82 protein-coding genes and 3 pseudogenes (2 of these 85 cut by a window edge) are annotated in these 115,343 nt (G+C 39.6%); 36 read left to right on the top strand and 49 right to left on the bottom strand.

All coding sequences use genetic code 11. The annotated features are described in order from the left end of the window. Window positions 1-351: the 3' portion of a CrcB family protein gene (locus QYZ87_01810; GenBank protein ID MDN4753274.1), read on the top strand. Its footprint begins 45 nt before the window's first position; 351 of the gene's 396 nt are visible here — the last part of the coding sequence; its start codon lies beyond the left edge, outside the window; it ends in the stop codon at window positions 349-351. Window positions 352-358: 7 nt separating this feature from the next. Here QYZ87_01810 and aroC read toward each other — a convergent pair whose 3' ends face one another. The 6 genes from aroC to QYZ87_01780 form a co-directional block, all read right to left on the bottom strand. After that, window positions 359-1,432: a chorismate synthase gene (aroC, locus tag QYZ87_01805; GenBank protein ID MDN4753273.1), complete on the bottom strand. Its 1,074-nt coding sequence runs from the start codon at window positions 1,430-1,432 to the stop codon at window positions 359-361. A 4-nt stretch (window positions 1,433-1,436) separates the two neighbouring features. Next, window positions 1,437-4,055 (bottom strand): zinc-dependent metalloprotease, encoded by a 2,619-nt coding sequence (locus tag QYZ87_01800; protein ID MDN4753272.1) that lies wholly within the window; start codon window positions 4,053-4,055, stop codon window positions 1,437-1,439. 13 nt (window positions 4,056-4,068) lie between these two features. Next, complete coding sequence (locus QYZ87_01795; GenBank protein MDN4753271.1) at window positions 4,069-5,013, bottom strand: glycosyltransferase; 945 nt, start codon at window positions 5,011-5,013, stop codon at window positions 4,069-4,071. A gap of 25 nt (window positions 5,014-5,038) precedes the next feature. Then, window positions 5,039-6,556 carry a capsule assembly Wzi family protein gene (locus tag QYZ87_01790; GenBank protein ID MDN4753270.1) on the bottom strand — a complete coding sequence of 506 codons (1,518 nt, stop codon included), beginning with the start codon at window positions 6,554-6,556 and terminating at the stop codon, window positions 5,039-5,041. A gap of 156 nt (window positions 6,557-6,712) precedes the next feature. Continuing rightward, window positions 6,713-7,948 (bottom strand): PDZ domain-containing protein, encoded by a 1,236-nt coding sequence (locus QYZ87_01785; protein ID MDN4753269.1) that lies wholly within the window; start codon window positions 7,946-7,948, stop codon window positions 6,713-6,715. A 151-nt stretch (window positions 7,949-8,099) separates the two neighbouring features. Further along, window positions 8,100-8,597, bottom strand: a complete 498-nt coding sequence (locus QYZ87_01780; protein ID MDN4753268.1) for a hypothetical protein — start codon at window positions 8,595-8,597, stop codon at window positions 8,100-8,102. A gap of 164 nt (window positions 8,598-8,761) precedes the next feature. On the opposite strand from QYZ87_01780, the pseudogene QYZ87_01775 reads away from it, so the two are divergent. After that, window positions 8,762-9,010 (top strand): annotated as a pseudogene (locus QYZ87_01775) (transposase). Between the two features lie 30 nt (window positions 9,011-9,040). On the opposite strand, the gene QYZ87_01770 reads toward QYZ87_01775, so the two are convergent. From QYZ87_01770 to QYZ87_01755, 4 genes are read right to left on the bottom strand one after another with little or no spacing between them, the layout of a single operon-like run. Beyond that, a complete protein-coding gene (locus tag QYZ87_01770) occupies window positions 9,041-9,985 on the bottom strand; it encodes a hypothetical protein (GenBank protein MDN4753267.1) in 945 nt (314 codons plus the stop codon). A gap of 35 nt (window positions 9,986-10,020) precedes the next feature. Then, on the bottom strand, window positions 10,021-11,691 hold the full coding sequence (locus QYZ87_01765) for a hypothetical protein (GenBank protein MDN4753266.1): 1,671 nt from the start codon (window positions 11,689-11,691) through the stop codon (window positions 10,021-10,023). 2 nt (window positions 11,692-11,693) lie between these two features. Next, window positions 11,694-12,575, bottom strand: a complete 882-nt coding sequence (locus QYZ87_01760; protein MDN4753265.1) for a GLPGLI family protein — start codon at window positions 12,573-12,575, stop codon at window positions 11,694-11,696. A gap of 27 nt (window positions 12,576-12,602) precedes the next feature. After that, a complete protein-coding gene (locus QYZ87_01755; protein ID MDN4753264.1) occupies window positions 12,603-13,100 on the bottom strand; it encodes a hypothetical protein in 498 nt (165 codons plus the stop codon). A gap of 427 nt (window positions 13,101-13,527) precedes the next feature. On the opposite strand from QYZ87_01755, the gene QYZ87_01750 reads away from it, so the two are divergent. From QYZ87_01750 to QYZ87_01730, 5 genes are all read left to right on the top strand, one after another. Then, window positions 13,528-14,547 carry a low specificity L-threonine aldolase gene (locus QYZ87_01750; GenBank protein MDN4753263.1) on the top strand — a complete coding sequence of 340 codons (1,020 nt, stop codon included), beginning with the start codon at window positions 13,528-13,530 and terminating at the stop codon, window positions 14,545-14,547. A gap of 732 nt (window positions 14,548-15,279) precedes the next feature. Then, complete coding sequence (locus tag QYZ87_01745; GenBank protein ID MDN4753262.1) at window positions 15,280-15,987, top strand: Crp/Fnr family transcriptional regulator; 708 nt, start codon at window positions 15,280-15,282, stop codon at window positions 15,985-15,987. 42 nt (window positions 15,988-16,029) lie between these two features. Further along, window positions 16,030-17,445 carry an MATE family efflux transporter gene (locus tag QYZ87_01740; protein MDN4753261.1) on the top strand — a complete coding sequence of 472 codons (1,416 nt, stop codon included), beginning with the start codon at window positions 16,030-16,032 and terminating at the stop codon, window positions 17,443-17,445. A gap of 14 nt (window positions 17,446-17,459) precedes the next feature. Continuing rightward, entirely contained in the window at window positions 17,460-18,587 is a 1,128-nt protein-coding gene (locus QYZ87_01735) for a metallophosphoesterase (protein MDN4753260.1), read from the top strand. Beyond that, the gene (locus QYZ87_01730; protein ID MDN4753259.1) at window positions 18,587-21,415 is read left to right on the top strand and encodes an insulinase family protein; all 2,829 of its coding nucleotides are present in this window, start codon (window positions 18,587-18,589) and stop codon (window positions 21,413-21,415) included. Before QYZ87_01735 ends, QYZ87_01730 begins: the two co-directional genes overlap by 1 nt. Before the next feature lie 148 nt (window positions 21,416-21,563). Here the strand turns inward: QYZ87_01730 and QYZ87_01725 are convergent, their stop codons facing one another. The 9 genes from QYZ87_01725 to QYZ87_01685 all read right to left on the bottom strand — a co-directional run bounded on the left by QYZ87_01725 (window position 21,564) and on the right by QYZ87_01685 (window position 30,499). Continuing rightward, window positions 21,564-22,832, bottom strand: coding sequence for a glycosyltransferase N-terminal domain-containing protein (locus tag QYZ87_01725; GenBank protein ID MDN4753258.1), 1,269 nt, complete (start codon window positions 22,830-22,832; stop codon window positions 21,564-21,566). A gap of 64 nt (window positions 22,833-22,896) precedes the next feature. Beyond that, a complete protein-coding gene (gene gltX / locus QYZ87_01720) occupies window positions 22,897-24,411 on the bottom strand; it encodes a glutamate--tRNA ligase (protein ID MDN4753257.1) in 1,515 nt (504 codons plus the stop codon). Between the two features lie 54 nt (window positions 24,412-24,465). After that, window positions 24,466-25,617 (bottom strand): GTPase ObgE, encoded by a 1,152-nt coding sequence (obgE, locus tag QYZ87_01715; GenBank protein MDN4753256.1) that lies wholly within the window; start codon window positions 25,615-25,617, stop codon window positions 24,466-24,468. A 46-nt stretch (window positions 25,618-25,663) separates the two neighbouring features. Continuing rightward, on the bottom strand, window positions 25,664-26,257 hold the full coding sequence (locus tag QYZ87_01710; protein ID MDN4753255.1) for an adenylate kinase: 594 nt from the start codon (window positions 26,255-26,257) through the stop codon (window positions 25,664-25,666). Between the two features lie 49 nt (window positions 26,258-26,306). After that, entirely contained in the window at window positions 26,307-26,861 is a 555-nt protein-coding gene (locus QYZ87_01705) for a phosphoribosyltransferase family protein (GenBank protein ID MDN4753254.1), read from the bottom strand. A gap of 597 nt (window positions 26,862-27,458) precedes the next feature. Further along, a complete protein-coding gene (locus QYZ87_01700) occupies window positions 27,459-27,929 on the bottom strand; it encodes a DUF4293 domain-containing protein (protein MDN4753253.1) in 471 nt (156 codons plus the stop codon). 25 nt (window positions 27,930-27,954) lie between these two features. After that, a complete protein-coding gene (locus QYZ87_01695) occupies window positions 27,955-28,299 on the bottom strand; it encodes a DNA-directed RNA polymerase subunit omega (GenBank protein MDN4753252.1) in 345 nt (114 codons plus the stop codon). 77 nt (window positions 28,300-28,376) lie between these two features. After that, complete coding sequence (gene bamD / locus QYZ87_01690; GenBank protein ID MDN4753251.1) at window positions 28,377-29,198, bottom strand: outer membrane protein assembly factor BamD; 822 nt, start codon at window positions 29,196-29,198, stop codon at window positions 28,377-28,379. A 527-nt stretch (window positions 29,199-29,725) separates the two neighbouring features. After that, window positions 29,726-30,499, bottom strand: a complete 774-nt coding sequence (locus QYZ87_01685) for a DUF2807 domain-containing protein (GenBank protein ID MDN4753250.1) — start codon at window positions 30,497-30,499, stop codon at window positions 29,726-29,728. A gap of 460 nt (window positions 30,500-30,959) precedes the next feature. On the opposite strand from QYZ87_01685, the gene QYZ87_01680 reads away from it, so the two are divergent. Together QYZ87_01680 and QYZ87_01675 are read left to right on the top strand one after the other, a co-directional pair. After that, window positions 30,960-33,323, top strand: coding sequence for a TonB-dependent receptor (locus QYZ87_01680; protein MDN4753249.1), 2,364 nt, complete (start codon window positions 30,960-30,962; stop codon window positions 33,321-33,323). A 15-nt stretch (window positions 33,324-33,338) separates the two neighbouring features. Further along, window positions 33,339-34,637 carry a DUF4374 domain-containing protein gene (locus QYZ87_01675; protein ID MDN4753248.1) on the top strand — a complete coding sequence of 433 codons (1,299 nt, stop codon included), beginning with the start codon at window positions 33,339-33,341 and terminating at the stop codon, window positions 34,635-34,637. A gap of 512 nt (window positions 34,638-35,149) precedes the next feature. On the opposite strand, the gene QYZ87_01670 is transcribed toward QYZ87_01675, so the two are convergent. Continuing rightward, on the bottom strand, window positions 35,150-36,292 hold the full coding sequence (locus tag QYZ87_01670) for an IS256 family transposase (GenBank protein ID MDN4753247.1): 1,143 nt from the start codon (window positions 36,290-36,292) through the stop codon (window positions 35,150-35,152). 377 nt (window positions 36,293-36,669) lie between these two features. On the opposite strand from QYZ87_01670, the gene QYZ87_01665 reads away from it, so the two are divergent. Then, window positions 36,670-38,331 (top strand): IS1182 family transposase, encoded by a 1,662-nt coding sequence (locus QYZ87_01665; protein MDN4753246.1) that lies wholly within the window; start codon window positions 36,670-36,672, stop codon window positions 38,329-38,331. Window positions 38,332-38,412: 81 nt separating this feature from the next. On the opposite strand, the gene QYZ87_01660 is transcribed toward QYZ87_01665, so the two are convergent. The 11 genes from QYZ87_01660 to QYZ87_01610 form a co-directional block, all read right to left on the bottom strand. Beyond that, entirely contained in the window at window positions 38,413-38,865 is a 453-nt protein-coding gene (locus tag QYZ87_01660; GenBank protein MDN4753245.1) for an ATPase, read from the bottom strand. Window positions 38,866-38,905: 40 nt separating this feature from the next. Beyond that, a complete protein-coding gene (locus QYZ87_01655) occupies window positions 38,906-40,753 on the bottom strand; it encodes a V-type ATPase 116kDa subunit family protein (GenBank protein MDN4753244.1) in 1,848 nt (615 codons plus the stop codon). An 8-nt stretch (window positions 40,754-40,761) separates the two neighbouring features. Next, window positions 40,762-41,373: a V-type ATP synthase subunit D gene (locus QYZ87_01650; protein MDN4753243.1), complete on the bottom strand. Its 612-nt coding sequence runs from the start codon at window positions 41,371-41,373 to the stop codon at window positions 40,762-40,764. Window positions 41,374-41,391: 18 nt separating this feature from the next. Next, window positions 41,392-42,717, bottom strand: a complete 1,326-nt coding sequence (locus QYZ87_01645) for a V-type ATP synthase subunit B (GenBank protein MDN4753242.1) — start codon at window positions 42,715-42,717, stop codon at window positions 41,392-41,394. A gap of 20 nt (window positions 42,718-42,737) precedes the next feature. Then, window positions 42,738-44,510, bottom strand: a complete 1,773-nt coding sequence (locus tag QYZ87_01640) for a V-type ATP synthase subunit A (GenBank protein ID MDN4753241.1) — start codon at window positions 44,508-44,510, stop codon at window positions 42,738-42,740. Window positions 44,511-44,547: 37 nt separating this feature from the next. After that, window positions 44,548-45,483 (bottom strand): DUF2764 family protein, encoded by a 936-nt coding sequence (locus QYZ87_01635; GenBank protein ID MDN4753240.1) that lies wholly within the window; start codon window positions 45,481-45,483, stop codon window positions 44,548-44,550. A gap of 19 nt (window positions 45,484-45,502) precedes the next feature. Continuing rightward, window positions 45,503-46,111: a hypothetical protein gene (locus QYZ87_01630; GenBank protein ID MDN4753239.1), complete on the bottom strand. Its 609-nt coding sequence runs from the start codon at window positions 46,109-46,111 to the stop codon at window positions 45,503-45,505. A 480-nt stretch (window positions 46,112-46,591) separates the two neighbouring features. Further along, on the bottom strand, window positions 46,592-47,173 hold the full coding sequence (locus QYZ87_01625; protein MDN4753238.1) for a hypothetical protein: 582 nt from the start codon (window positions 47,171-47,173) through the stop codon (window positions 46,592-46,594). A gap of 82 nt (window positions 47,174-47,255) precedes the next feature. Further along, window positions 47,256-48,377: a hypothetical protein gene (locus QYZ87_01620; protein ID MDN4753237.1), complete on the bottom strand. Its 1,122-nt coding sequence runs from the start codon at window positions 48,375-48,377 to the stop codon at window positions 47,256-47,258. 18 nt (window positions 48,378-48,395) lie between these two features. After that, window positions 48,396-49,532 carry a hypothetical protein gene (locus tag QYZ87_01615; GenBank protein MDN4753236.1) on the bottom strand — a complete coding sequence of 379 codons (1,137 nt, stop codon included), beginning with the start codon at window positions 49,530-49,532 and terminating at the stop codon, window positions 48,396-48,398. Between the two features lie 111 nt (window positions 49,533-49,643). Then, window positions 49,644-51,710: a DUF349 domain-containing protein gene (locus QYZ87_01610; protein MDN4753235.1), complete on the bottom strand. Its 2,067-nt coding sequence runs from the start codon at window positions 51,708-51,710 to the stop codon at window positions 49,644-49,646. Window positions 51,711-52,107: 397 nt separating this feature from the next. Between QYZ87_01610 and rpsF the strand changes: the two genes are divergently transcribed. The 4 genes from rpsF (at window position 52,108) to QYZ87_01590 (ending at window position 55,218) form a co-directional block, all read left to right on the top strand. Beyond that, window positions 52,108-52,482 carry a 30S ribosomal protein S6 gene (gene rpsF / locus QYZ87_01605; protein MDN4753234.1) on the top strand — a complete coding sequence of 125 codons (375 nt, stop codon included), beginning with the start codon at window positions 52,108-52,110 and terminating at the stop codon, window positions 52,480-52,482. 13 nt (window positions 52,483-52,495) lie between these two features. Then, window positions 52,496-52,768, top strand: coding sequence for a 30S ribosomal protein S18 (rpsR, locus tag QYZ87_01600; protein MDN4753233.1), 273 nt, complete (start codon window positions 52,496-52,498; stop codon window positions 52,766-52,768). Between the two features lie 64 nt (window positions 52,769-52,832). Beyond that, window positions 52,833-53,366, top strand: coding sequence for a 50S ribosomal protein L9 (gene rplI, locus QYZ87_01595; GenBank protein MDN4753232.1), 534 nt, complete (start codon window positions 52,833-52,835; stop codon window positions 53,364-53,366). A 190-nt stretch (window positions 53,367-53,556) separates the two neighbouring features. After that, entirely contained in the window at window positions 53,557-55,218 is a 1,662-nt protein-coding gene (locus QYZ87_01590; protein MDN4753231.1) for an IS1182 family transposase, read from the top strand. Between the two features lie 355 nt (window positions 55,219-55,573). On the opposite strand, the gene QYZ87_01585 is transcribed toward QYZ87_01590, so the two are convergent. The 3 genes from QYZ87_01585 to QYZ87_01575 form a co-directional block, all read right to left on the bottom strand. Next, entirely contained in the window at window positions 55,574-56,716 is a 1,143-nt protein-coding gene (locus QYZ87_01585; GenBank protein MDN4753230.1) for an IS256 family transposase, read from the bottom strand. Window positions 56,717-56,822: 106 nt separating this feature from the next. Beyond that, window positions 56,823-57,128, bottom strand: a complete 306-nt coding sequence (locus tag QYZ87_01580; protein ID MDN4753229.1) for a transcriptional regulator — start codon at window positions 57,126-57,128, stop codon at window positions 56,823-56,825. Further along, the gene (locus QYZ87_01575; protein ID MDN4753228.1) at window positions 57,121-57,708 is read right to left on the bottom strand and encodes a hypothetical protein; all 588 of its coding nucleotides are present in this window, start codon (window positions 57,706-57,708) and stop codon (window positions 57,121-57,123) included. Before QYZ87_01575 ends, QYZ87_01580 begins: the two co-directional genes overlap by 8 nt. An 827-nt stretch (window positions 57,709-58,535) precedes the next feature. Between QYZ87_01575 and QYZ87_01570 the strand changes: the two genes are divergently transcribed. The 8 genes from QYZ87_01570 (at window position 58,536) to QYZ87_01535 (ending at window position 73,738) form a co-directional block, all read left to right on the top strand. Then, entirely contained in the window at window positions 58,536-59,633 is a 1,098-nt protein-coding gene (locus QYZ87_01570) for a DNA cytosine methyltransferase (protein MDN4753227.1), read from the top strand. Window positions 59,634-59,661: 28 nt separating this feature from the next. After that, window positions 59,662-60,282, top strand: coding sequence for a hypothetical protein (locus QYZ87_01565; protein MDN4753226.1), 621 nt, complete (start codon window positions 59,662-59,664; stop codon window positions 60,280-60,282). A 428-nt stretch (window positions 60,283-60,710) separates the two neighbouring features. Further along, the gene (locus QYZ87_01560; GenBank protein MDN4753225.1) at window positions 60,711-62,651 is read left to right on the top strand and encodes an NAD(+) synthase; all 1,941 of its coding nucleotides are present in this window, start codon (window positions 60,711-60,713) and stop codon (window positions 62,649-62,651) included. Between the two features lie 260 nt (window positions 62,652-62,911). Next, window positions 62,912-64,897, top strand: a complete 1,986-nt coding sequence (locus QYZ87_01555) for a fimbrillin family protein (GenBank protein MDN4753224.1) — start codon at window positions 62,912-62,914, stop codon at window positions 64,895-64,897. Between the two features lie 488 nt (window positions 64,898-65,385). Then, window positions 65,386-68,241, top strand: a complete 2,856-nt coding sequence (locus tag QYZ87_01550) for a TonB-dependent receptor plug domain-containing protein (GenBank protein ID MDN4753223.1) — start codon at window positions 65,386-65,388, stop codon at window positions 68,239-68,241. Window positions 68,242-68,251: 10 nt separating this feature from the next. Further along, a complete protein-coding gene (locus tag QYZ87_01545) occupies window positions 68,252-69,517 on the top strand; it encodes a DUF4876 domain-containing protein (GenBank protein MDN4753222.1) in 1,266 nt (421 codons plus the stop codon). A gap of 31 nt (window positions 69,518-69,548) precedes the next feature. Beyond that, window positions 69,549-71,102, top strand: a complete 1,554-nt coding sequence (locus tag QYZ87_01540) for a hypothetical protein (GenBank protein ID MDN4753221.1) — start codon at window positions 69,549-69,551, stop codon at window positions 71,100-71,102. Between the two features lie 467 nt (window positions 71,103-71,569). After that, the gene (locus tag QYZ87_01535; protein ID MDN4753220.1) at window positions 71,570-73,738 is read left to right on the top strand and encodes a HEAT repeat domain-containing protein; all 2,169 of its coding nucleotides are present in this window, start codon (window positions 71,570-71,572) and stop codon (window positions 73,736-73,738) included. A 692-nt stretch (window positions 73,739-74,430) separates the two neighbouring features. Here QYZ87_01535 and QYZ87_01530 read toward each other — a convergent pair. Continuing rightward, window positions 74,431-74,580 carry a hypothetical protein gene (locus QYZ87_01530; protein MDN4753219.1) on the bottom strand — a complete coding sequence of 50 codons (150 nt, stop codon included), beginning with the start codon at window positions 74,578-74,580 and terminating at the stop codon, window positions 74,431-74,433. Window positions 74,581-74,655: 75 nt separating this feature from the next. Here QYZ87_01530 and QYZ87_01525 point away from each other — a divergent pair, with 75 nt between their 5' ends. The 10 genes from QYZ87_01525 to QYZ87_01480 all read left to right on the top strand — a co-directional run bounded on the left by QYZ87_01525 (window position 74,656) and on the right by QYZ87_01480 (window position 91,068). Continuing rightward, window positions 74,656-77,373, top strand: a complete 2,718-nt coding sequence (locus tag QYZ87_01525) for a TonB-dependent receptor (GenBank protein ID MDN4753218.1) — start codon at window positions 74,656-74,658, stop codon at window positions 77,371-77,373. Between the two features lie 317 nt (window positions 77,374-77,690). Beyond that, on the top strand, window positions 77,691-78,770 hold the full coding sequence (gene gmd, locus QYZ87_01520) for a GDP-mannose 4,6-dehydratase (GenBank protein MDN4753217.1): 1,080 nt from the start codon (window positions 77,691-77,693) through the stop codon (window positions 78,768-78,770). A 2-nt stretch (window positions 78,771-78,772) separates the two neighbouring features. Beyond that, complete coding sequence (locus QYZ87_01515; protein ID MDN4753216.1) at window positions 78,773-79,852, top strand: GDP-L-fucose synthase; 1,080 nt, start codon at window positions 78,773-78,775, stop codon at window positions 79,850-79,852. A gap of 378 nt (window positions 79,853-80,230) precedes the next feature. Next, a complete protein-coding gene (locus tag QYZ87_01510) occupies window positions 80,231-82,264 on the top strand; it encodes a glycogen debranching enzyme N-terminal domain-containing protein (protein ID MDN4753215.1) in 2,034 nt (677 codons plus the stop codon). 18 nt (window positions 82,265-82,282) lie between these two features. Further along, window positions 82,283-83,545, top strand: a complete 1,263-nt coding sequence (locus QYZ87_01505) for a glycosyltransferase (GenBank protein ID MDN4753214.1) — start codon at window positions 82,283-82,285, stop codon at window positions 83,543-83,545. Window positions 83,546-83,592: 47 nt separating this feature from the next. Further along, window positions 83,593-84,885: a glycoside hydrolase family 57 protein gene (locus tag QYZ87_01500; GenBank protein ID MDN4753213.1), complete on the top strand. Its 1,293-nt coding sequence runs from the start codon at window positions 83,593-83,595 to the stop codon at window positions 84,883-84,885. A gap of 30 nt (window positions 84,886-84,915) precedes the next feature. Next, window positions 84,916-85,935: a branched-chain amino acid aminotransferase gene (locus QYZ87_01495; GenBank protein MDN4753212.1), complete on the top strand. Its 1,020-nt coding sequence runs from the start codon at window positions 84,916-84,918 to the stop codon at window positions 85,933-85,935. 80 nt (window positions 85,936-86,015) lie between these two features. Next, window positions 86,016-88,322: an outer membrane beta-barrel protein gene (locus QYZ87_01490; protein MDN4753211.1), complete on the top strand. Its 2,307-nt coding sequence runs from the start codon at window positions 86,016-86,018 to the stop codon at window positions 88,320-88,322. Window positions 88,323-88,610: 288 nt separating this feature from the next. Continuing rightward, window positions 88,611-89,933 (top strand): DNA cytosine methyltransferase, encoded by a 1,323-nt coding sequence (locus tag QYZ87_01485; GenBank protein ID MDN4753210.1) that lies wholly within the window; start codon window positions 88,611-88,613, stop codon window positions 89,931-89,933. Between the two features lie 10 nt (window positions 89,934-89,943). Next, window positions 89,944-91,068 (top strand): hypothetical protein, encoded by a 1,125-nt coding sequence (locus tag QYZ87_01480; protein MDN4753209.1) that lies wholly within the window; start codon window positions 89,944-89,946, stop codon window positions 91,066-91,068. Window positions 91,069-91,326: 258 nt separating this feature from the next. Here QYZ87_01480 and miaA read toward each other — a convergent pair whose 3' ends face one another. Genes miaA through pyrF form a run of 6 tightly spaced genes read right to left on the bottom strand, consistent with a single transcriptional unit; the run spans window position 91,327 to window position 96,939 of the window. Continuing rightward, a complete protein-coding gene (gene miaA, locus QYZ87_01475) occupies window positions 91,327-92,205 on the bottom strand; it encodes a tRNA (adenosine(37)-N6)-dimethylallyltransferase MiaA (protein MDN4753208.1) in 879 nt (292 codons plus the stop codon). A gap of 4 nt (window positions 92,206-92,209) precedes the next feature. After that, window positions 92,210-92,794 carry a hypothetical protein gene (locus tag QYZ87_01470; protein ID MDN4753207.1) on the bottom strand — a complete coding sequence of 195 codons (585 nt, stop codon included), beginning with the start codon at window positions 92,792-92,794 and terminating at the stop codon, window positions 92,210-92,212. A 28-nt stretch (window positions 92,795-92,822) separates the two neighbouring features. After that, entirely contained in the window at window positions 92,823-93,617 is a 795-nt protein-coding gene (lpxA, locus tag QYZ87_01465; GenBank protein MDN4753206.1) for an acyl-ACP--UDP-N-acetylglucosamine O-acyltransferase, read from the bottom strand. Window positions 93,618-93,648: 31 nt separating this feature from the next. Beyond that, window positions 93,649-95,055, bottom strand: a complete 1,407-nt coding sequence (locus QYZ87_01460; GenBank protein MDN4753205.1) for a bifunctional UDP-3-O-[3-hydroxymyristoyl] N-acetylglucosamine deacetylase/3-hydroxyacyl-ACP dehydratase — start codon at window positions 95,053-95,055, stop codon at window positions 93,649-93,651. Continuing rightward, on the bottom strand, window positions 95,048-96,106 hold the full coding sequence (gene lpxD / locus QYZ87_01455; protein ID MDN4753204.1) for a UDP-3-O-(3-hydroxymyristoyl)glucosamine N-acyltransferase: 1,059 nt from the start codon (window positions 96,104-96,106) through the stop codon (window positions 95,048-95,050). Before lpxD ends, QYZ87_01460 begins: the two co-directional genes overlap by 8 nt. A 2-nt stretch (window positions 96,107-96,108) precedes the next feature. Beyond that, window positions 96,109-96,939 (bottom strand): orotidine-5'-phosphate decarboxylase, encoded by an 831-nt coding sequence (pyrF, locus tag QYZ87_01450; protein ID MDN4753203.1) that lies wholly within the window; start codon window positions 96,937-96,939, stop codon window positions 96,109-96,111. Between the two features lie 402 nt (window positions 96,940-97,341). Between pyrF and QYZ87_01445 the strand changes: the two genes are divergently transcribed. Then, complete coding sequence (locus QYZ87_01445; protein MDN4753202.1) at window positions 97,342-99,000, top strand: M20/M25/M40 family metallo-hydrolase; 1,659 nt, start codon at window positions 97,342-97,344, stop codon at window positions 98,998-99,000. Between the two features lie 619 nt (window positions 99,001-99,619). On the opposite strand, the gene QYZ87_01440 is transcribed toward QYZ87_01445, so the two are convergent. From QYZ87_01440 to QYZ87_01415, 6 genes are all read right to left on the bottom strand, one after another. After that, complete coding sequence (locus QYZ87_01440) at window positions 99,620-100,201, bottom strand: metallophosphatase domain-containing protein (protein MDN4753201.1); 582 nt, start codon at window positions 100,199-100,201, stop codon at window positions 99,620-99,622. Between the two features lie 6 nt (window positions 100,202-100,207). Next, complete coding sequence (locus QYZ87_01435) at window positions 100,208-101,017, bottom strand: hypothetical protein (protein MDN4753200.1); 810 nt, start codon at window positions 101,015-101,017, stop codon at window positions 100,208-100,210. Between the two features lie 160 nt (window positions 101,018-101,177). Then, on the bottom strand, window positions 101,178-101,921 hold the full coding sequence (locus tag QYZ87_01430; GenBank protein ID MDN4753199.1) for a DUF3307 domain-containing protein: 744 nt from the start codon (window positions 101,919-101,921) through the stop codon (window positions 101,178-101,180). Between the two features lie 2 nt (window positions 101,922-101,923). Beyond that, window positions 101,924-102,580 carry a SatD family protein gene (locus QYZ87_01425; protein MDN4753198.1) on the bottom strand — a complete coding sequence of 219 codons (657 nt, stop codon included), beginning with the start codon at window positions 102,578-102,580 and terminating at the stop codon, window positions 101,924-101,926. A gap of 675 nt (window positions 102,581-103,255) precedes the next feature. After that, on the bottom strand, window positions 103,256-104,365 hold the full coding sequence (locus QYZ87_01420) for a PepSY-associated TM helix domain-containing protein (protein ID MDN4753197.1): 1,110 nt from the start codon (window positions 104,363-104,365) through the stop codon (window positions 103,256-103,258). Between the two features lie 12 nt (window positions 104,366-104,377). After that, complete coding sequence (locus QYZ87_01415) at window positions 104,378-106,708, bottom strand: TonB-dependent siderophore receptor (protein ID MDN4753196.1); 2,331 nt, start codon at window positions 106,706-106,708, stop codon at window positions 104,378-104,380. A gap of 456 nt (window positions 106,709-107,164) precedes the next feature. Here QYZ87_01415 and QYZ87_01410 point away from each other — a divergent pair. From QYZ87_01410 to QYZ87_01400, 3 genes and pseudogenes are all read left to right on the top strand, one after another. After that, window positions 107,165-108,094 (top strand): annotated as a pseudogene (locus QYZ87_01410) (IS982 family transposase). Between the two features lie 122 nt (window positions 108,095-108,216). Beyond that, window positions 108,217-108,828 (top strand): master DNA invertase Mpi family serine-type recombinase, encoded by a 612-nt coding sequence (locus QYZ87_01405; protein MDN4753195.1) that lies wholly within the window; start codon window positions 108,217-108,219, stop codon window positions 108,826-108,828. Then, a pseudogene (locus QYZ87_01400) lies at window positions 108,813-109,685 on the top strand (TaqI-like C-terminal specificity domain-containing protein). Before QYZ87_01405 ends, QYZ87_01400 begins: the two are co-directional and overlap by 16 nt. 147 nt (window positions 109,686-109,832) lie before the next feature. Here the strand turns inward: QYZ87_01400 and QYZ87_01395 are convergent. Together QYZ87_01395 and QYZ87_01390 are read right to left on the bottom strand one after the other, a co-directional pair. Then, complete coding sequence (locus tag QYZ87_01395) at window positions 109,833-113,255, bottom strand: Eco57I restriction-modification methylase domain-containing protein (protein MDN4753194.1); 3,423 nt, start codon at window positions 113,253-113,255, stop codon at window positions 109,833-109,835. A gap of 23 nt (window positions 113,256-113,278) precedes the next feature. After that, a protein-coding gene (locus QYZ87_01390; protein ID MDN4753193.1) for a helicase-related protein crosses the window boundary here: on the bottom strand, window positions 113,279-115,343 show its 3' portion. It continues 1,289 nt past the right edge of the window; only the last 2,065 of its 3,354 coding nucleotides appear in the window; its start codon lies beyond the right edge, outside the window — the gene reads right to left on this strand; it ends in the stop codon at window positions 113,279-113,281.

The raw sequence follows: 115,343 nt of genomic DNA, 5'->3' as shown, positions 1-115,343 counted from the left end.
GGTTTAGGTTCTGCAAGTAGGTTTTTGTTGTCGTTATTTACTCAACAATGCTTACCCACGATGTCATGGATTGGCACACTTAGTGTAAATATTTTAGGCTCATTTCTTATTGCTCTTTTTTTAGTTTTAGGTAGAGCGTATTATCCTACTTCATCATTTTTCTCTCCTTTTTTTATGGTTGGTTTATGTGGTGGGTTTACTACATTTTCTAGTTTTACCTTGGATGCGTATAAGTTGTATGAGTCAGGAGATACCCGAATGGCTGTGCTCTATGTTCTTCTATCTCTTATTCTTTCTTGCCTAGCCCTTCTTGGGGGACTATATGTTGGTGGAAAAATAACACTTCGTTAGTTCAATATTATAGATTTTCCTTGTACCTCGTCAGGTAAATATCCACGAGGGTTAGAGCAGTCATCGCATCGACTACAGGAAGTACTCTAGGGAATACTGAAGCATCATGCCGCCCTGTGATTTCAATCGTTGTATTATCCCCTTGACTATTGATGGTTTTTTGTTTTTTTGAGATCGAAGCAATTGGTTTGAATGCCGTCCGAAAGCAGATATCGGCTCCATTTGTTATACCTCCTTGCACACCACCAGAGTGGTTGGTTGCGGTGACTATCTTCCCATTAATCACTTCGAATGGATCATTAGCCTCGCTTCCTTTCATACGTGTCATATCAAATCCATCTCCCATTTCAAAGCCCTTTGCCGCGCCGATGCTCATCATTGCTGCAGCCAGTCTTGCATCCAGCTTGTCAAATAGGGGGTTACCCCATCCAGCAGGTGCACCCTGTATAATTGTGCTAACCGTGCCTCCTAGAGAATCTCCCTCATCTCTGGCTTTCAGGAGGGCTTGATACATCATGTTATCCTCCTTCTTTGATGGACACCCAGTAATACTTTTGACTACATCTTCCATTGTGAAGTCGTTGTTATATTTATCAGGTAAACTGGTATTCCCAATCTGTGAAGTATAGCTAAGGATATGTACGCCCTGCTGCTCTAAAAGTTGTATAGCAATAGCTCCCGCCACCACTCTCACTACGGTCTCACGAGCTGATGCTCTCCCGCCACCCCTGTGATCTCTGATACCATATCTTGCTTGGTAACTATAATCTGCATGCGACGGTCTGTATATCTCTTTGAGCGGATCATAGTCGTTTGATTTATGGTCTCCATTGGGGAATATATACGCTATTGGTGTACCTGTGGTTATCCCATCTAGCAGACCCGATATAAAGACCGGCTGATCTTTTTCACTCCTAGCTGTGCTGATACTACTTTTCCCCTTTCTCCTTAGGAGCATCTTTTCTATATGTTCATAATCTACTTGAAGGCCTGGAGGACAACCATCTATGACTCCACCGACATAGGGTCCATGAGATTCTCCAAAGGTGGTAAGTACAAATCTTTGACCAATGCTATTCATGATTTTATTTTGGTTGAAGTAGTTTGTCTAAACGAAGAGACCATAAGGTATAGAATCCTTTGGATGGAATGTCAGAAGTTGATGCGGCTCTTTTTTCGAACATTTCCTTAATCTCTTTTAATTTAATCACTATCGTAGGAGCTACCTCGTACCCTCTTGGAGAAGCAGGCATGAAGTTGGCTCTAAAGAAATTCTTATCTTTCTTTTCTATTATTGGCTCAATGTTATGATTATGATAAACTTCGTTCATGCAAAGAGGAGTAGCCATCATTTGTTTTAGAGTTCTATCGTAAGATGGGTCATTATATAGAGCTCCTATCGGTATCTCTGCTATTGAGATGTCGCTATATCCAATGAGGTTAGAGAGAGCTGCATCCATTAAAGCAAGGTCTATCGGCTTCAGTTCTTTTTGATGATAAACTGGCTCGAATACCTCCCGGACATAGTCATCTATGTAGTCTTGGAGGGAGTAGCCCGTGCCTTGTTTTGCTTTACTTCCATCTATGATACCCAATAAGCGATATGACTCTAATAAGTCATGAGCAATGTAGAGTGGGATGAAGCGCTGCATATTGCCTCCTTCTTGAGAACCACTTTTATCATATTTCTGTTGGATATCATTTGTGAATAGCCATTGACCCATCTCTCTGACCTGCTTAATCACCCAATGTAGAGCCGCTTGCTGTTTTTCTTTGGAAATATACGTAACAGGCATTTGTCCATCTCCTTGTCTATTCTCATAATACACGCGTCCTCCTATATATGGAGTGACATGTCTTAGGTGTCGAAAGAATTGCCCCACAATCTCCGAGTGAGCTTTCTCTAGGTCATCTGTACGATCGCCTTCGTTAGCAAGCCATTGCTCATAGTACCGTAAGATGAATTTTAAGTTTTTAATACCGTAATCACCTGCCTTCATGTGGTCATCACCTAAGTCTTCCGTTTGGTCTGTAGGGTCTAGAATCCACATCTGTTGAGCTCCAAACTCATACATCGGATCATCCTTTTTCTCCTCTATCCACTTATTGAGGATTGTTTTCTCATCCCTGTAACTTTTCACTTCTGGGATATAGCGGTACCCCCAGTTGATAGCGTATATATCATAGACCCCGATAAGTGGTGGTGTCATCTTTACCCCTCTTTCGTAGTCACCAGGCTGTGCGATGTAGTTGTTCCGAGCATAGTCCATGATGCTAGGAGTGGTCCCGAACTTTTGCGTAAAGTCTGGATCTCTGAGCTTTTCTACAGGGAAGGAATAACTAGCTCCCATGTTGTGCATCAGTCCGAGGGTATGTCCTATCTCATGCGAAGCAACGTATCTCATGGCTTCCGCCATGACTTCATCAGGGATAATATGGCTTCGGACACGGGCGTCAGCAGCCGCAGTCTGAGTAAATCGCCAGTGATGGAGTAGGGACACTACATTATGATACCAGATGACATCGGCACATAGTATCTCGCCACTCCTTGGGTCTATATAGCTTGGTCCCATTGCATTAGCAATTTCAGTTGTGGCATACTTGATACAGGAGAAACGTAGGTCATCAGGATCAAAGTCGGGCATCTCTTCTTTACTTGGATAGAGTCTGGCCTGAATGGCATTCTTGAATCCAGCAGCCTCAAATGCTTTGTTCCAATCTTCCACACCATTTATGACTGCTGTTCTCCACTTTTGGGGGAAAACAGTGTCAATGTAAAAGACGATAGGCTGAATTGGGGAGACCAACTGCCCAGCATTATAGGCTGTCGTATCAGATGGTTCGAGTCTCCAGCGATGAATAATCTTAAACTGTTCGATCTTATCAAGCGAGGTTGTGAAGCGTTGGCGAAGACTATAAAAGTACCCAACACGATTATCCTGTAGCCTCATCTTCATTGGCTTCTCTGGAAGAAGTACCAGTGAACGATGTGTCTCAATGGTGTAGGGGTCAGTGTCCTTTCTATAAGCCATGATACTCTTAATCTCTACATTACGAGGAAAGGTCTTAACGCTCTTAACGAAACTAGCACTGCTGATAGGGCTGCCAGCTATCATGCTATCTTCTACTGGGGATATATTTGACTCCCCACCAAGGAAGAAATCCGTGACATCTATGACCACATTATCACCGTGCTCTGTTTCAATATCAAAGGTTGTTAATATGGGCTCAATAAAATTCTTCTCAAAGGACGGTGCTATCGGGTCATTCTCATCTACAAAATTCTCTGTCTGAATGGTGTGAACCACGATCTTCTCATTAAGCTTTGCCAGACGAATAATAATAGGCTCTGTTACCATCTGTCCTGCTACGGCTTCGAGAGTATTTGATGTTTGGGAAATCCGATTAGAGAGCAAAAGGGGCTTTCCCATAATCGAGTCGGAGAGTTCAAAGTATAGCTTGCCCTTTTTTAAAATAGTCACTACCAACCCACTATCTACCTCTGCCTCTTCTATCAGGTCAGAATATTTATCCTCTACCTTCTCTTCCTCGCTTCTCTTCTCTGCGGCCTCCTTGGCAGCCTGTCTCTTACTCTTGAAGATTTCTTTGAATGGTTTTAGATTTGTCTCTTCTTGGGCTAAAGCAGTCTGCCCACTGAGTGTTATGACTAAGATAAGTAGTGTTACCCACCTTTTGATATTCATGATATTCTAATTCTTATTTCTTTATTCGTCTGTTCCAATACTCTTCCATAAACCCAATGCCATATCCGAAGTGCTGAACGTACGTTGCAGCAACGGCATGAAGCCCCATATTCATACTATCCATCTGAATGCTACCACTGATGAAAATCAATAACGCATAGAGGAGAATAAATGGAATGAATACACCGAATACTGAGAGCACATTTATAATGACGAAAATGGTTGGTAGATAGTGTACTGGCTTAAGTGTACCAGGATGAAAATGATCCAGTATGATTCTAGCTCTTCCACTATGCCTCACCTGTTGGAAAAAATCACTATAAGTTACCCTCCTTTTGTGATATAGCCACGCTTCTGGGTATAAGGCTGAGCGATAGCCAGCTTCTATAGCTCTCATGCTTAAGTCTAGGTCTTCTCCATACCTCATCCCTTTTCGGAATCCTCCTAGTTGCTCGAAGATGCTTCTCCTTATCCCCATGTTAAAGGTGCGAGGATAGAAAGAGTCCACACTCTTCTTAGCTCCTCTAATTCCACCAGAGGTGAAGAGTGAGGTCATACTAAAGTTTATCGCTTTCTGAATCGCAGTAAAGTTATCCGCTGCTCTGTCTGGGCCACCGAAAAGGTCTGCTTTATTCAATTGCATTTCAGCGACTAAGGCTCTTAAAAATAAGGGTGGGAGTATAGTGTCACTATCAAGAAAGTGGAGGTACTCACCCGTCGCCTCCTTTGCCCCACGATTTCGAGCACCACCAGGTCCTGTATTAGACTGTTGAATATATTTTATGGGGAGGATATGTTGGAATTCCTGAGCTATAAACGCTGAAGAGTTGGTCGAGCCATCTTCGACTATAATAATCTCATAGTGAATATCTGTAGATTGGAGCTTAGAGAAGGATTCCAGTAGATCTCGAAGCTCAGAAGGTCTATTATAGATAGGAATAATGAATGAGATGTCCATGCTGATGTACTGATTGTGATACGGATTAAAAGTGTTCCTTATTAAAGTGGTATTGAAGGGAAATCCCTCCGCCTAAGGTTTTAGGTGTATATTTTCCGAAGTCCATGCCAGCTTCTAAACCTACATAGAGTCCTTTGAAATACTCTATTGGTGCTTGCACCCTTAGATAACTGTAGGTGGCATGGAAGGGCTTCTCAGGGCGAGAGTAAAAGCTACCCCATGACTTCGCGAGTGTCAGCTTAGCTTCATACTTGATATTCCAGAGTTGCTCTAACGTTCCGCTAATACCAAAGTGAAAAGCTTGAATCCTATTGTGTTGGTATCTCTTGGCATCATCTTCAAGATAATCCTTGTAAGCACGAGGAATAAGGAGAGGGTTCCCTATATTCATCCCTACGTAGGTAGCCCCACTTCTATACTCTCCATTACTATAGTATCCATCAGCACCGCCGCCACGGCCTTCGCCATTCGGACGGTAAAAGTCCAAGATGTGGAATGGTCCTGATTGATTCATGGTGGTGATATATTCTACCAAAGCGTGGCTGATGGGGGATGACTTTTTCTTGAATGTAACATGTAACCCCCATAAACCATCAGGCCCATTATTCAGCTCTATACCAGATTTGTCCTCAAAGATATGTAGGTGATACAGTTGGAATCTGTGGCTTGGCGTATGCCATGCCAGCTCCATGAGATATTGTCCAAAATGATTACCAAGGACATTGATTTGATCACTTGTGGTGGCATCGCTACCTCCACTTTTCCCCATAATCACACGAAAGAAATCCTTAAATGACGCGGGCTCACTTTTTTCTAATCCGTGATGATGCCCTCCCCACTGAGCTGCGTGTGTCCCACCAACGGTCAGAGTAAGGGGAAGTGTCCCATCTTCTTTTCCTATCCTTAGGTAGCCGGTCTTATGGTGCCATAATGTGCCTACCGTGTAGTATCGATCAGGAGCTCCTGGATACGTAAGCTGGTGATATCTATTTTCAAAAAATCTTCCGACGGAGAAGTCTGCATAAAGCGAGAGTATTCCATTCGTCTTGGGAATCTCTATGAAGTCATTGGTGTGCAGCAAGACCATTGGAATAGGGAGTGCATTATTTGATAAGACCATTGCACCAGATGTCTGAGGGGAAAAGTCTATAGGTTGCTGATAATCCATCGCACCAAGCTTAATGCCCACCCAGTCATTCTTGTAACCTATACCCAGTTGTCTGAGTCTATAGATGGGTTTCATGCCCGATTCCATCAATCCTTCAAAGACACCCGTTAGGTAATGTCCCTTACCCAGCTGATACTTGTATGACGTGGTGATGTCCAATAACGCAGAGGTTGGAGCAAGCGAGCGTCTTCCACCCTGCCCATGAACACTCCAGAACGCAGCAGATGTCCCACTATAGCCCCCCCCTTGTAGCTCTGTGGATACTTTAAGACCTAACGGTATCTCATCCTCCCATCTCTCCTCAAAATCTTGAGCAGAAAGCCCTACTAGGCTAATGACTAAGATTATTGCAGCGTATAATAGTTTTCCTTTCATTACTCTCTATTGAAATCATATAACGAACAAAGTTAGCAAATTTCCCTCTATTGCTCTGTTTGTTTCCTCTTATATTCCAGACCTCTTTCTTTATAATAATCTGTTGGTATTTAAAGGATATGATTTCAGAGGTTTTTTATTGTGCTTTCATATTTGCTAAACTAATGGCTTAAGGCTAAAGCTTATCTGCATCAATTCGTCCCCCCTCTTGACCATGAGATTAACGTCTTCTACATTTTCGAAGAGATCCACTCCATAATTGATATCCGTTACCTTAGTACCATTAACCTCGATGATTCTGTCATCAATCTGTAGTCCACCCAGTTCTGCCGAGAAGGATTGATATAGCCCAGTAACAACCCAGCAGCCCAAGGTCTCTTTCCTATTAACGTACCCGAATCCCAATCGTGGAAATGCACTTATCTTATCGTAATTCTTATTGGGCTTAAGGTATAAATGATTATTTATAAAGTCTATATAAATATCAAATTGGGACAAAATCTCATTGCCCAATATCCCCATATAATCTCTAGAAGATAACGCACCCTCTTTATCTGTAGAGTATGACACCCACATGTCATTAATTACATAGTCAGATAACCGCACCGTATTTGCAGAAAAATCATATTGTTCTGATTCACCCCCTATCCCACCATACTTGGTAAAGTATCTGAGCTTATTGGAAATTACTGAATATAAATCGTACTCCTTGGACACGCTACTCGAAATGATGACAGAGGAGCCTGAACCAAAATCCAGTAAAAAGTTACCAGCTATCTGTACGGAATCATTTACCATTATCGCCAAAGGAACATGTAGCTTACGATCACTACTTACCAAGTCCACTTTACTATAATCCGTCAAGTCTAAGGAGTCAATAGATGAGTAAATCTTCATATACTCCTTTGTATAGTTTATCTCAAGGACTGAGTCTCTAAAGTACTCCATACCTATTATCCCATCTGCATAATCTCCCAAGATCTCTTTTAGCTGAATAATTGGAACATACTCAACATCATAAGCATAGCCATAAAAATCAAAATGCACCCTATCCTTTATTAGATTGATACGCTGGGTAGAACTTCCTGCACCAGAAATATGTGCATCTACTAAAGATTTATGAGAAAAACCTTTCTCCGCATAATAAGTACTATCAACATAAAGTCCCCAAGCACCTGTGTCAAACACATAGTTACCCTCAATGCTGTCAGTAGCACCCTTAATGTATAGATGATTACTATAAAAGGTAAATGGGAAAGCTCCATCTGGAATAATCACTTCTTCCACTTGTCCCTCCTCTTCATCATGCTTATCTGATTGCTTTTTATTGCAACTACATAATGCCAAAAGTCCAATACTTAACACTAAAATAAATTTTGCCTTTGTCTTCATGGCTGAATTTTTTATTTTAAAATAAAACTCCGAAAATATTAAAAGTGTTGTAAGTAAAAGAAATTATAACGCATGTTATGATGATTACTGCCAGCAAGTTAATTGATAATATCCTTCTCATCATAACGTTATGTTCTTAGTGATTAGTGAGTTATAAGAGGACAAAGCCTAGATGTACATTGGAGGTGCGTCCTTCTACCTTGTACAATTGTTCCCCTTTATTTGCGTCTTGAATGATCCGATACTGTTTACCATCAAGACCATTGGCATAAGTGATATCTACTATGGTCATCTTTGGTCCCCAAAGTTTTGGGAATAGGCGTCCTAAGATGGGAATATACATAGCTCCAGATCCAGCCACTGCCTCTTTTTTAACAAAGATGTCTGAGTGCTCTATAGGTATAAGCTCGACATCATTGTTTTTTCTATCTCTTTGTAATTTCTTCGTCGTCTTTTCGTAGATGAGAAAAATGATCATACACAATGAAATCATTATTACCGTACCCCAAATGCGCTGTTCAGCAGATAAGGACATAGTCATAATAATCACAAGCCAAAGCAGAACGGTAATTCCAGCCATAACACTGGCGATGGCGGTGTAGGGGGAAAGAGCATCATTTAGAAGGCGTTTGGTATCCATAGTGTTCATAATTAGAATATTTTTAGAGTTTAAGGATTTATCAATCAATATAAATAATTCAAAGAAACTTTTTTGATGGCTCCTATCTATTCATAATAAGCATCTTAAGAACATTGCATGAGTATCTATTATCAAATATAACAAAATATTCAATATTTATATATTGGTGTCCGATAAAAAAGAATATGAAAAATGCTCTAATGCATATTCATGATAAAATTCTCCTTCGAAAGAGATCTATCATAGAAACAGTCAATGATCTCTTAAAGAACGTATGCCAAATAGAACATACGAGACATCGTAGTATTAATAACTTCGTAGTCAATCTGGTTTCAGGGTTACTTGCGTACAACTTGATGCCTAAAAAGCCTTCCTTAAATCTTGGAATCATTGATAAAGAGGCTCTTGTTACAGTTGCTTAAATCGAACTCGCGTCTTATTAGGACTAATTATCAGAAAGTAAAAATGCATCGAAACAATACTTCTGATGGTCTAAAATAAAAGAGAGTGGACAGGATATCTGAACTAATAGGTTCTGTAACGATGAGACTACTGGAGTTGAAGACATTATTCCACTCTCCTACAACCTCAAAATGCTTGTTAAATACGTATGACATAGTTAGATCCCCTAGTAGTGCATCTGAATACTGTCTCTGTATCCTAGTAGAGGTGTATGTGAGCTTCCCTTGTATTTCGAGTCCTTTTGTAGGAAATAGGGAGAGCGAAAGCGTATGTGATTGGTCTTGTCGAGGGGTTTCGTCGCTATGAGCGACTTGGTGTAAGGCAAGTGATACCTTACCTATATAGCGGGTTCGTAACCACTCCAATGGCACCATATCAGCACTGCCTACTATGGAATAAATTCTATTTTGGATATCTATAGGCTTATGATCTCTCACCGCTTTACTGTTAGCCAATATCATTTGGGGATTAAGGCTAATTTTTGTACCGAGAGCCCTTAGGTACCAATCTACTTCAGCACCTATGTTCCATGAGGTCGTGCGATGAGGATAGGCAATAAGCTTGAGATTAAAGGCGTTATCCTCGAAGCTGACATCTGCTAAAGAGTTCATCCAGTTGGTGCTAGAATTTACCCAAAGTGTCATGAAAAAGGCTTTTTGAATGTTCTTATAGTGTATCCGACCACCTAAGTTCATGATATTCTTCTTTGGAGTTTTCAAGTCGCGACTCATCAACATATTATTATTCAGTAAGACTACTCCTGTCATCTCATCAGTATAGGATGGTGCTTCATCTCTGTGTGCAGCATATAGACTAAGATCCCAATTTATAGAAGGGCGGTAGTTAAGCGTCAGGGTTGGTAAAAATCTAAAGTAGTGAAGCTCTTCAATTCTACTTTTAGTAAAATGGTATATGATGGGGATATTAAGGTTCACAAACCATTTGAGCGAATTATATCTCAGTGAGGTTCCTATCTGTAAGGTAGGGTATTATAGATAATATCATTGAGCCCATTTTTTGCTGCCTCGCTCCCAAGTAACAATCTGGAGTCTAACATGTGCCTTCCATAGTCTACGTTGGCATATAAATCTGCAGATCCTTGACTCCTTCGGTAAGTTTTAGCTATCTTCAGTTGAGTACTAAAGCTTGAGTAATTTAGCTCCTGATTAGCTATTAAATTATCTTCTGTCGCATGATTACTTATAAGTCCTTGAGCTAGATGGGATGAAAATGGACTTACCTCCAATTGATTCAGAGTGGTCATATATGAGGCGTTCCATTTGAGACTGAGACCTCCATTATCTGCACTATTCATAAGTGAGAAACTGTTATTTACCTCGAAGCTGGGAGTATTCAGGAGAAGTGCTGTCATAGCACCATTCACCCAGACTCCACCGTCCCACTTATTGCTTTTCTTCTGCAGAGTAGTTTTATTCTGTATATACTTCGTCTCTGTATTCCGCTCAAAGTTTATTTTAGCCGAAAAAGCATTTTCTTTTTCTCTACTCTTACTCTCCTCAATCAGGTGATAGATACCTCCACTTGGTTGGTAAACTTGCCTCTCTCTCCTTTCGGCATAAGTTAGACGATCATATTTATAATCCACATTGACGGTAAGGGTGGAAAGTGAGTCTATAAGTAAAAGGTTATTATACGAGCCAAAAAAGAGATTGTTTTTGCGAGTGTAACGTTCATCTATTGGAGGATAATTCCTTGTGAGAGAAAGAAACTGAGGAACACTTGGGCTCCAATCCAGATATTGATCCGTTAGTTCTATGCCAATGTCTCGACCACTATTATCTTGCTTAAGCACGAGCATATTCTGCTGCTGATTGGCAAATCGCATAATGGAGAATTCATTACTGAAGAGATGCTTCGTCGGTAAGCCAGCTCCTAGCTTAGCTTTACCGAAAAAAGCTCCTAACGCTGACCTTTTCAGTTTGATATTAATCGCTGCAGCTGTAGGAACTTCTATATCCTTAAGGATTCTAAGCGGTTGATGATTCTCCAGTACTTGTATTGATGCTACCTGATCAATATCAACGTTCTGAGCTGCGATACCATACTTCCCTTGCAATAGATCAAGACCTTCCACATAAAATTTACTGATCGGCTCGCCATTGTATGAGATCTGCCCTGTACTTGATACAGAAAGTCCAGGTAGTCGCTCTAAGAGGTCTGAGAGTGTGCGATCATCTGTCTTTCGAAAAAGGTTGGCTAGGTAGCTAATAGTATCACCTTGCTGGCTAATACTGGACTGTTTAACAACTATCTCCTCCAGTACGGTGACGCTCTCTTCTAGAAAAACATCTACTATACGATGATCTTTTTCTTTTAGAGCTAGGACTTTTTCATAATTTTTATATCCCAATGCTTTTACCGATAGGATTACTTTTTGATCTACCTTATTGCTCACTTTCAGCATAAAGCTACCATCGCTTTTCGATACTTGGTATGCTAATGTTTTACCATCATCTTCATTAATTAGCGATACAACAGCACCTGGTATCACTACTAGAGAAGATTCATGTTTTACCACTCCATTGACCACTGATTGGGCCCCAAGAGTAAGAGGGGTCCAAAATAGTAATAGTATAAGTAGTGTTAATGAAAGAGGAGTGTTGCTGAGTGAGCTCTTCATCCCTATTGAAGTAGTCTATATAGCATAGGATTCTTAATGTAATAGACCGTCCCGTCAGCTCCTATGGTGTATCCCATCCTATACATTAGTTTACCAGCCATATATTCATTGAGTTGCTTCTCTGAAATCTCCATGGTTTTCTCTACCTTAGGCACTTCAAATAATGAAGCAGGCACCCACTCCTCTTTTAGACCTAGCAACTCATATTTGTATAACTCCTCACTATCCTGTACCTTCACTATTAGCCCTGGTAGTCCTTTGAAAGTAGATGGGCCGTCCACAAGCGGTATAGATCTCGTAAACCATGCCTCCCAATCTCTTCCATTCCAGTTGACTTGAGCTTTTTCACACAGCATACCTTGAATAGTAGCTGTGTCTGAAGTTATTATCCAATCAAGCTCTGGCAGTGGCAGACTAGCTACTATAGCCACATTCTGCTCTACAGCATATACCTTACTTTGTTTTGATAGATTATCTGTTATCATTACTTCGGTCATCATAGTAGGATCCCAAGAGTGGAAGTTTTCCATATTGAGTTCTTCCCCTTTTTCTCTCATCGAGATGCGAAGTTCATTAATAGTAGAGTAAAATACTGCTATTCTATCTGACAGTCTCCTGTGTACAGCTTTTTGACGCTCAACTTCTTGATGAGATCTACGCTCTTTATCCCATGCTTTCCAAATAGACTTAGTGCCTGTGGAGGTAAGTTGTATCGTATCTTTTTCTAAGATAATATTATTCTCAAGCATAACTGGCTGTTGTACGCCATATACAATAGACAACCCCTTCAACGAGTCTATTTGATTCGTGCTTTCTTGTGCAAAAAGCATATTAGATGCAATGATTATTGCTAGCAAGTTAATCGATAATATCCTTCTCATCATAACGTTATGTTCTTAGTGATTAGTAGGTTATAGGAGGACAAAGCCTAGATGTACATTGGAGGTGCGTCCTTCTACCTTGTACAATTGTTCCCCTTTATTTGCGTCTTGAATGATCCGATATTGTTTACCATCAAGACCATTGGCATAAGTGATATCTACTATGGTCATCTTTGGTCCCCAAAGTTTTGGGAAAAGGCGTCCTAAGATGGGAATATACATAGCTCCAGATCCAGCCACTGCCTCTTTTTTAACAAAGATGTCTGAATGCTCTATAGGTATAAGCTCGACATCATTGTTTCTTCTATCTCTTTGTAATTTCTTCGTCGTCTTTTCGTAGACGAGAAAAATGATCAAACACAATGAAATCATTATTACCGTACCCCAAATACGCTGTTCAGCAGATAAGGACATCGTCATAATAATCACAAGCCAAAGCAGAACGGTAATTCCAGCCATAACACTGGCGATGGCGGTGTAGGGGGAAAGAGCATCATTTAGAAGACGTTTGGTATCCATAGTGTTCATAATTAGAATATTTTTAGCGTTTAAGGATTTATCAACCAATATAAATAATTCAATGAAACTTTTTGATGGCTTCTGTCGATTCACAATAAGCATCTTAAGAACATTGCGTGAGTATCTATTATCAAATATAACAAAATATTTAATATTTATAAACGTTATTTACAAGTTCAATTTCTTAGCTTGAGAGAATAATAGGTTTAGGGCTGTCTCTATAAAAAGGATACCCTACGTAGAGTATGATAATTGGTAGGTCTTTGATTTAAAAAATGAGGATCGTTACCTTTCTCACTAAATCAAATTATTTTTATAGCCTGTATCACTAATTGATTGATGAATTTATTATCTTTGAACGTATTTGAGATGTGCACTTATCATCTCTATTTTCCAAGAAAGATTTTTTTTTGAACCCTTTTGCGTTTTAGTTGATATGAGAAGTTTTGCTAGTGATAATAATTCTAGTGTCCACCCATCTATTTTAGAGGCATTGCACGAGGCCAATCAAGGACATGCATTTGGATATGGGGAAGACCCATGGACAGAGCGAGCTGCCAAAATGGTCGAGAGCCTTTTTGAACGTCCCTGTAAGGTCTTTTTTGTCTTCAATGGAACTGGTAGTAACACCATGGCACTGCAAGCCATGACTAGGCCATATCATTTTATCTATACTGCTGAAACGGGGCACATTGCGGTGGATGAGTGCGGTGCTCCAGCTAAGGCTACTGGCTGTATGGTAAAGCAAATCAAAACTAAAGATGGTAAGCTGAGGTGTGAAGATCTCCAACCCTTGATGGTTAATTTTGGAGTTGATCACCATTCTCAGCCTGGTGCAGTGTATATCAGTCAATGTAGTGAATTAGGGACAGTATATACTCCAGATGAAGTGAAGGAACTTTGCGATTTTGCTCATCGTAATGGGATGAAGGTTCACATGGACGGTGCAAGAGTCTCTAATGCTGTGGTCTCATTGGGTTGTTCTATAGACGACTTTTCTGGAGCAGCAGGAGTTGATACTCTGACCTTCGGAGGCACCAAAAATGGTCTGATGGGTGCCGAGTGTGTAGTTGTATTCAATCCAGACTTATGGGATGAGGCTATGTATGCTCGTAAGCAAGCTTGCCAATTGGCGAGTAAGTCACGATACCTTGCTGCTCAGTACATAGCCTTTCTTACTGATAATCTATGGCTTCGGAACGCTAAAGTCGCTAATGAGAGAGCTAGTCAGTTAGTTAATGGACTAAGTGAAATATCTTCAGTTCGTTTTACTCAAAAAAACGAAGCCAATCAGATCTTTTTCACTTTACCTTCAGAGGTATCTAAGGAGTTGGAAAAATATTACCACTTCTATTATTGGAATGAAAGCATTAATGAGGTACGTCTGGTAACTTCGTGGGATACAACGGAGGAGGATGTCAAACTATTCTTGGAGACTTTGTCTTCTATTGTTTAATCTATAGTATAGATTGTATCTTATTACAAACCATTACCTTAAGACTTCATGCTTAGTTATCAACTGAGTATGAAGTCTTTTCATTAGCTATTAAATGGATCTGATTTTTATGATGTGAGCGTCTCACGATATCCTTCTACAGCTTCTCGATTACCGCCTATTTGAGTAGTAGTATTTTTTGATATAAGAAACAAATCTTCGTCCTATAGAGAGCATAATTTTTTCCTATAGGAAGAAGATCTGTTTCTTATAACTAAATTTTTGACTGCTTGTAGTTGGAACGAATAGGTACCATGAGTATGTTTTTTTGCCCCTTTATTTGTTCATGTATTTCAGTGAATTATGGGTGTTTTTATTGATTTTTGTAGTGTTCTTAGGGATCTTGTAGGAGTGCAGCTTGCGAACGGTAATAAGGTATCAGAAAGGTGTTTTTCATAAGGAGAAGATTCATCTATTTATTTTCTTATCTTAGCAATGAGGTGAATAGCACTAAAATCGAACTGAAGTGTACTGATAAGGTGTACTTATGTGGGTGAGATCATCAAAGAGGCTTTTTGGAAATACGAATAATGGTGCATCTCCAAGATACTCTAAGACGTTGCCTCGGAGCCAAACCTAAAATGATAAAGATTTTTCAAAGAAAATATGGTATCTTTGTCTGATAGAAAACATCCAATACGTTTTATAACAAGATGAATTGGGGTATCATTTGTGTGCACTACTTATTCGGATATGAAGGAAAAGATTGTTCTAAAAAGGGAAAATAGCCCTCACCTCTCCAATATAATGCCAAAGCTCTGGAGTCTTCTCTCAGATAGTGAGAGAGAAGAACTTTTGATTTGGTCGAGTTATTATATATACAAGCGAGGTGAGGTTATATATGAAGCCAAATCAATTCCTCAGAACGCCTTTATCCTAGTTCATGGTCAGGTCAAGATAACGCAAGATGGAGATCGCACACAGATCCTTCGGATGGTTAGGTCGAAAGAATTTTTTGGCTATTATTCGCATTTCGCATCAGGACCATCTTATACTAGTGCTACTGCGGTGGAAGACAGTTTGATCTGTCTGATTCCTATTAGGAGTCTAGAAGTGATTCTCGAAGCTAACCCCAGAGTAGGTATCTACTTTATGAGTGATTTGTCAATACGACTTAGCGAAAGTCGAGAGCTAACAATGACCTTAACTCAGAAGCATACCAGAGGACGACTGGCTGAGTCATTACTCCTGCTGAAGGAAAAGTTTGGCACCGAGTCTGATGGTAATACTATCAAGGCTTACTTGACTAGAAATGAGCTGGCTGATCTGAGTAACATGACCACCAGTAATGCTGTAAGAACATTACGTGCATTCCACGACGAAGAGGTAGTAATGCTTGATGGGAGACGCATCAAGATAGTGGATGAAGACAAGCTGCACATGATTAGTAAGCTTGGATGATTTCAAAATGATACGACGAAATAATCACCAATTAAGTCCTTAATGCAAAAGCTATTTAAGAGGAGAGATAATAATAGAGGAGAAAATAAAACAATTACAGCACATGATCTTGGTGTGTTATCTGTTCCTCTGCTTTTAAAATACTATGCTGTTCCCTCTTTAGTTGGCTCGCTTGTTAATTCTCTTTATAACATTATAGACCGAATCTTTATCGGTCAGGGTGTGAGTAGTCTTGCTATCTCTGGATTAGCAGTTACATTTCCCATACTAATATTCCTCCAAGCTTTTGGAGTGTTGATTGGGGCTGGAGCATCCGCCAGAATATCTATTCTCTTAGGTCAAAAGAGACAAGATGAAGCAGAACGGTTGCTAGGAAATGCTTTTGTTCTGACAATTCTTACTTCACTCACTTTGATCATCACGATGATGATTTTCTTGGATGACTTGCTTCTTAGTTTCGGAGCGTCACAAGATACACTTCCTTATGCCAAGGAGTATCTCCAGATCGTTATTCCTGCAAATATCTTTGCTAACCTAACTTACTCCTACAGTGCAATCATGCGGTCAACTGGCTATCCACGTAAGGCTATGACAGCAATGATCATAGGAGCTGGGATGAACATTATTCTTGATCCGTTATTCATCTTTGTCTTCAAGATGGGCATTCAAGGTATAGGCTGGGCTACAATGATTAGTATGTTCGTTAGTGCTGTATATGTGATGAGCCACTTTATGGATAAGAGGAGCCTTATCACGATTAAGGTAAAGAACTTCAAACTTCACAAACGTCATATCATCGGGATTATCAGTATTGGTGTTGCACCATTTGCTATCCAGATAACTGCCAGTATTGTTAACCTTTTCAAAAATACATCTCTTATCTCATACGGAGGAGACTATGCGGTCGGAGCCTATGGTATTGTTAATAGTATTGCGACATTAATAGTTATGACCATGATGGGATTATCATTTGCGATGCAACCTATCGTTGGTTATAATTACGGGGCAGGAAAAATGTCAAGAGTTAAGGAGGCATACTACACAACGAGGAGAATTAATATGCTGATAGGTCTAGTAGGGTCCTTGCTTGCACTTTTTATTCCTCGATTATTGGCAAAGATGTTCACTTTTGATCATCAAATGTTGGATGTCGCTGAAAGAGCTATCAGGATTGAGCTTATTGCTTTATGGGCTGTAGGGTTCCAAATCTCTACTGGGCAGTTTTTCCAAAGTATTGGTTCCGCCTGGCGTGCTTTGGTCATCAGTCTTTCACGTCAAGTCTTTTACCTGATCCCTCTAATCTATATCCTTCCTCGCCTTGGATTTGGGCTTGATGGTATATGGGCCGCCTCACCTATTTCTGATATTCTTTCTTTAATAACAGCATACATAATGATTACTCAATTCAAAAAGCTGATGTCTAAGAAAGAAGTAGATTTTCTGGATACCAGTAACTAAAAAGATAATACCATATGCACGTATTTATTGTATCAATCATCGGACAAAGTCTTATGCATCTATTATTGGGGACTTTGATATGGCTCAGTACCGAAAAGGGTAGTCGCTTGAGACGTATTACTATTGATGTCATCATCACCCTGTACATTATATTTTTGGGGGGATGGTGCTTCAGAGGACTATTGGGTTATGAAACACTGGCCAATATGCTTGTTATTTTAAATAGCTACTATATCTTCCTTGTGATATGGCTTTCTTATACCTTAATACCAATATTATCTATTTTTATCCTGGAATGGACTAAAGTTCTCCAAAAAGCAAAGGCTAAGTACTATAGACGCATAACCCTCATTACTCTCATACCAATCACGATTATCCTATGTATTATAGGCCATCACAATACCACACATCCCATTGTCAATGAGTATGATATAGTGCTTGATCATAAAGGACCGGAAAAAGATCTTAAGATTGCTTTTGTCTCTGATGTGCATATAGGTGAGTTTATTAGAGAGAAGCAGATCAAGCAAATGGTAGGTATGATTAAAGCAGAGGACCCTGACTACATCTTCTTTGGGGGAGATATGCTGGACTACTATTTTAGTTTTATTGAAAAACAACCTGCTATCACTAAGATGCTAAAAGAGCTTCTTCCCGACCGTGGTAAAGTCTTCTATGTCTTAGGAAATCACGAATATTACGCTGATACGCAGAAGAAAATTGAGTGGATGAAAGAGATTGGAACACTCATGATCAATGATGCTGTACAGATTGAAGATAGTCTCTATCTAGTGACCCGTGATGATGCAACGCAAGACCCCAGACCACCTCTGCAGCAGATTATGCAGAAAGTACCACAGGGGAGCACTACTATACTCTTAGAACATCAGCCAGCCACAACGAAGGAAAGTCAGGAAAATGGAATTGACTTAGCATTGCATGGGCATACACATAATGGCCAGTTCATACCATTTAATTGGGTGGTGGCTCTTCGATTCCCTAAATCATTTGGATGGTATAAGGAGGGGGATACACAATACGTGGTTAGCTCGGGGTATGGTATAGCGGGATCGACCTTCAGGATCGGGACTCGTTCGGAAATCGTTATTATTAATCTCAAGTTACGTAATCAATCGCATTAATGGACGGTAATAATATTATTGAGGAGATTAAGCTCAGCAATGGGCTTACGGTATGGCTATCACAGGACACCTCTGAGCCAAAGGTATATGGCGGAATGGTGGTAAGAGCTGGAGCGAAAGACTCCCCTAATAGTGGTATTGCCCATTACTTCGAACATATTATGTTCAAGGGCACTGATACCATAGGCACCGTCAATTACGCTGAGGAAGCCCCTCTTCTCCAGGAGATAGCTGCCAACTATAGTCGTCTTAAGGCGACAGATGATCTGGAGACAAAGGATAGTATCCAAAGGGAGATTAACAAGCTGAATATTCAGGCTGCTGAATTTGCCATCCCTAATGATTTTAATAACCTTATTAATAAATACGGGGGTACAGGTCTTAATGCGGGGACATCCTACGATTATACTATTTTTTTCAATACTTTCACGCCACAATATCTTGAGCACTGGTGCTGGCTTAATAGCGAGAGAATGGTTAAGCCCGTCTTCAGACTATTCCAAAGTGAGCTAGAGACAGTATATGAGGAGAAGAATATGTATGATGATAACTTCTCTACTGAACCGACCATGAGGGTGATGCAAAAGGTAATGGCACCACATCCATACCAATATCCTATTATCGGTAGTTCAGAAAACCTTAAGTCACCGGATCTGAATGAGATGCAAGCGTTTTTTGAGAAAATGTATGTAGCGGGAAATATGGCTCTGATTCTTACAGGTGATTTTCGTAGGGAAGGGCTTGAGAGCCTCCTAGAAAGTACTTTTGGTAGAATAAAAAAAGGCCATACTCCTCATACTCTTGCACCATCACCTAGACCTTTCAATGGGCATGAACTGCTTAAGATTAAACTGCCTATTCCTATGCTTCAGGCATCGGGAAGAGTATGGCATACTACTCCTTCGACTCATGATGATCAAATAGCCCTTGGTGTCCTTCAAGACCTTCTTTCAAATGAGAGTAAAACCGGTAGGCTGGATAAGCTAGTCCTTAATAATGAGCTAGTAGAGGCTTCTGCAATAAACTTGTCTCTGAACGACGTGGGTGTATTTGGATTCCTCTCTATCTCCAAGCCCTTAAGAGGAAGTAGCAGCGGACAAAAGCTAATCATGAAGGAGTTGCAAAGGATCATAGATGGAGACTTTTCTGAAGAGGACTTGAGATGTGCGAAGCTGTCAAAGAAAAGAAGTCAGATGCTGCAAATAGAAAATCTAGAACAGCGACAACGACTATTATCTATGCTCTATGCTCAAGGTAAGAGCTGGAGTGATCTTCTCGAAGATGCTGAGAAGCTTGATGCTTTAACGAAAAAGGATATAGCTGACGTTGCACGTAAGTATCTAACGAAGAACTTTTTGGAGATTAAGAAAAAGACTGGGCGGTACAAGAAAGACAAGCTTGCAAAACCTCCATACGATCCTATATCAGCTCCTAATAGCCACGCTAAGTCACCATTTGCAAAAAAACTGGAAGCTATCTCTGTACAGGAATTGCCACTACGTACGCTTGATATCAAAAAGGATATGGAGAGTACCTCTTTAAATCCCTCTGGCTTGGCTAATCTGTATCGAGTAGAGAACCCTGTTAATGATCTATTTACATTAGAACTAATACACTTCCGCTCCAGATATACTCATCCTCTTACCAGGTATCTGAGTATGTATCTTGAGTTAGTTGGCTGTCAAAAATATTCGGCTGATGAATTGAATGCTAAGCTCCAAGCTATAGGTGCAACCATAAGCTTTGAGACAAAGGAAAACTTCTTTCTTATCAATGTTACTGGGTTTGATCGATACTTTCACGAAACAGTAGAGTTATTACACGATTTTCTGTATGCTCCATTAGAGGAACCGAAGAAAATGTCCAAACTCATTCAGGCGAAAGAGATCTCAGACAAAGCCCTCCGTAAGGATCCTAATGCAATATCAAACAGGCTAATGGATTTCGTTATGTATGGAGAGAGAGCCAGCTTTTTCAGATCTCTTAAACTGTCTGATCTGAAAAGATTGAATCCTACGTCTTTGTTAGAAGAGCTGCGGTATGTGCTGCACACCGAGTTAGATGTACACTATACTGGGACGTTAGCAATAGACGAGGTTAGGGACACTTTAATGGCTTCCTTGGATACTGAAAGTATAGACACCCCATGGAGTAAATACTTGCATTTGGAGGCTAATCCCTCTAAAGAGAAGCATATTCATTTTCTGCATGATTCGAATGCAACACAGGCGATTGTAAGAGCATACCTGCCGATAGAAGGTTATCCAGATGATGATGAAATCGCAGCTCTTCGCCTATATAATCAGTATTGTGGTGGCGGTATGGGATCTCTCCTTTTTCAAGAGATCAGGGAGTATCGCTCTCTAGCTTATGGAGTCTCTTCGTCACTGAATCTTCCATCCTATGACCAAAGAAATGATTTAAGAAGTCATTATACCTTTTTCGTCGGGACGCAGGCTGATAAATTGCAGGAGGCTATCACGATTTTGGATAAGTTAGTTCATCAAGTTCCCGATGATACTCGTAGATATGACTTTGCACAGGAGGCGATGAAGAGTAGTATCTATAACTTTTATCCATTCTTTAGGATGCGTTCTCGTACACTAGCCTCATACATAAGACAAGGATTACCTAAGGATTTATCGCTCTTACTCCTTGATGAATTATCGAGTATGTCTCTTCAAAAGCTTATCGACGTGCATAGCAGGTTTATCGCCCATCAACCTATGATTTTTACAGTTGTCGGGGATCGTAAGAAGATCGACCTTGATTCGCTCTCTACTATTGCTCCAGTTCGAGAGTATAAACTCAAAGATTTGGACTTATAAACGCTGAGGTCTTATATCTCTGATTAGCAATATGTCTTTTGCGGAATAGTGACCTGCCCTGAATCAGTTTTAGGGCGAAGTTATGAGCGATAAAGCACTAATGCAAAATCAAGGTATTAGATCGCCATCGTGCATCACTCTTAGTTGGCTATTTGAATAGATCTTTCTCTATAGTCGAGGTGACAATCTCTGTAGCACCCAGTTGATTGTAAACCAAATTTTTTGCTGCCTGACCACTACTTTTTCGTAAGCTTGGATCTGAGACTAACGTATCCATCTGTTCTGCAAAGCCTTTGTATGACTTAATACTGAAGCCTGCTCCGACATTAATGAGGTCCTTTGCTTCTTGGAACTTATGGTACTTAGGTCCAAACAAAATAGGAATTCCATACACAGCCGCCTCAAGGGTATTGTGAATACCCTTTCCAAAGCCACCACCAACGTATGCAATATCAGCATATCTATAGAGGGTGGATAAAAGTCCTATCTTATCTACGATTAAGAGTTGAACATCTTCGGGAGATTTTTTATCCCATTCTGTGATACGAGTAGTTGGGAGAGGAGATCTATTGATGATTTGCTGTATATGCCCTTCATCAACTTCGTGCGGTACCAGTATGAGTAGGATTTCTTTCTGCCCAGCATACTTAAGCAGTATTTTTTCATCTGCTTCCCATGTACTACCTGCTACCAATATCTTTTTCCCTTCTTTCAGTGCTACATCCCTTAGGTCACCCATTTCCTTAATCTCATGCCCTTGTTCTTTGATCTGAGCTACTCTATCCATTCGGGTATCGCCACTAATGATATAGTTTTTTACGTCAATACCTTCTAGTAATTCAGCAGATACTTTATTCTGGATGAATAATATTTTGATTTGGCTTAATGCTTCACGGAAGATGATTCCAATCCTTTTCTTGAAAAATGGTTGTTCTTCCCGGAATATTGATGATATAAGATAGATCGGGATGTTATTTTTGTGAAGCAGCGAAATGGTACGAAGCCAAAATTCATATTTTATTATTAAGACAAACTTTGGGCTTAATTGCTCTATAAAACTTTGTAACGTACTAGAGTTGTCAAACGGAAGGTACGTGACCATGTCTGCCAGAGAATAGCTTTGAAAAGCTTTATATCCAGAAGGTGAAAAGAACGTGAGACATATCTTAAGCTCTGGATGTTCTTTCCTAATCCATTCAATAATGGGGCGTGCTTGTTCAAATTCACCCACCGAAGAGGTGTGAATCATGACCCATTCTTCATCTCCCTTTCGCTTGGATTTTAGGGTGTCAAAAATGGCTTTTCGTCCCTCCACCATTGCCTTTGCTTTTGAGTGGAATGGCGAAATAATACGAATCGCACCAAAGTAAGTATTTATGCCAATACGATATATCCAGCGGTCAAGCTTACGACTCATTTTAATTAAAGAATATAGGGAGCATAACTCAGATGAGTTAGTTCCCTATTCTTAAGTATGATTTTTAGTTATTGATGGAATTAATCGCTTTCTGGATTCTTCTCTTGCTCTCATCATATCCAATAAAGTCAATGATGTCGTAGATGTGTGGACCCATTGGTTTGCCCACAAGCGAAAGGCGGATAGCATTCATAACGCCTCCCATGTTATACCCTTTCTCTTTGATCCATAGAGGAGTAATCTTTTCGAGCTCCTCCTTATTTGGATATTCATCCATCAAGTCCAAAAAATCCTCGAGTTGCTTTGGAGTTTCCTCTTTCCATCTTTTTTTGATCGTCTTTTCGTCATAGCTAGTTGGAGGTAGGAATAAATATGATGTTTGCTCAACAATCTCAGGTAGTAGATGTATTCTATCTTTTACAAGCCCTATAGCCTCTGAAAGTTTATCCAGATTTACTTCTATTCCAGCCTGTTGCATGTATGGCATAGCTAGTTTTGCCAATTTACTATTGGGCGTTTCTTGAATATACTTGTGGTTGAACCATAACCCCTTTTCGTAATCAAACTTCGCTCCACCTTTGCTGACTCTCTCTAAGCTAAATAGATCGATCAACTCCTCCATAGTCATGAACTCTCTATCATCACCAGGGTTCCAGCCTAGTAAGGCTAGGAAGTTAATGACAGCCTGTGGTAGGTAACCACTTTCACGATATCCACTACTTGTTGACCCATCTTCATTTTTCCATAGAAGTGGGAATACTGGAAATCCTAGTCGATCACCGTCTCTCTTGCTTAGTTTCCCGTTTCCTTCAGGCTTTAGCAAAAGCGGAAGGTGTGCAAATTGTGGCATCGTGTCCTCCCAGCCTAAAGCTCTGTAAAGTAGGATATGAAGAGGTGCACTAGGCAACCATTCCTCACCTCTTATGACATGAGAAATATCCATTAAGTGGTCATCCACGATATTAGCGAGGTGATACGTTGGAAGATCATCTGACGACTTATACAGTACTTTATCATCGAGGATACTCGAATTAATCGTTACTTCACCTCGTATTAAATCATTGAAGGTAATATCTTCGCCTGGCTCTATCTTAAATCGTACCACAAATGGACACCCTGCATCTTCAAGTTTTTTGCACTCTTCATTTGTAAGTACGAGAGAGTTCTTCATGGACATCCTCGTTGATGCATCATACTGAAAATTATTTATCTCTTTTCTGATGCTATCAAGCTCCTCAGGAGTGTCGTAGGCCTTGTATGCTTTGCCACTGTCCAGTAGCTGGCGAACATATATTCTATAGATTTCCCTTCTTTTGCTTTGGTGGTATGGCCCCGATGAGCCTCCAACACCAACGCCTTCATCAATTTCGATTCCAAGCCAATCTAGAGCCTGAAGTATGTAATCTTCAGCCCCTGATACGAAGCGGCTAGAATCTGTATCTTCAATTCGGAGGATCATCGTACCTCCGTGTTTTCTTGCAAATAAATAATTATATAGTGCGGTACGTACGCCCCCTATATGTAGAGGCCCTGTAGGGCTTGGTGCGAAGCGTACTCTTACTTTTTTATCGTCGGTCATATTATATGTTCCTTATCATTCTAATTATTGAGAGGTTTAGATGTATAGAATAAACTATTCAAAAAAATCTTCATCAAGCATTTTTCCTACTGGATGATCATCCTCTTCATCGTTGTCTTCCTCATAATAAATTAAGTCATCATTATCAAAGTCCTTCCCTGAAAGTGTAAGGTGCATATTACGCTCTACCATAGGGCTTACATCCTGGAAGTTATTGATCGTGATGCTATTCCAGATCATATCCTTAAGTTCTGTCACTCCTTCGCCTGTAACAGCTGAGAAGAAACAATAAGGAACCCCCTCCGGAAGAGTAGGGGTGAGTAGCTCCTTAAGTTCATCGTCAATTAAATCTGACTTTGAAATCCCGAGTACTCTGTTCTTATCCATCATTTCTGGATTATACTGCTCTAACTCATTAATTAAAATGCTGTACTCCTTTGCTATATCTTTAGTATCAGCAGGGATGATGAAAAGCAAGACTGAGTTTCGTTCAATATGACGCAAGAATCGAAGGCCTAACCCTTTACCTTCTGCTGCACCCTCAATTATACCTGGGATGTCAGCCATGACAAAGCTGCGGCCATCTCTATAATTAACTATACCTAAATTTGGCTCTAGTGTAGTAAATGGATAGTCTGCAATCTTAGGTTTTGCTTCAGAGATGATGGAGAGTAGAGTGGATTTACCAGCGTTGGGAAATCCTACCAGCCCGACATCTGCAAGCATCTTTAGCTGCATTACAATAGTCATTTCTTGGCTTGGCTCTCCAGGCTGTGCGTAACGTGGAGCTTGGTTGGTAGCTGTAGCAAAATTCACATTGCCCAGTCCTCCCTTTCCTCCTTTTAGGAGTTTTATGACTTCGTCATGCTCCCTTACCTCACAGATGTAATCTCCAGTGTCAGCATTATATACTACAGTACCTAGTGGTACATCGATATATACATCTTTACCATCAGGACCACTGCTTTTCTTAGCCCCTCCAGCACCACCATTTGTCGCAAAGATATGTCGGTCATATCTTAAGTGAATCAGCGTCCAATAATTGCGATTTCCCCTAATGAATATATCACCGCCACGGCCTCCATTGCCTCCGTCGGGACCTCCTTTTGGCACAAATTTCTCACGCCTAAAGTGGCTTGATCCTGGCCCCCCTCTACCGGAACGGCACACAATCTTAACGTAATCAACGAAGTTTGACTCAGACATATCTTATTTTTATCTTATTATATATAGTTCAACCTTATTTAGATGATTAAAAGCTGAGTGAGTTTTCCTCAATCAGTTCATCTAATGTATGGATGATCCTTTCAGTTATTTCTGGAATTTTACCAACTCCATTCACTTCACAGCAAAGACCATGTTCTTTATAAAAGTCCAGTACAGGCTGTGTCGTGTTGTGGTATATTTCCAATCGTTTCTTTATGGTCTCAATATTGTCATCCGAACGACCCGATTCTTTTCCTCTCTCTAATAGTCGTTTGGTGAGCTCCTCATCATCGACAGACAATGTGATTAGGATGGGCTTGGTACGTTTCCTCTCTTCTAGCTTTTGAAGAAGAGATTCAGCTTGAGATACAGTTCTCGGGAAGCCATCCAGAATAATACCATCTTCTTCGCCTTGAGTTTCAATATTATCTAGAAGGATGTCTAGGATAATCTGGTCAGGAACGAACTGGCCTTTAGAAATAAGACGGTCAATCTCCATACCCAGAGGAGTCCCTTTTTTAGCTTCTCCTCTTAGTAGATCTCCTGTCGAGATGTGTTGTAGCCCATAATGTTCAGCTACTCTTTTGCTTTGTGTGCCTTTACCGGAGCCTGGAGCTCCAAACATAATTAAATTAAGCATTCCGTGAGTTACTTTATAGAATATTTATAAACATGATGATTATCGGTTATTAAGCCTTCTCACCCGAATCTTCAAGAACATAAATATCGCGTAACATTCTACCAACGCCATTATAGTCTAGACCACGGCCTACTATAAAGTCATTGGGAATGTTAATCCCTGTGTAATCAGCTTTCCTAGCTCCCTCTTGAATAGCATTAGGTTTAGAAAGCATTGCTGCTACATATACTTCATTGGCACCTCGTTCCAGATAAAGCTTTTCAACTTCTGTGACGGTAAATCCCGAATCCACTAAGTCCTCAAGTATCACTACTGTTCGTCCCTCCACACTCACTTGAGGTTTCATGACTTCTTTGAGTTCTCCTGTAGATTCTAGTCCACTGTATGATGAATACTTGGCGAATGCTATTTCGTACGAATCGTTTAAAGCTTTTGATAGATCCGACGCAAACATGTATGCACCATTAAGAATACAGATGAAAAGCGGATTTTTATTTCCCAGATCACGCTTAATCTCTTCTGCTATTTTGGTAATAGCAGGTCTTATCTCCTCTTCATTCATATAGGGAACAAAGGTGAGCCCATTTATTTGAATTTTATTCATTACAAATATTTCTTCTAGTATTAAGAATAGAAATAGTTTTACAAAGTTAAGCAAAAACAATGAATAGTCGTAGCTATTATTTATTATTTTACGAGCTTCAAGATTAAATGGTTAGTTTCGACTTTGATGTATAGTTAAGGCTGGATTGGAATGGTGGAGTGGGGTGGTTTGGAAATATTATTCATAACCTCAAAGAGAGTCAAGGCTGTTGTAAGCTGTATTCCATAATATAAACAGGTCTTATATTGTATATTTTAGCTATTTCCTGCGTGTCGTGGCACTGTATAATATAAAAGCTTGCTGCCCATTATATTTCCTTGATGATGCTGTGTTAGAGGTGTTACGGATGTCTCGTGTGGTGGATGAAAATTTTTCTTCGTGAGTGTTATTCATTATTTATGTAACGTGATCGGATTCAGGTGTCTTAATAACTATATGAGTTTGCAGCCGGTTGCCTTTATCCTCAATCAATATACCGATGCTTGATGTTGTGAATAGTGCTGAATAAAAAAACTCTCCTTCACAGTCAGGCCGGAAGGAGAGCTTTTTTTTGTACTTTTATTCAGTCTAATAAACGACTTTTCTTATTAAGAATGGTTATTTACGCAAGCGATTGATGCTGCGAATAGTCATCTCATCAATAGCAATGGCACGAGCCGCTAAATAATCAAAAATCATCGCTAATATGGGGGCTCCCATGAAGAGGGTTATATTTTTTATCCAATTCTCATTTATTCCGTCCACCGTATTGATAAAGTCTTTCATGTAAATCCATACCAATACATAAAATCCAATCTTTAATAAGAGGTTAAAGGTCGTAATACGTCTTTGAATTACGCGTTTGCTGTATAGGAAAATGGATATAAAACTAATCAATACCATCAGGATAGTTAGCCCAAATAGTCCCCATGTAGGACGGATTAGCTCTTCCGATAAATCTTCAAATCCCATCGCATTCATAGAGTACACCATATCAGTGGTGGTCACTTTAGCTATTGCGAGTAGAATCGTTAGGAGCATCAATATACCTGATGCAAGTAAATACAACGTCTGCTTTCTCTGGATCATTTATAATCGAATGCCTAATGGTTTATTAGAAGTCATCATCCTCGTCTGTGATTTCCTCTAGCGGATTTCTATAGTAGATCTCTTCTTCCTCAAATTCCTTAGCTGCAATTAATACAGGCTTAGGCATCTTCTCATAATATTTTGAGATTTCTATTTGTTCATGATTTTCTACTACCTCCTCAAGAGTGTCTGTGTATGTCGAAAATTCCTGAAGTTTCTGCTCCAGATCTTCTTTGATGTCAACGCTAAGTTGATTAGCACGCTTTGACATGATGACGACAGACTCATAGAGGTTACCAGTTGGTTCGCTAAACTTCTTTAAGTCTCTTGTGACTGTGGTTTGAGGTACAATTCCCTTTTTACGCTCCATTTTGTATTTGAAATCTATTTTTATTATGCTTTTTAAGCCTATTACACTCTATATCTCTTTATTTTCTATCTCTCTCTTTACATCGCATCTTTATTGATATGCTTTTCAGCATATTCAAAGAAGGCATCTACTTCTTTTCTCCTCTTTCCGTTCGGAAATTCGTTGATGAAGTTGTAGTACTCATCCCTAAGATCTCTTAATCTCTGCTGTTGCTTATCTATAACGCTATTTTTGGCAATTTCGTATAGGGAAGCTACCACATAGTAGTGCATCTCTTCCTTATGCATAGAGTAGGGGAATTCCTTCATGGCTGCGCGAGCTGTGATGATACAGCTCTCATAGTTATTGAAAATATAATTACCCAAGTTGTAGTACAACTGTGCGTTGAGCACTTCTTTGAGGGCTAGATTTTCCTGAAGTTCGAAAAGTAAGGTTTTAGCTTCCTCGGCTCTCTCATGCTGTGGGTAGTAGTCTATGAACAATTGAAGCTCCTTCATCGCTTCATATGTTTTTGACTGATCCAAGCGAGGGTCGGGTATGTTCTGAGCTAAGCCATATCCTGAGTAGAAGCGTGCTAATTCAGCGTACTCACCATTTGGATAGTTGGTGTAGTATTGTTTGAAAGCCATCTGAGCTTCTTGATAATTCTTTAGCGAATAATGCGATTGTGCTTGTAGATACAAGGCCTGCTCTCCAAGTGTCGTCCCCTTAAGGTATGGTACTACCTCATCGAGAAGCGAAGCCGCCCATGAATACTTCCCAGTATTATAATATTTCTTTGCGTATGAATACTTCTCCATCACATCTGTACTTTTTTGTACCTTAGTGTACTCATTACAGGATGTTAGTCCTATACTGAGGAGTAGAGTCATTAACGCTAATTTTATTATTTTTCTCATACAAATCATTATCCTATGCCATAATTCTTCTTGCAAAGGTAACAATTATAGCTGACATTTGCGTAGCTAATTTCCTAAAGATTGTGATGTCGTTTGATTTCGCTCTGATGTATTGATGTGAGAGGTGTGAGTTAGATGACGGTAGAAGAGGTGCTTTTTGAGCTTGTGTTTTGCCATCAGTCTGTCTTAGAGTACCAAGTTTATAGTCTTTTAATTCTTCCCCGTAGGGGGCATTTTTTTACATCCCAAGTTCTTGAAAATGAGTTGAGAGATAGCGGGATTTTTTTATTATGAGTAAACTATTTTCTTTGTATATCAAAAAAATGTGTTTCCTATGAGAACGACCTCCTCTTCATATAACTAATTTTTTGTCTGCATTAAGTCGTTAGATGTCAGATTATTTGTTGTGATTCAGACCTTATAATTTTCGCTCACATTAGTTTGTTGATGGTTTCGTAACGTGGCATAAATAAATGGATGATCCAGCTGTGTGAATCATCCATTTATGAAATGACTGAGGATTAGAATTAGTTATATGGAAGCACATTAATGCTAGACATTCCTGATTTACTAGAGTCTATTTGATGAGCGTGGATCGTAGCACTACTTACTCCACTAGCCTCAATAGATGCCTTCTTGATGAATGATTTCCTTCCGTTGAAATTACTCGCACCACTTATTTCGATACTTATGGTGTTACCTTTACCGCGGTGTGTGAATTTTGAAGCACCCGAAATGTCAGCTTTTAGTCCATCAAAATCACCTGTTATGTCGAGCTTGCTAGCCCCCGATAGGTCTACGTTGATCCTTTTGAAATGTCCATCAGTATTGATCTTGCTCGCTCCTGATAAATCCAGCATTAGGTGATCTACAGTCCCAGAGAAATCTGCCTTGCTAGCCCCTGATAAATCAATTTCTAGCTTGTCATTATTCAATCGATCTGCAAATGATATTTTTGAAGCTCCTGAAACTTCTAGCTCTTTGATATCCTTTATATTAGTTAGATATAGGCTTACTTTGATACTACCATCATTACGACGTGAAAAGGTGCCCTTTTTACGTTTCAGAGTTAGTTTTCCCTGTTTCAGCTTGTACGAAAATGTTTCTAAATCCTTCTGATTAGCCCTGATCTGCATTTCATTTTTTTTCGCGTGAATAATCTCAACTGAGATGGCTGAACTAACATCAATCCTTGTAGGCGATTCGGATAAAGTGATAACCTCTTGTGCAATAGAGCTTGTAGCAAAGCTACTTCCTATAATTACTAGTAGCGTAGATAAGAGTAATTGAATTTTTTTCATGGTACATTATTTATTGTGTTTGGTAATATATTTTGCAAGGTACCGAAATGTTTCATATTAAACAATAATTAGATAAAAAAGATTTACTTGATTGAAACGTTATGAAGTATATAGACTTTTAGAAATCTAGTATTGTCTCAATAGTCTGGGGGGAAATAGGGTATAGAAGAGACTTAGTCGGCTTAAGCAGATTGATGAGCCAGAAAACTTAATTCCACATATAAGCGGATATTGACTTTTTTTCATTTCTAACCATTCTACGACTAATATTCGCACTTCTATCTTGAATCTATATACGATTAATTTGCACATGGTGTGTTCTTTTGGAATATCAACCCTATGTGCATTGTCTTTAACTTATTGATAGCCACATAAATTACCTACTTTTGGGTATTGCCTAGTGGTGATGAAAACATCACATTTGTCTTAATCAATAAAAATATGACACAGCTAAATACTAATGCTAATCAATCTAAGAACATTACTTGTAAGTACAATCCTTGCATGTGTAGTTTTATGTACTTCTACAAGAATAAATGCACAAAATAGTTACGTATCATTGACTGGTATCGTGACGGACACAAAAAATGATGTCCCTATAGAGGGGGCTACAGTGTATATCCCAGAGTTCAGATTGGGAACAATGACCAATGCTCTCGGAGAGTACCACCTCTCGGTACCATCTGCCGATAAATATGACCTTCACTTGAGCCTAATAGGTTATGAAAATAAGATAATAAGCATAGAAAGAGCTAACCGTACTTCTATCACACTAAATATCTTACTTACCCCAATATCAGAGCAACTAGCGGAAGTAGTGGTTATTGGTAAGAGTAAAGAGCAACGTATGCGACAAGTTCCCTCTACCATCACAGTCCTAGATAAGAAGGATTTGCAGGGGCAAGTATCATCACTTAATGATGTACTCAATCGTGCTATGGGGGTAAAGGTGGCAGAAAAGGGTGGTATGGGCAGTGTTTCTCGTATGATGATACAGGGTTTAGATGGCAAGCGAATTGCCATCTTTGTCAATGGAATGCCATACGGTAGCTCAGAGCAAGCAAATCTTAGTGCTATACCAATTGATCGAATAGAAGCAGTAGAGATTTACAAGGGTGTAGTACCAGCTTGGCTGGGCGGAGATGGATTAGGTGGTGCCGTAAATGTCATCCTTAAGCAGATGAGTGGTGACCATATTAAGTTTGCCTATGAGATTGGAAGCTTCAATACTCATAAAGCTGATATTCAGGCCTCTAAATCTTTAGAAAAGGCGGGAATAGATGTGACACTCGGGGGGACTTTGATACAATCTGACAACAACTATATCTTTAAGTCCCCTTTCGAAGACGACTTAATTATAAAGAGAGATCATGACAAGTACAGAAGCTATGGAGCTGACCTCTCAATTGGATTTACCAAACTTTGGTTTGATCACATCGGGCTATCTATTGGCTTTCAGCACACCTATCAGCAGATACAGGGAGGACTTCAGCACATACAGCAAAATGTACAGTATGCTCACAATAATATCGATAGCTGGCAAGGGGGGCTGTCTCTGAATAAGTCGCTACTAGATAATGACCTCGAAATGTCGCTTAATACGATGCTCTCCAGGTCTATCATCAATCATGTGGACACATCTCGATGGTGCTACAACTTCTTAGGAGAGCGTTATCCCAGTAGTAATGGGATGGGTGAAATCTCTTATCCTAATGACTCTCACGATAAGTACACCACTATACAGAGTGTGCTTAACCTTAGCTACAAGCTTAATCAAAACAACCGTCTCCTTCTCAATATCTCATACCAATATAGTCGCAAGGATCCAAGGGATGATGTAGCTGAGTCATTCACTAAGTTTCCTATCAACTTTATGCCAAATAAGCTTCATTTCCTATCATCAGGATTGACACATGAACTCAAGCTACTTGATGAGTCTTTGACTAATGAGCTTAGTGGTAAATTCTTTTTTTATAAATCGGAAGTCTTCCCTGTAGGATTTACTATCTACCCAAATAACATTCTCGAATCCAACAAAAATAAAAAGAGTACTTGGGGTGGTAGTGAAGCTATCGCGTGGAAACCAATAGATAACTTTACTGCAAAAGCATCGGTACAATATACCTTTCGTACCCCACGGGCGGAGGAATTATTTGGCAATGGCGTACTGATATTTGCTAATGAAAAGTTACAGCCAGAGCAAAGCTTTAATGTCAATATTGGACTCAATTGGCTCATCAACAATCGAAGTTATCCTAATGCTCGTGTGGATATTAACGCCTACTGGATGAATGTCACTGATATGATCAAGCTAACCACGGCAAGTAGCATGAGTATGAAGCATATCAATTATGGGAAGGTTAGAATATTAGGTGCTGAAGCAGGGGTGTACACCGAGCTTTTACCTTGGCTTGCAATGCGTGCGAGTATTACATATCAAGATAGTAGAGATAGAGCTCAAGTACAAGTAGGGGGCGGTGAGAACTTTCACTACAATTATAGAGTCCCCAATATGCCTTACTTCTTTGGTAATGCAGAGTTAAGATTCAGCCAACGGGACCTATTCACGAAAGATGCACAATCAAGTCTTTTTGTAGCGGGTGATTTTACTGAGAACTTTTACTACAACTGGACACTCAGTAAGGATAGTAACCTTGAGATACCGAGACGATGGAACCTCAATGCTGGAGTGCAGCAATCATTTAAGGATAGATACCATCTGAGTTTTGAGGTCCATAACCTCCTAAATAGTGAGCAGTGGGCAGAGTACAAATACCCTCTTCCAGGTCGCTCCTTCCATGGCAAGATTAAAATAACACTTTAATAACAATTTTAAGAGATGAAGAAAATAATTTTATTACTTACAGCACTTATTGCCTCAATGACATTCATTGCATGCAATGACAATAATGGAAAGAAACCTAATCCAGACCCTGCACCAGGAGTTACTAAAGGGTACTTAATGAGTAGCCAAGTAGAAGATGTCTTTCATTTAGTTACATTTCCTGACTTCAAAGAGGGTTCTAAAGTAACTTTTGGCAATAGCATCACACTCCCTGTAGGACACCTTTTCATGGAGCGATATGGTGACCACATATTTGTGATGTCTGCTCGTATGTTTGGTTACGGTGGAGAGCAAAAGCTATACAAGTACCAAATTAATGATGACAATACTATTGCTCTAGTTGGAGAGCTCTCATTTAAGGGGACTCCAAATGTCTGCGAAATTATCTTTGCTAGTGAGACAAAAGCCTATGGCGTAACTAATGGTAGTCATGGGCAACTAGTCATATTCAATCCTAGTACTATGAAAGAAACAGGTGAGATAGACCTTTCAGAGTTAGCTAAGGGGCATATTGTTGTGAAGGACAAAGATGGAAAGCCTACAGGTGAAATCCTTGAGGATAGAGATCCTGACGCTGGCAGTGGGATTATCAGAGACGGTAAGTTATTTTTGACCCTTAGTCAGACCCATAGCATGATGGATTTGGAGAAATGCCCTGGTGAGGTCGTCGTGATAGATGTGGCTACTGACAAGATAGAGAAGGTGATTAGTGACGAGAGGGTAACTTCTCTAGGTATGTTAGGCCACACTAATCCCTTTATGGATGAAGATGAGAATATATACTTTTATACAGGTCCTCGCTCTTCGATGATGAGCCAAATGATGAAAGATAAGGATCCATACTGGGCTACTTCTCGTGATGGTCTCTTAAGAATAAAAAAAGGAGAGACCGAGTTTGATAAGAGCTTTCATATTAGTTTACAAGAGAATATTGAAGGAGCAGAATTAGGTGCATATGCACTCTTTATGACATATTATAAAGATAAGGTGTACTTCTTTCTTGCTAAGCCAAGCCTCATCGTTGATCCTAACGACCAGACCTTTATTAAGAACAAGAACTGCGTGCCATACGAATTGGATTTAAAGAGTGGTAAGGGTAAGCTACTTGACCTACCTGGATCTACTGGATGGTCGATGAGTGCTTCTATCATAGTGGATGATATAGTGTACTTCGGTATCCAAGGAAATGATGGAAATGGTTTTTATTCATATAATACTAAGACTGGAGTATGTAGTAAAAGTCCTGTCGTTTCCACTCTTTCTGGTGTATATAAAGTCCTGTCCTTAAAGTAAAATGGACTATGAATTAGTAAAATAAGGTAGCACCAATATGTGAGTGATGCCTTTAAGAGTCCTTTGTGTACATACACTTATAGAGTGACTACTATTAATCCTTACTGTTAGTGTTTGACTATACTTGATTCTACAGGATATGAGCGTGAGCTTATGTATGATTTCGAAGGGGTGTAGTCATGCTAGGAATACTATAAGACATGTAGTTGAGCATAGAAATATTTATTGACAGACAATCAGTGCATTTAGCATTAGATATCATGACTGTTTTTTTGCAAGGCATTGTATCTTTATGATATGAAGTCTTGCGGTAGTGTCCCCAAAAGTGTGTACGGCAGAATGCGTCTCTGAAAAGCAAACCTACATATTTTTTCGCTTTGTTTTCCATAAACATTAAAGATAGACCAATAAAGAATTAAGGCAAGGCTGTCGTAGCACCGCGGAGACACCGCCTTGCCGTATTCTTTTAGGTTGATATCTTTGTGTTGGAAAATAAAGCACATTGTTGTTATTTACTTTTCATTGTTCTTCCTAAGTCCAAGAGTTAGATCTCCTATTCTTTTCTTCAGATAGTTTGCATTGATTGCAATACTACCTATCAAGTGTAGAGCGGATTCTACGCTAGGTAATGCACATTTATATCGAGCCCCTTTCTTTACCTGTCTATTGAAGCGTTCTATCCAGTTAGTACTATGAATGTACTTGCGAACACTGACGTCGTATTTTAGGTATGTGAAGTAATACTCTATCCTCTGACCGTTAGCTATTTTTGTGAGAAAAGGATAGCTCTTACGCCATCTGAACGCAAAGTTTTTAAAGCTCTCTAGGCCATCTAAAGGTGAGCTTCTTGAGCCGTCTTTACTAAAGACCTCCTGTAGATCACTTGCGATGGCTGACTTATCTCGAGGGCGTATCTTTCGAGTTATTTCTCGCTGTAGATGCACCGTGCAGAGCTGGACTTCCACTTCTGTAAAGTGCTCACGTGCAACCTCTTCAATGTTATTCAACCCGTCTGAAATGATTAGTCCTACCTCTTCGAGTCCTCGGCTTTTTAGATCCTCAAAAAACTCGCCCCAGATGCCGCTTCCCTCTGTTGGATTATTATAGACACCCACGATGTCTCGACGTCCTTCGCTATCTAAACTCATCACTACAAAAAATGCCTCCTTGCTCACACTTTCTCCTCTCCGTACAGGAAGATATGTAGCATCGATAACAAGTGCCTCTAAAGTCCTCGGTAGACGTCTTTGACGCCACTCTTCTACTGCTTCTTGGGTCGATAAGGAGAGACGATTGATTTGACTCGTACTATAACGTTTACCATACAAACGCTCGAATACTCCAGAGATATCCTCCATCGTATTACCGCAGCTATATAGATAACCTGCTAGTTCTCCCATCTCTTTCTCTTGATCTTTGAGAACGCCTAAAATCAAGGGCATGAAGCCCTGCTGTCGAGTTCGGGGTACTCGTAATTCTAGCATATTACCACTCGCAAAGATGCGACGGGAGCGGTATCCATTGCTCACATCGCCACTATCTTCTTTATACAGTTCCCTCTCCCCTTGCATCGCTATTTCGATGATTAACTCCATTAAACGGCCAACTCCATTTGGCTCTGTCATCACGTTTGATAGAATTTCCTTAAATTGCATTTGTGTAAGTCTCATCTTCTTGTTTATCTTTTGTTTTTAACTTTTCAAAGATAACATTCTTGGGACTTACACACTTTTTGGGGACAGTATCAGTCTTGCAAAAATTTTATGATAAAGTGAAGCCTCTTGTGGGTGGATTAATTGAGTGTGTCGCACCTCAGATATCAAAGATTTGTTATGCACTACTATAAGGTTGATATGTTTGATTCGTCCGAAATGTTCAAGAGTTATGATATGGTGTATGAAAAAGAGGGTGTGTCAAAACTAATTTTTTTGACGCACCCTCTTATTTTGCGACAAAAGCCCCAACTTTCACAAGCTGGGGCTTTTCTATATCATAAAGATTTTGTATCTTTATGTATATCAATAAATTAACTATGACAAAGATACAATTTCGTCCATACATACACAATAGGTCAATGCTTTTTCCTCAAAGGCTTGACGAGGATATTTGTGCTAATAATCCAGTGAGAGTGGTCAATGCCATTATCGATGCTATTGAGATTGAGAATATTAAGGGCTTGTACAGTAAGATAGGTCGCCACCCCTACCACCCCAAGATGATGCTCAAGGTGATTATCTACGCCTACATGAATAACATCTACTCGTGCAGGAAGATTGAGCAAGCCCTCAAAAGAGATGTCCACTTCATCTGGCTTGCAGGGTATGAAAAGCCTGACTTTATCACCATCAATAGATTTCGTAATCGTGTAAAAGGAGAGATTAATAAGGTCTTCTCACAGATGGTATTGTTACTTGCAGAGAGAGGTTTTATCAGTCTTGATGTGGAGTATATCGATGGCACTAAGATAGAATCCAAAGCCAATAAATACACCTTTGTGTGGCGGAAAAGCGTGGAACGAAATCGAGCCAAACTTCAGGAAAAGCTAAAAGTGCTGCTCTCTCAAATCGATGATTGTATTGCTCAAGAGAATAGCGAGGGTAGCGAAGAAGTAGAGATTACAGCGGAACAACTTTCAGAGCTGGTGACCACCTTCAAAGCAGAACTAGAGAGAACCCCGGAACCAGTCAACAAGGAGGAGAAAAAGAAAATAAGAGAGAGGAAGAAGCAGATCAAGCAACTAGAAGAGCACAAAGACAAACTTCAGGAGTACGACAAAAAGCTAGAGATACTCGGCACTCGCAACTCCTACTCCAAGACCGACCCCTCTGCCACCTTTATGCGTATGAAGGAGGATGCCATGAGAAATGGTCAGACCAAGCCAGGTTACAATTTACAAATAGCTACGAATCAGCAATTTATTACCAACTTTGGACTTTTCCACAATCCTACTGACACCCTCACATTTATCCCCTTTCTTCAATCCCATCAAGACCGTTATGGTGATTTGCCCTCTACTGTTGTAGCCGACTCCGGCTATGGCTCGGAGGAGAACTATCGTTTTATGGAAGAGTCTGGTACAACACCCTTTGTCAAATACAATCGCTTCCATATTGAGCATCGTCCTCGTTACAAGCCCGACCCATTTCAGCCCGCATCTTTATACTACAACAAAGAAGGAGATTACTATGTCTGTCCGATGGGACAAAGGATGAGGCGCATCGGGACAAAGAGAGGCAAGACAGCAAGCGGATACACTACTGAGAGTGCGAGATATAAGGCTGCGAGGTGCGAAGGATGTCCACTCAGAGGACTATGTTTTAAGGCAAAAGGCAATCGAATCATAGAGGTCAATCACAGACTCAATGAGTACAAAAAGAAAGCAAGCCAACTCCTTACGTCCGAAGAAGGACTAAGACATCGAGGACGACGATGTGTAGAGCCGGAATCAGTATTTGGTCAAATGAAATACAATATGAGCTACAAACGCTTTCGACACTTCGGTCAAGACAAGGTCACTATGGACTTTGCCTTCTTTGCCATAGCATTCAATGTCAAGAAACTATGCTCTAGGATAGCGAAAAACCCAAAAAACATGGATAATACACCTCATTCTTGCCCAAATCATCCATTTTTAGTTACTAACAAACTATTTTTAGGGGAAAACCAAATTCTAAAACATCTCGTAGCTGCTTAGGACACACCCTATCAAAAAAATTGAGGATGCATCAAAACTAGGTTTTGACACACCCTCTTATATTTATTATTACTACTTATATTATCCAAGCATACGGAATACTAGGATGTTGACAAGTAGAGCAAGGATCGCATAAAGCTCTGGGAATACTGCCATTACCATGGTAGACGCAAAGACATTGTGACCATCAGCAGTTGCAGCAATACCATTAGCAAGGATCTTAGACTGTCTATCGGCTGAAACCCAACCCACAGCACCAAGTAACAAACCACACCACAAAATAGCGATAGCTGATTGCATTGACATTTCTGGGCTTACTAGCTGGATAGCAAAGTAGTAACCAACGAATCCGTACAAACCCTGTGATGAAGGTAGTGCAGATAGACCGATGTATTTACCCATCTGGGTTGGATCCTTACGCATTGCTCCTACTACGGCTTGACCGCAATTGTAAAGCCCCATACTACTTCCGATACCACTAAGCCCTACCATTAAAGCAATACCTAAGTACGATAAAAATAGATTTAATTCCATAAAAATTGTCGTTCTCTTAAATTGATATATTAAATTTTATTTACTTCTCATTAACTTCTAACTTGCGTAAGGGGTCATACGCTTTACCACCACCCTCATATTCAGAGTTATTAAAATACTCTACAAAGATAAGACGGATAGGGTGTACCAATGCACCAATTGTAGTTAGACCAAAATTGATACTATGCCCTGCTATTAAGATGAAGGCCCCTACTGGGATAGCAGCCCAGATAGGCAACCCTGATGTCGCGGTCGATGCAAGTTCATTAAACACCGAACCTAAGATTGATCCGGTAAGACCAATCGCGAATAGACGGATATATGAAAGCGTATCTCCTAATAAACCAGAAGCCGTTCCATACGTCTGCCATAGGGCTGAACCTATGTTCAAGAATACATTCTTACCAGGACTATTATAGAATAGTACTAATAGGACACTAATAGCAGCTATCCCTAATAGGAGATATTCTATCCATGTAGGTAATACAATGTTCATTTTTGGTAGCCCAAACATTATAGCTCCTATTAGTATCAATGTAGGCCATGCATAACTAGATAAAGCCATCTTAACACCATACTGCTTCTGCTTCTTCATGGCACCAATGTATTTAGCAAAGATAATCTGTATAATTCCTAATACTAGAGATATAACCATCATATTATCTTGTGATAGGAAATACTCTTTGATAGACACAAATATAGGCACCTCTACCAAATTGATACCGAAGAATGAACCTGTTAAGAATCCTATAACCATTCCAGATAACCCGAGCCATTGGGCTAGCTCCAAGATTGGTTTGAGTGATTCACTTGCCTTAATCTTCAATAATGATGCTACGACAAGGACCAACATCCCATAACCTGAGTCTCCAAAGCAAATTCCGAAGAATAACATGAAGAAGGGTGCTATATATGGAGTTGGGTCTAACTCGCTATAGTTAGGAAGAGAGAAGAGTTTGACTAGTGGTTCAAATACCCTAGTAAAGCGATTATTCTTCAGCTGAATAGGGACATCATCTTCACTATTAACCTCCATCTCAATGAATGCAATACCGCTATTCGATAATGCATTCTCCATCGCGCTCTGTTTATCCTCAGGCACCCAACCTTCTAGGATTACCAGCTTATCCTCGTATAGACGTTCACCTTGGATAATAGCATTATTCATGCTGAACTCCTCCTGCAGCTTGATTTTTTCCTGCTCCAATATCTGGTTGTTATACGCAAGGTACACACGTGTACTCTCAAGCACTTTCTTCTCTTCTTCTAAAGTGTTGTAATCCACTTCTAGTTGGCTCAGAGTTTTTTGAGGTAACTTTTGGAGTATCGCGTTATCTAGCTTAGGTGCTATTGGGTCTTGAGTTATAGAGACGAAGTATATTGACCGACCTAAATCTTGGATTCTTTGGGTATTATACTCCTTTTCCCATGCCTCATCATAATATCGTTCGGGGACACTATAAAAGTGTAAATAGTATCCTGCTTCTTTTAGTTTCTCAACCAGTGCAAGGTCGAAGTCACCCCAAACCCTCATCTCACTAAGATACATCTCTGTCTCAGAGAGTTCGGTTTGGGTGGAAGAGATCTTCCTCTCCACCTCTTCATAAGCCTGCATAAAGGCATCGTAATCAGTCAGAGTGTTCTTAGGAAGTTCAATATGAGGAATCCCCTCTTTATCCTGATCCTTCTCTAGCGGATTACTCTTCTGAATCATTGTGAGGTGTTGCTGGAACTTACGAATTGATTCCTGCTTCTCAAGGTTAGACTTAAAAAGCTCAACATCCTTAGTATTTGTACGATTCTTTACTTGGACCACTCCAAGCTCTCGTAATTGTCTCAAAAAATCTTGATACTCAGGTTCGAAAACGAAGTATGAGTATCTTTTCATAGGTACTATCATAAATCTTTTCTTTCCTTTGCTTTGTTTTCGAGATTTGTTCTCATAATCTTTTGTGAAGCTTTTGATAGAGATTCTTCATCCTCTAGGTAACGCTTGATCTTACGAATCGCATCCTCATATCCAGGGATCTGGACTTTCTCAAAGAGGTTAACTTTTTGAGTGGTCTTGCGTCGTGCGTGATCCAAGACATCCAGCTTAAGGCGTCCAACTTCAGCTTCGATACCTATCGAAGCCATATCCTTAAGAAGCTTGGTTCCTTCCATGAACCAGGAAGGATTATTTAGTAAGCTAAATGGACGGACTTCAAAATCAATGTTTTCCAACTCAGGTACCTGTACCCCAGCAAAACGCTTGATCTTAATCTGTACATCCTTCACTCTAACAATATTAGGATCAAATTCATTCCATAAGGCTACCATAGAGTCGTACCCTAGCATGCTTTGCTCAAGCTTTTTCTCTAGGCTCTCTACTCTATCTTTAGTACGCTTCACCTCTACACGGAGTGCACTTTCCTTACTTTTGATCGTAGGGAGAGCACGCAACCTTGACTTCAACTGCTTTTGCTGCTGCTGAAGGGAGGTCTTATTGTACTGAAATTTTATTGCCATCTTATTCTCTCGCCAATATTAATTATCAGAAGGCCAATATTTATCAACAAACTCTTGACGGATGTTTACCTCTGTCTTTGAGAAGTGTTTTGAGAAGAGTCCCCATGCTCTATCAAGCATCTCTGTAGTATTGATGTTAACATCAATGGCCAGAAGGTCTTTTGAGTACTCTTTTGAGAAATCTAGTGCACGTTGGTCATAATCTGTAAGATCAAAACCATTCTCCATCTTGGTCTGAGCATTAGCGGCGTCGGCATAAAGACGAACAGCTGCGTTCATCACTTGTGGGTGATCCTCACGAGTATCTTTACCAATCACGAGCTGCTTCAGACGAGATAGCGAACGGAATGGGTCCACAATAACTTTACCTACATCACTATCATGACGTAGATATAGCTGACCTTCAGTAATGTAACCTGTATTATCTGGCACTGCGTGAGTGATATCACCACCAGACAATGTAGTCACAGCAATAATGGTAATAGATCCTCCGTCAGGGAATTGTACTGCCTTCTCGTATATCTTTGCTAAGTCAGAGTAGAGTGAACCAGGCATTGAATCCTTAGATGGGATTTGATCCATCTTATTAGATACGATAGCCAAGGCATCTGCATAGTTACTCATATCTGTCAAGAGTACAAGCACCTTTTCTTTCTTCTCTACTGCAAAATACTCGGCTGCTGTAAGGGCCATATCCGGGATAAGCACACGCTCTACCGATGGGTCCTCTGTAGTGTTAATAAAACTAACGATACGATCCAGAGCACCTGCATTTTGGAATGTATTTCTGAAGTATAGGTAGTCGTCATTGGTCATACCCATACCTCCCAGAATAATCTTGTCTGACTCAGCACGCATCGCTACGGTTGCCATTACCTGGTTGTAAGGCTGGTCGGGGTCTGCGAAGAATGGAATCTTCTGACCGGTTACAAGTGTATTATTCAAGTCAATACCAGAAATACCAGTGGCGATTAGGTCACTTGGCTGTTCACGACGAACTGGATTCACTGATGGACCCCCAAGCTCTACTTCCTTACCCTCAATTGCTGGACCTCCATCAATTGGCTCGCCATAGGCATTCATGAAACGCCCAGCCAGCTGATCGCTGACCTTTAGAGAAGGAGCATGACCAAGGAATATTACTTCTGCATCTGTAGGGATGCTATCTGTACCCTCAAATACCTGTAGGGTAACTTCATCACCAAATATACTCACTACCTGAGCAAGCTTGCCATTAATCATAGCCAGTTCATCGTACCCAACGTCTGTTGCATTAAGGGTACAAGTCGCCTTAGTGATCTTTGTTACTCTTGTATATATCTTTTGAAAAGCTGTTGTTGCCATATCTTATCCTCTCTTTATCATTATTTCGATTCTACTGGATGCCCCTCTTGCTTATCCACTAGCTCTTGGACCATTGCTTCATACTTCTTGAAGTCTTCACTTAAGAACTCAGAATAGTTCATCTGCTTCATGAGGTTGATGAGTTGCTTGAAGAAGTCTCCTACCTCCTCAAAGTCACCAAAAGCAAAATCGATTTCACAGATTCCCATGATGAGCTTTAGCATATATTTCTGTCGCTCCAGTGGAGTGATCTGGTCAATATCATCAAATGCATCCTGCTGGTAGATAACGAAGTCAATAAGCTCAGATTTCCAGAATGTATCGTGGTGATCTAGTGGCACACCATCGTCACCGAGGATATTAATCTGTTCCGCCACTTCACGACCTCTAATCATTCTTCGCTTAACCTCATTGACCATTGCAACCCAATCCTCACCAGCTAGCTCGGTGATATAATCAACGAACTCTGGGTATTCAATATACTTGGAGTAGCTATCAATTGGATTTACTGCTGGATACCTCTTTCTATCAGCACGATCTTGCTCTAGGGCATAAAAGCATCGTGCTACCTTTTGGGTGTTCTCGGTCACTGGCTCTTTTAGGTTACCACCTGCAGGTGATACAGTACCGATGAAAGTAACAGAACCGCTTTTACCATTATTTAAGTAAACAAAACCAGCACGGGCATAGAAGTTGGCAATAATAGCGGACAAGTCCATAGGGAAACCATCAGGTCCTGGCAACTCTTCAAGTCGGTTAGACATCTCACGAAGTGCCTGAGCCCATCTTGATGTAGAGTCAGCCATCAATAGAACCTTCAGACCCATGCTACGATAATACTCAGCGATCGTCATGGCTGTATAGACTGACGCCTCACGAGCTGCTACTGGCATGTTAGAGGTATTCGCGATCAGGATGGTACGTTCCATCAATTTACGACCAGTATGTGGGTCCTCTAGGTGTGGGAACTCTTTGAAGATCTCCACTACCTCATTGGCACGCTCACCACAAGCAGCCATGATAACGATATCCGCATCCGCTTGCTTAGAGATAGCGTGCTGGAGTACGGTTTTCCCTGTACCGAACGCACCTGGGATAAATCCTGTTCCTCCCTCTACGATAGGGTTCATTGTGTCGATGACACGAACCCCTGTTTCCAGAAGTTTAAATGGACGTGGTTTCTCAGCGTAGCAAGTAATGGCTTTCTTTACTGGCCACTTCTGAACCATTGTAACGTTATGCTCCTTGCCTTCTGTATCCTCAAGTACAGCAATGACATGATCAACAGTGTATTCGCCCTCAGAGACCAAGCTCTTAATTTTGTAGTTCCCCTCAAAGGTGAATGGAACCATAATGCGGTGAGGTTGGTTATTCTCATTCACCTCACCTAGCCATACTCCTGCTTGTACGAGATCTCCAACTTTTGCAATCGGCTTGAATAGCCATAGTCTATCTCTATCAAGTGGATCAGTATATGAGCCTCTCTTTAGGAACACGCCCTCCATCTTGTCGAGGTCGTGTTGAAGACCATCATAATTCTTGGATAGCATCCCAGGGCCTAACTGCACCTCAAGCATATGTTGCTCAAAAGTAGCCTTATCGCCCACCTTTAGTCCACGAGTACTCTCAAAAACCTGAACGATGGCGTGATTACCAACGACCTTAATAACCTCCGCCATCAGATCGCTACCTTGAACAGTTACATAGCAAATCTCATTCTGTGCAACTGGGCCATCAGCCTCAATTGTCACTAGGTTAGAGACTATGCCTATCACTTTACCTGTTGTTTTCATCATAGATATATATTGTGTCTAATCTTTTATCAGCTTATTATCGTGATTTCTTCCTAATCTTCACGGAATCTCTAAACTTCTCGAGTTCGTCGCTCCCTTCATTATTTAGTCCGTGAACGATGCTTCTGAACTTTTGCTCCCCATGCACTTTATCGAGACTAGCCCAACGCTCTAGTATCTGCAACTTGAGCAGATATACCATCATGGCATTTATAGAAAAGATATCAGCAAAAGTAACATCATCTAGCAGATCCCACTTCATCGCATCTAATCTTCTTTCTCGGATAGCCAAGTGTTCTTCTTCACTGATCTTACGAACTTTATTGACCAGCTCAGCCTCATTCATATAGCTAACTTGGCTCCACTCTCCACTTCTCAGAATATCATAGAGTGGTTTGTCACCTACTAAGTATTTAGATGCGTCTAAACCATACTTCTGAGCGGTAATGGCAGCCAATACTGATGCGACATCTTGCTCCAATGCAAACCAGCTCTTAAGAAAAGAATTCCCCTTAGTTTGTACATACTTGACATACTCCAGAAATAGGATATCTTCGTAGAAATAACTTCTCTCGACATCATTTTTTTTGTCTGAGAGATACATTTCTACAAAGTCAATCATGTACTTAGGGTACTTTTTCTTATTAATCTTTGGGAGGTTTAGACGCTCAGTAGAGTAGGGACCCGATTCACAGTTCACCTTTGCCTGTACTGCATCAATTAAATACTGTAGTTTTTCTTCTCCTAAGACCAATAATTCAGAATTAATCTGACTTAATTCATCCCCCTTAAGCAATTGCATCAGTAGGTGATTATCATTTCTAAGTAAGATTAATTCAATCTGCTGACGGTCCTTTGAGGTTAGCTCTTTTGAGAGAAGCTCTAGGAATTCCTTACTGGTTATGTCATTAGATCGATACTCACCTTGCTTAAGCAATGGAAGTGCCGCCCCAAGGGTAAAATAGTTTGCCATTCTAATCGTCTGTAATCAGTTAGTTATTATCACCGAAGAGAATTGCCTTCATGCGAGGACGCATAAAAGACTTAAAGTACTCCGCAAAGGCTTCCTTACTTATTGTTACCTTGTAGTCAGCCCCTTCTGGCGATACGTCAAAGCTAGCACTCTTACCTGCTACTTCGCGAATCTTAACCCCTTGATCAAAAACGTCTTTTGCCTCTTTTCTGAAATACTCCTCTAACTTTTGAGCATCACTTGTACTAATAATTATGCCGTTGGCATCGGAAGCAAACAGCTGTTTACTCATTTCTACAATGATAGAGTAAATTGACTCAGGATTGCTAAATGCAGCATCCACGCCTTTGTTGATAGCTTTGCTATTCACCATTTCAGTAATCGCACTCTGTAGAGCATCGCTAGCATTAGCAATAACGTTCTTTAGATCCGATTCTGTTTGTTCTTTTGTAGCTTTAGCCTCAGCTTTAGCACTGCTTAGGATACGCTCAGCTTCTTCGTGAGCAGCAGCCAACATTTCGTTTCTCTTTGCTTCAGCTTTCTCTACGATAGATAGAGCCTCTGCATTAGCTTTTTCCACGCCATCGTGATAAATCTTCTGTGCTAATTCTTGAATCTTATTATCCATATAATTATATAGTTGACTAATATATTACTTCAAATCCTATGGCAAAGCCATTTAATAATCATAGTAGGGTTTCTTGAAAAAAAATTACTGGTGACAAAGTTAATTAATATTTATATGATTTCCGAATAACCAATAGGTTTTTTCCCAATAAAATAAGCCAATCTCCACTGAACTATTCCAAATAGAACGTGGATTTTATACACTTGGTAAAAACTCTTACGTATTTAGGATCCAAGGAGCGTTAGGAAATGAATTGATCAGTTCATCTTAGCTGTCAATTATTGACTCGGCTTTTCTTTTAGGTAGAATTTTCCTTTTTATAGGTTTTGCTTCCGTTTGAGTGAGCTAAATGTTAAGCCTTCTTATCTACAAAAAATGTCATCCTTAGTAGTGATTATAAAATTTAAGGATGACACTTTCTTAGTCGATGGTTATTTCTTTCCCCTTTGTTGTGTTGGTTGCGGATGGTTAACGAGTAGGTTAGCAATGCTCCTTAGTAGCGGAGAAATATTCTATTAAATACCATTTTCCATCATCTTTCCGATGAAAAACATACTCTTTGTTCATCTCCGATCCCAACCAACCATTGCAGAAGGATGCTTCATCTTCGTCTATTTCACTCCATGAGGCAAAGAAATTGCTGGAATCAGGCAGTTGGATCTCTAGGAGACCAACCTCATAATCTGGGGTATATGGGGTGTCACTATCCAGTTGTGTCCTGCTTTTCTGAAAATTGATATCCGAAGAAAATTGCTCTACAAATGACATTAATGACTCTCCTGTGGTATTATGTGGAGCTGTAGGATCTACTAATGCGAGGTTTGTTAGCCTGTACGGTTCAAACATCTCTTCTAATGACGGTGATGTTGAGACTTGTTGGCGTACCAGTTCATTCGCCTCCTCCACAGTGAGCTCATCCTCAGATTCACCAGATTCCTCAACATACTCTTTGTCCTCGTTCTCAGAATCGCTTTTGCTGTTCTTTGTGCTACAGCTTACTGCACACAGCACAACGAAAATAATAGAAAGCCTAATACCAATATGAAGAACTCTCTTTTTCATGATTCTAAATACATAATATATATTAATTCATTTTGATGTATAAAGATAACTCTTTTTTATTTAATGGTAAAATAATAAATCCTCACTTTTCGAAAATTTTTATTAGAGCCATGAATTTCGTATTCTCTTGAATAGGTGTTAGAGTATAATTTCCTGGCTCGGTTGGCCTTTTTGAGAAAGTATAAAGTGGATGAGGGGAGGCTAATGGAGGCATGTGGCCTACTGACGGAAGGTGTAGAATAGTATATTCGCCTGAAAAACCTTCCATAAGCCAATGATCACCCAGCGATAAAGCTAAGTGTCCCATCGTAGGGCGGCAATTAATCTCTAGACAAGGGGCAATCTTTAGGTGTCCGTCGTTATCCATAAATACGAGAGTATCTATACCAAGATATCCTTCGTAGTGGCCAAGAGGTAGTTGTGACAAGGCTGCCATTAACATATTAATGTACTGATCATGGCTAGGAATCGTTGGGACGCTACTAAATTGCTCTTCTAGTTTAGTTCGAGACTGAATAACATTACCTTGATATTTCCCTTTGGCGGTTACAAAACTACTCGGCCCCAAATAGCTTATCGTCCCATTTGCGTTCCTATAAAATTCATAGCCACGGTCTTCGATTTTATTATAATATGGTTCGATATAAAGAGTTGCCTTTTTATTCGTCTTTTGTTTTAGAATAAAATCCTGAAGTTGTTCTGTGGAGTGGATAAAGTGGATGCCCCTTCCCGAGCTTGAAAAATCATCCTTTAGTACCCATTTATTTTCCTTTAAGGTTTCAATGTCATTTGACTCGATGAAGCTTGTCACGAGACGAGGTGGTACAAAAGATGAGAAAAGTTCGGGCGACTCTCTTTTGATAAGTCTCCACAGATCTACACTTAATCTTCGAGATGTGATATGTCTCATTTCATCTTGGGAGTAGGGGACTTTATCTTTCCCGAAGAGTCCAATGAGCTCGGGTGCCCAACCCCATGGTACCAATTCTGCCTCTTCGGCTATAGAGGTTAGTATATCGGGATGGTCTAAGGATGAGTCTAATGTTTTATTGGTTACGTATACCTTATCCTCCACTTTCTTGTAATAGAGAGGGAGTGTTGATAAGTCGTGTCTAAAAGTCTGTACTGACTTAGTTGGTGTGTAATGATGACTACCTAGACCGACAGAAGCCTCGTAGCCAGGATTGAAAAAGTGTACCTTCACTATGTTATCTAGTCATAGTTATCTACTCATGAATGCCTCTTCGACTAAATCATCACGCTTGTTACTAATCCTTTTTTCTCGTAGTCTTAGCTCAGGACTTTTATCTTCACTAGGAATTTTGGACACTACTTGCAGATAACGGTTAGTCCATTTCTTTAGTCGCTCTTTACGACCGAGATTATTCTCTATCATGATTAATGAGTAGAGGGTGATCTCACTATCAGGGTGGTAGCTTAGTGCCTTCTCAAATGATTTAGCAGCCGCAGCCATCTTTTTCTGAGCTAGATATACATTCCCTTTTATTCCGTTAAGAGTGTAATTATTGAATAAGAACTCGGGTGTCTGATTTAGTAATGAGTCCACCATATTAAGTATATCGTCTGCTTTTGAATACTGTTGTTGCTTATTGAACACGTAAGCATAGTCAAGCATCATGATGGGGTTTTTATAATCAGTGCTAACAACACCTTTTTCTAAAACGATCTCAGCCTTTGGTATTGAGTCTGTATTCATCAGAACATTACCATAATAATATAGGGAGTTAGGATTCTCATCACCCAACTCATATAAGAGGGCTAAGTCCACATGGGCATTTTGTGTCTCTCCCATCTTAAAGTTATTGAAGGCTCGTTGTCTTCTCACCGATAGATTTGATGGATACTTGAGTAAGTAATTATCAAGATATTTGCTTGCTAATGGAAGTGCATCATCTAACTCATATAGGCTACTCAGAAGGATGATGTTAGATGAGTTATAGGGATATTTATCTGCCAGCAGTTCGCGATAATAAATGGCATTCTTAATATCCATTTGCTTGAAATATAGCATTGCCAATAAGTTGAGATCAGCAAAAAGGGTGTCTTTTGGTAAAATATCATTGAGGATGATATTTTCAGACGTGTCCAAGTCTTCAAGTTTGAAGCAGAGACTTGCTTTTCGTCTAGACTGAGAAAGTGTTAGTTCTGGTAAGCGATTTAATTCCTCCAGAGCATGCTCGTAATAGCCAATACTCTCATAATAGATTGAGAGGCTGTCGATGCTTCTCATCAAGAGTGAATCACCTATAATGTCATCTTCATACTCAGAGGTCAGCTCTTGGGCTGAAGCGATCTGCGGAAGCAGAAAAATAATAAAAACTAATAACGTGTTCTTCATAATTACTAAGCTTTTATGAAATGAGCCGTAAGTAATATTACCCACGGCTCACTAATATACTAAATTTGATCAATACATTTTCAGCTAGTTATCTACTAAAGGAGCCGAACATTATTCCTCATCTTTGGATTCGCCCTCCTCCTTGGATGGGGTTTCCTCAATCACATCATCTGGTTTCTCAGTTGGTGTATGTTCTTCTGATGGCTTCTTGATCTCATCATTGATTTCCTTTATCCTATCGTTGAATTCATCAATCTTTTTCCTTAGTGCATCAATCTTTGACTGAATTTGGACAATCATAGGATTGTCAGGAGAAGCATTGAAGAACCCAATATTATTCTCATACTGCAGAAGTTCATCCTCCAATTGAGAGATATTGCGCTGTACATTATACTTCTCATTTTCCAACTCTGGATTAGAGAGAGCCGATAAGTTCTTGTCCATGTTGACAGGTTGAGGACGGCGATCTCTTCGGTCATCCCTATTATTGCTTTGAGCATTACCCTTACGTCTTCCGTCTTGTCTATTATCACGGCGGTTATTGTTCGGATAGCGACGTTTCTCACCTTTTGCAGCACGAAGTGCACTGTAGTAGCGATTTAGTACTTCGTCTTTCTTCTCATTTGGAACAAGTCCAATAGATGCCCATTCAGCCTCAATTTCGGCAAGTTCTTCACTAGGGTCATCAAGATGACGCTCTACGAGAGCTTCTAGCTTCTCCACCACAACAAATTTCTTCTCTAGGTTCTCCTCCTTTGAAGCCATTCTTTGTTGGTGGTTTATAGATTTATTCTTGAAGAATTTGTCACATGCACTTCTGAACTTCCTCCATAAGCGTTGTGCCTCAGTCACACGTGTTCCCAGTTTAGCCACTTCGGTCCACTCCTTCTGCATATCTTGGAGCTTCTTAGATGTCGCCTTCCAGTCTGTGCTATCCTTTAGCTCGTCAGCTTCTTGAGCTAGTTCTCTCATCCTCTCGAGACGAGGTGTGATAAATTCGCTCAGTTCCTTCATGAAGGTTCTCCTCTGTAGGTAGAACTCATCTACAGCAACGCGGAAACGCATCCTAATCTCATTGACTTTAGAGCGAGGTACACGGCCAGCAGCCTTCCAATCCTTGCGAATATCGTCCATCGCTTGCTCATAATTACGCCATTCGCTACGTGATGTAGGTAGGGTAATCAGCATATTCTCCAAACGTTCTACAACTTCAACTTTCTTAAGGTAATTAGCCTCTTCCTGTTCGTGCAGTTGCTTAAAGTATTCGTCATGACGTCTATTGATGACGGTCGAAGCATCCTTGAATTCTTTCCACATATTTTCGCGGAATTCAGGGGCTACTGGACCTGTCTCTTTCCATAGATCGTGTAAGGTCTGTAGTTCACGGAATGCTTTGACGATGTCCTTCTCGTCAGCTAGAGCTTTGGCTTTCTCAATGAAACCCTCTTTTTCCTTCCGATTATGTTTGAAGTCATACTCTTGGGCCTCCTTATTAAGCTTATTAATGGTATAATGCTCTTCAACCAGTCTAGAGTATTTAGCAATCAGTTCCGAACGGAGATTCTCAGGTACAAGCCCTATAGACTTCCACTCGTCTCTGATGTTTTGGAATTCATTTCTAACTTTGAAGAAATCATCAGTACTATTAATATTGTCTTCTAGTCTTTTTATAAGGGCTAGTTTCTTATTATAATTCTCCTCCCTTTCCTGCTTTTCCTTCTCAGCAACCTTAGCAGCTAACTCATGGTAGCGGGTCTTAAGATTAAGGAACGCAGCCATGAGGTCATCTTTCTGTACCTTAGCGTCGTTCTTATCTTCACCATTGTCCTCCTCGTCATCAAGGTCATCTACATCATCTTGGTCATCCTCTGTCAGTTGCTCCTTATTGATCATTCTCTTGAGCCGTTTCATCTCTTTGAGGTCAGGAAGCGTCTCTGCCTTCACCATCTCGTCAAGATGCTTCAATAGCTCTTCAACAGTGAAGGAACTAGTGTCAATGACATCATTGTTCTTATCCTCAACCTTCTCCGCCTCAATCTCCTCTGAGGGCTGATTTTCATTCTTTTCCTCAGGGTTCTCATTTAGCTGATCATCCACCTTCACCGACTCTGAAGTCGCAGTTGTGTGATCCTTTTCAATTTCCTCTCCCTTAATAGTATTCTCGGAATTTTGATCCATAGCTCAAGTCCTTTTCAAAATAAGTCAACCACTGGTAATCAGTGGATACAATTCGCAGTAAAAAATAATTCTTAACTTCTGGCGTCTGACAGGCAGGACGATCCCATCTCTCAAACACTTCTGAAAGTTACAAAAAAAAGTAATTACAGCCTAATAAAATGCAAAAAATAGAATTTTTACCTTATTATATGAGTGAATAATACCTTATCAATAGTGTCAAAAGATTATTTTCATGGATTTATATGATAAATAAGCCACCTCATCCTGCATGATACATAGTAACGAACTTCAATAAAAAAAGAGCAATAAATTTCGCTAACTAAAAGATAATAACTATCTTTGCAGTCGCAAAATCGTATTTTTTGTGTAACACAACGAATTTTTATTAATTAACATGATGAACAATTACGAAACCGTTTTCATTTTAACTCCCGATTTGTCTGACGCACAGATGAAGGAAACGGTAGACAAGTTCGCTGATATGATCACTGAAAATGGTGGTGAGATTATCAATCGCGAAGAGTGGGGTATGCGAAAGCTTGCTTATCCTATCCAAAACAAATCTACCGGCTATTATGTGCTTATTGAATTCAAGGCTGAGCCAAGTTTCATTAAGCCACTAGAAATCAACTTCCGTCGTGATGATCGGGTGATTCGCTTCTTGACTTTCCGTCAGGACAAGTACGCTCTTGAATACGCTGAAAAGCGTCGTCGCACTCGTAAGAACACAGCAGAAAAAGCTGCTGAAGAAACAGTAGTAGAAGAAAATTAAAAAGTAGATTATTATGGCAAAGAAAGGAAAAAGCGATGTTAAGTACCTTACTCCTCTCTCAATGGATGCGAGGAAGAAGAAGTACTGTCGTTTCAAAAAAGCAGGCATTAAGTATGTTGATTATAAGGATCCTGAATTCCTTAAGAAGTTCCTTAACGAGCAGGGTAAGATCTACCCACGTCGCTTGACTGGTAACTCTCTAAAGTTTCAGCGTAGAGTAGCTCAAGCTGTAAAGCGTGCACGCCACTTGGCATTGCTACCATATGTAACTGATATGCTATCTTAATAGCCGTTCAGTATTTGAGAATATATATAGTAAATAATAAGAAATTTCATAGAGGAGACAGAATATGTTAGTTATTTTGAAAGAGGATATGCCTAATCTTGGCTTTAAAAACGAAATCGTAGATGTTAAGCCTGGTTATGGTCGTAACTTTCTAATCCCACAAGGAAAGGCTATTATAGCTTCTGAGTCGGCAGTAAAGATGCTTCAGGAAGACCTTCGTCAGCAATCTCGTAAGCTTGAAGCTGAGAGAGAAGCAGCACAGAAAATTGCTGATAAGATCGAGGGAACTACACTTAAGTTTGTTGAGAAGACTTCTTCAAATGGTCGTATCTACGGCTCAATCAGTGCTGCTCTAGTAGCAGAAGAGCTTGAGAAGTTAGGATTTGACATCAATCGTAAGATGCTTGTAGTGCCTGGCAATATCAAGGAAGTTGGTGAGTATGTAGCTCGTGTACGTCTTCATAAGGACGTAAGCGTTGAGGTGCCATTCACAGTAGAGTCTGACCAGCCAGTAGCAAAGCCAGTAGTTGAGGAGCCTGCAAAGGAAGAAGTAGCAGAAGAAGAAACTACTGAAGAAGAGACTACTCAAGAAGATTAAATATATCGAACACATGATGTATTAGGACGCGTTTCCTATTAATCGTATGTTTTAATAAGAAAGAGGGTGTGTCAAAACTAATTTTTTTGACGCACCCTCTTATTTTGCGACAAAAGCCCCAACTTTCACAAGCTGGGGCTTTTCTATATCATAAAGATTTTGTATCTTTATGTATATCAATAAATTAACTATGACAAAGATACAATTTCGTCCATACATACACAATAGGTCAATGCTTTTTCCTCAAAGGCTTGACGAGGATATTTGTGCTAATAATCCAGTGAGAGTGGTCAATGCCATTATCGATGCTATTGAGATTGAGAATATTAAGGGCTTGTACAGTAAGATAGGTCGCCACCCCTACCACCCCAAGATGATGCTCAAGGTGATTATCTACGCCTACATGAATAACATCTACTCGTGCAGGAAGATTGAGCAAGCCCTCAAAAGAGATGTCCACTTCATCTGGCTTGCAGGGTATGAAAAGCCTGACTTTATCACCATCAATAGATTTCGTAATCGTGTAAAAGGAGAGATTAATAAGGTCTTCTCACAGATGGTATTGTTACTTGCAGAGAGAGGTTTTATCAGTCTTGATGTGGAGTATATCGATGGCACTAAGATAGAATCCAAAGCCAATAAATACACCTTTGTGTGGCGGAAAAGCGTGGAACGAAATCGAGCCAAACTTCAGGAAAAGCTAAAAGTGCTGCTCTCTCAAATCGATGATTGTATTGCTCAAGAGAATAGCGAGGGTAGCGAAGAAGTAGAGATTACAGCGGAACAACTTTCAGAGCTGGTGACCACCTTCAAAGCAGAACTAGAGAGAACCCCGGAACCAGTCAACAAGGAGGAGAAAAAGAAAATAAGAGAGAGGAAGAAGCAGATCAAGCAACTAGAAGAGCACAAAGACAAACTTCAGGAGTACGACAAAAAGCTAGAGATACTCGGCACTCGCAACTCCTACTCCAAGACCGACCCCTCTGCCACCTTTATGCGTATGAAGGAGGATGCCATGAGAAATGGTCAGACCAAGCCAGGTTACAATTTACAAATAGCTACGAATCAGCAATTTATTACCAACTTTGGACTTTTCCACAATCCTACTGACACCCTCACATTTATCCCCTTTCTTCAATCCCATCAAGACCGTTATGGTGATTTGCCCTCTACTGTTGTAGCCGACTCCGGCTATGGCTCGGAGGAGAACTATCGTTTTATGGAAGAGTCTGGTACAACACCCTTTGTCAAATACAATCGCTTCCATATTGAGCATCGTCCTCGTTACAAGCCCGACCCATTTCAGCCCGCATCTTTATACTACAACAAAGAAGGAGATTACTATGTCTGTCCGATGGGACAAAGGATGAGGCGCATCGGGACAAAGAGAGGCAAGACAGCAAGCGGATACACTACTGAGAGTGCGAGATATAAGGCTGCGAGGTGCGAAGGATGTCCACTCAGAGGACTATGTTTTAAGGCAAAAGGCAATCGAATCATAGAGGTCAATCACAGACTCAATGAGTACAAAAAGAAAGCAAGCCAACTCCTTACGTCCGAAGAAGGACTAAGACATCGAGGACGACGATGTGTAGAGCCGGAATCAGTATTTGGTCAAATGAAATACAATATGAGCTACAAACGCTTTCGACACTTCGGTCAAGACAAGGTCACTATGGACTTTGCCTTCTTTGCCATAGCATTCAATGTCAAGAAACTATGCTCTAGGATAGCGAAAAACCCAAAAAACATGGATAATACACCTCATTCTTGCCCAAATCATCCATTTTTAGTTACTAACAAACTATTTTTAGGGGAAAACCAAATTCTAAAACATCTCGTAGCTGCTTAGGACACACCCTATCAAAAAAATTGAGGATGCATCAAAACTAGGTTTTGACACACCCTCTTTCTTACTTTTTTCTGAATTCTTATGTGGAGAAAGGGCTCAGTTCGAAGCATATTCGTCATAAAGAAATATATATATAAATTGAGTTTTTATTGGGTAGTGTCCCCAAAAGTGTGTACGGCAGAATGCGTCTCTGAAAAGCAAACCTACATATTTTTTCGCTTTGTTTTCCATAAACATTAAAGATAGACCAATAAAGAATTAAGGCAAGGCTGTCGTAGCACCGCGGAGACACCGCCTTGCCGTATTCTTTTAGGTTGATATCTTTGTGTTGGAAAATAAAGCACATTGTTGTTATTTACTTTTCATTGTTCTTCCTAAGTCCAAGAGTTAGATCTCCTATTCTTTTCTTCAGATAGTTTGCATTGATTGCAATACTACCTATCAAGTGTAGAGCGGATTCTACGCTAGGTAATGCACATTTATATCGAGCCCCTTTCTTTACCTGTCTATTGAAGCGTTCTATCCAGTTAGTACTATGAATGTACTTGCGAACACTGACGTCGTATTTTAGGTATGTGAAGTAATACTCTATCCTCTGACCGTTAGCTATTTTTGTGAGAAAAGGATAGCTCTTACGCCATCTGAACGCAAAGTTTTTAAAGCTCTCTAGGCCATCTAAAGGTGAGCTTCTTGAGCCGTCTTTACTAAAGACCTCCTGTAGATCACTTGCGATGGCTGACTTATCTCGAGGGCGTATCTTTCGAGTTATTTCTCGCTGTAGATGCACCGTGCAGAGCTGGACTTCCACTTCTGTAAAGTGCTCACGTGCAACCTCTTCAATGTTATTCAACCCGTCTGAAATGATTAGTCCTACCTCTTCGAGTCCTCGGCTTTTTAGATCCTCAAAAAACTCGCCCCAGATGCCGCTTCCCTCTGTTGGATTATTATAGACACCCACGATGTCTCGACGTCCTTCGCTATCTAAACTCATCACTACAAAAAATGCCTCCTTGCTCACACTTTCTCCTCTCCGTACAGGAAGATATGTAGCATCGATAACAAGTGCCTCTAAAGTCCTCGGTAGACGTCTTTGACGCCACTCTTCTACTGCTTCTTGGGTCGATAAGGAGAGACGATTGATTTGACTCGTACTATAACGTTTACCATACAAACGCTCGAATACTCCAGAGATATCCTCCATCGTATTACCGCAGCTATATAGATAACCTGCTAGTTCTCCCATCTCTTTCTCTTGATCTTTGAGAACGCCTAAAATCAAGGGCATGAAGCCCTGCTGTCGAGTTCGGGGTACTCGTAATTCTAGCATATTACCACTCGCAAAGATGCGACGGGGGCGGTATCCATTGCTCACATCGCCACTATCTTCTTTATACAGTTCCCTCTCCCCTTGCATCGCTATTTCGATGATTAACTCCATTAAACGACCAACTCCATTTGGCTCTGTCATCACGTTTGATAGAATTTCCTTAAATTGCATTTGTGTAAGTCTCATCTTCTTGTTTATCTTTTGTTTTTAACTTTTCAAAGATAACATTCTTGGGACTTACACACTTTTTGGGGACAGTATCTTTTATTGGGAACGCTCAAGTGCCTTGATTATCATCATCTGAGATAAAATAGCTCTTGAGAGCTTCGTAGTGTTGCCTAAATGCTTCTCGCCCCTCTTCTGTGCTTCGACAGGTGGTGCGTGTTCGTTTCCCACTAAAGCCTTTTTCGACTTCGATATAGCCTGCCTTTGAAAGATTATCGATCTGTACGCTAATATTGCCAGACGTAGCTCCAGTTACCTCCTTGATATATAGAAAGTCAGCTTCCTCTACATTCATAAGGATAGACATTATTGAGAGTCTAAGTTCTGACATAAATAGAGGATTCAATGGTTTAAGCATAACGGTGCTCTTTTTTGCTAAGGTAGTTTAGATAATGCCCTGGTAAAGACTGTGTGACTAAAAAGGCTATACCAAAATAAAGCACAGCACTTCGTGGGTCTATCGTAACAAAGAGTATAAAGTATCCCGCTATCATGCTTATGATTGATGCCACCTTATACACTTTGATATCTGCTATGAAAGCCATGATAGAAGAGCCAATACCGATCAAGATAAGGATGATGGATAATATTATATTTGATCCTATGAAGCTAATTACTAACGCATTCAGGCCTAATATAATCCATATAATATCTATGGTACGATCTATATGATTTTTCACCAATGTCTGTCTTTTTTGTGATCGACGCAAAGTAAAGTATATGGCACCCCCCAAGATGGGGATTATGAACCAAAGGAAGTTTACTCTATAATCCATTCTTGGCATTAAGAAGTAGATGAGTAATGCAGTGAAAAAGGTGGTGTAACCCCATACTAGTCCTGGCATCCCTCCATTATAAGAGATCCTTTTTTGAGATTTCTGTATCATCTCTTCTATCACCCTAAGGCTCTCTTGCGGTGTTAATTCTTGTTTGTCCATGATGTTAATTTTTAATTGTTCATATCCTATTATCGATCATGCGAGTTAGTTATAGGGGAGTCGTTTTTAGTGGCCACATGTTCAGGGGCTATTTCATACCCTTGATAAGTAAAACGAACTATCCTAGTAGCTTTCTACACATATTTTATACAGCAAATATAAGTAGGTTTATTTTATAAACCAAATTATATTATAAGGTTTATGTGTTAAAATATAATTGTAGATTCCCTTATGGGGTAGGAGGAGTAAATAATTACTGGAGTATTAAAGAGAATGAGTAAGGGTATCACGTTTTATAAATAAAGCTATGTTTTGGGCTAAAATATATATAGTATGAGTTGCATATTGTATTCTGGTAAAGGATTTGTTTGCTGCTTTTATTGCTTACAGAATGATATTAAAGCAATTTATGTTACGCCAAAAAATGGTACCATTTTGAGGTTATATGAAAGAGAAATGTTTCCTATAGGGACAATACTTTTTTCCTATGAGACGGATAATTTTTTCCTATAGGAACGATTCAAGCTAGTTATAGTCCCTTATCTTTAAAGCCACAAATAAAGAAAGAGAACATGTGAATGACCAGAATGAAAGCATCGTTATCAATTGATTCAAGAAGCCTTAAATGCTTTTTAATGGACGTTGTATATGAGATGTTAAGAATGAAAAAGAGCAGAAATTCTGTAAAGTTGGGAATTCTAACTAACAATCGTAAATTTGCTTATAATTACAACGTATGAACTCATACTTCTCCTTTTAATGATGTATAACTTGATGTCAGATATAGGATGATGATTGCGATGTAAAGCATACATACATTAGTCTTGATGATGATAAAGATTTTAGAGGAACAAAAAATATTAAAAGGTTATAAGTTTATAGACTTATTTGCTGGCATTGGTGGATTCCATTATGCTATGGAATCATTTGGTGCAGAGTGCGTTTTTGCTTCAGAAATTGACCAACATGCAAGCAATGTTTATGAGCAAAATCATCATATCAAACCAAAAGGAGATATTACAAAGATAAGAGAACAAGATATTCCAAGTCACGATATTTTATGTGCTGGATTCCCTTGCCAAGCATTTTCTATATCGGGAAAACAAAGAGGATTTGAAGATACCAGAGGAACTTTGTTTTTTGACATTGCTCGGATCGTTAAGTATCATCAACCCAAAATACTCTTTCTAGAGAATGTTAAAAATTTTGCCAAGCACGATAATGGTAACACACTAAGGGTTGTTGAAAAGACACTTAATGATTTAAACTATACCCTTTACCACAAAGTATTAAATACTAGCAATTATGGATTGCCTCAAAATAGGGAACGAATATACTTTGTTGCTTTAAATAATAATGTGTTCAAGGACTTAGCCTTTGCATTTCCGAAAAAAAATATCGTGAGTAAAGTAGAAGATATTTTGGAGGAAAATCCTAAGGATGGAAAAGTTATTGAACGAGACGATATTTTTTTTCATAAGGAATACACTCCTACCTATGACATGTTTGGTAATGCAAACTTCCCTAATAAACCCATTCAAATCGGTAAAGTTAATAAGGGAGGGCAGGGAGAACGAATTTATGATATTAGAGGTCATGCTATAACTTTGTCGGCTTATGGAGGTGGTGTTGGCTCTAAAACTGGGCTGTATAAAGTCGGTAAGGTCATAAGGAAATTATCGCCTAGAGAATGTGCTAGATTACAAGGATTTCCTGAAAGTTTTAGTCCTGATAAAAGTGTTCCCCAAGCTCATAAACAATTTGGAAATAGTGTTTCAATTGATGTTATACAGTATATTTTAAGGGAAATTTGTGAGGTGATAAAACGAAATGAACAATCTTCAACTACTAGGTTCACAGACAGCAAAAAACGGATTCAAGAACGAGAAGGATATAGTCCAAAAATTCAATCATTGGCAAGTTGACAAAGAAGCTCAAAAATGGTTAACCTTAATGGAGTACAATCTTGATGAGATCGAGTTTGTAAAAGCTGTCGTACTATCAGGTTTTAAAGCTGATATACAAGTTCAAGTAACTGTAAAGCTAAAACAGGCCATAGATGCTGAAAATATTCAAGTTAAGCTAGTCAGTAACTTTATGGGTTTTAATCAAATAGATAAGCGTTGGGTAGATAAATATGTTACTATGTGGGATATTCCTAATGATATAACACAATTATTAAAGGAATATACAGGCGAATTACCTCCAAGAATCAATAATCCAAAAGATAAAAGGAGAACATTTGCCAATGAGTTTAGCGAAAAAGACCAACGTAAATTATTGACATGGTTACAAAATAATAAATCACTTATTGTTAGTGATGTTTTAAAAGGGCGAGGTAAGTTTTCAGCAGAATGGATGTTAGTGGCTCAGAAAACAGACACTCATGCTAGGTGGATATTAAAGCCAATGAATTATTGTCTTAACTTTTTTGGAAATGGAGATGTTTTAATTTCGCCAAGAGGAACTCTTAAAATAGGAAAAATTACAATGCAACGGAAAGGTGGTGATGGGGGACGTTCTACTGCAAATATGCTCCAATTTAAAATAAACCCTGCTGAATTATTTGAATAATATATATGTCTGCTAATTACCTTGTCTGATACCTTCTCTTACTCTTATATTTGACGTCACATTTCAATTTTGAAAAAACTATTCGAAATTGATATAAAAACATAACATGCAAATATGATATCTCTCAAAGGAGAATAAATTTTTGTCGCTAATCATTTATCGAAGGAAAATGCAGGACGGTCAAGTAAGACCACTTGCAGACTTACGGCTAAAGGTAGAAAAGCCATAGAGCAGTATGTCACTATTTTGCATGAGGATTATATTGGTTTTGGTAAGAAAGGATCATCGGTGTAGTAATAGATTTGGTTATCACTACTAATTTGATGATTTTTGTACTACCTTTGACTAGTTGTGAGGACTATGTCCATAGACAAGTATAATGTATATACACGATTTTTTATTAAATACGCATTGAGAGAACGATCATTATGAAGCATGGATTCGTTAAGGTGGCTGCTGCCGCCCCTTTTGTACGTGTAGCTGATTGCAGCTACAATATTGATCAGCATGAGGCTTTGATTCGCCAGTCTGTTCGAGAAGGTGTAGAGATCCTAACATTCCCAGAACTTTCTATTACTGGCTATACCTGTGGGGATCTTTTTTTACAGCCTTTTCTAATCCGAGAAGCCGAGAAAGCTCTGTGCCAGTTAGCTGATCGTACGAAAGATACCCATGTTTTGGTCATTGTGGGAATGCCATTGCGTGTTAAGGATAAGCTCTTTAATACAGCTGTAGTGTTACAAGAAGGGCAAATACTAGGTGTCGTTCCGAAGACTTTTTTGCCCAATTATAGAGAGTTTGAAGAGAAAAGATGGTTTAGTAGTTCTCTGGACCTAGGTAGCTCAAAGGTTGAGATAGGTGGTCGTGAAGTGCCCATAGGAAGTGAACTTATTTATCAGCACAGAGATATGGCTTTTGCCATTGAGATCTGTGAGGACCTGTGGGCTCCTATTACACCAGGGACCCAATTAGCTTTATCTGGAGCAGATATTATCTTTAATCTTTCGGCTAGTAATGAAGTAGCGGGAAAGCATCATTATCTTCGTTCTTTAATTTCGACAATTTCATTTCATGGAGTATGCGGATATGTGTATGCTTCGTGTGGTTTTGGTGAGAGCTCTACTGACTTGGTCTATACAGGTAAGGCATTTATTGCTGAAAATGGAGTGATATTAGAGGAGATGGAGCGTTTTGAATTAACCGAACGCTTGATCATTTCGGATATAGATGTGGAGCAACTTCGTCATGAACGGATGGTTAATAGTACTTATCGTACTGCTGCATCTCTTTATGGACAGCGGGAGGACGAGGAGAGAGGTCATATCGTTCCTATCCAGATATATGAGAGTAAGGATTATCAACTCAGCCGTATGATAGAGCGTCAGCCCTTTATGCCTAGTACACTTGACCTCGCGGAACGATGTGCCGAGATGTGGCACATTCAGGTTTCGGGATTAGCTCAGCGGCTTCATCATCTTAAGGGTAGTAAGGTAGTCCTTGGGATCAGTGGAGGGTTGGATAGCACTCTTATGCTTATGGTTGCTGTTCGTACTATAGATATGTTGGGACGAGATCGTAAGGATATCATAGCGGTTACGATGCCAGGGCCAGGTACCAGTCATCGAACGTATGATAATGCTGTACGTATGATGGAGTTATTGGGCGTCACCAATAGGGAGCTATCTATTGTAGAGGCTACTCACCAGCATCTGCTACAGATAGGACATGATGCTAAGACTCAGGATGTGACGTTTGAGAATGCTCAGGCTAGAGAGCGGACACAGATCCTCATGGATATAGCCAATATGGAGGGTGGTTTTGTATTGGGACCAGGCGATTTATCTGAATTAGCTCTTGGCTGGACCACCTATAATGGTGACCATGCTAGTATGTATGCCGTGAATGCGACAATACCTAAGAGTGCGGTACAGCTCTTGGTGCAGTATATTGCAGAGCATGGTGGATATGGCGAAGAGGTGAGTAAGATATTGATGGACGTCGTCGCCACACCTGTCAGTCCAGAATTAAAGAAAGAAGAGAATTCAGAGAAGATTACACAGCATACGGAGCAGATTATTGGTCCCTATGAGGTGCACGACTTCTATCTCTATCATACACTCTACAGTGGATACCCACCAGAAAAGCTCTTCTTTATGGCTCATCGAGCTTTTGAAGGTATATATACTACAGAGCAGTTGAAGCAATGGCTCATTATTTTTGTTCGTCGATTCTTCTCTCAGCAGTATAAGCGAAGCTTCCTTCCTGATGGACCTAAGGTTACAAATATCTCACTTTCACCACGTGTCTCATGGCGTATGCCGAGTGACGCAACGTCTAAAATGTGGCTAGACGTTATTGAGAACCTATAGAATTTTAAAATAACGAGGAGGTTTATTTTACAATATGCGCTAATGTGACATCGTGCTACACCAGTTCGGAAGTGACTCCTAAGCCTCTGTTGAGTGATGTTCATGTCTTTTATAGATTGAGTAATCGGTCGTGTTATGAAGCTAATAATATCTTGATAAGAAATGATTAAGTGGCTTAAATAGAAGTTATAGGCATTTCATTTTTTGTACCTTTGAAGAAGAATAATATAAAACAAATTTTTATAAGTTAATTTTAAGAGATGAAAAAGATTAAATTTTATGTGGTCGCATTAGCGATTCTAGCTCTAAGCATGACATCATGTGATAAGGAGCAAAATGCTCCCTATTCAGAGGATGGCAACGTTTATCTAACTGTAACTTCTTCAGCGACAGGCACGCGTGTCAGTGGCGATCAAGACAATATCTGGGATGGCAACGAGGAAATCGGTCTCTACTCAACTGATTTATCAGCCACTAACCGTAAGTTTATCAATTCAGACAAAGGTGCGACATCAAAGTTCTCACCTGCTACAGAGGATGATAAGATTATGATTCCTGCTGGTGCAGGTAGTTATGAGGTATCAGCTTACTATCCATACTCTGCAGAGGCTACTCCAGATGCTGTCAAGTACGACCTAAATAAAGTAGGGGCACAGCCAATCCTTTATGCTGAGGTAGCAAACGTTTCTCGTGAAAATCCTACTGCAGTATTTAGCTTTAAGCACCTTCTTGGTAAGTTGATTGTCAACATTAAGTTAGAGGAAGGCGTAGAAATCAGTGACAATCTATCTGTCACTCTTAAGGATGCGGAAACAATGCTTACCCTTAATCCTAAAGATGGTACGCTAGAATCAGCTGATGAGCTTGCTAGCCTTACTCTTAAAAGGGTAGAAGGCGAGAATACTTTCTATTCATTCGTGATGCCAAAGGGTGGTTCTCAGGATCGCGTTCTGACTATTATCAATGGAGAGAAGACCTACACAGCTAAGATAAATCATGAAATAAAAGCGAACCTAAGACACACATTCAACGTTACTCTAAAGGGAGATAAGGTTGATGTTAGTGATGGTGGTTCTGACATAGAAGGTAGTGAAGAAGGTGGTTCAGACGATGTATCTGTAGATCCCGAAACTCCAGTTGACCCAACTGAGATTACTCTTGGTGGCGATCTTACAGGTGATGCAGGTGCTCAAGTGATGGATGTCCCAGCGGCTGGTGATACTAAGACTCTCCAAGTTAATGTAGCTGATGGACAAGCATTCAAAGTATCAACAGATGCTGATTGGGTTACTCTTAAGACTCCTACACTTCGTGCAGCAGTAGAGGGCACAAGTGCATCTAACGTTGGTGTTGTTGTTGCTGCTAATGAGTCTTCAGAGGCTCGTGAAGCAACCGTGACAATTACTTCTGAAGGTCAAGAGTCAGTTTCCTTTACCATCAAGCAAGGAGGCAAGGAAGAAGAGACACCAGAGGAGATTGTAATTACACCTGCTGAGGCTGCTATTAATGTTCCAACTGAAGGTGCTACTGGAACTGTAAATGTAGAAGTTAAACCTGCAGAAACTGAGTGGACTGTTAAATCCAGCGAAGATTGGCTAACCGTTACTAAAGAAGCAGATGCTATTAAATATACAGCCGAAGCGAATACTGGTGCTGAGCGTAATGCTACGATTACGATCACTGCTGGTGAGCAAACTGCTACAATCGCTGTGACTCAAGCTAAGAAAGAAGTTACACCAGACAATAACAATTGGTTGTATCCAGATAATGATTTAGAAAATAATTTTTCTATTAATAAAAATATCGCTTCATATAGTGCAACCTCTGGTCGTAATGGTGGTCCTGCAATAGTAGTAGACGGTACACAAGGATCATCCAATGGAGATATTTTTACCATTAATATCTCAGATGATTTTGCATCTAAAGGAAGACCTAAGTCTATTTCATTTTATTTGAAAGGAGAAGGTGATGGAGGTATATGTGCGAGAGTAAAACCTGAGACTGAAAAGTACAAAAATGAAGGTTTTAAATTCGGTTCTCTTAATGGGGATGTTATACCCGAATATGGCCAACTAGGATATGGAGATTCATTTAATACTAATGGTAGTTGGTACAAAGTTACTTTATTATTGAATGAAGACGTTCCAGTATTCTCAACAGTTAAAGGAGAAGAATTTATTGAATTCCGTTTTGCGAAGTACAAAAATTTTAATGTCATCTTTTCTGATTTTGAAGTTGCCTATTAATACATATATATAATAATTAATCCCGCTGGAGAGCAATACTCTAGCGGGATTTTTTTTGTTTTTATTCTCGTTAGAGAGCTTTTTACTTATATTGTGAACTTTAATAATGGCGACCTATAGGATTGCTTTCTGCATTCAGATTTGGTCCATGTATATTACGACACTTCCAGCACCACCCCCAGGCCTTTTATCTCATCCATCGTGCAACCTCTTTTTCCCCTGAAGGTTTGTAAGGCATTTGTTAGAAAAGCCTAAGCAAAGCACATTTATTCATTTGGTTTTTTTGATGACGAGTAGTTAATACACGTTATTGTAATTGAATATACCTAAAATAAGGTATTGCTATAATATGTGATACCTAATATCTTTGTGTGAAGGATAATATAATGTTGATAATACTATAAGCTCTTTTTTTTGATTCGAATTGGAGATGAATACAGAAATGATATGTATTACCAATTTATGAATATTTCAAAAAACAATCAGAAATGAAATTTAATTCAATATTTGATCGAAGAGAACTGCCTGTTTTGCTCTTCCTCATAGGTTTATGGCTGACACCTATAGCTAATGCTCAGTCACCAAATAAAGTAGATGTCTATGGTACAATTTATGAGTTGGATGGGAATGATTTGTTGCCTCTAGGTTTTGCTGCTGTTTCATTTCCCGACTATGCTATTGGCACGACTACTAAGAATGATGGTAGTTATCTCCTCAAAAACGTGCCAGTAGGAAAAGCAAGAATAAGGGTGCAGTTTTTGGGAAAACTACAGATCGATGCCGTCATTGACGTTCAGGATAAGATGGATCCGATAGACTTTACTATGAAGAATGAAGATTTCAAGATCAAGGAAATTATTGTCACGGCTCAGAGAAACCAGGCAGGAAAATCCACGTCCTCAAAGATAGCACGAACAGCTATTGATCATATACAGGCTACTAGTTTGTTCGACTTGATGGCTTTGATACCTGGAGGACTGTCTTCCGAACCAAATCTTGATAATAATAGACAGATTAATATACGCCAAGTATCTGATGCCAGCAAAGTGGCTAATTTTAATGCTTTAGGTACTGCTATTATTAAAGATGGAGCTCCCGTTTCAAATAATTCTAATTTGCAGGCTATGAACCCAACTGTCAATGGTATGGCTGAAGCTTTATCAGGTGGAGCTTCTCCTACTGGAGGGCTGGATGTACGTAGTATTGGTACAGAAAATATAGAGTCTATTGAGATTATACGAGGAATACCATCCGTTGAATATGGTGACCTTACCTCTGGAGCTGTTATCATCAATGCGAAGGCTGGACGTGAGCCCTTACGTATTAATGCAAAGGCTAATCCCAAAGTGTATCAAGCCTCTCTAACAACCGGTTTTGCATTAGGTGTAAAAAATGGAGCACTGAACTTAAGTGGTGATTATGCGTACAATACCTCTAATCCAACACAGTCTTATCGCCATTACCAAAGGGCTTCAGCTAGAGTGATGTACTCTAATGTACTCTTTAATAATAAATTACGTAGTAATACTTCAATTAGTTTTATATATGGAAAGGACCAAAGAGATAGGAACCCTGATGATGAGATTACGCAGACAATCTCTCGTGGTGAGGATAGAGGGGGAACTCTTAACTCTAATGGTTCATGGAGCATTGATAAAGGCTGGTTGAAGAATATTCGTTATGTCGTTTCTGGTACTTATACTAGTAAAAATAGCTACTATCAGCAGGTGTACTCTTCCGCTAACGCACCATATTCCATGACTACTACAGATGGAGCTATTCTTTCAAATGTTCCTGGTCGGCATGTCCATGATGCCGATGGAAATGAAATTACCCATTTTGGCAGTGAGGATATGCAGAATTATGCCATCTACCTTCCGAGTAGCTATTTGGGACACTATAATATAGATAGCAAGGAGGTGAATTTTTATGCCAAGCTAGTTGCTACATTCTTCAAAAAAACAGGAGTTGTCAATAATAGGATAATGAGCGGAATCGATTTTAGATCCGATGGAAATTTAGGTGAAGGGAAAACCTATAATTCTTCTACTCCGCCTTACAGAAATTTGAGCGAGAATAATGCTAGTTTCCGTCCTCGTTCATACAGAGATATTCCTTTTATTCATCAGTTTGGCGTTTTTGTAGAAGATAATTTGAACTGGAGAATCGGCTCAAGAATGCTAAAAATTCAAGCGGGTGTCCGTTATGACTATGCCTCTGTGGTAAAAGGCATATTCTCACCTCGTGTCAATGCGTCTTTTGATATTATTCCGGATTTATTTACTATTCGTGGAGGATATGGTATTACTGCAAAAATGCCTACTTTGCTTTATTTGTATCCAGAAAATGCTTATTTTGAATATGTTAATATTAATGAACTTGCTAATGAGAACATTGCGGAAGACGAACGGTTGTTCATTACGACTACCAAAGTGCATAATGTAGAAAATAAAAGCTTAAAGATAGCTAGAAATTATAAAGCTGAAGTAGGGTTTGATCTATCCATTGGAAATCTAAGTTTGGCTGTAACTGCATTTTCTGAGCACTTGAAAGATGGGTATTCTCTTAATGAAACATTCCATACTTTTAAACCATTTATGTACCATGAGTATGGTCGTGATGAAAACAATCAATTGGTGATGACAGGTAGTTATCCAGTGCTTTCAAAATATTATAAACCTACCAATAACTTATTTATCAACACGAAAGGAATAGAATTTGACTTAAATGTAGGACGTGTTGATGCTATTCGTACTTCATTTTTACTGAATGGTGCATGGATGCGTACAGAAAGTGGTAATAGTGCATACAATTTCTATGATAATAGTGGAAGTGGTGCCTCGCAGCGAAAACATGTAGCCATTTATGAACCTAAGAATGCTATTAGTTACAATCAACGTTTTTCTACTGCATTACGAGCAACACACAACATTCCAAGTATTGGCTTTGTAGTGACACTGACAGCACAAGCTGTCTGGCAGCAATCAGACTGGAGAACCTTTGGAAATGATTCTATCCCTATTGGTTATATTTCAGTAGAGGACGCATCTGTACATATGTTTGAATCAGACCAATATACTACCCCTGAAGCACTTACTGAGGCTGGATATGGATATATGTTACAGAATGTCTCTCATTCAGATGCGATCAAGGAGTCTTATCCACCATATTTCTGTTTTAATGTTAATATTACGAAAGAAATTAGTGATAAATTCCGTGTTTCTTTTTTTGCTAATAATATGTTTAGAAGTTATCCAAGAATTGAATCTAAGCGTTTTCCAGGTAATTACATCACCATGAATAATCGCTTTTATTTCGGTTTGGAGTTAGCTCTTACTTTATAAAAAACAAATTATGAAAAAATATACGATTATTCTTGTTTTGATAGCACTCACATTCGTGTCGTGCCATCAATTTCGAGAGGTTAATGAAGCAGAAAACGTTACTCCTCTTAGCGTATCTGTAAAATTAAAAATGAGTATTGAAAACTTAGCAATGACTGAAAGTTTTCTTGTTAAGTTTGATAATTATAGCGAAGGGTTACATCTAGAGAAAGAGTTTAGTAATGACGAGGTGCATATGGACGATATTGTGCCAGGGATCTATACTATTAATGTTTCGGGTGTTGCAATCGATCAGGAAGGTAGTGAATACTATTTGAATGGAAATCTGGTAAATGTGGCATTGTTTGATAATGAGGCGTCTATAGAACTTTTATTACAAGGTCTTAAAATTAGCCCCTTAGTGTTCAAAGAAATCTATTATGCTGGTTCGAGGACGCCATTAAATGCCGTTTATTTCCGAGATCAATTTTACGAGATTTATAATAATTCTTCAGAGACTCTGTACTTAGATGGTATCTACTTTGCTAATCTTACACCTGGCAAGGCGAAAACCACTTTGCCACTTTGGCCTGAGGAGGATGGTCATGATTATGTTTATGCAGAACGTGTATGGCGATTCCCAGGTAATGGTACAGATTATCCCTTGAAATCTGGTGAGTCGTGTGTTATTTCTCAGTTTGCAGCTAATCATAAATTGGAGCAGTATAATCCCAATTCTCCAGTAGATTGTAGTTCTTCTGAATTTGAATTCAATATGAATAATCCTAATTTCCCAGACCAACCAGCAATTGATATGGTACATGTCTTTTATAACGGCAAGAGTGAGCTTGGAAGGATACCACAATATCTTACTTCTGTTTTTGGAGGAGCGTACGTAATGTTTAAAGTGCCACATGGAGATACGTGGGATCCTGTAAATGATCCAGCGATGAAAACAATTGACTTGAGTAAACCCAATAGAAAAACATATTATGCTAAGATTCCTATCAAATATGTTTTGGATGCCGTAGAAGCTATCAATAATGAATCCATGGTCAATGCCAAGAGAGTTCCTGCTGTTCTTGATGCTGGTCTCACGTATGTTGGTTCTACCTATTGTAGTTTGGGTGTAGCTCGTAAACCTAATAAGGATAAAAATGGTGATTTCTTGAGGAGAGAGAATGGGGCTTTGATCTTTCAAGATAATAATAATAGTACAGAGGATTTCGAAAAACAGGTTCATCCGGAATTAAGAAGATACAAGACAGGAATGCCTTCATGGAATCACAGTAAATAGAGTTGACTACATACTAAGGACAAGATAAATTATGAAAAGAAATATAGTAAGAGGATTAGGCCTTCTTTCATTCGTTTGGCTTTTCGGTACATCACTCTATGCTCAAGTTCTCTCTCCTGCTGGTTTGGAGATGTTAAAGCAACAGAAGTTTTGGCTTCATTCACAAAACGCTGCGGGGACTGTTTTTGATGATACTAGGAATTATTCTAATGTGAACATAGGATATGGAATAGAAGAAGGAGATTTTCATCGACCACAAGAGGGAGAAAATATAAAAAGTTTGAATGTCGGTAGTGAAGGTTTTTTGAGTTTGAAAGATGTTTATGTATGGGGAAAATTTTCTTTTGAACAAAAAAACGTAAATAATGCTGGATATAACGCCTCTATTACTGACCCTTTTAGAGGGATGCCCTATTACGTAGTCGATTTGCATAAAAGCAAATGGAGAAACCAATATTATGATTTAGAGTTTAGAGTAGGTACACCCATATACTGGAGTAAAATAGCATTTGGACTACAGGGAGCATATACTGCTTCCATTGCTACAAAACAGAGAGATCCTAGAGTAGATACCCGTTTTTATACATTAGATCTTATTCCAAGTATTACTTATTCCATTGCTGAAAAGCATAAATTGGGACTGACTTTTGAATACGCATCTATTAAAGAAGATTCGCGTATGAGTAATGCTAATAATTATGTTGATCAAGACTATTATGAACTTTATGGACTAGGAGTTGCTGTTAGGGGAATTGGTAGTGGACGGACAACTAACTATTTTGGACATAAACTCGGTGCCGGGCTACAGTATAATTATATTACATCGCGAGTTAATCTCCTATTCGAAGGTACATATACAGCAAAGGTAGAGAATGTAGAGGTTTCGTTTGATGATCCGAAGAAGGATGCAAGTGTGAAAGATCAAAGCATACAGGCAAATGTGAGCATTTATAACAAAGGGAATCGATACTCTCATTATTTTAAGACAGGATATTATTTCAATCATATTGATGGTATCCAATATGTTAGTCAGCGGGATAATAGTGAGTCGCAAAAAGGTTGGATGGATCTGTTTAAGAGTATTCGTTCAACGTATCGACTTCATGTAGTCTCTGCGAACTATTCTTTGTATAAGAATATGGGAGAGGAATACAGTTGGAAACTTGATGCAAGTATGATGTATAAAAAATATCAAGATGAGTACTTATTACCCAACTCTACTAAAAGAGCAGAGAATCTTTATTTTGGCTTATGTGGTAAGAAAAATGTAGCACTTAGTGATTTGATGAATAATCGTCTTTTGTTGAGTATCAGTGCAGGATATAACAAGAGTTTGTCTGGCGGTTATTACTATGGAGGTTCGCATGCTGATTACATTACTGTGACCCAAATAGAAAAGCTGGATAATAACTATCTGACGTCTAACTATTATCAAATAGGGGCGAATATAACCTATTCGCAAAAGTATAGGACAGACAAGAAGGCTAATATTTTTGCAAAAGCTGGCTACGATTATGTCAAAACAAATGATTATAATTTTGACCATAGAAGCCATCTTACGTTCAGTATTGGAGCTAACTTTTAGAATGAATATTTGAGAATAGTTGGATAAAGTATGCTTATATTCTGTGTTTTGAGTTTTGAGTGAATGCTTTGAAGGATCCCCATATTCTTATTAATTTGTTTGAGGAAGTGGGAACTACATCACGTGTAATCATACTGTAAAGTAAGTATTTATCTTAAGTAAATATTTTATATGGTTTTGTTTTCATTCATTTATTAAATGGATGATGTATTTGATGCTTATAAGACTGTAGCTTTTTATGAAAGAGATGATTCTCCAAACTATTATGTATGAAGATCATACTAAAAAATGTCGACAATAAATGAGGACAAAAACAAAGATGCAAGTGTACTCATAGTATGTGTTCAAACATGTTGCTGAAGGTAACGCATCCGATGACCAACATGCAATGCTATAATGCTATAGGTGGTAAAACTCCTAATGTTTGAATAGAATAGGAAATAATTAATATAAATAATAATAGAAGAATGAGAAAGTTTTTATTTTATGTTTGTTTTATAGTCGTATCAATGACTTCGCTGTATGCTCAGCGAGGTTTTGCGATTGTTATTGACCCCAAAAGTTATCAGGAAGCCAAGTGGGAGGTGGAGCAATATGCGACTTCAATAGAAACTTTACAAGGATTGAAGGTCTATACGATTATAGACAAATGGGGGGTGCCCGATTCCATTCGTGCAGAACTAATCCGATTACATATGCAGAAGAATTATCCTATTGAGGGTGCTGTGTTTATTGGAGATATTCCAATCACGATGATTAGGGATGCACAGCATCTGACAAGTGCCTTTAAGATGGATCAGAGGCGTGATCGTAAACGCTCCTCTGTTCCTTCAGATCGATTTTATGATGATTTCGGACTTAAGTTTACTTATTTAGAGAAAGATGAAGATGCTCCATATTTTTATTATTCTCTGTCAGCGGAGTCAGCACAATATTTAAGTCCTGATATATACACAGGACGTATCCGACCTACTGACAGTAATGGGGTCTCACGTTATGATAAGCTTCGTAACTATTTGAAGAAAGTAGTGGCAGAAAAGCAGAATAATAATCTGCTTGACCACATATTCTTTTTTGGTGGACACGGATATATTTCTGAATCCATGGTGGCTCGTATGGACGAAAAGGAGGGGTTGTATGAACATTTTCCTTGGTTGAAACAACAGAAAAATGGTATTTCTTTTATGGATCATAGTCAGGAAGATGTGATAAAGTTTCGTTTGATGAATGAATTGATGCGTCCTGAATTAGATTATGCTATTCTCCACCACCATGGAGCCTGGGATACTCAGTACTTGAATAACATTCCAAAACCGAAGAATGCTTCTCAGGCCAAAGAAATGATACAAAAATATGGGCGGACAAAGATACGTTCGGCTAAAGAAAGAGGGAAGAATGTTGATAGCGTGATGGTGAAGCTTAAGAGACAATTTGATATTCCGTCTACATGGTTAGAAAACACATTTGCCGAAGAGATTTGTAGAAATGATTCAGTTGAAGATGCTAATTTAGATTTGCATTTGTCCGATTTTATAACATATAATTATACGCCCAATTGTCGTGTGGTGATGATTGATGCTTGTTTTTGTGGATCCTTTCACAAGGAGGATTGCATTGCCAACGAGTACATATTCAGCTCGGGGCAAAATATAGTGTGTATTGCTAATACGGTGAATGTTCTGCAGGATAAGTGGAGTGATCGCTTCACAGGATTATTTGGATTGGGTATGTGTGTAGGAGATGTGGTGCGTTTCTCGGGATATCTAGAATCTCATATTATTGGAGATCCCACTTTTGCATTTGCACCAGCGGTAGAGGGTTTGAATATTAATCAGCTTTTGGCTACTAATGATGCCTCAGGTTGGAGAAAATGGATACATCGCAGTGACTTTCCTGAATTGCAGTGTATGGCTATCGAACAACTGAATTCAGAGAGTCTCATTACATCCGCTGAGTTATTGGATATATTTCGGACATCATCTAAGGGCATAGTACGATTACAGGCACTTGTGTCTTTGTCAAAACATAGGGATACTAACTTTATTGAAGCGATAAAGTTAGCCGTTGATGATAGTTATGAAATGGTTCAGCGTTTGGGTCTCCGATTTTTAGGTCAAAATGGTGATGAACGTCTGATTCCGTCTCTTATAAAAATCATTATCTCTAATAATACATCCGAACGCTCTAAATTCAATGCAAAGAATGCGATATCTTTATATCCAGAAGATAAACTATTGAAAGAGTTCGATAAACAATTTAATAGTGATGACATCTGCTATATCAACAAGGAAGAGGTAGGACATAGCATAGAAAAAATGATTAAGTCAACTTCTAATAAATGGGTAGATGAAACAATGTCGATTGTTGCTGATGATACTTCAGACAAAGAACGAAAATCAAACATCCGTAATCTGCGCAATTATTGTCCTCATTATTTGGTTCCAAGCTTACTTTCTTATTTAAAGGTATCAAATAAACCAGAGATACAAGTTTTCTTGCTCGAGGCACTTGGTTGGCAGAAATATTCATATATGGTCCCTCAAATAAGGACCTGTGCAAAGGAGATGAGTGAGAATATGGATCTACCTCAAGCAGTTCGTAATGAAGCCTTAAAAACTTACAATAGATTAAAGTGATTTTGTTTGGATCGAGAAATGATGTATGACGATAAATTTAATAAATTATTAATGCGAGTTAGAAGTATGAATTAGAATATACATTTCCCAATATTTCTAACGTCTAACTTGCGTTATTGTAAAAAGCTGAATCCTTTTTTAGGGAGTCAGCTTTTTACTTAAAGGTCATATAAGTGTTTTTAGTCGGTAGTGTCCCCAAAAGTGTGTATGCTACAATGCGTCTCTGAATCTCAAGCTGACTTATTATTTTTTTGTTTGATATCTTTGTGATGGAAAATAGAACACATCGTTGTTGTTGCGTTCTCAATGTTCATTTTTTAAGTACGAGCGTTAGCTCTCCTATTTTTTTAGATGTTTGCATTCTTTACGATACTACCTATAAGGTGTAGAGTGTATTGTATGATTTATATCTGTATCGTGAACCTTTCTTTACTTGTCTACTGAATCCTTCCATTAAGTGCTATGAATGTACTTTAAAAACGCTCACTTAGTATTTCAGATAAGTGAAATAATATTCTATCCGTTGACCATAAGCTTTTTTGAGAGAAAGAGATTGCTTTTACTACATCTGTTTGCAAAGTGTCTGACGCTTTTATATCCATATAAAGGGGAACTCGGTGACGCGTCTTTACTAAAGACCTTCTGTTGATCACTTGCAATGGCCGATATATCTCTCGGACGTATCTTTCTGGTTATTTCTCTCTAGCGATGCATCGTGCAGAGTGTACTTCCTCTTTAGGGAAATGCTCACGAGCAACCTCTTCAATGGTATCAAGCTCTCTGAAATGGTTAGTTCTACCTCCTCTAATCTTCGGTATTTTGCAAAAAAAGCAGTACCGCATTAAACGTGATGGTCAGTGTTGTCATCACAGGGGTATGAAATGTTGGTAATACCCACCTAAATGATTTAATGTTTAATGAAAAGGATTTATTTAATTGTGTTACTTTTTCCCCTCTTTGTGATAGGGGGATTTGCTCAAAATGCTCTTTCTATTCAAGGGCAGTTGATAGATGGAGATGATGAGGGTGCCGTCATCGGAGCTACGGTTCGCCTACTAGCTTTACCCGACTCGACGGTTGTCAAAGGGATGACCTCAGATATGAATGGTCGCTTTGTCTTTAAGGACCTGAAGAGTGGTAGATATGCTTTACGTATCACCTCTATTGGATATGATGAATGGATACAAGAGGTAAAGCTATCCAATAAGAGCCTTAAACTTGGGAAGATTAAGATGGAGCAATCTGCGACCTTCCTTAACGAAGTAACTGTGACAGGTCAAGCCTCGAATGTCACTCTAAAGCAAGATACGATACAGTTCAATTCTGACGCCTTTCGTGTACAGAAAGGTGCTAATGTGGAAGATCTGCTCCGTAGGATACCGGGTATGGAGATCGATGACAATGGCAATATTAGCTATAACGGAGAGGATATTGAACGAGTAGAGCTAGATGGCCGTAATTTCTTTAGTGGTGATCCACGTATGGCTACCCGCAATCTACCCTCGGATATGATTCAGAACGTGCAAGTGGTAGATAAGAAGAGTGACGAGAGTCGCCTAACCGGGATGAATGACGGAGAAAAGACCAAGGTGCTCAACTTAGTCGTTAAGGAAGATAAGAAAGGAGGTATTATAGCGAATGCTAATGCAGGCTATGGTACAGAAGAAAGATACAAAACTGATGCTCTTGTGAACATCTTCGATAAGGATGCACGATATACCATCCTAGGTAATATCAATAATATTGATGGTGTTCGTAGAGGGCAAGGCGACCGTACCACTCGCCGTTTTGGAGGAAACTATGATAATAAGTGGGGCGAAAAGCTTCACTTGACATCTGAGCTTTACTACTCTGATAATGATGATAAGAAGTATGGAGATAACCGAACAGAGCAGTTGCTTGGTGGTGTCGAGAGGAATATTGAGAATGAAGTGTACGATGACTTTAATAATGCCAAACGTGCTAACTTCAATACTCGCATAGAGTGGACTCCTCAGGAGCAAACCATGTTTGTTATAGAGCCTGACTTAGATTGGAGTAGGAGTGAAGATCGCAGTGCTTCTGAATTTACTACCACTAATAATGATGGAGACGTGATCAATAAGGGTAATGCTCTTCAGACCAATCTTTATTCAGAATACAATGCCAGTGCAGTTGTGCATTTTCGTCATACCCTTAATGAGCTTGGGCGTAACATCTATACTCGTGTTTGGGGAAATTATACTAAGGGTGATGGCGAGGGGCTCAATCAGTCTAATACTGACTTCTTGATGACTGGTCAGAAGAAAGTTTTAGACCAGAGAACCAATAAGGATGACGAAAACTTCTATATAGGTACTAACCTAGCTTATCTTGAGCCTTTCAATAAGCATTGGGCATTACAATTGAACTATAGAGTTGATTATCAAAAGCGTGATAATGAACAAATGGCATACAATAAGGATGGAGAAGATAGCTATACCATCTTAGATGAAGAGTACTCACGTGGTACATGGAATAGTAACATCAATCATCGATTTGGTGTGCAGATGAGATATAGTTTCTGGGGACTCAGTCAACTCTATGTCGGAATGCAAGCCAACCCCACTACCACGCATACTATATCCAAACAAGGACTTACGGAGACCTTTAATCAGCAACGTACGGTATGGAATTACTCTCCAAGTATGATATTAGAACTTAAGCCTAATAAGGCATTTAGTCTTAATCTAAGATATATGGGACGCACACGTCATCCTAGTATGCAGCAGCTGAACCCTGCTACCATAGTGCTATCTCCTCTTAGTCAAACAAAGGGTAATCCGGACCTACTTCCCTCTTTTGTGCATAGTGTGTGGTTAAGTTCTTTCTATAATGATGTTAAGACTAGACGAAATTTCAGGATTAATGTAGCATGGAACTATACTAAAGATGGGGTCGCAGCTGTGCAGGTGTTTGACAAAGATACCGGTGCTCGTACTACTACCTATGAGAATGTAAATGGTAATCAGATGGTTCATGGTGGTTTTATGGTAAATACACCCTTGGGTGGTGCCAGTAGCAAATTTAGCTCCACCACATATGGCCATGTCTTGTATAATAAAGATATAGGCTTTGTGAACGGTGTGGAAAATACATCTCATGTATTTCGACCTAATCTTTCTGAAAGACTCTCATGGCGAGGTGACCAGATTCAAGCTACCTTAGGTGGTTCATGGGGTATGCAAAGGGTTCTTAATAGTTTTTCCGAGGAGCAAAATAGACTTACCCAAGACTATAATGTCTTTGGGGAAGTTATATGGGAGCTGCCTTGGAATCTTTCGGTGACTAGTAGGCTAACTTATCAGGATGCTAATGGTTATGATGATGGCCTAAAACGTGATTTTTGGTTGTGGGATGCTTCTATTAATTGGTCTTTCTTGAAGGATAAGAATGCTTCTATAGAACTTAGTGGCTTTGATATCCTCCGTCAGCGAACCTCTTTGCAGCGTCGTGTTACAGCAAATGCGATCACCGATACCAAAGTGAATGGTGTAATGAGTTATATGATGCTGACTTTTAGTTATAGATTTAATAATATGGGAGGCAATAAAGTCGGTGCTTCACAGAGCGAAAATCAACGAGGAGGCCGTTATGGTGGAAGGGGATACCATTAACGAGTACTATTCTTGGAATAAATAAAACGTTGAATCCTCCACACATTCTTAATATGAGATGTGTGGAGGATAATTATTTCTTGTGGACTAAGTTCGATAATGTTGCAGATAGGTATAGCTACAATTTTATGATAATACCTATAAAATGATTCGTAGGTATAGGTACAATCTTTTCAGAGTACCTATAAAATATTTGGGATGAAGTGGAAGTTTCACTTGAATCCATCTAGGTCTGCTCGTATAAGCACGAAGATACTTTGAAAGGATTTGTGTAAGTTTGATAACTATAATCTCTCACAGAACTATAAATAACTATAATGAAGAAGGCTTTAATAACTGGGATAACAGGGCAGGACGGATCATTCTTAGCAGAGCTTCTGCTCGAAAAAGGCTATGAGGTGCATGGTATTATGCGTCGTTCGAGTTCCTTTAATACTGGACGGATAGAGCACTTATATCTAGATGAGTGGGTACGTGATATGAAGCGAGAGCGGCTCATCAACCTGCATTACGGTGATATGACAGACTCTAGCTCTCTCGTGCGTATCATCCAACTCGTTCAACCTGATGAAATTTATAACTTAGCTGCACAGAGCCATGTGAAGGTCTCCTTTGAGGTGCCAGAATATACCGCTGACACCGTCGCTATCGGGACCCTTCGCCTGCTAGAGGCTGTTCGGATCTTAGGCATGGAACATAAGGTGCGGATATATCAAGCCTCGACTTCAGAGCTTTTTGGAGAGGTCCAAGAGGTACCTCAGCGAGAGACTACGCCCTTTCACCCTCGTTCTCCGTATGCAGTAGCTAAGCAGTATGCTTACTGGATTGGCAAGAACTATCGAGAGAGCTATGGGATGTTTATTTCGAATGGAATACTCTTTAATCATGAGAGTGAACGAAGGGGGGAAACCTTTGTCACTCGGAAGATCACCTTAGCGGCGGCTCGGATCGCTCAGGGATATCAGGATAAGCTATATTTAGGTAATCTCAATGCTCTCAGAGACTGGGGCTATGCAGCAGATTATGTGGACTGTATGTGGCGGATTCTACAGCATGACCAAGCGGATGACTTCGTCATCGCTACCGGAGAACAACATTCTGTTAGAGAGTTTGCGGAGTTGGCTTTTGCTCACGTCGGTATTACTCTAAGATGGGAAGGTGAGGGCATTGATGAAAAAGGGATTTGTCAGCAAAGCGGTAAAGTTCTTATAGAAGTTGACCCTAAGTATTTTAGACCCGCGGAGGTGGAAACGCTCTTAGGTGATCCCTCCAAAGCTCGAGAGCAACTGGGGTGGAATCCAAGGCAGACCTCATTTGGTGAACTAGTGGAAAAGATGGTAAAGCATGATATGCGACACGTCAGGAAGTTGCACATACGTGATAATATGGAGGAGTAGGAATGTTAGAGAAAGATAGTAAGATATATGTGGCAGGGCATCGCGGACTAGTAGGGTCAGCCATATGGAATAACCTGCAGGCAAGAGGCTTTCATAATCTTTTGGGCAAGAGCCATGCTGAGCTGGATCTGATGGATCCTATAGCAACACGGGAGTTCTTTGAGAGGGAGCAACCCGATGCCGTAGTTCTTGCGGCTGCACATGTGGGGGGCATAATGGCCAATAGTAAATATCGGGCAGACTTCATATACAATAACTTACAGATTCAGCATAATGTCATAGGAGAGAGCTGGAGAAATGGGGTGAAAAAGCTCTTATTTCTCGGGAGTACCTGTATTTATCCACGGGATGTTGAGCAGCCTATGCGTGAGGATGCACTGCTTACGGCTCCGCTTGAATACACTAACGAGCCCTATGCGATAGCTAAGATAGCTGGACTAAAGATGTGTGAGAGCTTTAATCTCCAGTACGGAACTAACTTCATAGCCGTCATGCCTACTAACCTATACGGGCCGAATGATAACTTTCACTTGGAGAATAGCCATGTGCTGCCAGCAATGATACGGAAGATACATCTGGCTAAGCTATTGAATGAAGGAGACCTTACTGCTTTGCGTGAGGACTTAAGTAAGCGACCGATACCAGGTTTTGAGGTGAATGATGCCTCTATGTCTGATATTGTGCAAGCCCTAGATAGTTATGGTATTGCCCCTAACCGGGTGACTTTATGGGGGAGTGGGACCCCTTTGCGTGAATTTCTTTGGAGTGAAGATATGGCAGATGCTTCTGTTCATGTCTTGCTGAACGTAGAGTTTGACCAGCTTCATGAAGCCGGTGCAAGTGAGGTACGTAACTGCCATATCAATATCGGTACGGGTGAGGAGATTAGCATTAAGGAATTGGCTTACCTAATTGCTCGGACTGAAGAATTTGAGGGGGATATCCTTTGGGATAAGAGTAAGCCTGATGGTACACCACGTAAGTTGACGAATGTGTGTAAGCTGCATCAATTGGGTTGGCGTCACCAAGTGGAGATACGCGATGGGGTGGAGCGACTCTATCAGTGGTATCTCAATCATTAAGTAAAATAGTGAGAGTAATCGTGTGGGATGGGTCCATATGTTATTTTATGGAGTAGATGGATGACCTTTGTCGGAAGTTTCATGGATATGAAACGGTACGAATTTTCTGCTTTTCATTGTTTGCTTGGTCAGTGGGACAAGTTTTTTTAGCGAGGTGGAGTAGGGGGATATAAAAGGCCATTGTAAACTCTTTTTAAGCTCTATGTTTAGCTCCCGTTAAATTTAAGGTTAATTCACGGGAAACACCTCTAATTTAGGGGGTTTATATTTGAATAGCTCGAGAAAATAGATTAAATTTGAGAGAGATAAGAGCGTGTACAAGATGTTTGCAATGTTGGGTTGGCTTTTTATGGAAAAATGATAAATGAAGGTATTACTATGAGCTATTTAAAATTTGATAGATCAAGCTTGACAAACTTAGAAGAGTCGCTTGAAAGAGAAATATTGTGTGCCAATAGGTGTGGCGGGTACTATTGTACTTCCATATTGGGCTGTAATACTCGCAAATACCATGGAATGCTTGTAGTACCTTCTGATGAGTCACTTGAAAATAGATGGGTTCTGCTTTCGTCACTAGATGAGACGGTTATTCAGCATGGGGCGGAGTTTAACTTGTCCGTACACAGATATGCCGATGGCACTTATAGCCCTAATGGTCATAAGTACATAAGAGAGCTGGACGTAGAAAAGACCACACGAATAGTCTATCGGGTGGGAGGGGTATTGATGTCCAAGGAGTTTATTTTCTCTGAAGATTCCAATCGATTGATTATAAAATACAAGTTATTAGAGGCACACTCTCCGACGACACTTCGTTTCAAGCCATTTCTTGGATTTAGAAAGGTCAAGGCTCTGACTTACGAAAATTCTGCGGTCGATTGGACCCCTCGTGAGGAGGATAATGGCATTTCGTGGTGCTTGTACGAAGGCTTTCCTCGACTGTATATGCAATTCACTAAGAAAGTGAGTTACCTTCACGAGCCTCATTGGAATAAAAATCTCTATTACCATAAAGAGGCAGAGCGTGAACATGCTTGTATAGAAGATCTACCGATACCAGGTTTTTTTGAGTGTGAGATAAAAAAAGGTGAGGAGATATACTTATCTATTTCGGACGAAGCGGTGGAGAGCAAGCGGATCAAACCGTTTTATAAGCAGTGTGAAGATAATCTCATCCATCGTGATTCATTTATTAATGCCCTAAAGCGTTCGGTAGAGCAATTCTATTTCCAACCAGAGGAAGGGGGAAGCTATATCTTGGCTGGTCTGCCTTGGTTTAATGTATGTCATAGAGATCAGATGATAGGACTGACTGCAGCGAGCTTTGGTATAGGTAAGCCAGAGCGATTTGATGCGGTCATGAGTAGTGATCTGGAGGCCTTGTGGAGGTTTTATGAAGAGGGGGTAGAGGATAATATCATTAAGGGATTAGATCAGCCTGATGCTTTACTATGGGTCATCAACTGCATTCATGACTACTCTAGATGGGTAGGGATGGAGCAAACTCGGCAGAAGTATGGAGATGTGGTAGAGCGGGCGATGAGCTATCTCAAGAGTAACAAACACCCTCAGATGAAGCTGAGAGATAATGCTCTTCTATATGCTGTGCCTAAGGATGGGTCTCATCCGATTACATGGATGGATGGCTTGATAGATGGCTATCCCGTGGTGGATAGACAGGGGTATATCGTTGAGTATAACGCTCTTTGGTATGACGCCCTATGCTTTTATAGAGTGTTGTTTAAGAAGGAGGATGATGCTCTGGATGATCTTATTGATAGGGTGAGTGAGAGTTTTGTCCGTGTCTTTGTCAATGAGCATGATTACCTATTTGATTACGTTGCTGAGGGACGTCCTAGGGATTGGAATGTTCGTCCCAATCAACTCTTTGCAGTTGGGCTTTCCTACTCACCTCTGTCTCGAAAGCTACAGCGATCGGTGTTAGATATTGTGACTCGAGAGCTACTAACACCAAAAGGTATTCGTACCCTTTCTCCTAAAAGTGGATACTATAGAGGTTACTGTAATGGGAGCCTAAATGAGCGTACATATGCTTACCTACAAGGTGGTGTATGGACATGGTTGGTATATTATTATCTCAGCGGTTATCTTAAACTCTTTAAGAGGGTAGGGCTCTCTTTCGTGGATCGTCTGACGATTCCATTTGAGGACGAGATGGCATATCATGGTATTGGTACGATCTCTGAGGTATATGATGGTACGCCTCCGTATGTCGCAAGAAATGGGATCTCCTTTATGCCTAGCGTTACTGCGATACTGCGTATTAAAAATAGGATTATTGAATACGAGAAGTATGGGACAGATGACATCTTTGATCTGCGATTGAGTATGACTACTCATCACACATCATCTCCAGATGTTAATTCAGAGGGTGAGAAATCGGAAAAGTGAAAATGTGAAGAAGTAAATATGAAGGCACTAATGTTTGGGTGGGAATTTCCACCACACATATTGGGAGGGTTAGGGACAGCTAGCTATGGACTGACGAGAGGGTTGTCACATCAGCCCGATATGGATATTACCTTTGTCATTCCGAAGCCACATGGAGATGAGGATAATTCTTTTTTACGAATTATCGGGATGTCGCAGGTGCCTATCGTTTATCGTAATGTGGATTCGGAGTATGTGGATTCGAGGATTGGTCATCTAATGTCGCCCGATCTTTATTTCCATTTGCGAAATCATATTTATGATAATTTTTCTTACATGCTAACTAACGACTTAGGATGTGTAGAATTTTCTGGAGCTTATCCTGATAATATTTACGAAGAGATTAATAATTACTCCATCCTCGCTGGGGTGGTGGCTCGTGCTGACGCTTATGATATCATCCACTCACATGACTGGCTCACCTATCCTGCAGGTATTCATGCTAAGCAGGTCACAGGTAAACCATTGGTAATCCATGTGCACGCCACAGACTTCGATAGGAGTAGGGGGAATGTCAATCCTCAGGTCTATGAGATCGAAAAGAATGGTATGGATCATGCCGATCATATCATGTGTGTGAGTGAGCTTACACGCCAGACGGTTATAGAGAAGTATCATCAGCATCCGGATAAAGTAACGGCTGTGCATAATGCCGTAACGCCTCTAGCACCAGAGTTATTAGCTATTCCAGATAAGAGGGGTGTGAAAGATAAGGTAATTACTTTTTTGGGGCGTATCACGATGCAGAAAGGTCCCGAGTTCTTTGTCGAAGCTGCTCACCGAGTGCTTAAGGAGACTAAGAATGTACGATTTATCATGGCAGGTAGTGGAGATATGATGAACCAGATGGTGAGTCTAGTAGCTAAGCGAGGTATCAGCGATCGCTTCCACTTTACTGGATTCATGAGAGGAAAAGAGGTTTATGAGATATACAAGTCTAGTGATGTGTATGTGATGCCCTCTGTATCTGAACCCTTTGGTATCTCGCCATTAGAGGCGATGCAGTGTGGGGTCCCATGTATCATATCGAAGCAGTCGGGTTGTGCTGAGATTTTAGATTATGCCGTAAAGGTTGATTACTGGGATGTGGATGCCCTAGCTGATGCGATGTATGCCCTTGTGTCATATCCAGCTATGCATAAGTTTTTGGCTGATGAGGGATTAAAAGAGGTCAATAGTATCACGTGGGAGAATGTGGGGCTGAAGGTACGGGGTATCTATGATAGGGTGCTTGGCCTATGATTGTGTGAAAAATAGAATATAGAGAATAAATATAAGATATAAGAGTCATGAAGAAGAAAGTTTGTATCATCTTTCAGATCCATCAGCCATTTCGTCTGAAGCGTTACCGTTTCTTTGACATCGGAAATGATCATTACTATTTTGATGACCTCCAAGATGAAGAGATTTTCAGACGTGCTACTGAAGAATCGTATATCCCAGCATTAGAGATGCTGAAGGAGCAAATAGAGGCTACGAATGGAGCTTTTAAAGTCGCGTTTTCAATCTCTGGTACTGCTCTTGATCAGATGGAGATGTACGCTCCAGATATGATTGACAGATTATTGGATCTTCATAAGGCAGGAGAGGTCGAATTCCTAGGTGAGCCTCATGCTCATGGTCTCTCCTCACTCTTTTTTGATAAAGGAGAATTTAGATCTCAAATCAAGCGACACGCCTCTAAGATACAGCTGATGTTTGGTAAGCGACCTTCTGTTTTTCGTAACTCTGACCTGATTTTTGATGATAGTATCGCTGAGACCTTAGTAGATCTAGGCTTTAAAGGCGTGATCACTGAGGGAGCCGAGCAGCTATTGGGCTGGAAATCACCTAACTTCCTTTATGAAAGTGCGGCGAAACCTGGGCTGAATCTTATCCTTAGAAATCAGAGATTTACTGAAGATATTACTAAGAATTTTGGTCGTCAAGATTGGGCAGACTTTCCATTAACAGCAGATAAGTTCGCCTCATGGTTGGCTAGTACCCCAGAAGATGAGGAGTTGATAACCCTTGATATGAGTTTAGACACCCTCGGTTTAGCTCAACCTGCACATACAGGCATTTTTGATTTCTTCAGAGCATTACCAAAATATATTCTTGACTCAGGCTTGGAATTTGTAACACCATCTGGGGCACTTGATACTCTAAAACCAAAAGATCAGTTGGTGGTATCCGAAGCTATATCTTGGTCAGAGAAAGAGAAAAACACACTATCATGGCTCGGTAATGTATTACAGAAAGAGGCATTTGCGAAGTTAGAGCAGTGGTCTGAGAGGACTCGCTTGGTAGGCGATCGTAGCATACTACAGGATTGGTTATATTTGCAGAGTTCGGATCACTTCCTCTATATGTCCACAATGAATAGTGATGCCTGGAGATTTAGTCCGTATGATAGCGCTTATGATGCTTTTAGTAATTACATGAATGTCCTGAGTGACTTTCTCTTACGCGTTGAAGCACAATATCCGAGCTCTATTGAGAATGAAGAACTCGCCGCTTTGCTGACAACAATCCGTAACCAAGATGAAAAGATAAGTCAGTTACAAAAGGAATTAAAAAAGAAAAAGAGTAGTGTTAAATAACATATATAAAACTAATTTCAAAGAATTATTATGAAAGAGATAGAATGGGGAAATTTAGGATTTGGCTATTTCCCAACCGATTACAATGTAAGATCGTATTTTAGAGATGGCAAGTGGAGTGAACTAGAAGTGACTTCTGACACACAGATTTCTATTCATATGGCAGCTACTTGTCTTCACTATGGACAGGAAGCTTTTGAGGGAATGAAAGCGTTCCGTGGTAAGGATGGCAAGATCCGCCTTTTCCGCCCAGATGAGAATGCAAAGCGTATGCGTCGTTCTTGCGAAGGCATCATGATGGCACCCGTTCCAGAGGATCTCTTTATCAAGGCTGTAAAGCTTGCTATTGAGAAGAATAAAGATTTCGTACCTCCTTATGGCAGTGGTGCGAGTCTCTATATACGTCCATTGGTGATTGGTCTAGGAGAGCAGGTCGGTGTTAAGCCAGCAAATGAGTACTTATTTGTAGTCTTCGTAACTCCAGTAGGACCATACTTCAAGGCTGGTTTCAAACCTACTCCTATGGCTATTCTTCGTGGATATGACCGTGCAGCACCACTTGGTACTGGTACCATCAAGGTAGGGGGTAACTATGCAGCGAGTCTAAAGAGTGGTGAGATAGCACACGAAAAGGGTTATTCAGCTGTTCTTTATCTTGATGCTAAGGAGAAGAAGTATCTAGATGAGTGTGGCCCAGCTAACTTCTTTGGTATCAAGGGTGATAAGTACATTACTCCTGATAGTACCTCTATCCTCCCATCTATTACCAATATGAGTCTTTGTCAGATTGCTGAGGATCTAGGTATGACTGTAGAGCGTCGCCATGTCCCAGTAGAAGAGCTAGCAGAGTTTGAAGAAGCTGGCGCTTGTGGTACTGCTGCTGTTATTTCACCTATCGCTCGTATCGATGACTTGGACGAGAATAAGTCTTATGTTTATTCTGAGAATGGTGAAGCCGGTCCTAAGTCTACTAAGCTATACGAAACACTTCGCGGTATTCAGTATGGTGAATTAGAGGATAAGCACAATTGGGTGATGATTCTTGACTAAGATACGTTTTTTATATAAATTTGGGGATGTAATCTGTAAAGGGTTATGTCCCCTTTTTTGTGTAATTATTATTTTAACTTATGAATCTATCAAGAACCACTCTTATAGCACTATTCATTATTGCTATCAGTTATAGTGTATATGCACAAGAAATAACCTATAGATCAACGCTAAAGAATAATAAAGGAGTTCCGATTGATTATGCTACTGTTGTCTTACTCAATTCTAATGCACAAGCCATTACTGTAGGGGCTTCCGATACAGATGGAACATTTACTATCACGGGAGAGGACGCAAAGTTTCTCGAGATTTCACACGTAGCATATCTTCGTAAGAGGGTAACCCTGGATCACCATTTGCCAGAGGTAATAGTTCTTGATGAGAGTGACATAGAGCTTGATGAGCTAGTGATTAGTGCAGAACGTCCTCAGATGAAGATTCTGGAGAACGGGATACCAAGTTACGATGTAGAGGCACTTTTCCAAAAGACAACGGTCACCAATGCCTACGAGATGTTGATGCGGTTACCAGGAGTGACAGAGGAGAATGGCTCTCCATCATTGATAGGGACATCATCGCTAACGATTATCATTAATGGCAAGCGACCCAATCTACCTCAGTCTCAGTTACTACAGATGCTCAAGCAGATTCCATTAGATGCGGTACAGAATGCAGAAGTATCGTATAATCCTATTGCTAAATATGGGGCAGAGGGTGGCTCTATTAATATTGTTCTCAAACCTCAAGCCACAGGGGATGATGAGGTAACAACTCTTGCTGGAGAAGTAAATAGTTATTATGACCAGAGGTATTTTGCTAATGGAGGTGGCGGAGGTTACTTCTCTTATGGGGGGAAGAACCTTTCCGCTCGAATGAGCTACGACTACAGCGGAAATAAAGAGAGATCGGATATGTTCGTCGAGGTAACGCCTCAAGATGCTGGTGCCACAGGACTGACTCCGATTATCTCGGAAAACAGAGGCTTCTATAGATATGATGCACATAAAGCTTTTCTCAACCTTACCTATTCACTTCCCAAGCATGAGGTCTCACTAGATGCTTATACTACTACAACTCCTAAATCAACTAATAATGAGGAGGTTCATGAGATGGGATACCACACTATGATGGAGAAGGTCCCTTCCTCTAATACCTTTCATATCTCGGGGGATTATACATACGATGGGCATTTACGGATAGGGGCTTTCTATACAGTATTTCATCGTTTACGAAGTATGCATATCAAGACGGATAGGAGCTTTGATAATTCATTTAGTTCGTATATCGTGGATAATCGACAAAATAACTACGTGTGGGGCGGTTCTGTGGATAATGAGCATCATCTTAATAAAGGCTGGAAAGTGAACTATGGTGCTAACTTTTTACACTCATCGACCGATGATAGGGTGGATTATTCAGAGCAGAAGGGTACATACAATCTTGAAGATGTTAAAAGCTCATACTCGGAACTATCTGTAGGTGGATATTTGGGCGTGGAAAAGCAAATGACGGATCGCCTGAATTTCTATCTAGGCTTAGTTGGAACCTATATGGATTTTGAGGTCGATCATCAGGGATATGTGGCCCCGCAAGTCAAATTGACCTATATGATCTCACCAACCGATATGTTGCAATTTGGCTTTGATACTCAAGATACTTACCCCACTTATTGGGAGCGGCAGCCATTCACAGACCTGAAAAGTAAGTACCAAGAATGGGTAGGTAATCCAGATTTAAGACCATATACGAGCTATAACAGTCGCTTAATATACATTCTTAAGGGAAAGTATGTTTTCCAAATAACAGATAGCTACGCTCCTAATTATTTTGTACAGCTACTCCATTATGATAAAGATAAGGAGAGAATAGTCTATAACACGCAGAATTGGGCGTACAAAAATTCCTTTTCACTTATCTCGGTGGTGCCTTTCTCATTTTGGGATAGGATGCAAAGTCGTATCATCCTAAATGCAACACTTCAGTCTGAGAAAGCTGATAACATAAATGGCATTTCATTCAATCATAATCGAGTACTCTTTTATTCCAGTCTTTTTAATAGTATACAGATTAGTAAAGCGAAGAAAATTTCGTGGGATTTATCCCTTTCCTACATAACAGGAGGGGTTCAGGGCTATTACGTCTTTTCCGATATATTTAATATCAGCACAGGGTTAAAATGGGTTTCTCAGAATGATAGATGGACTATTGCTCTCAATGCGAATGATCTACTCAATAGACAAGTCCCAAAGATTAGTTCTGATATATCCAGCCAAAAGATATGCTTTATCCCACCTCAAGACTCTCGAAGTATCAAGCTTACTATTAAGTATAACTTCGGTAACTTCAAGAGGAAAGATCCATCCCACCTTGACACCTCTCGTTTCTAGATACGTTTACAATAGCATACAGTAGTAAGATATTCATCAATAAGCTAACTATGTAATGGGGTATATATTTGATAGAAATATATAAGAAAAACAATTTTAGTGATTTTATTCATTTTACTAATGAATGAAACTAATTACGTTTGCTTTTGTTTTGCTAGGTATTATATATTTATTTTACTCAATCGGACTGTGAGTTTAAGTCTTTCTTTTTAGGTAACTTTGTAGTAAATTTCAACTAAAAAGGAAGTAGATTGCTTATCATACTTCAGTTTTGACGATAATGTGTTTATGAGCAATACTATAAATAATGATTTTTATTCTGTTTCAATTGACGGAAAAATTGCACAATATCTCGACTCTTATAAAATTCATAGGGATATTGAAGAAAAAATAGTGATCCCAGAAGATGTAATAAGTAAAGATGGAGCTGTTTTAACGCATACATATCCTCTTAGTACAATACAATCTACGTGTTTAAGTCAAAATAGCGAGGTGTTTGAGTCTACTGGTATTATTCATGATGGAGATTATCCAGCAACAATTAATAGAGCTACACAAATTCCTTCTTTACCTTTTTTTCGTTCATTTGATTTAATACCTTTTCCGCCTCCTCTAAAAACAAGATTTACATTTATAGATCTTTTTGCTGGGATTGGAGGATTCAGATTAGGGATGCAACGGCATGGAGGAGAATGTCTCTATTCATCTGAATGGGACAGGGGAGCAAGACAAGTGTACTTTGCAAACTATGGAGAAGTTCCTTTTGGTGATATTACCCTTAAAAGTACTAAGAGCTATATACCTGAAAAATTTGATCTTTTATCTGCTGGCTTTCCTTGTCAGCCATTTTCTATTAGTGGTAAGATGAAAGGTTTCGAAGACACTCGTGGAACACTAATATATGATGTCTTTGAAATTATTGATCATTATAGACCAAAAGTGGTGATGTTGGAAAATGTAAAGCATCTGCGTTATCATGACAAGGGGCAAACACTTAAAGTTATTCTTCATAGTTTAAGGGAAATGGGATATTATACGGAGTGGTGTGTACTAAATGCTTCCAACTTTGGAGTTCCACAAAACAGAGAACGCATAATTATTATGGCTACTCTAAAGAGGCCTTTTATATGGGATAAACTTAAAAAAGTAAATAATAAGAGTGTAATATTGAGAGACATATTAGAGACTAATTCAGAAGAAAGGTTTGAGTATCTAGATGAACCCTATACTTTAATTGATCAAAGTGATGTGACAGTGCAAAAGAGCGGTCTCATTTTTGTTGGCTATCTTAATAAAAAAATACGTGGCAATGGAGTTCGTCCAGGTACTAATCATTTGTCTAGAGTGCATAAACAGCCTAATCGCATTTACTCATCCCAAGGAGTACACCCAGCGATACCAAGTCAAGAGACTAGTGGACGTTTTTGGATTCTAGACGAAGGAAAAGTACGAAAACTAACAGTACTTGAGTGTTATAGGCTAATGGGGTTCCCTGATAATTTCATAAAGAGCAGTTCTATTAGCGAGCAATATAGGCAAATTGGTAACTCTGTAGCTGTACCAATGGTAGAAGCAATCATTAAAGAGTTACAAGAACAAGATTTTATATGATAGATTCGATATGACAGTAAAATATCAAACAGCAGAAGAGTTACTAGATTCAATTTATGACCAGGTCAAGGTGGGGTTCACATTAGATCTAAAAGACATAAGCCAAAAAACGATACTAAATGACATTGATTTAATCGTTGAAAAATCTGAAAGCCGAAAAGCGGTTTTGGCTGTTTTTTTAACGAGTTTAGTATATAAAATACTTAATCCTCAACAGGATATACGTCTTCATCAAACAGATATGCCTGAAGGATATTCAGGAAGAAGTTTTGATACCATACATATATCCCCGTGGCTTAGAAAGCATAAATTTCCAGCTATGTCTGAGAGTGGATGGCTTACACGTAGTTTTGAGCAGAAATCACCATATACGCTTGATTATAAAGGAGCAATAAGCCCTAGACTACTTAAAAATGCATTTTTAAAATGTATTGATCATATTGAGTCAACTTCTGTCTCTGCTAACGAAAAGCTCGTTTTATTGAAATACTTAATTTCTAAGCTGGTTATCCTAAGGGCCTCAAGTAATCCAACGATTGCTTTGCCGAGAGAACTTAGTATTGATCAAATTGTTTCTCTTCTAAGACAACACTTCGAATATAGTTACTCTGGTCAAGGAGCTGCGAGATTACCAACTCTTGCTTTTTATGCAATTTACAAAGTTCTTATATCAGAAGCAAAAAGATTTGATGGCAAAGAACTTCTTCCGCTTGAGAAACACACAAGTTCTGATAGACAGAGTGGGCGTATGGGGGATATTGATATTGTTAATTCTTATGACTCAACTCCATTCGAAGCTGTAGAAATTAAGTACGGTATTCCTATTACAGTTGATTTAATTGATATTGCTTACGAGAAATTTCAAGGGACTAAGATTGATCGTTATTATTTGCTTTCTACTTCTGATGTTGACTCCGCTGAATGTAATGAAATTATGCAGAAAATCATTGATATAAAACGAGTGCATGGCTGTCAAGTGATAGTTAATGGTGTATATAATTCACTTCGTTACTACCTTCGTCTTATTGTTGACACTTCTGCTTTTATTCAGTATTATACTGAGCAACTTTCAATTGATGAGGCTATTAGATTTGATCATAAAGAAGCATGGAATAATTTAGTTAAAAACTTGTAATAAGGTTACTTTGTCAATTTAAATTTAACATCAGTTGAATTTTAGTGATATGTTCGATACTGTCCCTGGAAAGTATGTAAGTATCAAGATGTTATATAATGTATTTCATTTATGACATTGCTTACTTAGGGAGCAGTATTACTTCTCTGGCCACGCTACGATTTAAAACGGTAAGTCTGAACGAAGACTGTGGAGAGGTGAACAGCGGATGATGTGATATACGGTTATTGAGGATGGGGTTAAAGGATACAAGGCTATTTAGAGGGCTATCGTGTGATTAGTAAAAGGGGAGTATGAGCCTTGCCAGCGACGGAAGAAGTTCTCCTGCTGACGGGCATAGACGCGGCTATTCTTAGCAATCTTCTGTACTGCTTGCTCTAATGATATTTCCCCATCTAGGTATTGGAACATCTCCTTGTAACCAATGGTATTGAGTGCATTCTCATTCCGATAGGGTAGGAGAGCCTCCGCTTCGGCTACTAGCCCATCTGCTACCATCTGATGGACACGCTGATTGATACGCTCATAGAGTACAGCACGCTCACGAAACACATGGTGTACCTCAACGTCGTAGCCAAACTGCCTCCGTTTCTTATGCGAGTGAAACGCTGAGAAAGGTTGTCCAGTAGTGTGATACACCTCTAAGGCTCGTATAATGCGCTTGTGATTATTGGGGTCAATCTTTGTTAAGTATTCAGGATCTACATGCTCCAGTTCGCTTCGGAGGCTCTCCACACCTTTCTTCTCGAATCGTTCCCAGAGATCATTTCTAAGTTCATCCGAGGGAGAAGGGATAGGATCAAACCCCTCCAAAAATGCTTGTAGATACATCATGCTTCCACCCACCATCACGATGATTTCATGCTTAGTAAAAAGTTCGTCAATAAGAGCTAAGGCATCTTTTGCCCATTCATCAGCACTATACGTTTCCCATACCTCACGGCATTGGATAAAAAAATGAGGTACAGCCATGAGCACATCACCCGTAGGAGCATCTGTGCCTATGGCCATACCTCTATATATTTGCCTACTATCGGCTGAAACGATGACGGTAGAGTATCTCTGTGCTAATTGCAGGGCGTATGCGGATTTGCCCACCCCAGTAGGACCCACGACTACAATTAGCTTCCCTCCCACAAGATTATTCCTCTATAGGATCACCCTCAGAGAGCTCGAAGCCCTCGGTGTCGATATCTTCCATGTCAAAGGAGTCACTGTCAAACTCAGCAGTGGGGTCATCCTCTTCCACCTTTCCTGCCACTTCTTTTGCTCCCAACGCTTTCTTCGTAACGGTTGATGATAGCAGCTCCTCCACGTCACTGATCTGTACAGGAGCATCGCCTTTGGAGCGAACTACTTCTGCCTTCTTCAGATTATCCCCAAGAGTGATTTCTCTTAGCTCCATGTAGAAGTACCTATCGCCCAGCATATCGAAGTTAAAGAGTAATCTCTCACCTTCATCCTCCAGTAGTTCATCAAGGTAAGTGCTCTCCATGAGATAAAGCTCCTTATCCGAATGTGTCACCCCCATGTCCATCATGAGGATCTCTTGCTTAGGACGCCAAGACTTATCGGTGAGTACAAAGCGAGTCATCTCACTACTGTCATAGCCTACACTCTCTATGATAGCATCATTTAGTTGTAGGAAAGTAGCACTCGAATCTATCCGTATATCTCGGCGAAAAGCCTCGACTTCGTCACACACTATTACAAATCTGTATATCATTAAATACCCTCTTCTCTTTTACGGTTTGTTAATCAACGGAGCCACCACGAACCACACCACGCTTTGATGACTTAATGAAGTCCACGATAATACGCTTCTCGGGCATCTCCTCATATTCGCTCTCAATCACTTGAATGGCTTCAGAGTTATTAAGTCCTCTATTGTAGAAAGTCCTATAAATATCATTGATCAGGAATATCTGGTCATTATTGAAGTTTCTCCGACGTAAACCTACGAAATTAATCCCACAGTATATCACAGGATCACGACCTATCAATGTATATGGTGGTATGTCCTTAGGGACCTTAGATCCCCCTTGTATCATGGTGTGCTGCCCGATATGTACAAATTGATGAACTAATGTTCCGCCACTGATGATAGCGTGGTAGTCGATTATTACTTCTCCAGCTAATTGAGTCGCATTACCGATGATCACCCTGTCATCAATAACACAGTCATGAGCGACGTGAGCATAAGCCATGATGAGACAGTCATTACCCACCTTAGTATATCCACGAGAAGCCGTACCTCTATTGATCGTCACATATTCCCTAATCACAGTACGGTCACCGACTATGGCTAAGGTCTTTTCACCCTTAAATTTCAAGTCCTGAGGTATTCCTCCAATAACAGAGTAAGGATGAATATGACACTCCTTCCCTATCCTAGACCCATTACGGATCATGGCTCCAGAGTGGATGATTGTACCCTCTCCTATTTCTACATCGGATTCAATAACAGCAAAAGCTGCGATCTCTACACCCTCTCCTATCTTTGCATCGGGTGAGATAACGGCTAATGGGCTAATTAATTCTGTATTCAAAATATTGAAGTCTAAATAATATGTGAAAAATTTAGTTATTAACAGACTTGTCTTTGACCAGTTGAGCCATGAACTCAGCTTCACAGACCAGTTTTTCCCCTACATAGATGAGCCCCCGCATATTAGCAATACCCCTTCGGACTGGGAATAGTAATGAGATCTTGCAGACCATCGTATCACCAGGCACCACTTTCTGACGGAACTTTACTTTGTCAATGGTCAGGAAGTATGTGGAATAATCCTGAGGATTCTCCAACTGATTAAGAATCATCACACCACCCATCTGTGCCAGACACTCCACCTGAAGGACACCCGGCAAAACGGGCTCATCAGGGAAATGACCAGGGAAGAAAGGCTCATCCGAAGTTACATTCTTCACCCCCACTATATGTTCTGGACCGATCTCAATAATCTTATCTACCAATAGCATTGGATATCTATGCGGCATCAAACGACGAACATCATTTACGGTCAGTAGCGGTGTCATGTTTGGGTCGTATAGAGGAGCTTGACTCTCTGTTAGCCTAAGCTCTTTTCTAATCAGCTTAGACAGCTTTGTATTAATAGAATGCCCTGGACATGTAGCGATCACGCGCCCCTGTATTCTTCTACCTATTAGAGCTAAGTCACCGATTAGGTCCAGTAGCTTATGCCTAGCTGGTTCGTTATCAAAGATAGGAGGCGTGTTACTGATGTATCCCAGTTGTGACGCCTCACGTTTATCGGTAACCCCCATCATCTTGGAGAGCTTGTCCAGCTGTTCTTGATCAAGAGCCTCATCATAAATCACCAACGCATTATCAAGGTCACCTCCCTTGATAAGATCAGCTTTTAGAAGCTCTTCAATCTCCCTAACAAATACAAATGTACGAGCCTCTGATATCTCCTTAGGGAAGTCTGCGATGTCCTCGAGGGTTGCAAACTGGTTGGATAAGATCTTAGAGTCAAAGGAAATCAGTACATGAGCCCCAAATGTACTATCGGGCAATAGGGTTATTTTTGACCCCGACTCCGGATCTGCGACTTCTATCTTACGCTTTACTACGTAGATGTCACGAAGTGCTTCTTGCTCCACTACACCTACACCTTGGATCTCCTTGATAAAAGGACCTGCACTACCATCAAGGATAGGCACCTCAGGTGCGTTCACCTCTATCAAGCAGTTATCAATCCCCATAGCATATAGAGCTGCCATCATGTGTTCGATGGTGCTTATTTGCATTTCCTTATTGGATAAGACAGTTCCACGGTTCGTCTTGCTGACATGTTCTGCAAGGGCTGGTAAGGTTGGACTATTTGGCAAATCCACTCTGCTAATCATAATCCCATGATTGATAGGAGCTGGATTGAATTTTATTCTGATGCTTAATCCAGTATGCAATCCCTTTCCCTCCATTTCAAATGAAGCAGCAAGGGTGTGTTGCTTTTTATTACTCATCTCTTTTTATGTTTTCGATTTGTTTCTTCAGTTCTTCTAGTTCCTGCCTAAGCCTATAGATTTCCCTATCCATCTCGGGTAGTTGAATGAATTTAGCCGAAGCCTTCATCGCCTTCATGTGAGGCTGTGCTGGGTATCCGAACCAAACACTATTCTCTTCCTTTATATCAGATTGTATTCCAGATTTTGCAGCCATTGTGACCCCTTTAGCAGTCTTTAGGTGTCCAGCTACCCCGACCTGTCCAGCCAGTACATTCCAAGCTCCGATAGTGGTAGAGCCCGCAATGCCACTCTGAGCGGCTATTGCACTGTGCTCCTGTATTTCACAGTTATGGCCGATCTGTACTAGGTTGTCAATCTTTACACCCTTACGGATGATGGTCGCATCCAGTACCGCTCTATCGATACAAGTGTTAGCACCGATTTCCACATCACTCTCCAGGATGACCCTCCCAGTCTGTGGTATCTTATGATAGCCATTCTCATCAGGAGCAAATCCAAAACCATCAGCACCTAATACGGCACCCGAATGGATGATACACCTTTCACCCACGATCGTCCTAGAGTATAACACAGCGTGAGGGTGAATAATCGTATCGTCTGCGATTTTACAATGATCCTCTAAGTACACATGTGATAGGATCTGTACCCTTTCACCGATTTCAACCCCTGCACCAATCACCGCGTATGGACCCACATAGGCACTCTCTGCGATTACAGCAGAAGGGGAGACCACAGCTTGGGGAGAGATGCCTACTTTCTTTGTCTCCTGCTGATCCCTTAGCTTAAGGAGGTCAGCTAACGCCGTATAGGCATTAGGGACACGGATGAGGGTGGGCTTGATAGGTTCAGTCGTCTGAAAGTCATAATTGACCAAAACGGCACCACTCTTCGTCGTGTAGAGAAAATGCTTGTATTGCATATTGGTAAGGAAGGAAAGCGTATCAGGCCTTCCTTTCTCTATACTACTAAAGTCTCGAAGGACCACACTTGGATCCCCCTCTATGGTTCCCCCTAAATGATCTGCAACCTCCTGGGCTGTAAATTCTATATTCATATCTTTCCGAATTCTGTTAAGTAGCGATCCATCTCTTTCTGAAGATGATGAGCTTGTTCGCCTGCTGCCTCAGCAAAGTCCTTTCCGTTGCTAGCAAAGATGATACCTCTAGATGAATTGACTAATAAGCCACAGTCCTTAGTCATACCATACCGGCTGACCTCTTGTAGTGATCCTCCCTGAGCACCAACACCCGGAACTAATAGGAAATGATCAGGTACCAACTTCCTGATTTTCTCGAAGTAGCTTGCTTGGGTCGCACCACAGACGTACATGATCTCCTCCGAGGTAGCCCACTTTTGGCTTCTCTTTAGCACCTGCTCATAGAGCTTCATGCCCCCGTTTACCTCAAGCTGTTGGAAGTCATTAGCCCCCATGTTTGAAGTCAAGGCTAAGAGGATGACCCACTTACCCTTATAGTTAAGGAACGGCTTCACGCTATCCTCACCCATATATGGGGCTACGGTGATAGCATCAGCCCCAAGCTGTTCAAAAGCCGAGCGCGCATAGAGTCCAGAGGTATTACCGATGTCACCCCTTTTGCTATCAAGGATTACTAAGCAATCAGGATGATTGGTCTGAATGTATCGTATGGTCTCCTCGAGAGCTTTCCAGCCCTCACTTCCCAGCACTTCATAGAAGGCCGCATTCGGTTTGTATGCTACAGCATATTTAGCTGTAGCATCAATGATATCTTTGTTAAATGCAAGCATCCCTTCCGCATCTTTACTCAGATGATCTGGTAACTTTTGCGGGTCACTATCCAAGCCTACACAGAGATATGAACGCTTCTCTTTAATCTTATTAATTAGTTCAGTCTTATCCATAATAACAATAATATTCCCACAAATATCACAAATAATTGGGAGTTAGCCTAATCTTATACACACCTTTCCTACAATCCTTACTTCCTTTATCTCTATTCATTTTGTACACTACCATGTCTCGACTATAGGCTATCACGTTTGATTGTTAATAAGATATTTTACAAATACCTATAAGAGTCCAGTTCATTCGCAACATATCAGGATGGGAAACCAAGCACATATTAATTCTTTTCAAGAGTCTGACTCTTCCGAAAAGCCTTAGGCTTTAGGGATTGAATTTAAGAGCAAATTATTTAAAAAAAAGAATGATTTACCCACCATACTTATATCATATCCTATTCACCACTTTTTAGTAAATTGCATAAGTATTAAATAATCCAATTCAATTAGAGTCAACCGTATATGAAAGAATCTATCATGAGGCTATGGTCTCTTTTGTTGCTAGTATTACTCGTAGCATGTAGTACTAATCCTGACAAAACTCTAAAGCAAGCTGAAGAGAGCATCAATGCCGAAGATATGGCATCACATGTTAGGATGCTGGCTTCGGATGAATTCCAAGGTCGCAAACCCTTCACGGAGGGCGAAGCCAAGGCAATCGCCTACCTCTCAGAGCAGTTTCAAAAGCTTGGTCTCAAAGCCCCCTATGAGGGTAGCTATCTCCAAGAGGTGCCAATGGTACAAATCAGCTATCAGCCTAGCACGTCTATCCAGCTTAAGCTACCCAAAGGTAATCTCGAGTTAGATAATATACAGGATTATATTGCCAAGACACCACATATCGTGGACGAAGTTAATATTCTTAATACCGAAGTGGTTTTTGCTGGCTATGGTATCGTAGCACCCGAATATGATTGGGATGATTATGATGGTATAGATGTTAAGGATAAGATGGTTATAGTCTTGGTTAACGACCCAGGCTTCGCTACCCAAGACCCTCAGCTATTTAATGGTAATGCCATGACCTACTATGGCAGATGGGCATACAAGTATGAGGAAGCAGCACGCCAAGGGGCTAAAGGGATTTGGGTGGTTCACGATACACGTGGTGCAGGCTACCCTTGGGCTTCACTTTCCAATACCTGTGGTAGTAATCTTTATCTCTTGGATGAGGATAATAACAGAGATCAATGTGCTCTCACAGGTTGGATCACAGAGGAGGCTTGTAAGAAAATCTTTGACTACAATGGGATGGATTATGCTCAGGTCAAAAAGACTGCGGCTACCCGAGACTTCAAGTCCTTTTCGCTTAATACGCATTTGAATCTAACCATCAAGAATGATCTAAAGTATGATATTAGCCACAATGTAGTCGGTGTGATCGAGGGCAAGGAGCGTAAGGATGAGTGCATCGTGTACTCTGCCCATTGGGATCATTTTGGTATCGGCCCTGCTCATGATGGAGACTCCATATATAATGGAGCGGCAGATAATGCCCTTGCTGTTGCTTGTATGCTAGAGACTGCCAAAGCCTTTGCCAAAGCACCTCAGCCTCAGCGATCCATTGTCTTTATCTCTATCACAGCGGAGGAGACCGGTATGCTCGGCTCCAACTATTACGCTCATCATTCTCTTTTCGAGCCTCAAAAAACGGTAGCGAATCTTAATTATGAACTTCCTCTTCCTCTGGGACGCATGAAGGATGTGACCATCACTGGCTTTGGACAGTCCGAATTAGACCAGTATGTTGAGCGATTGGCTCAGGACCAAGACCGCTACATAGCACCTGAGCCATCGCCAGAGAATGGGATGTATTACCGTTCCGATCACTTTAGTTTTGCTAAAGTGGGGATACCCTCTCTATTCATCAAGGGTTGGCAGGATAGTAGAGAGCATGGCAAGGAGTGGGCTAGGGAACAGGTGCTCCACTATTGGGAGACCGCCTATCATAAGCCAGCTGATGAGTTTGACCCGCAGACTGCCGACCTCTCTGGTAATGTAGAGGATGCTAAGCTCTTCTTCAAGATTGGCTGGCAGTTGGCCAATGAAGATGCCTTCCCCGTTTGGAGCGATAAGTCTGAGTTTAAGTCTATCAGAGAAGCCTCTATGCAAGTAAAGTAACCCAGTAGTAGGTGGTCCTACGTTTACGCTACTGATACGAAAAGCAAAGCGAGGTCTGCTCCTTTATGAGGCAGACCTCGCTTCATTTTTATGGTCACGAGACCTAGTTGAGAAGCTGTATAGAAGTAGCCCAAAGTGATAGGTTCGTAGCTTTACCCTTAAGTCTACCAACCGTTTGGAACCTGATTGAGACACAAATCATAAATGCTGAGGACTAAGGATCTACCTATGAATACCTAAATAAAGCAATAGCACATCATCTGTCCAGACCTCCAAATTACCGGCTGATTAGAACCCTCTAAATCAGCCTTTTAAGGTAGTGAGATTTTATCCTATGAGAAACAAAAATTCTTCCTATAGGAAACGTAAATGTTTCTCATAGGAAGAATTTTTGTTTGATATATAAAGGATTTCAGCCTATAAGGATTTGTGTCTTCTTCTGAAAAAAAGTTGACATAGTCGCGGGTTGTCTAACTGATTTCATTGACTTGTGTGTCTATGAATACTCTGAGTTGGCGCGAGTGCGATTTAAGGAACTGTCGCATGAGCTTTTTTCTTTAATGATTTCAAGGTATAAGAACGACTTTTGGCATCAAGATATATACAGGAAATCCTGAGATTAAAGCTCAATTAATAGGGGCTTAAACGTCAACTCATATTGGTTATTTAATAGTGCCGCATTCACAAAATGAGTACCAAAGCTAGTCTTGACACCATAGCACTCATGAGCATGGCCATATAGATGTAACTTCGGACCTATAAGCGTTACCCGCTCTAATAGCTCCACGTCTCCATAATCAGAGGAGAGAATGCCATGTGGAGGTTGGTGTGTAATGAGTACATCAGTATTGGGAGGAATGGATTGTATAGATTTGCTGTATTCACCTGAGACTACATCATTCACAAATAGTGGTATCCCATAAAAGTGTAGCCCTTCTATCTCCACTCCACTAGTATTCAGATAAAAGCAGTTTTCTGGTAAACCGCTAATATTGGAGCCATATAGGCTTAGGTCATGATTACCTGCAATAAATATCTTGTACTGGTGAGGTTGGTCGCAAAACCATTGCATAAAGTCTATGACTTCACTTTCCGTACCTCTCTTAGACACATCGCCACAATGCACCAAGACATCAGCCATAGGGAGTGCTCCTAATAATTGGTGCTGGCTATGTGTATCAGATATGCAGAGGATTCTCATACCTATTTATTCTAAGTTTGTGATATATTTTTCTTTAAATTCGGTGTAATGATCTTTGAGGGCTTTCTTGTCTGAGGTCTCTAAAATTTTCTTGCAAATATCTTCTATATACAATACCTTAACCCTACTTGCATAGTTGGGTTTCAGCAGCTGCTTAGCATTCGCAACTTCTGCTTCTAGATCGCTACGCAACTTAGAAAAGACAAAACAAGAAAAATTGTCCTCTTCACACACAACTGATATATTCCTCCATAACTGATATTGATTGAAGAATTTATCTTTCGCAGATGGTTTGGACTCATCGTTCAATATCATATTCATTGGATCCTTATAATACTTCTTCCATCGAAGGTCATTATCTTCAGCTTTGCTTTTTGTGAGAATTGTATATTCTGTATATTTAACCTCAAAAAACACCTTAATATCAACACTTTCTATGTAAAAGTCAAAGTTACTTCGTTCGATCCCTTTTTTTTCAAACATTCCTTTCAAAGGAGCATTAGTACTAATCTCCATCATCTGAAGAACAGAAGTCAACAAGTGTTCGTGACGCAAAGGACCAAAGAGATTTAACGTAAGAGCTTGAGACGAATTTAGATGTGAAAAATAAGGATGTCGCTTTGCTTTATCTTTTCGTTCAAACTCCTCAATACTGCATTTGTACCCCTTATCAATGATATTTAAGTCCTGACAGTCTTTGGGCAAGATATGTTCATATTCACGCTTGCGATATGTTCCTCTACGATTAGGAGAAAGTAGTAACCGATATTTCCCCATCTTCTCTAATACTCTCTTTCTATAATTATGATATTTCATAATCGATGAAGTCTATAATCTGTATTATAAAGATTGTTTTTCTATTATCCCAACAAACGTACAGACTATTATTCAGGGCTATATCATTGCTTGTTTTGGGCGGTGATTCGCTTGAAAAGATTTAAGTCCTATCTCATGTACTGTACTTGACTTGTAGTTTTCACAGAATCAAATAATTCACCGCCACCCCTATCATTATAGCGATTAAGAAACTCAGAAAGGTGCCGATGAGTACATATTCTGTGTTTTTCCGACTCTCAGGATTATTTAAGTCTCCAAACCTGAAAACTGATTTTGCAGCTAGCAAGAAACCAACTCCAGCAAAAAAGTTTATTAAGATAAAGGTTAGTGTCAATATTCTTTCAAAGTACCCAATCCACTTCCCTGCATTTGGAAGGCTGCTTGGTGACGATTGTTCAGCATTCTCCTCCTGCAACCCTTCACTATCCCATTTTTTAACAAATAGGGATATTAATATGGAGGTAGGCTTTAGGATAATGAGGTATGCCCCAAGAACAACCCAAAATTGTACGCTATTAAGAAGAGACTGGAAAAGCATTGTAATATCATCCCAACTCATGAATAGAGTAGCATATAAGGTTACCAACACAAGTAAATGTAGCAGTTGGTCATAAATAAATTTCGAGATTTCATCATGTCTTGACATCACCTTCACATAGTCAATGATAAAGTGAGAAGCGAAAATCACAACGGGTATAATCCATAAATCCCATTGGGCGACAAATAAGTATGCCACAGCTGCATGTATTAGACTATGTAGCCCTAGCCATACGAATCGTGCTTTCCCTGTACTTCTCTTGCCCTTACAGATAGCATTTGGCTGGAGTGCAAAGTCAGAGATGAGATGAGCCAATAGAAGTTTGATTAATACCAAGATGTTCATTGCTACTTTTTATTAAGGATAAGTGACTCGTATCTTTCGATGTACCTGATTATATTACTTGACTTCGCTGCTTTCAGCAACATGCTTATTGATTGAGGAGATTTATTCAGTTTCTCTGCAATTTGTTTTTGCATGATCTCCTCATTGAGCAGCATCTCAAGCATGACCTGTGACTGAGAGAAGGTCCAATTAGTGATTATATCATCAGCAAACGCGGTACTTACTTCGAGTTCGTCGTTAACCTCCTGCCAAGGAGTTGTGATGATAAGATTTTGTTTTCCGATCTTTGATAGATTTCTTCCTGATAGTTGATAAGCTTTTCCATCCGAAGTCTCTACATCCTCAGACCTGAATGATACAGTGCCTACTCCTATCGATACCCGCATATCCCATAGCCCATTAGACTTATTTATATTTTCTCCTTTAGGAGTATTGGTTTTCAAGAGCAGGCGAAGAATTATCGCGATGCGTAAGGCTTCTTCAGCCCTTTCAATTTCTATTTGATAACTATCACCTCTGTATAGAGTGCTCCCTTTACACTTAGAAATATGGGCTACTTCGTTGGGCATATCATGGAACACATCTATTAAGTGTTCTCTCTCTTTTATCTTTGTGCTGGAGATCACATCTCCAGATATTACCGCAATTACTCCTTCCATTCGATACTTTATAAAGGGTTTATATCATGATATGAGAGTTACGTGAAGGCTTTCTACTGCGTTCGCTTTTGTCATGAATATAGTCACTTCCTATATCCACAGCTTTACAGCCCTGATTTGCATACATCGTACAGCATTCTCATAATGTGCTCATCTTTCACAAAGATAACTATTTATCGTATAGTAATCAATCCAAATATATTGATTTCTGTAAATCAATTCGTTTGGGTTGATTTACAGAAATCAAGTGATCTGAGTTGATTTTTGTTGTGTCACTGCAAGTGGTTCACTCCCCGTTTGTCTCAAATTCAGTTCTTGATCTATATAAAGTTCTACATTCCAATTCAATTTGTTTTTAGACGATGGTGAAAGAGCCTCCCGAAAAAGAAGAATCCTACTAATATCTTTATTATTTCTGTATTGATAACGATTCCGTTAATTATTAGTTTACTTTGTAGTATTATCAATAATGGGGTTCGCAAAATCTTAACTAATGAGAACTAAGATTTTGAAGTATATAAGGAGGGTATAGAATCATTTCTCATCATGAAAATTATCTTCTTCTGAAAAAAAGTTGACATAGTTGAGGGTTGTCTAACTGATTCAATTGACTTGTGTGTCTAAGAATTTATTCAGTTGATTAATATGACCCTCTCCATAAAGGGGGCAATTTCTTTAATTCTTATGCTTGTTCCTTTTACTGTATTTGAACCACCAAAGATAAAATCCTGTGAAATATAATATCGGCACACTTATTCCTACCAAGATCCATAGGATTCTTGAAAAGTGTCCCCAAAACTCTCCAAAATGTATAAAATACATGGAGCGAGTTAATTTTTCTGCCGTAGGTTTGTTTTTCCATAAATTACTACCAACAACAGCTCCACTTTGAGGGTGTATATAGACATGGTTACTCCCAGTTCGTGAAAAATCGTGCTTCGTTTTCATACGAACAGAAAAGGGGTCATTAATTCTTTTTGGAAAGAAAACGATCATCGGCTTGCCCTCAGGAAAGTAATTCTCTGCCGCTTCAACAATTACATCCAGAGAAGCGTAGGGTCCATCGTTTAAGTTTTCAATGGTTGGTCTAACAGCAATCGCTCTACCATCAGACATGGTTTCAAATATCTTTCTATACGTATTAGGAAATCCCCAGTAACCACCTGTTAATGCAATAACCCCTAGAGGTAAAGCTACTAACATTCCAATGATTATGTGACTCTTGTAGTATGAGAAAAATGAAGACTTGACAGTTCTTTTCTTCTTAAGACTATTCTTGAATCCTTTTGGAATTAATATCAGTCCAGTAATAATAGTGATCAAGAGTATGATACCGAGGGAAGCCACTACGATCACCCCCGTCTTACCCATAAATAGTTTGGTGTGACAGTTATAAACGTGCTGAAAAAACTTATGCTTGTATATGTCTTCACCATGGACTACACCAGTATATTGGTTGACGTATAGCTGTCGTCGTCCCTTTACCTTTGGCTTCTTAGCCCTAAAGCTATATGCTTCGTTACGTGTGCCATATAGGACTAGATTATCAAATTTATAGCTTGGATATTGTGCCTTAGCATTTTGATAGAGAGAATCCAAGGGTAGAGGTATAGCATCAGGATTTGTAGGTTTGACAAATGCCATATGTCTGATACCTTGTTTTTCTAAATAAGGTTTATAGACAATGAGGGCACCTGTCAAACAAATGACTGACAAGATCAATCCTAGCCAGAGTCCTCCAATAAGATGGATGGTCCTATAGATTTTCCTTGCTTTATTTCTCATTACAAATTTACATTAGAATAGTATTGTAGTGGAAAATACAAACGATCTAGGAGGTGCTGGCGTGAAAAGATTTTTTGCTTGTGCCCCAAGATAGTATCTCTTATCTGATATGTTTTTGATATTCAGAGCTAGCCTATAATTCCTTTGACTATACGAGACGAAAGTATCCCCAGTAAAATAACTTGGTAAAATGATATTATTGGCAAAGTTGCCAAAGCGTTTGCTACTATATGAGCATCCCCCTCCGAATGATAATCCCTTAAATAACCCTTCATACAAAGAGTATGAAAGCCAGAGGTTAGCCATGTGTTTTGGGACGTTTCCTAATTTTGAGCCCACGGGTATTTTCTTATCATTGGTCTTACTCACTTCCCCTTCGGTATATGCATAGTTTCCTTCAAGTGTAAGTTCTCTAGAGATTTTGCTCTTGATGCTGAATTCTATACCTCTGCTGTACTGTTCTCCAATCTGGATTTTGAATTGTGGGTCATCCAAGTCAGGGGTCAATAGATTGTTTTTAGTTAGATGATACAGAGATAAAGTTGCAATCGTGCTGTTATTAAATAACTGTTTTCTTATCCCCACCTCCCATTGTTTTGTTCGCACTGGTTCAAAAGGTGTGCCTTCCTTAGATTGACCTGATACAGGGACGTATGATGTTGAATAACTTGCATGAAGTCCAAGGCTTTTTAATGGACTATACATTAAGGCTATTCTTGGAGAGAAGGCAAATGGCGTTGCTTTCTTTTTTGTGTCTTTTATGAAGTTCTCGTTTTCCTCTTTGATCCAATCAAATCGGCCACCTAGAAGTAAATCTAACTTGCTATTTATGGCGATGTAGTCCTGTGCATAAAAAGCAATATTGCTCTGCCTGATAAGTAGGTTAGTGGATTGCTTGTAAGAATCAATATCCGAAGGCTTCTCAGAATACTTAGGATTGGTTAGGCTTATTGGATCAAACATTTTCCCTCTTACTTTACGTGTATTGTGAGAATATTCGTACTCCATTCCAAATAATACTCGGTGAGATAATGAGCCCGTTGTAAATTCCCCAAGGATGTCATTTTGGAATACCGAGTAGGCAATGGTCGCATCCCACTTAGCCAAACGGCGACTTATCGTATTGTCATTGTTAATCGCTTTTATTTGAAAGTATAAACGATCTTCAAAGAGTTTAGTATAAGAGAATTGACTATTCCATTTCCAATTGTTGCTAAACTGATGTTTTAGAATATACCCAAGATCAAATGTCTTATATTTTGATTTTGCCCATGGCTCAGCTACAAAAATTTTGTCCCCATTCGAAATGACTTCTCCATTTTGGTGTACAACTCCTGGATCAACGACCCTATCATCAGAGAAATAATTAGCTCTGATGCCTAGTGTGGTACTTGTACTTAGGTCAAAGTCAATTTTTGGTGAAATACTGAAACGTTTTGAGTTTACTTCTTTACGGTAGCTATCTGCATATTCGTACATAGCATTAAGCCGGTACCGTACATTCTTTGAGGCTGTCAGAGGACCTGTTAGGTCAGCTGATGCTTGCTTAAGTCCATAACTACCAATTCTAAATGTGGTGCTATAGCGTGGGGTATATTGTGTCGGAGAGGTGATGATATTTATAATGCCACCAGGCTCTACAGAACCATATAATACAGAGGCTGGGCCCCTTAAAAATTCTATTCTGTCAATTCCTGCGATAGGGGTATTTGAGACTTTTCTGTAACGCATACCATCTCTGAAGTAGTTACGCGAATTACCCAACTTAAAGCCCCTAGAAACGAACACCTCACTAACATTATTTGCTTCTCCAGCTGAGGCCGTTGAGATACCACTAATATTTCGCAATGCTTCAGTGAATGTAAGAGCTTGTTGATCTTCCAATCTCTTTTTTGTCAGTACCTCAATGCTCCCAGGGAATTTCATAATAGGTATTCCCATCTTCATAGCACTATAGCTAGCTTCTATAAATGGTGTTTCGCTAGTATATGCGATAACTTCAACTTCAGGTAGTCCAAATAATTTGTCTACCAGTTGTATATGGATTTTCTCATTTTCTTCACCAGCTTTAACCTTAATAGTCGCTGTGTGACAATATACGTGTCGTACTTGTAGGCTAAACTCAGAGAAGGGAAGCTTTTCAATAGAAAATAATCCATTTTTATCAGAGTTGGTGGTTCGATGAGAGATCCCAATAACTGTAATTAAAGCAGATTCGATTGGTTCTCCAGCTTCATTTGTTACGATTCCTGTAACGGCCCTTGTTTTTTGTGCATAACCATTAGTAGCAAAGAGAGCGAGAATCAAGAACACAATGAGTGGGATGAATTTAAATTTATTCATTCTTTTTTGGTAAACTATTTTAAATGATGTTTTTGTTAACGTTTCAAAGGTACTTCTTTTTCTTTAAAACGTAGGCCTTATAAAAATAGATTAAAATCTTCTCTAGCAATTATTGACATTTAGTTGGCATTATACCTAGAAGATAGTATAGTAATGATACTTGTCGGGAGTGTCCCAAAAAGTGTGTAATTCCCAAGAGTCCAATCTTTGAAAAGTCAAAACACAGAGAGCTAAATCATAATGAGACTTACACAAATGCAATTTAAGGAAATTCTATCATGCGAGATGAGTGTGTTCATTGGTGTGGTTCGTTTAATGGAGCAAACCATTGAGATAGCTATAGTAACGCGAGTTCGATGTAAGAAATCAAAGGAAATATATTAGGAAAAGCGGTGAGTTATTTGTATATTAGTAATTGATTAACAGATAATTACGAACAAATAAAACACCACTTTTATGATGACAAGTATACTAGAATTATTTTGTATTATCGACGATTTCTCTATTCATTTTGATCGTGTTGTTTCTGAGAATGCTATAGAACAAGGAGGAAAGAAGAGAAGAAGAGAAGAAAAAGGAAATCACGTCTTTCAGACAGTGAGGTCATGACAATACTCATACTTTTTCACATGTCAAGATATTGAGACCTCAAGTCCTTCTATCTCAAATTTATTCACGTTCATCTTAAAAGTGAATTTCCTCAAAAAGTCTCCTATAATCGTTTTGTCGAACTCCAAACTAAAGTGGGGCTAAAGCTTGTTATGTTTCTCAATATGTGCTACTTAGAAAAGTGTACAGGTGTTTCTTTCATTGACTCTACCCCTTTAAGAGCTTGCCATATCAAACGGGAAAGAAGCCATAAGACGATGAAAGGTTGTGCACAGAAAGGTCGCTCCACAGTTAGTGAGGTTTGAGGGGTTGATTTTATAGGTTAAACTGCATCTTGTCATTAATGACAAAGGCGAGATCATCACTTATCAGATCACTACAGGTGATATAGATGACAGAGCACCACTAAAGGATGACTCCTTCTCTAACTCTAAGAAACTCTTTGGTAAGCTCATAGCGGATAGAGGATATATCTCAAAAAGTCTATTTGACAAGCTTTTTATTGATGATATTCACTTGATTACAAAGCTTAAGAAGAATATGAAGAATGCTCTAATGCATATTCATGATAAAATACTCCTTCGAAAGAGATCCATCATAGAAACCGTCAATGATCTCTTAAAGAATGTATGCCAAATAGAACATACGAGACATCGCAGTGTCAATAACTTCGTAGTCAACCTGGTCTCAGGGTTACTCACATATAACTTAATGCCCAAAAAGCCGTCTTTAAATCTTGAAATCATTGATAAAAAGGCTCTTGCTACAGTTGCTTAAATCGAACTCGCGTTAGAGTTAGTAGAAAATATGATAAAAATAGGTTCAGGTTTGAGTGGGGAGAGGCAAATAAGAGTAATAAGCTATCTTGTCTATTATTTCAATTTTAATTATTAATAAATATGATATACGGATACATTCGCGTCAGTAGCGACAAGCAGACAGTTGAGAATCAGAGATTTGAAATTAATAATTTCTGTCAGAGAGAGGGCTTAGAGATTGATGGTTGGATTGAAGAGACCATATCAGGTACGAAGTCTTATAATAAAAGAGCATTAGGGAACTTGCTGCGAAAGATGACGAAGGATGATCTTATCATTTGTGCCGAACTTTCAAGATTGGGTCGTAATCTTTTTATGATTATGGAGATACTCGGGTTATGTATGAATAAGGAGTGTCGTGTCTGGACCATCAAAGACAATTATAGACTTGGTGATGACATTCAGAGTAAAGTGCTTGCTTTTGCTTTCGGGCTAAGTGCTGAGATTGAACGTAATTTGATTTCTCAACGAACAAAGGAGGCATTGGCTAGAAAGAAAGCTGAAGGGGTCGTTCTTGGACGCCCTAAAGGACGTAAGAGTTCCCCCGAGAAGTATAAGTTATATGGCAAGGAAACATTGATTAGAGAGTTGTTAAATGCTAATGTTTCTCAGAGGAAAATAGCCAAGATATGTAAAGTAGATAGAAACACTTTAGCTCGATATATTAAGAATTTTATGGAGTTAGAGAAGTGAGCGTTTTCGTTCAGCAAGCTAAGGTAACCTGTGCATTCAGCTCCTCTGATAGCTGGGTTATCCTATCTCCGATAGAGCAGAGTATTAAGCGTAAGATAGAAGCCGTGGGTATCCCTCTCAAGGATTGGGATATTCAAATCAACTATGGCATAAAAACTGGGTATAATGATGCTTTTATCATTTCTACTGAAAAAAGAGATGAAATTCTTTCAAACTGCGAGACAGATGAGGAACGTAAGCGTACGGAGGAAATTATACGACCGATTTTACGAGGCCGCGATATAAAACGATACAGCTATGATTGGGCAGATTTATGGCTGATTGCTACATTTCCTTCAAAAAGATATGATATAGAAGATTATCCAGCAATAAAAAAATATTTACTATCGTTCGGTGTAGAAAGATTGGAGCAGACTGGAAAAACTCACATCGTAAATGGAGAACAAGTCAAGTCTCGAAAAAAGACTAATAACAAGTGGTTTGAGACGCAAGATAGTATAAGTTATTGGGAGGAATTTTTTAAGCCGAAAATTATTTATAGTGAAATTGTTAGAGAACCACAATTTTATTTAGATAAAGATGGAACATTTTTCCCAGAGGCTACCTCATTTATAATTACAGGAAATAATCTGCATGATTTGATACAACTATTAAACTCAAAGGTTATTGCATTCTTCTTTAAGTATTTTTATGCTGGAGGTGGATTAGGTAATGATGGTTTTCGATACAAAAAAACTTTCTTAGAAAATTTGCCGTTACCAAAAGTATCTAATGTGGATTTTTCTATTACTAAAGAAATATTTATATTATATGGCTTTACTGATGAAGAGATAATGTATATTAAATCACGTATTTAGATTATTGGTGTCCGGCAAAAATCTTAATAATTCTCATAATTAATTGGATTATAGTTTCTTATACAAGAATTAAAAAGCAGGGCTTTTCTCATAAAAACTATTTTGATTTTCAATGAGTTAAGTATGTTTATCGGACACCAATAATTTTCAATCTCTATTCATTTTGTTATAGTTACCAATAAATATTGTCTCTTCTTTCGTTAGTCCATATGCCTCAAAGACTGCGTCATCAACGCTAATATCGGATGCCTCACCCATAATCCTTTTATATACAATGTCAGTCAGACTTTGCTGAAAATCTAACTTCAATAATGTTTTTTCCAACGTAGTAACATATAATTGAATACCCCCTCCTTGAACTTCTGCTTCTGTTGTAATTTTCAAGTACCAGTCAAATAATTGACTATTCATTAACCCAACGAATTGAATTAATGTGTTTCGTTCTCCAGTCATAATATTTACAGCATTGTTACAAATCATAGATTCTTCATCATAACAAAAGTTAATGTTATTACCTATGATTTTCCACATTACTTTTGGTTTACTAAAATCCTCCCAATACTTAGCACCCCAGCGTTGAAGTGCATACCATTCATAGCGAATTCCAGTTTCCGCTTTATTACGATTTGATAATGCATCTTTGAATTTTAATAGATGTCTATACAAGGATTGATACTGTTTTTCTAATGCTCTTTCTGCTTTTTTTGAAGCTCCAGTTATATTTTCATCTAAATGAAGAGGAAAATGCCATGGTATCCAAATTAGCCACAGATTAGCCCATTCGTAACCAAAACGCTTAATGTCACGGCCTCGTAAAATTGGTCGTATAATTTCCTCCGTAAGCGTACGTTCCTCCTCTGATTCACAATTGGATAGGATCTCGTTTCGTTTATCAGTAGAAATGATAAAAGCCTCATTACAACCAGTAAGGACCCCTCTATATATATTTATATCCCAATCCTTGAGAGGTGTACCCACGGCTTCTATCTTACGCTTGATGCTTTGCTCTATCGGAGATAGAATGACCCAGCTATCAGAGGAGCTGAATGCACAGGTTACCTTAGCTTGCTGAACGAAAACGCTCAAATCATTAATGCTATTTTTATCCTCTTTGGTGGTCACTGCACATGTTGTTTGCTTTTTATTAGGGCTTTTTTCAAAAAGAAGAATATTGGTATCTACTGTCGCACTTTCAAATATCTTTACTCCTGCAAAGTCAATCAATAGTTTAGGATTACTATTTTCCGCCAAGAAGCCTCGAGTTTTCTCACCATATCCAGCACGCATCCATTTATTCGATGTGATAAAACATAAGTGTCCTCGGTTCTTAAGCAGTTGATAACCTCTTTCATAGAAGAGGCAGTAAATGTCTCCAGTTCGGGCATAGGTCTTATAGTTATACTTTTTGTATCTTTCAGCTAACTCTCCTTTGTTATTTTGTAATTGCACATAAGGAGGGTTCCCAATGACAATATCAAAACCATTATTAATCCCAAACATCCACTCTGGATCAAAAAAAGGACTTACTGCATTCTGGTCGTAAGGATTCCAATGGACTAGCTGTTCTGCATCCTCAGCAGGTAAACCCTCGTTTTCAGATAAGAGCTGGGCCAATTTCGCTCTTAGTTGTTCATCAATAGTTCTTAATTCTCGTTTCTCTGATGCTGATTTAGCTAGGAAGTGTTGCTGACGTATCTCTATTAATTTATCCTTCGTCTCTTGAATCTCAGGATTGTCGAAAAAACTCGGTTGAGAGTTTTGATTTTCTTTTTTGCCTATTAGTGAATCTGCCACTACAAACTTTGTTTCAAGGTTAGGGAGAATAGGGATGCCAAAGTTCTTAGTATTTGGATCCTTTTCGCAGTCGCATATTAGAGAAATAAAGAATCGGAGCTTGGTGATTTGTGCAGCGATGCTCTGAATATCTACACCATAGATACAATTCTCAATGATTTTTAGTTTTAATTGGTACAAACTTTTGTCAGGGTGTATCTTCTGAAGGATATCAACCATTTGGTTGAGCAATCCCATAGGGAACGCCCCTGATCCACAAGCTGGGTCTATGATTTTAACATTCTTGAGCTTCTGTGCAATAGCATTGTATTCCTCTTCTTTATCATTATCTCTTTCGAATGTGTCAGAGAATAATGACTCTACTATTGGTGTCCGTCCTAAATATTCGATGAGGGATGTATTCACCATATAATGTACAATCTCCCTAGGGGTATAGAAAGAGCCGCTTTGGTTACGTGCCGTCTCTTTTGTTTCAGGGTTATAAGCGCCTAAAAGGTTTTCGAATACTTTCCCTAAAAGTTCAGGATCGAGAGCGACTTGCTGCTCTATAGGAGTGCTTTCTTCAATGGTGAAGTTATAGCGTGATAAGATAGAAAAGAGTCCTTTATCTGGAGTAAAAAAGAGATGGTTAGGAATAAATGCTCTATGCTTGTAGCGACCGTCTGGAAACTTTTGCTCATTACGACTAAAGCCATCAAAATTATAGGCGACATCAACCCCATCAATAGTGCGTGATTTATCCAAACATTCAAAAAGCCCTCCATTAAGAAAAGGAACCTCTGCAAAAATATTTATTACTTCATCTTCAGAGATATTAAATAGCTCTGCGTATCTATATAATGTTTTGGCATCACGACTATTTTTTGCTTTTGCAAAGTGCCTTTTCTCTCCATTTTCATCCTCAATGGCACGATTTAAGGTAGCAAAAAATAGGTTTTGGAGGATGGCGTTATAATATATACCTGATGATGAATCTAACGGCTGAAAATTCTTAAGTATTACTCTAAGCTTTTCTGGATCAAAAAGAAGATCTGGGACCAAATCTTTTTGTTTGATGAACCATACAAACATGATTCGGGTGATGAGTCGAATGATCTGAAGATCAATTTTCTCTCGATCATCTTCTGGTATGTTAGTATTATTAGGAAAGGTAATATTTACTTTAGGATCAATAGCCCATAGATACCACTCAAAGAGATCGTTGTAGAATTGTTTGGTTAGTGCCTCGACAGAAAAGGCGTCAATGAGTGCTTGGTTATCTTTTTTGCTAGAAGCCAAAGTATAGAATCTATCTATGGCAGTCCGGCAATGCTGTTCCTTACCAAAGAGGTAGGTATACCTCTTTGCATCCGTGATAGACTTAAGTGTCTCTTGCTTGTAAAGATAGGAGAATCGCCATTCTCTACCGATGGGTGATTGATGATGGAAAATCATAAAGGCATGTGAATAGTAGAATAGTTCGCTGCGGATGATTTTCTGGATATTCGCTCTTGAATGAGATAGATTGGACTTATCATTAACGGTTATGTCGAAGACTTCGACAGGGTCTAGTCCTACTCTATTTATGGTGCCTATATGGTAAATGGAATGTATGGTAGAGCCTTTATTATTTTTGTTTTCTCCCGTATAAATTCTCTCTGGGTTCTTGCTGAAGGAATGGTAATCATCTTCAAAAATCGGTTTGATGATTTTGTTCTCTATAACTTCTATGCTTTTGAAATCGTCTATAAAAACTTTTTCAAATTGCTCCTTTAGGGCGTATTCTGTCGTTTTCATATCGTGAAACTTTATGCGTTTTTTTATTTGTTTTCATATAGGGCTATATATGGCTGACCATATTTTGCTTTGGACTGTTTTGCTATCTTACCGAATGTGTCGCTCATCCAAGCTTCAAAATCATAGTCAACGCCAAATAGAGAGTATTTGTATTCTTTGTCAAATTTTATCAGCTTATTTGCGACTGTAATATTATTCTGTCTAAGAGCGTTATCTACCTTTTTTGAAATTTGTTTTGCATCATTACTATGTAGGAATGGCTCTATTTTTTTCTTTAGGATGACCATTGCCTCTTTGATCGTTTTATTAGATTCTTTTGCTTTTTTCATCCGTGTTATATGTTGGTGATAAGCAGTGAAGGCCATGTCTTTGTGATATTCGGACAGAGGAAGTCTTAAGCCGTTCGTCATTGGTGAGCACTTAAGGAATTGCATAGCGTAGAGCGGTGCTATGACTTTCGCCTCGTCGTTATTTATTTGAACATTGGTCAATCCTCTATTCTCAGCCCCAATGACGACTAATGACTGATCTGCGTGTTCATGAGTGGAACAACCTAGATTCTTCATCTCTACTTCTTGTAACTTTTTGAACCTATCAGGGTTAGCTTCTTGATAATCTTTGAGGTCCTTAATATATTCGAAGAATGGAGACTCCTCGCCATCAATGAGACGATTGAAGTCAGCCTCAGAAATCTCTTCAAGTTCATTGAATACCTTGCTATCATCTCCAAACATAATATGGAATGACTGTAGTTTCGCATAGGCTATTTCTATTAGCATGATCTCTTGATTTCCCTCAGGAGAAGGGTAGAAGTTAAATACGTGGATCATTTCTTCTTTGGAACCAATACGATTGGCTCTTCCTATTCGCTGCATTAGGCGAGTCGCATTCCACGGTGTGTCATAATTGAGAATCACATTGGCACGATGTAAGTTGACCCCTTCCGCAAGAACCTCAGTAGTCACAATGACATCATAATCATCTTTTTGGATATCGGAGTTGGCATCAAAGTTTTCAATGATATCCTTTTGTAATTGCATTCTGTTTTTAGCCGATACCTTTAGGACTCTATGTCCTCGATTTTGAATATGACGAGCCAATGTATTTAATGTGTCAAGAGCTTCTGTAAATATAACTAATCGGGGTTTGTCATAGCCATTAGGATTGTTTATTTCCTTATCAAAAAGAGTCTTATTTAAATGCTGTTTGAAAGTATCTAACTTAGGGTCAAAGTCATTTTCATCCCATCTCTTACATAGATCACTAATAAGATTCATATCCTGCTGGAGTAAGGAAAGGTATTCATCTTTAAAGTCTGAGGTCCTAAACTTCCTATTATTTCCTCCATACTTTACCATTTTCTTGTCGATTATGGGCATTGCTTTTTGAAGAGTTCCGGCTTTTATGATCTCTTTATTGATGTCCATGTCTGGGCAGATATAGACACAATCACTCTGTAGCATATCAATCATATTTTGAGTGAAGCGCTGTAAATTATGCAGAGATTTCTTGAACGCTGAGAAGCTACTTTCCAACCTCTTTACCAAGAGTATTCGCGTGATTTGTGCCAATCTAGAGGAGATACTATCTACCGTAAGGTTACGACTTTCATAGATCTTGGTATTTTCATCTGACTTAAAAAACTGAATAGCAGAGTATCTATAAAATCCAATGTGTTTACGAGTATCAATTTCTAAGAGTTCATCACCAGGAGGAACTATAGCATCAATGGTATCAGCAAAGAGCCGACAGAGGATCGAATCTAGTTTGTATTCTAATTTATGAGGAGGACAAACTGTTGGGAAATTAAGATGAGCACTTTCGCTGGCATAGGTCTTCTTGATGTCACGTCTGGTCCTACGAACGACAAGGTCATTTAATACCCTAACCCTAATCTCATTGGAGATATGTTTGAGTTGTTCACGAGCTTCAGTAGAATCTTCTTTACGATATTTTGTGAACTCTTTCTGCATTTTGCTCATAAACGTATCTAGTTTTCCACCTTCGATATTAGGTAATGAGCTATTATTAGGTGTCCTTTGGAAAAGATATATTTGATTCTTGATATCGTCAGGTGTATTATTCATG

Source organism: Porphyromonadaceae bacterium W3.11, assembly GCA_030434245.1.
GTDB lineage: Bacteria > Bacteroidota > Bacteroidia > Bacteroidales > Porphyromonadaceae > Porphyromonas_A.
This window is presented reverse-complemented; position numbering and strand designations above follow the sequence as displayed.

Excerpts from the sequence above, each read along its gene's own strand:
- QYZ87_01510 (MDN4753215.1), top strand. The coding sequence starts at position 80,231 with ATGAGCTATTTAAAATTTGATAGATCAAGCTTGACAAACTTAGAAGAG.
- obgE (MDN4753256.1), bottom strand. The coding sequence starts at position 25,617 with ATGTCTGAGTCAAACTTCGTTGATTACGTTAAGATTGTGTGCCGTTCC.
- QYZ87_01700 (MDN4753253.1), bottom strand. The coding sequence starts at position 27,929 with ATGATCCAGAGAAAGCAGACGTTGTATTTACTTGCATCAGGTATATTG.
- QYZ87_01725 (MDN4753258.1), bottom strand. The coding sequence starts at position 22,832 with ATGAGTCGTAAGCTTGACCGCTGGATATATCGTATTGGCATAAATACT.
- QYZ87_01470 (MDN4753207.1), bottom strand. The coding sequence starts at position 92,794 with ATGATATACAGATTTGTAATAGTGTGTGACGAAGTCGAGGCTTTTCGC.
- QYZ87_01565 (MDN4753226.1), top strand. The coding sequence starts at position 59,662 with ATGGAGTACAATCTTGATGAGATCGAGTTTGTAAAAGCTGTCGTACTA.
- QYZ87_01405 (MDN4753195.1), top strand. The coding sequence starts at position 108,217 with ATGATATACGGATACATTCGCGTCAGTAGCGACAAGCAGACAGTTGAG.
- QYZ87_01635 (MDN4753240.1), bottom strand. The coding sequence starts at position 45,483 with ATGGCAAACTATTTTACCCTTGGGGCGGCACTTCCATTGCTTAAGCAA.
- QYZ87_01545 (MDN4753222.1), top strand. The coding sequence starts at position 68,252 with ATGAAAAAATATACGATTATTCTTGTTTTGATAGCACTCACATTCGTG.
- QYZ87_01500 (MDN4753213.1), top strand. The coding sequence starts at position 83,593 with ATGAAGAAGAAAGTTTGTATCATCTTTCAGATCCATCAGCCATTTCGT.
- QYZ87_01660 (MDN4753245.1), bottom strand. The coding sequence starts at position 38,865 with ATGGAATTAAATCTATTTTTATCGTACTTAGGTATTGCTTTAATGGTA.
- QYZ87_01480 (MDN4753209.1), top strand. The coding sequence starts at position 89,944 with ATGACAGTAAAATATCAAACAGCAGAAGAGTTACTAGATTCAATTTAT.
- QYZ87_01685 (MDN4753250.1), bottom strand. The coding sequence starts at position 30,499 with ATGAAAAAAATTCAATTACTCTTATCTACGCTACTAGTAATTATAGGA.
- QYZ87_01765 (MDN4753266.1), bottom strand. The coding sequence starts at position 11,691 with ATGAAGAGCTCACTCAGCAACACTCCTCTTTCATTAACACTACTTATA.
- QYZ87_01630 (MDN4753239.1), bottom strand. The coding sequence starts at position 46,111 with ATGGATAATAAGATTCAAGAATTAGCACAGAAGATTTATCACGATGGC.
- QYZ87_01735 (MDN4753260.1), top strand. The coding sequence starts at position 17,460 with ATGCACGTATTTATTGTATCAATCATCGGACAAAGTCTTATGCATCTA.
- QYZ87_01460 (MDN4753205.1), bottom strand. The coding sequence starts at position 95,055 with ATGAGTAATAAAAAGCAACACACCCTTGCTGCTTCATTTGAAATGGAG.
- gmd (MDN4753217.1), top strand. The coding sequence starts at position 77,691 with ATGAAGAAGGCTTTAATAACTGGGATAACAGGGCAGGACGGATCATTC.
- rplI (MDN4753232.1), top strand. The coding sequence starts at position 52,833 with ATGTTAGTTATTTTGAAAGAGGATATGCCTAATCTTGGCTTTAAAAAC.
- QYZ87_01640 (MDN4753241.1), bottom strand. The coding sequence starts at position 44,510 with ATGAAAACAACAGGTAAAGTGATAGGCATAGTCTCTAACCTAGTGACA.
- QYZ87_01395 (MDN4753194.1), bottom strand. The coding sequence starts at position 113,255 with ATGAAAACGACAGAATACGCCCTAAAGGAGCAATTTGAAAAAGTTTTT.
- QYZ87_01440 (MDN4753201.1), bottom strand. The coding sequence starts at position 100,201 with ATGAGAATCCTCTGCATATCTGATACACATAGCCAGCACCAATTATTA.
- QYZ87_01745 (MDN4753262.1), top strand. The coding sequence starts at position 15,280 with ATGAAGGAAAAGATTGTTCTAAAAAGGGAAAATAGCCCTCACCTCTCC.
- QYZ87_01420 (MDN4753197.1), bottom strand. The coding sequence starts at position 104,365 with ATGAGAAATAAAGCAAGGAAAATCTATAGGACCATCCATCTTATTGGA.
- QYZ87_01780 (MDN4753268.1), bottom strand. The coding sequence starts at position 8,597 with ATGAACACTATGGATACCAAACGCCTTCTAAATGATGCTCTTTCCCCC.
- QYZ87_01490 (MDN4753211.1), top strand. The coding sequence starts at position 86,016 with ATGAATCTATCAAGAACCACTCTTATAGCACTATTCATTATTGCTATC.
- bamD (MDN4753251.1), bottom strand. The coding sequence starts at position 29,198 with ATGAGAAAAATAATAAAATTAGCGTTAATGACTCTACTCCTCAGTATA.
- QYZ87_01710 (MDN4753255.1), bottom strand. The coding sequence starts at position 26,257 with ATGCTTAATTTAATTATGTTTGGAGCTCCAGGCTCCGGTAAAGGCACA.
- aroC (MDN4753273.1), bottom strand. The coding sequence starts at position 1,432 with ATGAATAGCATTGGTCAAAGATTTGTACTTACCACCTTTGGAGAATCT.
- QYZ87_01730 (MDN4753259.1), top strand. The coding sequence starts at position 18,587 with ATGGACGGTAATAATATTATTGAGGAGATTAAGCTCAGCAATGGGCTT.
- QYZ87_01425 (MDN4753198.1), bottom strand. The coding sequence starts at position 102,580 with ATGGAAGGAGTAATTGCGGTAATATCTGGAGATGTGATCTCCAGCACA.
- QYZ87_01790 (MDN4753270.1), bottom strand. The coding sequence starts at position 6,556 with ATGAAAGGAAAACTATTATACGCTGCAATAATCTTAGTCATTAGCCTA.
- QYZ87_01435 (MDN4753200.1), bottom strand. The coding sequence starts at position 101,017 with ATGAAATATCATAATTATAGAAAGAGAGTATTAGAGAAGATGGGGAAA.
- QYZ87_01655 (MDN4753244.1), bottom strand. The coding sequence starts at position 40,753 with ATGAAAAGATACTCATACTTCGTTTTCGAACCTGAGTATCAAGATTTT.
- QYZ87_01535 (MDN4753220.1), top strand. The coding sequence starts at position 71,570 with ATGAGAAAGTTTTTATTTTATGTTTGTTTTATAGTCGTATCAATGACT.
- QYZ87_01670 (MDN4753247.1), bottom strand. The coding sequence starts at position 36,292 with ATGCAATTTAAGGAAATTCTATCAAACGTGATGACAGAGCCAAATGGA.
- QYZ87_01680 (MDN4753249.1), top strand. The coding sequence starts at position 30,960 with ATGCTAATCAATCTAAGAACATTACTTGTAAGTACAATCCTTGCATGT.
- QYZ87_01445 (MDN4753202.1), top strand. The coding sequence starts at position 97,342 with ATGAAAGAATCTATCATGAGGCTATGGTCTCTTTTGTTGCTAGTATTA.
- QYZ87_01610 (MDN4753235.1), bottom strand. The coding sequence starts at position 51,710 with ATGGATCAAAATTCCGAGAATACTATTAAGGGAGAGGAAATTGAAAAG.
- gltX (MDN4753257.1), bottom strand. The coding sequence starts at position 24,411 with ATGACCGACGATAAAAAAGTAAGAGTACGCTTCGCACCAAGCCCTACA.
- QYZ87_01650 (MDN4753243.1), bottom strand. The coding sequence starts at position 41,373 with ATGGCAATAAAATTTCAGTACAATAAGACCTCCCTTCAGCAGCAGCAA.
- QYZ87_01750 (MDN4753263.1), top strand. The coding sequence starts at position 13,528 with ATGAGAAGTTTTGCTAGTGATAATAATTCTAGTGTCCACCCATCTATT.
- QYZ87_01800 (MDN4753272.1), bottom strand. The coding sequence starts at position 4,055 with ATGAATATCAAAAGGTGGGTAACACTACTTATCTTAGTCATAACACTC.
- QYZ87_01430 (MDN4753199.1), bottom strand. The coding sequence starts at position 101,921 with ATGAACATCTTGGTATTAATCAAACTTCTATTGGCTCATCTCATCTCT.
- QYZ87_01550 (MDN4753223.1), top strand. The coding sequence starts at position 65,386 with ATGAAATTTAATTCAATATTTGATCGAAGAGAACTGCCTGTTTTGCTC.
- QYZ87_01760 (MDN4753265.1), bottom strand. The coding sequence starts at position 12,575 with ATGATGAGAAGGATATTATCGATTAACTTGCTAGCAATAATCATTGCA.
- QYZ87_01705 (MDN4753254.1), bottom strand. The coding sequence starts at position 26,861 with ATGAATAAAATTCAAATAAATGGGCTCACCTTTGTTCCCTATATGAAT.
- QYZ87_01755 (MDN4753264.1), bottom strand. The coding sequence starts at position 13,100 with ATGAACACTATGGATACCAAACGTCTTCTAAATGATGCTCTTTCCCCC.
- QYZ87_01785 (MDN4753269.1), bottom strand. The coding sequence starts at position 7,948 with ATGAAGACAAAGGCAAAATTTATTTTAGTGTTAAGTATTGGACTTTTG.
- QYZ87_01570 (MDN4753227.1), top strand. The coding sequence starts at position 58,536 with ATGATGATAAAGATTTTAGAGGAACAAAAAATATTAAAAGGTTATAAG.
- QYZ87_01695 (MDN4753252.1), bottom strand. The coding sequence starts at position 28,299 with ATGGAGCGTAAAAAGGGAATTGTACCTCAAACCACAGTCACAAGAGAC.
- rpsF (MDN4753234.1), top strand. The coding sequence starts at position 52,108 with ATGAACAATTACGAAACCGTTTTCATTTTAACTCCCGATTTGTCTGAC.
- QYZ87_01675 (MDN4753248.1), top strand. The coding sequence starts at position 33,339 with ATGAAGAAAATAATTTTATTACTTACAGCACTTATTGCCTCAATGACA.
- pyrF (MDN4753203.1), bottom strand. The coding sequence starts at position 96,939 with ATGGATAAGACTGAACTAATTAATAAGATTAAAGAGAAGCGTTCATAT.
- QYZ87_01795 (MDN4753271.1), bottom strand. The coding sequence starts at position 5,013 with ATGGACATCTCATTCATTATTCCTATCTATAATAGACCTTCTGAGCTT.
- QYZ87_01540 (MDN4753221.1), top strand. The coding sequence starts at position 69,549 with ATGAAAAGAAATATAGTAAGAGGATTAGGCCTTCTTTCATTCGTTTGG.
- QYZ87_01555 (MDN4753224.1), top strand. The coding sequence starts at position 62,912 with ATGAAAAAGATTAAATTTTATGTGGTCGCATTAGCGATTCTAGCTCTA.
- QYZ87_01525 (MDN4753218.1), top strand. The coding sequence starts at position 74,656 with ATGAAAAGGATTTATTTAATTGTGTTACTTTTTCCCCTCTTTGTGATA.
- QYZ87_01590 (MDN4753231.1), top strand. The coding sequence starts at position 53,557 with ATGACAAAGATACAATTTCGTCCATACATACACAATAGGTCAATGCTT.
- QYZ87_01665 (MDN4753246.1), top strand. The coding sequence starts at position 36,670 with ATGACAAAGATACAATTTCGTCCATACATACACAATAGGTCAATGCTT.
- QYZ87_01415 (MDN4753196.1), bottom strand. The coding sequence starts at position 106,708 with ATGAATAAATTTAAATTCATCCCACTCATTGTGTTCTTGATTCTCGCT.
- QYZ87_01580 (MDN4753229.1), bottom strand. The coding sequence starts at position 57,128 with ATGCTTAAACCATTGAATCCTCTATTTATGTCAGAACTTAGACTCTCA.
- QYZ87_01645 (MDN4753242.1), bottom strand. The coding sequence starts at position 42,717 with ATGGCAACAACAGCTTTTCAAAAGATATATACAAGAGTAACAAAGATC.
- QYZ87_01515 (MDN4753216.1), top strand. The coding sequence starts at position 78,773 with ATGTTAGAGAAAGATAGTAAGATATATGTGGCAGGGCATCGCGGACTA.
- rpsR (MDN4753233.1), top strand. The coding sequence starts at position 52,496 with ATGGCAAAGAAAGGAAAAAGCGATGTTAAGTACCTTACTCCTCTCTCA.
- QYZ87_01585 (MDN4753230.1), bottom strand. The coding sequence starts at position 56,716 with ATGCAATTTAAGGAAATTCTATCAAACGTGATGACAGAGCCAAATGGA.
- QYZ87_01625 (MDN4753238.1), bottom strand. The coding sequence starts at position 47,173 with ATGAAAAAGAGAGTTCTTCATATTGGTATTAGGCTTTCTATTATTTTC.
- QYZ87_01575 (MDN4753228.1), bottom strand. The coding sequence starts at position 57,708 with ATGGACAAACAAGAATTAACACCGCAAGAGAGCCTTAGGGTGATAGAA.
- QYZ87_01560 (MDN4753225.1), top strand. The coding sequence starts at position 60,711 with ATGAAGCATGGATTCGTTAAGGTGGCTGCTGCCGCCCCTTTTGTACGT.
- QYZ87_01485 (MDN4753210.1), top strand. The coding sequence starts at position 88,611 with ATGAGCAATACTATAAATAATGATTTTTATTCTGTTTCAATTGACGGA.
- QYZ87_01505 (MDN4753214.1), top strand. The coding sequence starts at position 82,283 with ATGAAGGCACTAATGTTTGGGTGGGAATTTCCACCACACATATTGGGA.
- QYZ87_01530 (MDN4753219.1), bottom strand. The coding sequence starts at position 74,580 with ATGCGGTACTGCTTTTTTTGCAAAATACCGAAGATTAGAGGAGGTAGA.
- QYZ87_01740 (MDN4753261.1), top strand. The coding sequence starts at position 16,030 with ATGCAAAAGCTATTTAAGAGGAGAGATAATAATAGAGGAGAAAATAAA.
- QYZ87_01495 (MDN4753212.1), top strand. The coding sequence starts at position 84,916 with ATGAAAGAGATAGAATGGGGAAATTTAGGATTTGGCTATTTCCCAACC.
- QYZ87_01615 (MDN4753236.1), bottom strand. The coding sequence starts at position 49,532 with ATGAAGAACACGTTATTAGTTTTTATTATTTTTCTGCTTCCGCAGATC.